This window comes from Microbacterium trichothecenolyticum, assembly GCF_000956465.1.
Taxonomy (GTDB): Bacteria; Actinomycetota; Actinomycetes; order Actinomycetales; family Microbacteriaceae; genus Microbacterium; species Microbacterium trichothecenolyticum.
Genome location: NZ_JYJA01000028.1, coordinates 57,672 through 139,773 on the forward strand (window position 1 = coordinate 57,672; position 82,102 = coordinate 139,773).

The 82,102-nt window shown below is 69.9% G+C and carries 83 protein-coding genes, 2 tRNA genes, 1 pseudogene and 1 riboswitch (1 of these 87 running past the window's edge); of the genes and pseudogenes, 52 read left to right on the forward strand and 34 right to left on the reverse strand.

The window, feature by feature from the left end; translation table 11 throughout:
- On the reverse strand, positions 1-1,085 hold the 5' portion of the coding sequence (gene metX, locus RS82_RS05230; protein ID WP_045297452.1) for a homoserine O-acetyltransferase MetX. 121 nt of this gene lie to the left of the window's left edge; the window shows 1,085 of its 1,206 coding nt (coding positions 1-1,085); its start codon is at positions 1,083-1,085; its stop codon lies off the left edge, out of view.
- Between the two features lie 178 nt (positions 1,086-1,263).
- Positions 1,264-2,586, reverse strand: a complete 1,323-nt coding sequence (locus RS82_RS05235; protein ID WP_045297454.1) for a bifunctional o-acetylhomoserine/o-acetylserine sulfhydrylase — start codon at positions 2,584-2,586, stop codon at positions 1,264-1,266.
- Positions 2,587-2,755: 169 nt separating this feature from the next.
- Between RS82_RS05235 and RS82_RS05240 the strand changes: the two genes are divergently transcribed.
- From RS82_RS05240 to RS82_RS05255, 4 genes are read left to right on the forward strand one after another with little or no spacing between them, the layout of a single operon-like run.
- Positions 2,756-3,544 (forward strand): SDR family oxidoreductase, encoded by a 789-nt coding sequence (locus RS82_RS05240; RefSeq protein WP_045297455.1) that lies wholly within the window; start codon positions 2,756-2,758, stop codon positions 3,542-3,544.
- Positions 3,541-4,410, forward strand: a complete 870-nt coding sequence (locus tag RS82_RS05245; protein ID WP_045297457.1) for an alanyl-tRNA editing protein — start codon at positions 3,541-3,543, stop codon at positions 4,408-4,410. The genes RS82_RS05240 and RS82_RS05245 overlap by 4 nt, the downstream gene beginning before the upstream one ends.
- Position 4,411: 1 nt before the next feature.
- Positions 4,412-5,104, forward strand: a complete 693-nt coding sequence (locus RS82_RS05250; RefSeq protein WP_045297458.1) for a uracil-DNA glycosylase — start codon at positions 4,412-4,414, stop codon at positions 5,102-5,104.
- 35 nt (positions 5,105-5,139) lie between these two features.
- On the forward strand, positions 5,140-5,751 hold the full coding sequence (locus RS82_RS05255; RefSeq protein WP_045297460.1) for a GNAT family N-acetyltransferase: 612 nt from the start codon (positions 5,140-5,142) through the stop codon (positions 5,749-5,751).
- A gap of 3 nt (positions 5,752-5,754) precedes the next feature.
- Here the strand turns inward: RS82_RS05255 and RS82_RS05260 are convergent, their stop codons facing one another.
- From RS82_RS05260 to RS82_RS05300, 9 genes are all read right to left on the reverse strand, one after another.
- Positions 5,755-6,177 carry a protealysin inhibitor emfourin gene (locus RS82_RS05260; RefSeq protein ID WP_045297461.1) on the reverse strand — a complete coding sequence of 141 codons (423 nt, stop codon included), beginning with the start codon at positions 6,175-6,177 and terminating at the stop codon, positions 5,755-5,757.
- Positions 6,155-7,225: a M4 family metallopeptidase gene (locus RS82_RS05265; RefSeq protein ID WP_045297463.1), complete on the reverse strand. Its 1,071-nt coding sequence runs from the start codon at positions 7,223-7,225 to the stop codon at positions 6,155-6,157. The genes RS82_RS05260 and RS82_RS05265 overlap by 23 nt, the downstream gene beginning before the upstream one ends.
- A 19-nt stretch (positions 7,226-7,244) precedes the next feature.
- Positions 7,245-7,667, reverse strand: a complete 423-nt coding sequence (locus RS82_RS20615; RefSeq protein WP_211255864.1) for a hypothetical protein — start codon at positions 7,665-7,667, stop codon at positions 7,245-7,247.
- Between the two features lie 254 nt (positions 7,668-7,921).
- Positions 7,922-8,671, reverse strand: coding sequence for an ABC transporter ATP-binding protein (locus tag RS82_RS05275; protein WP_045297555.1), 750 nt, complete (start codon positions 8,669-8,671; stop codon positions 7,922-7,924).
- Between the two features lie 41 nt (positions 8,672-8,712).
- Positions 8,713-9,501 carry an ATP-binding cassette domain-containing protein gene (locus RS82_RS05280; protein WP_045297464.1) on the reverse strand — a complete coding sequence of 263 codons (789 nt, stop codon included), beginning with the start codon at positions 9,499-9,501 and terminating at the stop codon, positions 8,713-8,715.
- Positions 9,498-10,400 carry an ABC transporter permease gene (locus tag RS82_RS05285; RefSeq protein WP_045297465.1) on the reverse strand — a complete coding sequence of 301 codons (903 nt, stop codon included), beginning with the start codon at positions 10,398-10,400 and terminating at the stop codon, positions 9,498-9,500. Before RS82_RS05285 ends, RS82_RS05280 begins: the two co-directional genes overlap by 4 nt.
- Positions 10,397-11,347: an ABC transporter permease gene (locus RS82_RS05290; protein ID WP_045297466.1), complete on the reverse strand. Its 951-nt coding sequence runs from the start codon at positions 11,345-11,347 to the stop codon at positions 10,397-10,399. The genes RS82_RS05285 and RS82_RS05290 overlap by 4 nt, the downstream gene beginning before the upstream one ends.
- The gene (locus tag RS82_RS05295; RefSeq protein WP_045297468.1) at positions 11,344-12,858 is read right to left on the reverse strand and encodes an ABC transporter substrate-binding protein; all 1,515 of its coding nucleotides are present in this window, start codon (positions 12,856-12,858) and stop codon (positions 11,344-11,346) included. The genes RS82_RS05290 and RS82_RS05295 overlap by 4 nt, the downstream gene beginning before the upstream one ends.
- Before the next feature lie 167 nt (positions 12,859-13,025).
- On the reverse strand, positions 13,026-13,976 hold the full coding sequence (locus tag RS82_RS05300) for an alpha/beta fold hydrolase (protein ID WP_245619520.1): 951 nt from the start codon (positions 13,974-13,976) through the stop codon (positions 13,026-13,028).
- Between the two features lie 67 nt (positions 13,977-14,043).
- On the opposite strand from RS82_RS05300, the gene RS82_RS05305 reads away from it, so the two are divergent.
- From RS82_RS05305 to RS82_RS05315, 3 genes are all read left to right on the forward strand, one after another.
- Positions 14,044-14,553 carry a carboxymuconolactone decarboxylase family protein gene (locus tag RS82_RS05305; RefSeq protein ID WP_045297469.1) on the forward strand — a complete coding sequence of 170 codons (510 nt, stop codon included), beginning with the start codon at positions 14,044-14,046 and terminating at the stop codon, positions 14,551-14,553.
- Complete coding sequence (locus RS82_RS05310; protein WP_045297471.1) at positions 14,550-15,305, forward strand: tyrosine-protein phosphatase; 756 nt, start codon at positions 14,550-14,552, stop codon at positions 15,303-15,305. Before RS82_RS05305 ends, RS82_RS05310 begins: the two co-directional genes overlap by 4 nt.
- 74 nt (positions 15,306-15,379) lie before the next feature.
- Positions 15,380-15,856, forward strand: a complete 477-nt coding sequence (locus RS82_RS05315; RefSeq protein WP_045297472.1) for an SIP domain-containing protein — start codon at positions 15,380-15,382, stop codon at positions 15,854-15,856.
- Positions 15,857-16,002: 146 nt separating this feature from the next.
- Here the strand turns inward: RS82_RS05315 and RS82_RS05320 are convergent, their stop codons facing one another.
- The 4 genes from RS82_RS05320 to RS82_RS05335 all read right to left on the reverse strand — a co-directional run bounded on the left by RS82_RS05320 (position 16,003) and on the right by RS82_RS05335 (position 20,313).
- Positions 16,003-16,461, reverse strand: coding sequence for a Fe-S oxidoreductase (locus RS82_RS05320; protein WP_211255865.1), 459 nt, complete (start codon positions 16,459-16,461; stop codon positions 16,003-16,005).
- Positions 16,458-17,294: an arginase family protein gene (locus RS82_RS05325; RefSeq protein WP_045297473.1), complete on the reverse strand. Its 837-nt coding sequence runs from the start codon at positions 17,292-17,294 to the stop codon at positions 16,458-16,460. The genes RS82_RS05320 and RS82_RS05325 overlap by 4 nt, the downstream gene beginning before the upstream one ends.
- A 154-nt stretch (positions 17,295-17,448) precedes the next feature.
- Complete coding sequence (locus tag RS82_RS05330; RefSeq protein WP_045297474.1) at positions 17,449-18,186, reverse strand: PspA/IM30 family protein; 738 nt, start codon at positions 18,184-18,186, stop codon at positions 17,449-17,451.
- Between the two features lie 99 nt (positions 18,187-18,285).
- Entirely contained in the window at positions 18,286-20,313 is a 2,028-nt protein-coding gene (locus RS82_RS05335) for a TPM domain-containing protein (RefSeq protein WP_045297476.1), read from the reverse strand.
- 184 nt (positions 20,314-20,497) lie between these two features.
- Here RS82_RS05335 and RS82_RS05340 point away from each other — a divergent pair, with 184 nt between their 5' ends.
- The 11 genes from RS82_RS05340 to RS82_RS05390 all read left to right on the forward strand — a co-directional run bounded on the left by RS82_RS05340 (position 20,498) and on the right by RS82_RS05390 (position 32,960).
- Positions 20,498-21,340, forward strand: coding sequence for a DUF3097 family protein (locus tag RS82_RS05340; RefSeq protein WP_045297477.1), 843 nt, complete (start codon positions 20,498-20,500; stop codon positions 21,338-21,340).
- 117 nt (positions 21,341-21,457) lie between these two features.
- The gene (gene trmB / locus RS82_RS05345; protein ID WP_396653173.1) at positions 21,458-22,123 is read left to right on the forward strand and encodes a tRNA (guanosine(46)-N7)-methyltransferase TrmB; all 666 of its coding nucleotides are present in this window, start codon (positions 21,458-21,460) and stop codon (positions 22,121-22,123) included.
- On the forward strand, positions 22,120-23,493 hold the full coding sequence (locus RS82_RS05350) for an MFS transporter (protein WP_483819040.1): 1,374 nt from the start codon (positions 22,120-22,122) through the stop codon (positions 23,491-23,493). Before trmB ends, RS82_RS05350 begins: the two co-directional genes overlap by 4 nt.
- Before the next feature lie 35 nt (positions 23,494-23,528).
- Positions 23,529-24,410 (forward strand): CPBP family intramembrane glutamic endopeptidase, encoded by an 882-nt coding sequence (locus RS82_RS05355; protein ID WP_045297480.1) that lies wholly within the window; start codon positions 23,529-23,531, stop codon positions 24,408-24,410.
- Positions 24,411-24,467: 57 nt separating this feature from the next.
- Positions 24,468-24,532, forward strand: a riboswitch (guanidine-III (ykkC-III) riboswitch).
- A 9-nt stretch (positions 24,533-24,541) separates the two neighbouring features.
- Positions 24,542-24,862, forward strand: a complete 321-nt coding sequence (locus tag RS82_RS05360) for a DMT family transporter (RefSeq protein WP_045297482.1) — start codon at positions 24,542-24,544, stop codon at positions 24,860-24,862.
- Between the two features lie 183 nt (positions 24,863-25,045).
- Positions 25,046-26,587: a M20/M25/M40 family metallo-hydrolase gene (locus tag RS82_RS05365; protein ID WP_045297483.1), complete on the forward strand. Its 1,542-nt coding sequence runs from the start codon at positions 25,046-25,048 to the stop codon at positions 26,585-26,587.
- A 320-nt stretch (positions 26,588-26,907) separates the two neighbouring features.
- On the forward strand, positions 26,908-27,744 hold the full coding sequence (locus RS82_RS05370; RefSeq protein ID WP_045297484.1) for a mechanosensitive ion channel domain-containing protein: 837 nt from the start codon (positions 26,908-26,910) through the stop codon (positions 27,742-27,744).
- A 57-nt stretch (positions 27,745-27,801) separates the two neighbouring features.
- Positions 27,802-29,460 (forward strand): SulP family inorganic anion transporter, encoded by a 1,659-nt coding sequence (locus RS82_RS05375; protein ID WP_045297485.1) that lies wholly within the window; start codon positions 27,802-27,804, stop codon positions 29,458-29,460.
- Positions 29,461-29,499: 39 nt separating this feature from the next.
- On the forward strand, positions 29,500-31,371 hold the full coding sequence (locus tag RS82_RS05380; protein ID WP_045297487.1) for an alkyl/aryl-sulfatase: 1,872 nt from the start codon (positions 29,500-29,502) through the stop codon (positions 31,369-31,371).
- Positions 31,372-31,503: 132 nt separating this feature from the next.
- Positions 31,504-31,974 (forward strand): membrane-bound lytic murein transglycosylase MltF, encoded by a 471-nt coding sequence (locus tag RS82_RS05385; protein ID WP_045297488.1) that lies wholly within the window; start codon positions 31,504-31,506, stop codon positions 31,972-31,974.
- Positions 31,975-31,979: 5 nt separating this feature from the next.
- Entirely contained in the window at positions 31,980-32,960 is a 981-nt protein-coding gene (locus RS82_RS05390) for a cation diffusion facilitator family transporter (RefSeq protein WP_045297560.1), read from the forward strand.
- Positions 32,961-33,000: 40 nt separating this feature from the next.
- On the opposite strand, the gene RS82_RS05395 is transcribed toward RS82_RS05390, so the two are convergent.
- Together RS82_RS05395 and RS82_RS05400 are read right to left on the reverse strand one after the other, a co-directional pair.
- Positions 33,001-33,264, reverse strand: coding sequence for a hypothetical protein (locus RS82_RS05395; RefSeq protein WP_045297561.1), 264 nt, complete (start codon positions 33,262-33,264; stop codon positions 33,001-33,003).
- Positions 33,265-33,357: 93 nt separating this feature from the next.
- A complete protein-coding gene (locus RS82_RS05400; protein WP_045297490.1) occupies positions 33,358-33,696 on the reverse strand; it encodes a DUF7882 family protein in 339 nt (112 codons plus the stop codon).
- A gap of 310 nt (positions 33,697-34,006) precedes the next feature.
- On the opposite strand from RS82_RS05400, the gene RS82_RS05405 reads away from it, so the two are divergent.
- Positions 34,007-34,312 carry an NIPSNAP family protein gene (locus tag RS82_RS05405; protein ID WP_045297491.1) on the forward strand — a complete coding sequence of 102 codons (306 nt, stop codon included), beginning with the start codon at positions 34,007-34,009 and terminating at the stop codon, positions 34,310-34,312.
- Between the two features lie 43 nt (positions 34,313-34,355).
- On the opposite strand, the gene RS82_RS05410 is transcribed toward RS82_RS05405, so the two are convergent.
- A complete protein-coding gene (locus RS82_RS05410) occupies positions 34,356-35,951 on the reverse strand; it encodes a carboxylesterase/lipase family protein (protein ID WP_211255866.1) in 1,596 nt (531 codons plus the stop codon).
- A 159-nt stretch (positions 35,952-36,110) separates the two neighbouring features.
- Positions 36,111-36,177, reverse strand: a tRNA-Thr gene (locus RS82_RS21315).
- A gap of 231 nt (positions 36,178-36,408) precedes the next feature.
- Here RS82_RS21315 and RS82_RS05415 point away from each other — a divergent pair.
- The 4 genes and pseudogenes from RS82_RS05415 (at position 36,409) to RS82_RS21760 (ending at position 38,941) form a co-directional block, all read left to right on the forward strand.
- The gene (locus tag RS82_RS05415) at positions 36,409-37,404 is read left to right on the forward strand and encodes a hypothetical protein (protein WP_045297492.1); all 996 of its coding nucleotides are present in this window, start codon (positions 36,409-36,411) and stop codon (positions 37,402-37,404) included.
- Positions 37,405-37,559: 155 nt separating this feature from the next.
- Complete coding sequence (locus tag RS82_RS05420) at positions 37,560-38,111, forward strand: NAD(P)/FAD-dependent oxidoreductase (RefSeq protein ID WP_281176467.1); 552 nt, start codon at positions 37,560-37,562, stop codon at positions 38,109-38,111.
- 114 nt (positions 38,112-38,225) lie between these two features.
- Positions 38,226-38,501: pseudogene (locus RS82_RS21755) on the forward strand (TMEM175 family protein); the annotation flags it as partial.
- Positions 38,502-38,770: 269 nt separating this feature from the next.
- Positions 38,771-38,941, forward strand: coding sequence for a hypothetical protein (locus RS82_RS21760; RefSeq protein WP_245619525.1), 171 nt, complete (start codon positions 38,771-38,773; stop codon positions 38,939-38,941).
- A gap of 1,178 nt (positions 38,942-40,119) precedes the next feature.
- Here the strand turns inward: RS82_RS21760 and RS82_RS05430 are convergent.
- From RS82_RS05430 to RS82_RS05440, 3 genes are read right to left on the reverse strand one after another with little or no spacing between them, the layout of a single operon-like run.
- Positions 40,120-40,569, reverse strand: coding sequence for a DUF6325 family protein (locus tag RS82_RS05430; protein WP_245619521.1), 450 nt, complete (start codon positions 40,567-40,569; stop codon positions 40,120-40,122).
- An 11-nt stretch (positions 40,570-40,580) separates the two neighbouring features.
- Positions 40,581-40,994, reverse strand: coding sequence for a DUF7144 family membrane protein (locus RS82_RS05435; protein ID WP_045297495.1), 414 nt, complete (start codon positions 40,992-40,994; stop codon positions 40,581-40,583).
- Positions 40,995-41,027: 33 nt separating this feature from the next.
- Positions 41,028-41,414, reverse strand: coding sequence for an SHOCT domain-containing protein (locus tag RS82_RS05440; RefSeq protein WP_045297496.1), 387 nt, complete (start codon positions 41,412-41,414; stop codon positions 41,028-41,030).
- A 192-nt stretch (positions 41,415-41,606) separates the two neighbouring features.
- Here RS82_RS05440 and RS82_RS05445 point away from each other — a divergent pair, with 192 nt between their 5' ends.
- A complete protein-coding gene (locus tag RS82_RS05445) occupies positions 41,607-41,933 on the forward strand; it encodes a carboxymuconolactone decarboxylase family protein (RefSeq protein WP_045297497.1) in 327 nt (108 codons plus the stop codon).
- Between the two features lie 7 nt (positions 41,934-41,940).
- Here RS82_RS05445 and RS82_RS21765 read toward each other — a convergent pair whose 3' ends face one another.
- The 4 genes from RS82_RS21765 to RS82_RS05465 form a co-directional block, all read right to left on the reverse strand.
- The gene (locus RS82_RS21765) at positions 41,941-44,082 is read right to left on the reverse strand and encodes a winged helix-turn-helix domain-containing protein (protein ID WP_084695468.1); all 2,142 of its coding nucleotides are present in this window, start codon (positions 44,080-44,082) and stop codon (positions 41,941-41,943) included.
- Between the two features lie 363 nt (positions 44,083-44,445).
- Positions 44,446-45,111 (reverse strand): SemiSWEET family sugar transporter, encoded by a 666-nt coding sequence (locus RS82_RS20620; protein WP_052676700.1) that lies wholly within the window; start codon positions 45,109-45,111, stop codon positions 44,446-44,448.
- 23 nt (positions 45,112-45,134) lie between these two features.
- A complete protein-coding gene (locus tag RS82_RS05460; protein ID WP_045297498.1) occupies positions 45,135-45,941 on the reverse strand; it encodes an LLM class F420-dependent oxidoreductase in 807 nt (268 codons plus the stop codon).
- Positions 45,938-46,861: a helix-turn-helix transcriptional regulator gene (locus tag RS82_RS05465; protein WP_045297500.1), complete on the reverse strand. Its 924-nt coding sequence runs from the start codon at positions 46,859-46,861 to the stop codon at positions 45,938-45,940. Before RS82_RS05465 ends, RS82_RS05460 begins: the two co-directional genes overlap by 4 nt.
- Positions 46,862-46,963: 102 nt before the next feature.
- Here RS82_RS05465 and RS82_RS05470 point away from each other — a divergent pair, with 102 nt between their 5' ends.
- Positions 46,964-47,416, forward strand: coding sequence for a cyclophilin-like fold protein (locus RS82_RS05470; RefSeq protein ID WP_045297501.1), 453 nt, complete (start codon positions 46,964-46,966; stop codon positions 47,414-47,416).
- 404 nt (positions 47,417-47,820) lie between these two features.
- On the opposite strand, the gene RS82_RS05475 is transcribed toward RS82_RS05470, so the two are convergent.
- The gene (locus RS82_RS05475) at positions 47,821-48,048 is read right to left on the reverse strand and encodes a helix-turn-helix transcriptional regulator (RefSeq protein WP_045297502.1); all 228 of its coding nucleotides are present in this window, start codon (positions 48,046-48,048) and stop codon (positions 47,821-47,823) included.
- Positions 48,049-48,154: 106 nt separating this feature from the next.
- Between RS82_RS05475 and RS82_RS05480 the strand changes: the two genes are divergently transcribed.
- Together RS82_RS05480 and RS82_RS20625 are read left to right on the forward strand one after the other, a co-directional pair.
- Positions 48,155-48,727, forward strand: coding sequence for a hypothetical protein (locus tag RS82_RS05480; RefSeq protein WP_245619522.1), 573 nt, complete (start codon positions 48,155-48,157; stop codon positions 48,725-48,727).
- A 134-nt stretch (positions 48,728-48,861) separates the two neighbouring features.
- Positions 48,862-49,323 (forward strand): hypothetical protein, encoded by a 462-nt coding sequence (locus tag RS82_RS20625; protein WP_052676701.1) that lies wholly within the window; start codon positions 48,862-48,864, stop codon positions 49,321-49,323.
- Between the two features lie 250 nt (positions 49,324-49,573).
- Here RS82_RS20625 and RS82_RS05490 read toward each other — a convergent pair.
- Both RS82_RS05490 and RS82_RS05495 read right to left on the reverse strand, forming a co-directional pair.
- Positions 49,574-49,649 (reverse strand) — tRNA-Arg (locus tag RS82_RS05490).
- Positions 49,650-49,693: 44 nt separating this feature from the next.
- Positions 49,694-50,518, reverse strand: a complete 825-nt coding sequence (locus tag RS82_RS05495; protein ID WP_045297505.1) for an SGNH/GDSL hydrolase family protein — start codon at positions 50,516-50,518, stop codon at positions 49,694-49,696.
- 161 nt (positions 50,519-50,679) lie between these two features.
- Between RS82_RS05495 and RS82_RS05500 the strand changes: the two genes are divergently transcribed.
- The 11 genes from RS82_RS05500 (at position 50,680) to RS82_RS05550 (ending at position 66,076) form a co-directional block, all read left to right on the forward strand.
- Complete coding sequence (locus tag RS82_RS05500; RefSeq protein ID WP_045297506.1) at positions 50,680-51,534, forward strand: transglutaminase-like domain-containing protein; 855 nt, start codon at positions 50,680-50,682, stop codon at positions 51,532-51,534.
- Between the two features lie 46 nt (positions 51,535-51,580).
- On the forward strand, positions 51,581-53,248 hold the full coding sequence (locus tag RS82_RS05505) for an arginine--tRNA ligase (RefSeq protein WP_045297508.1): 1,668 nt from the start codon (positions 51,581-51,583) through the stop codon (positions 53,246-53,248).
- 2 nt (positions 53,249-53,250) lie between these two features.
- Positions 53,251-54,069, forward strand: a complete 819-nt coding sequence (locus RS82_RS05510) for an LmeA family phospholipid-binding protein (RefSeq protein WP_045297509.1) — start codon at positions 53,251-53,253, stop codon at positions 54,067-54,069.
- A 149-nt stretch (positions 54,070-54,218) separates the two neighbouring features.
- Positions 54,219-55,703 (forward strand): diaminopimelate decarboxylase, encoded by a 1,485-nt coding sequence (gene lysA / locus RS82_RS05515; protein WP_045297510.1) that lies wholly within the window; start codon positions 54,219-54,221, stop codon positions 55,701-55,703.
- On the forward strand, positions 55,700-57,013 hold the full coding sequence (locus RS82_RS05520) for a homoserine dehydrogenase (protein ID WP_045297512.1): 1,314 nt from the start codon (positions 55,700-55,702) through the stop codon (positions 57,011-57,013). The genes lysA and RS82_RS05520 overlap by 4 nt, the downstream gene beginning before the upstream one ends.
- Positions 57,014-57,037: 24 nt before the next feature.
- On the forward strand, positions 57,038-58,126 hold the full coding sequence (gene thrC / locus RS82_RS05525; protein ID WP_045297513.1) for a threonine synthase: 1,089 nt from the start codon (positions 57,038-57,040) through the stop codon (positions 58,124-58,126).
- The gene (gene thrB, locus RS82_RS05530; protein WP_045297514.1) at positions 58,123-59,070 is read left to right on the forward strand and encodes a homoserine kinase; all 948 of its coding nucleotides are present in this window, start codon (positions 58,123-58,125) and stop codon (positions 59,068-59,070) included. The genes thrC and thrB overlap by 4 nt, the downstream gene beginning before the upstream one ends.
- 203 nt (positions 59,071-59,273) lie before the next feature.
- Positions 59,274-61,538, forward strand: coding sequence for a transcription termination factor Rho (rho, locus tag RS82_RS05535; protein WP_045297516.1), 2,265 nt, complete (start codon positions 59,274-59,276; stop codon positions 61,536-61,538).
- Positions 61,539-61,559: 21 nt separating this feature from the next.
- A complete protein-coding gene (gene prfA, locus RS82_RS05540; RefSeq protein ID WP_045297568.1) occupies positions 61,560-62,642 on the forward strand; it encodes a peptide chain release factor 1 in 1,083 nt (360 codons plus the stop codon).
- A gap of 172 nt (positions 62,643-62,814) precedes the next feature.
- A complete protein-coding gene (locus RS82_RS05545) occupies positions 62,815-63,213 on the forward strand; it encodes a phage holin family protein (RefSeq protein WP_045297517.1) in 399 nt (132 codons plus the stop codon).
- Between the two features lie 73 nt (positions 63,214-63,286).
- Positions 63,287-66,076: a helix-turn-helix transcriptional regulator gene (locus tag RS82_RS05550; RefSeq protein ID WP_045297518.1), complete on the forward strand. Its 2,790-nt coding sequence runs from the start codon at positions 63,287-63,289 to the stop codon at positions 66,074-66,076.
- Positions 66,077-66,132: 56 nt separating this feature from the next.
- Here RS82_RS05550 and epsC read toward each other — a convergent pair whose 3' ends face one another.
- From epsC to cysK (RS82_RS05565), 3 genes are all read right to left on the reverse strand, one after another.
- The gene (gene epsC / locus RS82_RS05555; RefSeq protein ID WP_045297519.1) at positions 66,133-66,717 is read right to left on the reverse strand and encodes a serine O-acetyltransferase EpsC; all 585 of its coding nucleotides are present in this window, start codon (positions 66,715-66,717) and stop codon (positions 66,133-66,135) included.
- Positions 66,714-67,667 (reverse strand): cysteine synthase A, encoded by a 954-nt coding sequence (cysK, locus tag RS82_RS05560; protein WP_045297521.1) that lies wholly within the window; start codon positions 67,665-67,667, stop codon positions 66,714-66,716. Before cysK (RS82_RS05560) ends, epsC begins: the two co-directional genes overlap by 4 nt.
- An 86-nt stretch (positions 67,668-67,753) precedes the next feature.
- Positions 67,754-68,692: a cysteine synthase A gene (gene cysK / locus RS82_RS05565; RefSeq protein WP_045297522.1), complete on the reverse strand. Its 939-nt coding sequence runs from the start codon at positions 68,690-68,692 to the stop codon at positions 67,754-67,756.
- Positions 68,693-68,840: 148 nt separating this feature from the next.
- Here cysK (RS82_RS05565) and prmC point away from each other — a divergent pair, with 148 nt between their 5' ends.
- The 13 genes from prmC to RS82_RS05630 all read left to right on the forward strand — a co-directional run bounded on the left by prmC (position 68,841) and on the right by RS82_RS05630 (position 80,069).
- Positions 68,841-69,719: a peptide chain release factor N(5)-glutamine methyltransferase gene (gene prmC / locus RS82_RS05570; protein ID WP_045297523.1), complete on the forward strand. Its 879-nt coding sequence runs from the start codon at positions 68,841-68,843 to the stop codon at positions 69,717-69,719.
- 58 nt (positions 69,720-69,777) lie between these two features.
- Complete coding sequence (locus tag RS82_RS05575) at positions 69,778-70,539, forward strand: L-threonylcarbamoyladenylate synthase (RefSeq protein ID WP_045297525.1); 762 nt, start codon at positions 69,778-69,780, stop codon at positions 70,537-70,539.
- Positions 70,536-71,744, forward strand: coding sequence for an MraY family glycosyltransferase (locus RS82_RS05580; protein ID WP_045297526.1), 1,209 nt, complete (start codon positions 70,536-70,538; stop codon positions 71,742-71,744). The genes RS82_RS05575 and RS82_RS05580 overlap by 4 nt, the downstream gene beginning before the upstream one ends.
- Entirely contained in the window at positions 71,741-72,244 is a 504-nt protein-coding gene (locus RS82_RS05585) for a Cg1360 family ATP-synthase-associated protein (RefSeq protein ID WP_045297527.1), read from the forward strand. The genes RS82_RS05580 and RS82_RS05585 overlap by 4 nt, the downstream gene beginning before the upstream one ends.
- Before the next feature lie 167 nt (positions 72,245-72,411).
- Positions 72,412-73,203 (forward strand): F0F1 ATP synthase subunit A, encoded by a 792-nt coding sequence (gene atpB, locus RS82_RS05590; RefSeq protein ID WP_245619524.1) that lies wholly within the window; start codon positions 72,412-72,414, stop codon positions 73,201-73,203.
- Positions 73,204-73,249: 46 nt separating this feature from the next.
- Positions 73,250-73,486: an ATP synthase F0 subunit C gene (gene atpE, locus RS82_RS05595; RefSeq protein WP_045297529.1), complete on the forward strand. Its 237-nt coding sequence runs from the start codon at positions 73,250-73,252 to the stop codon at positions 73,484-73,486.
- Positions 73,487-73,515: 29 nt separating this feature from the next.
- Positions 73,516-74,073: a F0F1 ATP synthase subunit B gene (locus tag RS82_RS05600; protein ID WP_045297530.1), complete on the forward strand. Its 558-nt coding sequence runs from the start codon at positions 73,516-73,518 to the stop codon at positions 74,071-74,073.
- A complete protein-coding gene (locus RS82_RS05605) occupies positions 74,073-74,864 on the forward strand; it encodes a F0F1 ATP synthase subunit delta (RefSeq protein WP_045297532.1) in 792 nt (263 codons plus the stop codon). Before RS82_RS05600 ends, RS82_RS05605 begins: the two co-directional genes overlap by 1 nt.
- Positions 74,865-74,924: 60 nt before the next feature.
- Positions 74,925-76,562 (forward strand): F0F1 ATP synthase subunit alpha, encoded by a 1,638-nt coding sequence (atpA, locus tag RS82_RS05610; protein ID WP_045297533.1) that lies wholly within the window; start codon positions 74,925-74,927, stop codon positions 76,560-76,562.
- 21 nt (positions 76,563-76,583) lie between these two features.
- Complete coding sequence (locus tag RS82_RS05615) at positions 76,584-77,480, forward strand: F0F1 ATP synthase subunit gamma (RefSeq protein ID WP_045297535.1); 897 nt, start codon at positions 76,584-76,586, stop codon at positions 77,478-77,480.
- Between the two features lie 36 nt (positions 77,481-77,516).
- Positions 77,517-78,965: a F0F1 ATP synthase subunit beta gene (gene atpD, locus RS82_RS05620; protein ID WP_045297536.1), complete on the forward strand. Its 1,449-nt coding sequence runs from the start codon at positions 77,517-77,519 to the stop codon at positions 78,963-78,965.
- A 2-nt stretch (positions 78,966-78,967) separates the two neighbouring features.
- Positions 78,968-79,228, forward strand: coding sequence for a F0F1 ATP synthase subunit epsilon (locus RS82_RS05625; RefSeq protein ID WP_045297537.1), 261 nt, complete (start codon positions 78,968-78,970; stop codon positions 79,226-79,228).
- Between the two features lie 91 nt (positions 79,229-79,319).
- Positions 79,320-80,069: a YaaA family protein gene (locus tag RS82_RS05630; protein ID WP_045297538.1), complete on the forward strand. Its 750-nt coding sequence runs from the start codon at positions 79,320-79,322 to the stop codon at positions 80,067-80,069.
- A 3-nt stretch (positions 80,070-80,072) separates the two neighbouring features.
- On the opposite strand, the gene RS82_RS05635 is transcribed toward RS82_RS05630, so the two are convergent.
- Positions 80,073-80,801 carry a GNAT family N-acetyltransferase gene (locus RS82_RS05635; RefSeq protein ID WP_045297541.1) on the reverse strand — a complete coding sequence of 243 codons (729 nt, stop codon included), beginning with the start codon at positions 80,799-80,801 and terminating at the stop codon, positions 80,073-80,075.
- Positions 80,802-80,881: 80 nt separating this feature from the next.
- A complete protein-coding gene (locus tag RS82_RS05640) occupies positions 80,882-81,334 on the reverse strand; it encodes a DUF4282 domain-containing protein (protein ID WP_045297542.1) in 453 nt (150 codons plus the stop codon).
- 186 nt (positions 81,335-81,520) lie between these two features.
- Here RS82_RS05640 and RS82_RS05645 point away from each other — a divergent pair.
- On the forward strand, positions 81,521-82,102 hold a 582-nt coding region (locus RS82_RS05645; protein WP_045297543.1), incomplete at its 3' end, for a DUF5684 domain-containing protein.

Here is an 82,102-nt window from a genome sequence, read left to right on the forward strand (position 1 = left end):
CCGCGCGCGATGCGGTGCTGGCCGTCGATGGGGAAGAGCCGGTCGCTGTCGATGCCGAGCACGAGAGCCTTGGCGGTGATGAGGGCGAGGGCGTCCTCGACGCCGCCCCGGTCGCGGCCGACGTCGTGCGAGTTCATCGCCTCGACCAGCGTGATGTACGAGTTCGCGTCGAAGCGGCGCGTGAACTTGTTGCCGTGGAAGTCGAGGTAGGACTCGACGGCGAAGCGCCCGCCGTGCCCGAGCGGGCTCACGCCGGACTGCCACGTGCGCTGGAAGCGCTGGTTGAGCTCCGTGGGGGAGCGGTAGTTGAGCAGCGCCATCCGCCGGGCGAGCGCGAGCCCGCGGTTCGGTCCGTCGCCGTCGCCCGCGTCGTAGTACTCGCCGCCCTGGTACCTCGGGTCGATGCGGATCGCCTCGAGCTGCACCGAATTGAGCGCGACCTGGTCGGCCGTGTTCACCGGCGGCGACGAGAGGATGCCGACCCGCTCGACGCGATCGGGGAGCAGGATGGACCATTCGAGGGCGTGCATGCCGCCCATCGATCCACCGACGACGGCGGCCCACACGTCGATGCCGAGGGCGTCGGCCAGGCGCACCTGGGCGGCGACCTGGTCGCGGATCGTCAGGTACGGGAAGCGCGACGCCCACTCGTAGCCGTCGGGGCCGATGGATGCCGGACCCGTCGACCCCTGGCAGCCGCCCAGCATGTTCGGGGCGACGACGAACCAGCGATCGGTGTCGATGGGCGCGCCGGGGCCGACGATGTCGTCCCACCAGCCCGACGTCGGGTGCCCCGCGCCTGCCGGCCCGCGCACGTGGCTGTCGCCGGTGAGCGCGTGCAGGACGAGCACGGCGTTGTCGCGGGCGGCGTTGAGCTCGCCCCACGTCTCGTAGGCGAGGCGATAGGCGGGCAGCTCGCGGCCGCCCTCGGTGCGGAACGCCCCGAACGCCGCGAAGTGACGGGCGCCCACGGGATCGCCGTCGCGCCACGCACCGGTCGCCGGAGGGCGGCCCAGCAGCAGGCGCGCGTCGGCCTCCGTCACGGGCGCGCTCGGCACCGTGTCTTCGGAGGTCTGCCAGTCCATTCGTCCATTCTCGCCTGAGCATGCGTGGTGGTGCGGTCTGTTACACCGGGCGGGTGGCACGGGTGGGGAGCTGGCGGCCGACTTCGTGGCGGACGAGCCCGACACCGACCAGGAATGAAGGATGCCTCGTCCCGGCGCGGTGCGCCGGGACGAGGCATCCGTGTCCCGAGGAGGGGGATCAGGCGCGAGCGGCCTCCGACACCCGGCGGGCCGCCGCGAGCGCCTGCTCGAGGTCGGCCTTGAGGTCGTCGATGTTCTCGAGGCCCACCGAGAGGCGCACGAGGCCCGGCGTGACCCCGGTCGTGAGCTGCTGCTCGGGCGTGAGCTGCGAGTGCGTAGTCGACGCGGGGTGGATCACGAGCGAGCGCACGTCGCCGATGTTGGCGAGGTGGCTGAAGAGCGTCAGCGAGTTGACGAACTCGCGGCCGGCCTCGACGCCGCCCTTCAGCTCGAACGACAGCACCGCGCCGACGCCCTTCGGGGCGTAGGCGTTGGCGGCTGCGTACCACGGCGACGTGGGCAGGCCCGAGTAGTTGACCGAGGCGACGTCGGAGTGGTTCTCGAGCCACTCGGCGATCTCCTGCGCGTTCTGCACGTGGCGCTCGACGCGCAGCGAGAGCGTCTCGATGCCCTGGATCAGCAGCCACGCGCTGTTCGGCGAGATGGCCGAACCGAGGTCGCGCAGCAGCTGCACGCGCGCCTTGATGATGTAGGCGAGGCCGTCGCCGACCGCTGCCGTGTAGGAGGCGCCGTGGTACGAGGGGTCCGGGACGGTGAGGCCGGGGAACTTGTCGACGTTCTTGGACCACTCGAACGTGCCGCCGTCGACGATCACGCCGCCGATGGTGGTGCCGTGGCCGCCCAGGAACTTCGTCGCCGAGTGGACGATGATGTCGGCGCCGTGCTCGAACGGCTTGATGAGGTACGGGGTCGCGATCGTGTTGTCGACGATGAGCGGCACGCCGTTCTCGTGGGCGACATCGGCGACGCCGCGGATGTCGAGCACGTTGATCTTCGGGTTGCCGATGGTCTCGGCGAAGAACAGCTTCGTGTTCGGGCGGACCGCGCGGCGCCACTCCTCGAGGTCGTCCTGGTTCTCGACGAACGTGACCTCGATGCCGAGCTTCGCGAGCGTGTACTTGAAGAGGTTGTAGGTGCCGCCGTAGATCGAGCTCGACGACACGATGTGGTCGCCCGCCTCGGCGATGTTGAGCACCGCGAAGGTCGCGGCGGCCTGGCCGCTCGCGAGCAGCAGGGCGCCGGTGCCCCCCTCGAGCGCGGCGAGGCGCTCCTCGACGACGGCCTGCGTGGGGTTCTGGATGCGCGTGTAGATGTTGCCGAACTCGGCGAGCGCGAAGAGGTTGGCGGCGTGGTCCGCATTGTCGAAGACGTACGACGTGGTCTGGTAGATCGGCGTGGCGCGAGCCTTGGTCACCGGGTCGGGCTGGGCCCCCGAGTGGATCTGCTTGGTCTCGAAACGCCAGTTCTCGGGTGCGGACATGGCCTGCTCCTGCGGGATCGGATGCCGGGAGCGTGCCCCCCAGCCGGGTTCGAGAGTACGGAGAACCCGGGGTTGTCAACAACGTGGGGGAAATGTGACGTAATGCGATCGGGCCCCGGAATCCCGGTCGGGGAGTGCCGCCGGGCGCGACGTGGGTAGCGTTGTGGTCATGGCGAACAGACGTGCAGTGGTGACCGGGGCGAGCTCGGGGATCGGCGAAGCGGCGGTGCGTGCGCTGCGCGAGACCGGATGGGACGTGGTCGGCGTCGCGCGACGCGCCGATCGGCTCGCCGCCCTGGAGGCCGAGACGGGCGCCGTCGCGTTCGCGGCGGACCTCACGACCGACGCCGACGTCGAGGCGCTCGCCGCGTTCCTGGCGGACTCCGGCCCGGTGCACGCCCTCGTCCACGTGGCCGGCGGCGCACGCGGCACCGACCGCGTCGAGGCCGGCCGCGTCGAGGACTGGCAGTGGATGTTCGACGTCAACGTGCTGTCGGCACAGCGGCTGGTCGCGGCGCTGCTGCCTCAGCTGCGCCGGGCCGCGGCATCCGACGGTCACGCCGACACGCTCTTCCTCACCTCCACCGCCGCGCAGACCGCCTACGCCGGCGGCGCCGGCTACAACGCCGCCAAAGCCGGTGAGGCGATGATCGCGCATGCGCTGCGGCTCGAACTGAACGGCGAGCCGATCCGCGTGATCGAGGTCGCTCCGGGCATGGTGCACACGCCGGAGTTCACCCTCAACCGCCTCGGCGGCGACAGCGCGGCGGCCGAGCGGGTGTACGACGGCGTCGAGAACCCGCTGACCGCCCACGACGTGGCCGACGTCATCGCCTACGCGCTCAATGCGCCCGGTCACGTCAACCTCGACCTCATCACCATGCGCCCGGTCGCGCAGTCGGCGCAGTTCCTCCTCGCGCGCGGCCCGCTGCGCCCGCGCGGCGCGGAGGAACTGTGACCCCCGCCGACGGCACCGTCGTCACCTATCCGGCCGGCGCCACCTCCTCCCGCGGCACGGTCGTCCACGTCGCCGACGCCGGCGACGGGCGAACGGCCGTCGTCCTCGACGAGACTGCGTTCCACCCCGTCGACACCGCGTGGCCAGACCAGCCCGCCGACCGCGGCACACTGGGCGTGGGCGGCGCCGAGATCGTCGTGGTCGACGCCGTCGTCGGCGCGACGCAAGGCGACACCTTGCTGCTCGGCCCCGACGTTCCCGTGCGCACCGGCACCGAGGGCTGGACGTTCGTCGTCGCGCACCTCGTCGACGACGGCGCCGCGGTCGCGGCGGGCGACACGGTGATCGTGACGGTGGACGCCGCCAACCGCGCCGCGCTCTCGGCAGGGCACACCGCCTGCCACCTGGCCTCCCTCGCCCTCGACGCGGCACTCGCCGGCGCGTGGCGCAAGGACGCGCCGACCGATGCTCTCGGCGCCCCGGCGTTCGACGCGCTCGCGATCCAGGAGTCGCGGATCCTGCCCGACGGCTCGCGCGACGTGTACCGCATCGGCAAGTCGCTCCGGCGCAAGGGCTTCGATCCCGATGCGCTGGCCGACCTCGACGCACTGGCGGCCCAGGTCGACGCGCAGCTCGCGGAGTGGATCGCGGCGGGCGGCGCGGTGCGCATCGAGCGCGACGGCGACACGCTCGCGGACCGCCGCACGTGGGTGTGCGGGCTGCCGGGCGCCGAGGCGAGGATCCCGTGCGGCGGCACGCACGTCGCGTCCCTCCGCGAACTGTCGGCGGCGACCGTGGCGTTCACGTCCGCGACGGTCGAGGGCGGCCTCGAGCTCGTCATGACCACCACGGCGGAGCGCGCCTGAGATGGCGATGGCCCTGCCCGAACTCGCCGACGCCGGACTCATCGACCCGGAGTGGTCGGCGGCGCTCGCACCTGTCGCTGTGGACATCGCCGCGCTCGGCGAGCGGCTTCGCGCCGAGGTCGCCGCCGGACGCCACTATCTGCCGGCCGGCGACCGCGTGCTGCGGGCGTTCCAGCGGCCTCTTCCCGACGTCAAGGTGCTCATCGTCGGGCAGGACCCGTACCCCACGCCGGGGCATCCGATCGGGCTCTCGTTCGCGGTCGACGCGCACGTGCGGCCGCTGCCACGCAGCCTCGGGAACATCTACCAGGAGCTGGAGTCCGACCTCGGCATTGCGCGCGCCCCGCACGGCGACCTGTCGGCGTGGAGCGACCAGGGGGTCATGCTGCTGAACCGCGTGCTCACGGTCGCACCAGGGGCGCCGGCATCCCATCGCGGCTGGGGATGGGAGAAGGTGACCGAGCATGCCATCCGCACGCTCGTCGCGCGCGACCGGCCGCTCGTGGCGATCCTGTGGGGCCGGGATGCCGCGAACCTGAGACCGCTCCTGGGCACCACGCCGATCATCGAATCGCCGCACCCGTCGCCACTGTCGGCGAGCCGGGGGTTCTTCGGCTCACGACCGTTCTCGCGCGCTAATGAGCTGCTCGCCCGACAGGGCGCCGACCCCGTTGACTGGCGGCTGCCCGCGTAGAGTCGCCGGCCGACCGCAGACATCCAGGAGAAGCCATGCTCGAAGAGGAATACGAGAAGGACCGCCGCAAGCTGCCGCGCCATCTGCAACGGCAGCCCGAGCCCGAGCGGCCCTTCACATTCACGATCCGGCCCGTCGAGGACCGCGACATCCCCGACATCCGCGAGATCTACAACTACTACGTCACCAACTCGGTCGTCACCTTCGACGAGGATGTGTGGTCGGTGGCGCAGTGGCGCAAGAAGCGCGCCGGCCTCGCGAAGCAGGGCCTCCCGTTCCTCGTCGCCGAGTCGCCGTCGGGTCAGATCCTCGGGTACGCGCTCGTCCAGCCGATGTCGAGCAAGTCCGCGTACCGGTTCTCGGTCGAGAACTCGATCTACCTCGGCCAGGCCGCCACGGGCAAGGGGCTCGGGCGCGCGCTGCTCGAAGCCCTCATCGAGGCGTGCGAGGCGGCCGGGATCCGGCAGATGGTCGCGGTGATCAGCGACAAGGGCGCCGAGGGGTCGGTCGCCCTGCACGAGAAGATGGGCTTCGTCGAGGTCGGGCGCATGGGCCGCGTCGGCTTCAAGTTCGGCCGGTGGCTCGGCACGATCTACATGCAGAAGGCTCTCAAACCCGTGAAGAAGAAGGGCCTCTTCACGCGCTGAGCGTCAGCCGCTCGACCGACCGGGGTCGACGCTCTGCCGGCTCCAGTCGCGCACGGCGTCGACGAGCTCGCGCCAGGCGCCCACGACCTCGTCGTCGGGCAGCTCGGCCTCGAGGGGGCCGGTCCCCGACCACGTCGCGCGGATCGACCACACGAAGCCATCGGGCATCGGCTCGCGGCGTCGCGTCGCCCGGTGCTGGGCAGCGGCTTCGACCTCGTCGTCGGGGTCCTCGCCTGCGGCGGCGCTCGCCTCACTCCACGGGCAGCGGTCGATGAGCGTGATCCACTCGGATGCCTCCGCCTCGGGCGGCTGCGCCGACCACCGTCGCGTCATGCCGGCGATGCCGCCGGTGCGCGCGACATCGACCTCGACCGCGGGCGGCCTCGCGGGCGGTGCGGTCGGGTCAGGACTCGGCGTCTCGGTCATCCGGGATCACGCCGACGCCCGTCCACCCGGTGCGGACGGCGTCGACCTCCTCCGACTCCTCACCGTACTCCGCGGCCGCCGCTGCGAGGGTGGCGCGTGCGAAGGTGGTGAAGTCGGCCGTCGACGGAAGCGTCCCCGACGTCAGGGCGCGGTACCAGATGAGCCCGGCGCGCTCCCAGGCGTGGCCGCCGAGCGCCTGCGCCGTGAGGTAGAACGCGTGGTTGGGGATGCCGGAGTTGATGTGCACGCCGCCGTTGTCGTCGCGGGTCTCGACGAAGTCGCGCATATGTGCGGGTTGCGGGTCCTTGCCGAGCACGTCGTCGTCGTAGGCTGTGCCGGGGGCCTTGAGCGATCGCAGCGCCACGCCCTGCACGGCGTCGGTGAAGATCCCCTCGCCGATGAGCCACGTCGCCTCGTCGACCGTCTGCCCATCGCGGTGCTGCTCGGCCAGAGCGCCGAAGACGTCGGCGATCGACTCGTTGAGTGCTCCGGACTGGCCGCGGTACAGCAGGCCGCCCTCGTCCTCGATCACGCCGTGCGCAAGCTCGTGCGCGATCACGCTGAGCGACCTGGTGAACCCGCGGAACACCTCGTCGTCGCCGTCGCCGAAGACCATGCGCTCGCCGTTCCAGAACGCGTTGTCGTAGTCGCGGCCGTAGTGCACGGTCGCCAGCAGCGAGCTGCCGGAGCCGTCGATGCTGTCGCGGGCGTACGCGTCCCACCAGAAGTCGTACGTCGCGCCGAGCCCGTCGAACGCCTCGTCGACGGACGCGTCGCCCGTCGCCGGGTCGTCCTCGCCGCGCACCCGGGTTCCGGGCAGCACTTCGCGGTGCTTCGCATCGGAGATCTCGCGGTCGGGTGCGGGCGTCGCCTCGGCGACGAGCGTTCCCGGCTCCTGGATCGACAGGCGCAGGCGGGAGAGCACCGGACGGTACTCTCGCGGCGCCGCGAGGGTGCGGTGCGCCGCGTCGGCGGCCCGAGCCCAGTTCTCCTCCTGCACGGCGGCGATGCGGGCGAGCAGGTACGGCGGGACGATTCCGGGGCTCATCCTCCGAACCTACTGGCCGTCACCGACAGGGTGGAGTGCCGACGCACGTGCGCGCGACGCGCCACGCAGCGGCGATGTCGACCGTGGCACGGTCGCCTGACGAGGGGCGGCGAGTCCAATGAACCTTCACTGCCGAGGGGTCGCCGGCGCCGGGGCGCCGCACAGCGTGGGCGGGAAGCTCGATGTGCAGGCGACCGTCGTCGCCCACGGGCGCACCACGGTGGCGCAGGGCGCTGAGACAAGCGAGCCGTCCGCCGAGACGCACCGCCTCCCGGACCGCAGCGTCGACACCCGGCGTGACGTACCAGCCGACCCGCACCCGCACCAGCAGCCCGTAGGACACGAACATCCGCACGTCGACGTCCGAGAGTCCGATGCGGCGCAGGTCACGGGTGGACGCGACGTGACCTGCGCGCCCCATCGCCATCTGCCAGGACATCACGACGCCATGATCGCGGCTCACGCGCGCGGTTTGCTCTGCCGGAGATGTTCCTGGGGATAAGGACGACCCGTCACACCCCGGGGAGGAAGCGGCCGCGGCATCACGGGGCGGTCTCCGCGATGGTCGCGGCATCCGTCTCTCGAGCAGCTCTCGCGGGTCCCGACCGGGCGTCCTTATCGGCAGGACTGTTTCTCCACGGACTCGTCGCGCGCAACACCAGCGGGGAGCGGCCGTACGAGGGGAGGCCTCCCCGACTACGTGCCGTTCTCGATGACAGGGATGGAGGCCAGCAGCCGCCGTGTGTACGAGACCTGGGGCTGCAGCAGCACCTTCTCGGTCGGGCCCTCCTCGACGATGCGGCCATCCTTCATGACGACCACTTCGTCGCACAGGTTCTGCACGACGCCGATGTCGTGCGACACCATCAGGAGCGTCAGGCCGTCGCGCACGCGCAGCTCGCCGAGCAGTTCGAGGATCTGCGCCCGGACCGTGACGTCGAGCGCCGACAGCGGCTCGTCGCCCACGAGCAGGCGGGGCCGGTGCACGATCGCGCGGGCGAGGGCGATGCGCTGCCGCTGGCCGCCCGAGAACTCGTGCGGGAAGCGGTCGGCCATGTCCGCCTCGAGGCCGACGTCCTCGAGCACCTCGCGCACACGCGCGCGACGGTCGCCGTCGATCCCGAGCGCCCACAGCGGCTCGCCGACGATGCGTCCGACGCTCATGCGCGGGTCGAGCGACGCATACGGGTCCTGGAACACGATTCCCGTCTGCTTGCGCAGCCAGTGCAGCGACCGTGCCGAGGCGCTCGCGTCGACCGGTCGCCCGTCGAACTCGAGGGCGCCGGCGGAAGGCGTGTCGAGCGCCAGCAGGAGGCGGACGAGCGTCGACTTGCCCGAGCCCGATTCGCCGATGAGGCCGACCGCAGAGCCTTCGCGCACGTCGATGTCCGCGTCCTCGAGTCCCGTCGTGAACGCCTGCTTCTCGAACAGGTGCGTCTTCGGCATGGGGTAGCGCCGGGTGAGCCCGCGGCCGCGGATCAGCACGCTCACTCCGCGCCCCCTGGCCGCCACAGCGTCGCCGTCGCGTCGCGCAGCAGCTCTTGAGTGACGACGGATGCCGGAGCCGACAGCAGCTGAGACAGCGGAGCCTCCTCGACGACACGTCCCTGCTCGAGCACGACACCGTGCGTCGCGATCTGCGACAGCACCGCGAGGTCGTGCGTGATGAAGACGAGGGACATGCCGTCGTCGCGCGCGAGCGACAGCAGCAGCTCGAGGATCTCGGCCTGGATGGTCACGTCGAGAGCCGTCGTCGGCTCGTCGGCGATCAGCAGTCGCGGCCGGCAGGCGAGTGACATCGCGATCGCGACGCGCTGACGCTGGCCGCCCGACAGCTGATGAGGGTAGCGGGCCACGATCCGGTCCGGATCGGGGAGGGCGACACGGGATGCCTCGGCGACCGCGCGGGCCGCAGCATCCCGTTTCGAGAGTCCCTCGTGGATGCGTATCGACTCGGCGATCTGGCGTCCGACGGTGCGGATCGGGTTGAGCGCGGTGCGCGGCTCCTGGAAGACGATGCCGATCTCGTCGCCGCGGATCTCTGCGAGCTCGCGGTCGGGCAGGCCGAGGATCTCGCGGCCGTTCCATCGCACGCTCCCCGACGCCGCCGCACCGTCGGGCAGGAGGCCCAGGATCGCGAGGGCGGTGAGCGACTTGCCCGACCCCGACTCGCCGATGAGTCCCACGCGGGCGCCGTCGGGCACGGCGAACGACACGCCGTCCACGACACGGCGGTCGCCGATGTCGATCGTCAGGCCCCGCACCTCCAGGCTCACGAGACCACCTCCGGGATGTGCAGCCGTGCGCGCCGGGTCGCAAAGGGACTGCGCGAGAGTGTCGGGTCGGTCGCTTCTCGCAGGGCGTCGCCGAGCAGGTTCAGCCCCAGCACGGTGATCGTGATGGCGAGACCGGGCCACACCACCGACAGCGGGTGCACGCCGATGAACTGCTGCAGTTGCGCGAGGAGCAGACCCCAGGACGGCTCGGTCACCGGCGCGCCGAATCCGAGGTACGACAAGCCCGCCTCCGCGAGCACCGCGACCGCCATGCCCCACGAGAGCTGCACGATGAACACCGGCGCGACGTTGGGGAGGAGGTGCCGCCACAGGTTCTGCGCCGGCGTGAGGCCGGAGGCGCGTCCGGCCAGCACGAAGTCGCTCTGCAGCACACGGCGCAGCTCGGGCCGCGTGACGCGGGCGATGTTCACGCCGAAGCCGATGCCGACCGCCCAGATCACGACCCAGAGCGACCCGCCCCACACCGCCGAGATCATCATCGCGATGATGAGCACCGGGAACGCGATCAGGATGTCGACGAACACCGCCACGGATTCGCGCACCCAGCGCGCGGTGAGGGCGCCGAGGGCCGCGAGCGAGATGCCGATCACGGTTGCGACGAGGCCGGCGCCGATCGCGACGAACACCGTGGTGCGGGCGCCCGCCATCAGGAGGCTCAGGATGTCGCGCCCCGATCCGTCGGTGCCGAGCAGGTGCGGCCAGCCCGGAAGGGCCCAGCGGTCGGCGATGTCGACCTTCTGCGGGTCGAACGGCGTCCAGAACCGCGCGACGATCGCGGTGACCGCCACGACGGCGACCACGATGAGCCCGAAGCGTCCTGTCGACAGCGCCCACAGTCGGCTGAGCCACGCCCAGCGCGAACGACGTCGCGTGCTCACGATGCCTCCCGCTGCCGGGGGTCGATGAGACGGTGCACGAGGTCCACGACGAAGCCGACGATGAGCACGAACCCGGTGAGGGCGAGGAGCTCGCCCTGGACCTTCGGCAGGTCGCGCGCGGCGACGTCGGCCACGAGCATGCGGCCGATGCCCGGGAGGGAGAAGAGCTGCTCGATGACGACGGCGCCGACGATGATGCCGGCGACCTGCAGGCCCAGCACCGTGATGACCGACAGCCCGACGACCGGCAGGCCGTGGCGGATCAGCGCCTGGTCGCGGGTGAGTCCCTTCGCGGCCGCGGTGCGCACGAAGTCCTGACCGACCGCCTGCAGCGTGGCGCTGCGCACGAACCGCAGCAGCATGGCGCCTTCGACGATGCCGATCGTGAGGGCGGGGAGGATGAGCGCGCGCAGCGCAGCCCACGGGTCGCTCCACCCCGACCTCGGGAAGCCCTGCGCGGGCAGCCACCCGAGCCACACTGCGAAGACGACGACGAGCATCATGCCCGCCCACACCACGGGCACCGCGGCGAGGGTCTGCGCGCCGACGCTGAGTCCCGTGCCCGATGCCCGCCCGCGCCGCATGGCCGAGAGGACACCGAGCGGCACGCTGATCACGACGGCGATCAGAAGGGACAGGATGCCGAGGGGCACGGTCACCTCCGCCTTCTGGGCGAGCTCGTCCACGACGCTCGTGCCCGTGAGCAGGGAGGTGCCGAGGTCGCCGCGGAACAGTCCGCCGATCCAAGTCAGGTACTGCTCCGGGAGGGGGCGGTCGAGTCCCAGCCGCTCCCGGATGGCGTCCTGCTGCTCGGGGGTGGATCCCACACCGGCGATGAGGTGCGCGATGTCACCGGGGAGCACCCGGAGCGTGAGGAAGATCAGCACGCTGGCGACGAGAAGCCCGAGCAGGAGCAGGGCGAATCGGGTCAGCGTGTATCGGATCACCCGTTGCTCTTGGCGATCTCGGCGACGTTGAGGCGCTCGTTCACGTTGATCGAGGGCATACCGGCGATGTTAGTGCCGACGGCGACGACGGAGGCCCCGTTGTAGAGCCAGTCGGCGGCGGCGTCCTCCGACACGATGCGGGCGGCCTGCTTCAGCAGGTCGGCGGCCTCGGCCTCGTCGGTGGCGGCCAGCGACTGGGCGTACAGGTCCTGAACCTCGGGGTTGTCGTAGGTGAAGTAGTAGTCGGGGTTCGCCCAGTTCTCGAAGTCGCGGGCCTCCGTGTGGAGCACGAAGCTCAGGTCGTAGTCGTGGTTCGTGTAGACATCGGTGAGCCACGTGGTGAAGTCGACCGAGTCCACGTCGAGGGTGATGCCGACCTCGTCGAGATCCGACACGAGGATCTGCGGGATCGTCGTCGAGTAGAAGCTCGGGATGGTCAGCGTGAGCTCGAGGTCTTCCTCGTACCCGGCCTCCTTGAGGAGCTTCTTCGCGGCCTCCGGGTCATACGGCGCGACGTCCGACAGGTCCTCGTAGCCGGGGTCGAGTTCGGGGATCGGACCGTACTGGGTCTGCCCCGACGCGAGGGCTTCGATGATGGCGTCGTGGTCGATCGCCTGGCGGATCGCCTGGCGCACGCGCTTGTCGGACAGCGGACCGGAGGTCTGGTTGAACGCGAGCGTGCCCTTGTCGGTCGACTTGCCGAGCACGAGCGCGAAGTCGCCGCTCTGCTCGACCTGCTCCTTCAGGTTCGCGTCGAAGCCGGTCAGCACGTCCACCTCGCCCGCGAGCGCCGCGTTGAGGGCGGCCTGATTGTCGGGGATGTATTCGAACACGACCTCGGCGGCGCCGGATGCGTCGCCCCAGTAGGCGTCGTTGCGCTCGAAGGTGATGCTGTCGCCCTGGCGCCATTCCGTCAGCACGAACGGACCCGTGCCGTTGGCCTTGGTCTTGTAGTCGACGGTGTCGCCCTCCTTGAGGACGATGCCGGCGCGGCCGGTGAGGTTCCACAGCAGGCTCGAGTCGGGCTCGGTGAGGGTCAGCGTGATGTCCTGCCCTTCCGCCGTGATCGAGGTGACGTTCGCCAGACGCGCCGCGTCGCGCCATGCCGGGGTGTCGCGACGCGTGGTGAGCGACCACACGACGTCCTGCGGGGTGAGCTCCTGGCCGTCGTGGAACGTCACACCCTCGCGGAGCGTGAAGGTGTAGGTGAGGCCGTCGGGCGAAACGGTCCAGTCGCGCGCGAGCGCGGGGACGATGTCCTGCTCGGGCGTGCGGGCGACGAGGCCCTGGTAGATGTTGTCGACGAGGATCTGGTCCAGCGCCGACCCTGCGGTCTCGCGGATGTCGAGGTTGCCGGGCTCGAGCACCAGCCGGACCGCGACCGACGCGTCGGGGTCGGGCTCCCCGGGCGAGGTGGGCGCGGCGACGCCCCCGCCACCGCTGCAGGCGGTGAGGACGAGCAGACCGGCGGCCAGCAGCGACGCTGCGGCGAGAGCGGTGCGACGGAGCATGAAGGTCCTTTCGGGGGGTCCCGGGTGTGCTGTGCGGGGCTCCGGGGCTGCCCAGGGGGTCGGGCTGCCGGATAGGTATCAGCCTAGGGATATCGCCGAGGCGGGCGGCGACTGCGTACTCGGAACGCAACAGAAGTGTTAATGCTTCCCGAGCGGTGCCGCAACGGTCACACGGCGGCCATGGCGCGCAGGCGCGCCCCCAGCTCCAGCGGGATCTCCTCCTGCACGTTGTGCCCCGATGCGACGACGGCGACGGATGCTGCGGGCACGCGTCGTGCGAACTCCGCTGCATCGTCGTCGGTGACGTAGCCGCGCTCGCCGCGCAGGAGGGTCGTCGGGGCCGCGACGGCGGCGAGATCCTCCCAGCCGGACTCGCCGAGCACCGAGGCGACGGCGTCCTGTCCTTCCACAGGCTCAGGGACCGTCGGCCCGGCGGATGCCGCGTTCGCGAGGCGCGCGAAGTGGTGCTTCCACTCCACCCGGCCGTCGGGGCGGATGCGGGAGTTGAAGTACACGCCGCGCTCGGCCTTGCGACGGGTGCCGCCGCCGAGTCCGAAGGCCAGCGCGCGCTCGACGAGTTCGTCGCGCGAGGCCCAGTCGGCGGGGCCGGCGAAGAAGTCCCGGATCTGCTGCGCCCCGGCGTTCGGGTCGAGGCCCGGCGTGATGTCGATGACCACCAGCTCGCGCACGAGATCGGGTCGGGATGCCGCCACCGCGGCGGCGGTCAGCCCGCCGAGCGACTGGCCGACGAGGAGCTGCGGAGCGTCCGTCCACGCGTCGACGCCGGCGGCGACGTCGGGGGCGAGCACACGCGCGACGTAGAGGGCGTCGTCGCGCCACGACGAATCCCCGTGGCCGGGCAGATCGACCGCGAGAGCGGGGAGCCCGAGCGCGAGGATCGTGGTGTCCCAGGTGTGCGCGTTGAGGCCCGCGCCGTGGAGGAATGTCACCACGGGGGCGGCGCCAGGCGAGTCCTCCGGGGTGTACCGCAGCGCGCTCAGCGTGCGTCCGTCGGCGAGCGTCAGCGACAGGCGCTCGCCGCGGGGCACGAGAGCCTGGATGCCGGCCTCCGCGGCCTGCTCGGGAAGGAACGAGAACTCGTCGATGGGGTCGCTCACCCGCTCATCATGCCGCACCGCGGCGGCGCCCGGCCCTGCCCGAGCCGGCCCTGGGTAGTCTGGCGTCATGACGGCAGAACACCGCGTGCATCTCTCGCGAGCGGCGCGACCCGCCTATCAGGCGCTCTCGGCCTTCTCGAAGACCGTGGGCGGCATCGCCGCCGAGAACGGCATCGACGACCGGCTCAAGGAACTCGTGCAGATCCACGCGTCGCAGCGCAACGGCTGCGCCTACTGCGTGCGGGTGCATGTCGAGCGGGCGCTCGCCGCCGGCGTCACGGCGGACGACATCGCGCAGCTGCCGGTGTGGCGCGAGTCGGGCGTCTTCTCCGACCGCGAGCGGGCAGGCCTCGAGCTCGCCGAGGCGTATGTCTACATCCACGAGGACGGGATCCCCGACGACGTCTACAACCGCATCGGCGGCGTGCTCAGCGAGAAGGAGTACGTCGCCCTCAGCTGGATCCTCGTGTCGATCAACGCGTTCAACCGGATCGCCATCGCGGGCCGGTACAGCACGCCGCCCCGCGACGACCTCGTCGGCGAAGACAAGGACGCCGCCGCGGGTGCCGCCTGGTGACCGTCCCCACACCCCCTCTCGATCCGGCACCGGCCGACCCCGTCGTACCGGGGGCGGTCAACCTGCGCGACGTGGGCGGCCTGCGCGCGGGCGACGCGGCCACGCGGTTCGGCGTGCTGTTCCGCTCGGGCAACCTCGCCCGGCTCGATCGGGCCGGCACGCGCGCACTCGCGGATCTTCACCTGCGGCGCATCATCGACCTCCGCGCCGACGACGAGGTCGCGCGCGAACCGAGCCGCATCGCCGGTCTCGACGTCGTCACGCAGCGGGTGCCCCTGTTCCTCGGATCGGTGGAGTCCTTCTTCCGCGACGACATCAGCCTCGACGAGATGTATCGCCGACTCGTCGACGACTCCTCCGAGGGCGTCACCGCGGTGGTCCGGGGCATCCTCGCCGACCAGCCGGTGCTCGTGCACTGCACCGTCGGCAAGGACCGCACGGGCGTGACGATCGCGCTCACCCTCGCGGCGGCCGGTGTCGACCCCGATGCCGTGGTCGCCGACTACGCCCGCACCGAGGGTCTGCTCCCGCCGCGGCGCAATCGCAAGATCGTCGAGATGCTGCGCGCGATGCATCCCGACGCCGTCCACCTCGAGGACCTCGCGACCAGGTCTCCGGCGCCGGTCATGCGCGCGCTGCTCGACGACGTCGCCCGGCGGTACGGGTCGGCGGGGGAGTACCTGCGCGCGCACGGCCTGGCCGACGACGAGATCGCAGAGTTGCGCCGCGTGCTGCTGCGCCGCAGCGCATAAAGACGAGGCGTCCATTCTTCGCGGTCGGTGATGAGGTAAGGCAACCCTTCGTCAGCGGCTATAGTGGAAGGGTCATGGTCCAGAACATCCAGCCTCAGAGTGCCGCGCACAACGCGTCGGCGTGCCGTGCGTCGCGTCACACGCGCGTCCAGCACCTGATCACGGCCGACGAGTCGTCGCTGGCCGAGCTCGAGGCCGTGCTCGCGACCCTCCCGATCTGCTCGACGGGCCGGGTGTTCATCGAGATTCCGGATGCCTCGTGGCTGGCCGAGATCACCGCGCCGAGTCGCATGGTCGTGACGTGGCTCGACCGCTCGCAGCGATCGGGTGCGCCCGGCACCGGCCGTGGCTGCGCCTCGGGTGAGGCGCTCACGCGCGCCGTCACCGCGTGGGCCGACGAGATGCTGTGCGCTGAAGACGACGAGACCCGCATCCACCTGCTGGGCGGCTACCTCGGAACGGCCGACATCGTCGACCACCTGGTGGGGCTCGGCATCCGCACGGACGCGATCCACACTCCCGCGCAGTACGGCCTCGCCACCGCGCGCTGACGCCTCCCGCCGTCGTGGTCGGCCTCCGCCGCCGGATCTACCGCGTCTTCCGCGCCGCGGCGCCCGCGGCCTAGGGTATTGCGCCGGTACTCACCCTATTGACCGCGCCCGGGCCATCTCGGCCGCGTCCTCGTCGTCTCGTGCGATCAGGCCGCGCCGCGCGGCACGTAGTTGCCGTCGGCGAGGCCTGCCTCGATCTCGAACCGGTTGCGCAACGGGTTGCGGCCGGCCAGCAGGTAGAGCAGCGGCATGAGCAGCCCGTAGCGCTGCCACTGGCGCTTGTGCACGGCCTCGTGCCGCAGCAGCGCGTCCGTGATGCGCCCCTCGCCGGTGAGGAAGCACCCGCCGACGCATGAGCCGCCCCGCGGGAACGTCCAGCGGGGCATGCCGCGGAATACCCACAGGCCCTCGCGCTTCTCGACGCGGCCGGTGCTCCAGAGGGTGCCCCAGACCCATCCCACCGCGCAGCCGTACCAGTACCCGACGCGACTGATGGGCGAGTCCAGGAGGAACGCCGGAATCGCCTCGTCGATGCGCCGCCCCCGGATCACGGCGCGCTCGGCTGCGGCGCGCCACCCGGCGGGCGGCGTGGGGATGGGGCTCACGCGAGCGCCCCGATCACGCGCAGGATCGCGCCGAGGTCGTCGGTCGCCGCCGCGAGCGAGGCGGGTGAGTAGCCGGCAAGGGACGCGCCGACGAGCGGCACGCGTTCGCGAAGGCGCCCGACGGCGGCGGTGAGCTCGGCCACGCTGATGCCGAACGGCTCGGGATGGGCGTTCCCGCTGATCTCCGAGGGGTCGAGCGCGTCGATGTCGACGTGGATGTACACCGCCTCGGCGCCGGTCGCGAGCACCGCGTCGGCGAGCGCGTCGCCCGCCGCGAACTGGTCGACGGTGAGCGAGGTGATGCCGAGGTCGGCGACGACCTGGAGTTCGGAGTCGTCGAACGAGCGCGTGCCGCCCAGGACCACCCGCTCGGCGGCGACCGTGCCCGCCGGCAGCGACAGACCCGGGTCGCCGTCGCCGATGACGGCGCGCAGCACCATGCCGGCGAAGGCGCCCGACGGCGAGGAGTCGGGCGAGTTGAGATCGGGGTGCGCGTCGATCCAGACCACAGCGAGTCCGGGGGCGCGGCGGGCGGCGTGCGCGATCGGGGCGAGCGCGATGCCGCAGTCGCCGCCGATCGTGAGCACCGCCTCCTCCGGAGCGGTGACGTCGTGTGCGTCCAGGGCCTGCGCGACCATCCCGCGCACGCGCTGCAGAGCGCTGAGGCGATGGATGCCCGTATCCAGCGACTCGCCGGCCTCCATCGGCACGTCCAGCACCGTGGTCGAGGCCCGGGGCAGGTCTCCGGCGATCGCCTGGGCGCCATCGATGAGCTGCATCGCGCGGGAGGAGGGGCTTCCCTGCCATTGCGGGACAACCAGGTATCGCGTCATCCCTTCATCTTCGCCTAGACCGCGGCCCGTGGCATCCGTCACCGCCGATACAGAGCAGGTGCCGGAGAAGCCGGGATCAGGAAGCGCCGCCGCAGACACGGCGAAGGGCGCCGGATCCTCGCGGACCCGGCGCCCTTCGCGGTGAGCGGTGAGCTCAGTTCTCGATCGCGGCCTGCGTCGGCGCGCCGATCTTGAGGGCCGCGAGGCGAGCCTCGACCTCGGTCAGCTCGCCGACGTCCTCGAGGGCGTTGAACTGGGCGTCGAGGCTCGACGCGGCCAGCTCCTGCTTGCCGGCGGCGAGGGCCTCCTGGCGGCGGACCTTGTCTTCGAACCGGCCGAGCTCGCTCGTCGGGTCGAGCACGTCGATCGACTTGACGGCGTCGTGGACCTTGTTCTGGGCCTCGGCGGTCTTGGCACGCGCGAGAAGCTCGGAGCGCTTGGACCGCAGCTGCTCCAGCTTCTGCTTCATGCCATTGAGGCCCTCCTTCAGCTTGTCGACGACCTCGTTCTGCGTCGCGATGGTCGGCGCGATCGCCTTGGCCTCGTTCTCCTCGCTGATCTGACGCTGCAGCGCGATCTTGGCGAGGTTGTCGAACTTGTCGGCGTCGGCGGTGTTGCCCGTCCTGCGCAGCTCGTCGGCCTTGCGGCTGGCAGCGAGGGCCTTGTTGCCCCACTCGGCGGCCGCCTGAACGTCCTCCTGGTGGTCGCGCTCGAGCAGGCGCAGGTTGCCGATGGTCTCGGCGATGGCCGACTCGGCGTCGGCGATCGAGTTGGTGTAGTCGCGCACGAGCTGGTCGAGCATCTTCTGCGGGTCCTCAGCGGAGTCGAGGAGTGCGTTGATGTTCGCCTTCATGAGGGTCGAGATGCGGCCGAAGATGGACTGCTTCGCCATCGGATTTCCTTCCTATCGGACTTCAGTTCTGAGTCGGTGAGTCTGGTCTGGAGACGGATGCCGCGGCCTGCTGCCCTCGGGCGGCCGGGCGATTTCGGGTCAGAAGCGGCCACCTCCTCGGCGCGCGCGCGTGCCGCCGCCTCCGAAGCTACCGGGTCGCATGCCGCCCGACGAGCGGCCAGGGCCACCGCCGCCGAGCATGCCGCCGAGTCCGCCGCCCATGCCTCCCGAGGAGCGGCCGCCGCTCAGCACGGAGTTCAGCACGATGCCGCCCAGGACGGCGCCGAGCATGCCCCCGCCGGACTGGCCGCCCTGCTGGCCTCCGCCGAACATGCCGCCCGACCCGGCGTCGAACGCGCCGACGTCGTTCTGCGCGAGCTGGATCGCCTGCCCGGCGAGCTGGTCGGCACGCTGCGCCTGCTGCATCGCCTGCTGCGGGTCGCTCGCCTGCAGCGCCTGGGCGCGGGCGAGGGAGGCTCCGGCCTCGGCGAGGCGGGTGCGCGCCTGGGCGCCGACCGCGCCGCGTCGCGCGGTGATGTAGTCCTCGGCCGCCGAGACCTGCGCCTGCGCCTGCATCATCACCTGGCCGACCATCTGGCGTGCGCGCTCAGCCTGGGCCGCGGCATCACGGACGCCCTGCACGAGCGTGTCGATCTGCGTGTTGGCCGATTCGAGGCTCTGGAGCGCCGCGAGCGGGCGCTTGGCGGTGCCGCTGAGCTGGGCGCGCGCGGCGTCGAGCTGCTGGCGCGTCGACGCGATGACGCCCGCGATCCGCCCGTCGGCGTCGGGGAGGGCCGATGCTGCCGCGATGTCGGATTCGAGCTCGGCGACGAGGGCGGTGGCGTTGCGCTCGCCCTCGGCGAGATCGGACTGGAGCTTGTCGATGGCGTTCTCGAGCAGCGTCGCCTGGCCGACCGCCTCTTCGGCGGCGCGGATCCCGACCGCGGCCTCCCCGCCGTCGCCCGCGCCGATGGCGGCCTGCGCGGCGGTGAGCTGCTCGTCGGCGAACGCGAGGCGCTGCCGTGCCTGCTCGGGGTTGTCGACGACGGTCGCGAGCGCCTCGGGTGCGTACGCCGTCTGCAGGCTCTGCAGCCGGGAGGTCGCCTGGTCGAGGGATGCCTCGGCCTTCGCCTTCGCGTCGTGCACGCGCGCGAGCGCCTCAGGGGCGTTCTGCTCGAGCTTGCGCAGCTCGTCGAAGGCGGCCGCCTTCTCGTCGAGGAGCGCGTTGGAGGCCTCGCACAGCGCGATGATCCGCTCGTTCCAGGCGCGGGTGTCCTGCTCGGAGTCGGGGATGTGATCGTCGAGTTTCTGCTTGAGCTCGAACGCCTCGTCCAGGCTCTGCTGCGCGGTCGCGAGGGCCGCCTCGAACTCGGTCGTCGAGGCGTCTCCGAACTGCGCCTTCGCGAAGCCGAGCTCCTGTCTGCTCGTCTTGATGGCGTCGTCGGTCTCGACGAGCAGCGACGACGCGCGCCGCTCGAGTTCCTCGATGCTCGGCTGCGGCGGACCTGCCGGTCCGGCGGTCACCGCGCCCTTCTTGCGCCGGCGAAGGAACATCACCAGCAGCACGATGCCGACGGCGACGACGACGATGACGAGCAGCCACGTGAACCACCCGCTGCCGCCGGAGTCGGTGGCAGGAGCGCCGGCGACGGCGTCGGTCAGGCCGTCGGCGGCCGCATCGATCGCTCCCAGCCAGTCGTCCCGGGCGAGGGCGGGCTGGACCTGCTCCTGCTCGATGGTCGCGAGCTGCTCGTCGCTGACGGGGCCGGTCGGATCGCCAGACAGGTAGTACGCGCGGCCCTGGGTCGCGACGGCGAGCAGGTACTGGCTGACGCCGAGGTTGTTGTCGTCGGCGGTCTGGTTCGCCCAGTCGGCGGCGCTTGCCGGGTCGGTGAACTCGTCGACGTAGACGACCCAGAGATCGAGTCCGGTGTCGGACTTGAGCTGTTCGAGTCGCGACTGCGCCTCCGAACGCTGCCCGGACGAGAGCACCCCCGACTCGTCGAGCACGTACTCCGCGCTCGAGCCGAGCGTGACCGGCGGAGTCGCGAGCGCCGCCCCACCGCCGATCGCCGTGACCGCGACCACCGCAGCGGACGCCAGCGCTGCCGCCCAACGCAGTCGCATCGATCCCCCTCCGGGACTCGTGTTCCCCTCCCGCGAGTCTATTCAGCCGCGGGGATACGACGATAGCCCACGGCCCCGACGCCGGTTGAGTGTTCGCCGAGAACGCACGGACGAGCCGTCGATGCGGGTCGCTCCCGCACTGGGAGCGGGTCGGCGGGTAGCCTTGCCGGTCCGGAGGAGGACCATGGACGATCGCTACGGCGCCGATGTGCTGGCCACAGGCTGGAAGGGCCACGGGGTGCGGGAGCTGCCGCGGGTGGCGGCATCCCGCGATCTCGTCGTGGAGGTCGCAGATGACGGCTTCTGCGGCGCCGTCGTCGCCGCGTCGGGTGGCATGGTCGAGCTCGAGGACCGCCTCGGCCGCCGCCGGCTGTTCCCGCTCGGGGCGGGCTTCCTCATCGACGGCAAGGACGTCGTGCTCGGTCCGCCCGCACCCGCCGCGGCGCCCACCGGGCCGAAGCGCACCGCGTCGGGCTCGTTCGCGACCGCAGACTCGCGCGCCCGCGTCGCGCGTGCCAGCCGCATCCTCGTCGAGGGTCGCCACGATGCCGAGCTCGTCGAGAAGGTGTGGGGTGACGACCTCCGGGAGGAGGGCGTCGTCGTCGAGTACCTGCAGGGCATCGATCTGCTCGACGCCGCGCTCGACGAGGAGCCGCCGTCGGCCGAGCGCCGCTACGGGGTGCTCGTCGACCACCTCGTGCCCGGCTCGAAGGAATCGCGCATCGCCGACGCGATCGCGCGCGGCCGCCACGGGAAGCACGTGCTCATCGTGGGGCACCCCTGGATCGACGTGTGGCAGTGCGTCACCCCGCGGGCCGTCGGCATCGAGCGCTGGCCCGACGTGCCGCGCGGCATCGAGTTCAAGGTGGGCGTGTGCCGAGCACTCGGCTGGCCCGCGCGCGATCAGGCCGACATCGCCCGCGCCTGGCAGCGCATCCTCGCGTCGGTGAAGACCTACCGCGACCTCGAGCCCGCGTTCCTGGGCCGCGTCGAGGAGCTCATCGACTTCGTCACCGTCCCGAGGTAGGCCGTCGGCGTCTCTGCCCCTGGGTAGCCTGGAGGGGTGACGAACCCTGCCACGCCTGCGCCCGAACCCCGCACCTTCCGTGAGAAGCCGGTGTCGTTCGTCCGGCGCAGCGGCCGGATGTCGGACGCCCAGGAGCGCGCGTGGAGCGAGCTCGCCCCGCGGTACGTCATCGAGGTGCCCCGCGACCGTGCGGCCACCAGCATCCTGCCGGACTCGGAGATCGATCCCGCCACGGTGTGGGGCCGCGACGCGCCGCTCGTCGTCGAGATCGGGTCGGGGCAGGGGCACGCGATCGTGCACGCCGCGACGTCGCGCCCCGACACGGACTTCCTCGCGATCGAGGTGTTCCGCGCCGGGCTCGCCCGCACCATGCTCGACGCCGACCGCGCCGGCGCGCGGAACCTCCGCCTCGTCGAGGCGAATGCGCCCGAGGTGCTGCAGCACCTGCTGCCCGAGGCATCCGTCGACGAGCTCTGGATCTTCTTCCCCGACCCGTGGCACAAGAAGAAGCACACCAAGAGGCGCCTCGTCGCCGCGGGCTTCGGCGCGATCGCTGCACGGGTGCTGAAGGACGGCGGGACGCTGCGCCTCGCGACCGACTGGGAGGACTACGCGCTGCAGATGCGTGAGGTCCTGTCGGTCGCCGCTGACTTCCAGGCGACTTTCGAGGGGGAGTGGGCCCCGCGCTTCGACGGCCGCGTGCTCACGGCGTTCGAGCGCAAGGGCGCGCGCGTGGGACGCGACATCCGAGATCTGTCGTACCGCCGCGTCGCGAGGTCATGAGCGGACCCACCGGACCCCTCACCGGCCCGGTCCCGCTGCCGGGACCGGCGCCCGAGCCCGCGCGTGAGCCTCATGTCGAGCTCGACGCGGCGACCCCCGTGACGCAGCGCGACGCTTGGCGCTTCGTGCGCCCGCTCGGTCACCGCGACTTCCGGATGCTGTTCGGCGCCGTCGTGCTGTCGATCTTCGGCGCGGGGATGTGGGCCGTCGTCATGGTCTACACGGTCATCGGCGCGGGCGGCGGTCCGGTCGAGCTCTCGGCCGTCGCCGCGGCGAACGCCGTCGGTCTGCTGGCGTGCGCGATCCCGGGCGGCATCGCGGCCGATCGGGTGCCGCGCCGGCTCCTGCTGCGCCTCGTCGAACTGGTGAACCTGCTCGCGATCACGTCGGTCGCGGTCGCCGGGTCGTTCGGCGTCGTGACGATCCCGCACCTCGCGATCGTGGCCTTCGCGCTGGGCGCGGGGGCGGGCTTCTTCTTCCCGGCGTACAGCGCGATCCTTCCGCGCATCCTCCCGCCCGCACAGCTTCTCGCCGCGAACGGCCTCGAGGGCGCCATTCGGCCCGCGCTGCAGCAGGCCGCGGGTCCGGCGGCGGCGGGTGTCATCGTCGCCGCGGTGCTCGCACCGGCGCACGCCGCGTGGGGCGTGGTGGCGGCGCACGCGCTGGCGTTCGTGCTGCTCCTCTTCGTGCGCCCCGAGCCCCCCGCCGCGCCGGGTGAGCAGCGCGAGGCACCCGAGGGCGTGCGAGGAGTGCTCCACGACCTCCGCGAGGCCGTGGGCTTCACGATCCGCACGCCGTGGCTGCTGTGGACGCTGCTGTTCGCGACCGGATGGGTGCTCGTGTTCATCGGTCCCGAGGAGGTGCTGCTGCCCTTCGTCACGCGAGACCGCGTCGGGGAGGATCCGCGCCTGTTCGGCTTCCTCCTCGCGATCTACGGCATCGGCGGCGTTCTCGGCTCGATCGTTGTGTCGTCGATGAAGCTCCCACGCCGGTACCTCACGGTGATGATGGGCGTGTGGGGCGTCAGCACGCTGCCGTTCGCGATCGTCGGCATCACCCACGAGTACTGGCTCATGGCGCTGTGCCTGTTCGTCGTGGGCTTCGGCTTCAGCTACGGCAACGTCATCTGGGGGACGCTCCTGCAGCGTCGTGTGCCCCGCCACATGCTCGGGCGCATCTCGAGCCTCGACTTCTTCGTGTCCCTCGCGCTCATGCCGCTGTCGATGGCGCTCGCCGGACCCCTCGCCGAGGTGGTGCCGATCGAGGCGATCTTCATCGCGGCCGGTGTGATCCCGCTGATCCTCGGCGCGCTCGCGTATGTCGTCGCGCGCATGGCGAAGGATGAGATCGAGCACCCCCTCGACCACTGACCCCGTCCGAACCGAACCGACCGGAGCCGCCGAGCATGCCCGCACATCCCGACGCCCCGCCCGCGCCGGCCGTCCGCACGTGGTCCTGGTCTCTGGCGCCCGCTCTCCTCGTCTGCCTCGCCGCGCCGGCGTTCTTCGTCGTGCGCGTGCCGTGGCTCGGGTGGGTGCTGCTGGCGGCGGGTCTCGCGATCGCGTCGGTGACCGAGCGGGCGGATGCTTCGACCCGGCCTGCCGCCTCGGACTCCAGCATCCGCCGGCCGTCGCTGGTGCGCGACCTCTCGCTCATCGCCGTGGGACTGCTCATCGTGAGCGCGATCCCGCTCAAGGCGGAGCTCGACAACCTCGCCATCCTGCGGTTCGCGATCGCCCTCGGCGGCGCTGTCGCGGTGCCGTACGTGATCTCACGGTGGGCGTACCGGGACCGTGCCATCCGCTTCCCGTGGCGCGGCGGCGGACGGTGGACGAGGTTCCAGTGGACGTGGCTCGTCGCCGTGCTGCTGCTCGGCTGGCTGATCCTGCCGTTCTACTTCATCACGTCGGGCGTCTACCTCAACTGGCCGGTCGTCGACACCCCGGAGCTCATCGCACGCCTGTTCGTCGGCGTCGGCGCGGTGGGCATCTGGGACGAGCTGTTCTTCATCTGCACCTGCTTCGCGCTGCTGCGGCGGCACTTCCCGTTCTGGCAGGCGAACATCCTGCAGTCGGTGGTGTTCGTCTCGTTCCTGTGGGAGCTCGGCTACCAGGCATGGGGTCCGGTGCTCACCATCCCGTTCGCGCTGCTGCAGGGCTTCATCTTCATGAAGACGCGTTCGCTCGCGTACGTCGTCACGGTGCACCTGCTGTTCGACGCTGTCGTCTTCCTCGTGCTCGTCCACGCGCACAACCCGGGGACGCTCGATCGGCTCTTCCTCGTCTGAGCCCGGCGGGACGGATCCCTGCCCAGGCCCTGCCCAGGGCGCGCGGCTAAGGTGGTCGACGGATCCCCGACCGGATCCCCGGACGACGGATCAGTACCCGGTACGCGACAAGACTGGCCAGGAGCACAGTCATGTCGTGGGTCATCCTCGTCGTTTCCGGCATCCTCGAGGCCGTGTGGGCCACCGCGCTCGGCAAGACCGAGGGCTTCACGAAGCTCTGGCCGTCGGTGATCTTCGGGGTCGCGCTCGTCGCCAGCATGGGCGGACTCGCCTGGGCGATGCGCGACATCTCCACCGGCACCGCGTACGCGGTGTGGGTCGGCATCGGCGCTTCGCTGACCGTCGCCTACGCCATGATCACCGGCGACGAGGCGTTCTCGTTCGTCAAGATGCTTCTCATCCTCGGCCTCGTAGGCTGCGTCGTCGGCTTGAAGCTCGTCGGCCACGAGTGACCTCCGGGCACCGGATGCCGCGATCCGGCGACCGCGCCGGGTCGCGGCATCCGTCCTGGTCGGCCTCGATCATGAGAGCTCGATGAGAGTGCCCCTCGTGGGACTGGCCGTGCCAACGCGGAGTATGTGAGCATCCCCGCAGGAAGCCGGTGCCAGAGGGGTCACCGGCGGAGAGGCACGACCATGCCCATGAGAACCAGGCGCGCCTGGGTTGTCGCTACCGCGACCGCCCTCGTCGCCACCGTCGCTCTCGCAAGTCCCGCGTACGCGGCACCGAACAACAACTCGGTGAAGAAGATCACGAAAGCCGTGACGCTCGACGCCGTCTTGGACCATCTCGAGGCGTTCCAGGACATCGCCGACCAGTACGGCGACCGTGCCGCCGGACGCCCGGGGTACAAGGCATCCGTCGACTACGTCGTGAGTCAGCTCACCGCCGCCGGGTACACGCCGCAGGTGCAGCCGTTCGAATTCGACTACGTCGAGGAGAACAGCGAGCTCATCCGCGTCTCACCGAACCCCACGGCGTTCGTCGACGAGTCGGACTTCCTCCGCAACAACTTCGACAGCGGCAGCCCCAAGGGCACCGCGACCGGGCCGCTCGTGCCCGTCGGCGTGGTCTACCCGTCCGCGGCGCTCCCGCCGAACAGCAACACCAGCGGATGCGAGTCGACGGACTTCGCCGGCTTCCCGGCGGGCGGCATCGCCCTGGTCCAGCGCGGGACGTGCGGATTCGCGGTCAAGGTCCTCAACGCGCAGGCGGCGGGCGCGGCCGGCGTGATCGTCATGAACGAGGGGCAGCCGGGCCGCACCGGCCTCGTCGGCATGATCGGCGACGCCACCGGGCTCAACATCCCGGCGGTCTTCGCGACCTCGGCCACCGGCGCGAACCTGCTCTCGTCGGCGAACTCGATCGTCACCGTGACGGTCGACTACGAGGCGGACACCCGCACCGCGTGGAACGTGCTCGCCGAGACCACGGCGGGCAACGACGCCAACACCGTCATGGCGGGCGCCCACCTGGACAGCGTCCAGGACGGCCCGGGCATCAACGACAACGGCTCGGGCAGCGCCGCGCTGCTGGAGACCGCCATCCAGATGCAGAAGACCAAGCCCAACAACACGGTCCGGTTCGCCTGGTGGGGCGCCGAGGAGAGCGGTCTGCTCGGTTCGGAGCACTACGTGGGCGCGCTGTCGGAGGAGCAGGCGGGCGACATCGCGCTCTACCTCAACTTCGACATGATCGGCTCGCCGAACTACTTCATGGGTGTCTACGACGGCGACAACTCGAGCGGGACGGCCGCACCCGGCTTCATCCCGGAGGGGTCCGCCCAGATCGAGGATGTCTTCGAGCAGTACTACACGAGCGTCGGAGAGCCGTTCCAGGACACAGAGTTCTCGGGCCGCAGCGACTATGGACCCTTCATCGCCGTGGGCATCCCCGCGGGCGGTCTGTTCACCGGCGCGGAGGGCGTCAAGAGCGCCCAGCAGGCGGCGATCTTCGGCGGCACGGCCGGCGTCGCGTTCGACTCGTGCTACCACGCTCCCTGCGATGACATCGACAACCTCAACGCGCACGCGCTCGACGTCAACTCGGATGCGGTGGCCGCCGCCATCATGACGTTCGCGTTCGACACGTCGAGCGTCAACGGCGTCCGCGCTCCGGGCAAGTCGCACGGTGCGGGCAAGAGCATGGACGCGTTCACGGACGACGCCACGCAGTGATCGACAGGATGCTGCGTCCCGGCGACTGCGCCGGGGCGCAGCATCCCTCACCCTCAACCTCATGTCGAGATGACTTCTTCGTGAACTCTTGACGACGGGGTTCGCGAGGAGGAAATTCGATCTTGCGAACGGACAACAGGAACGTAGGACCCGAAAGGGATCCCGGAACACGGAAACCCAACATCGCATTGACGATCCCCCCGGCGCTTCGGCACCGAGGGGATCATCGTTTTGCGCCCGGCATCGTCGGGGCTCTTGTTCGAAGCCGGAGCCCCGGCGAGGCTCGCTCCGCCGCGGTGTGCCGCTCGTAGTCTGACGACGTGGACTTCAGCCAGTTCCTGAGCACGCCGATCACGTGGTGGCAGGTGCTGTGGGCGATCCTCGCCCTGCTCGCCGGGTGGATCGCCTCACGCATCGCCAAGCGGGCCGTCACCGACCTCATGGGCCACGTGCCCACGGCGACCCCGGCCGCGACCAGGTTCGCCGCCCGTTTCGCCCAGTACACGCTGCTGCTCCTCGGCTTCGGCATCGCGCTCGCGTTCCTCGGCGCGAATGTGCAGCCGGTGCTGGCCGTCGTGATCGTGCTGGTCGTCGTCGCCGCGCTGGTGCTGCGCGGCGTCGCCGACAACTTCGCGGCGAGCGTGCTCATCGCCACTCGCAAGCCCGTCGTGCTCGGCGAGGAGATCACCGTCGAAGGGCCGGACGGCAAGCCCATCACCGGCACCGTCATCGAGCTCAACTCCCGCGCCGTGGTCTTCACCACTCCCGACGGGCGCATCGCGCACGTGCCGAACTCGAAGCTCCTCGCGGAAACCCTCGTCAACAACTCGCGCCACGGCGGCAGGCGCAGCGAAGTGCAGGTGCGCGTCGAGCGGGCCGGCGCCGGCGTCGACGAGGTCGTCGAGGCGCTCGCCGACTCCGCCGCTGCTGCCGAGGGCGTGCTCGCCGATCCAGCGGCGGTCGGCGTGCTGGTCACCGCCGTTTCGGAGACCCGGATCACCGGGCGCGTGCAGTTCTGGCACGATCCCGCGCGAGGTCTGTCCGTCACGTCGGGGGTGGTCGCGGCGCTCACCGCGGGACTGGCGCGGCGCGGGTGGTCGGCAACGGTGACGAGCGAGGCGGTCGTGCCGCCCCTCGTGCCCGGCGATCCCGTCTGACACCGCTCGATCGTGCCAAGGTGGACACGACTGTGCCCCACGTATCCAGGAGCAGGTATGCAGCGACCCCTCGCCGGACTGACCAGGCACAACCTGGTCACGGAGCTCACGGCGGGCGTGACACTCCTCGCGATCGCGATCCCGCTCAACATCGGGTACGCGCAGATCGCCGGGCTCCCGCCGACGGCAGGGCTGTATGCCCTCGTCGTGCCCACGCTCATCTACGCGCTGGTCGTGTCGTCCCGTCAACTCGTGGTGTCACCGGATGCGGCGGCGGCGGCTCTCGTTGCCTCGTCGATCGGCGGGCTCGCCACGGCCGGCAGTACGGACTATGCCACGCTCGCACTCTCGCAGGCGATCATCTGCGGGGTCATGTTCGTGCTGATGTCCGTGTTCAAGCTCGGCTTCCTCGCGAACTTCCTCTCCAAGCCGATCCTCGTCGGGTTCGTCGGAGGCCTCGCCCTCGACATCCTGGTCAGCCAGATCGCGAAGATGCTCGGGGTCAAGATCGACTCCGGTGGGGAGTTCGTCGACAAGGTGTTCGGACTCGTGGCCGACCTGGAGACGATCAACGCGTGGTCGGTGGCGATCTCGGCGGTGTCCGTCGCCGTCCTCCTGCTCGGCAAGAGGTTCCTGAGGGCCGTGCCCTGGGCGCTCGTGGTGCTGATCCTGTCCACGGTGCTGGTCGTGCTGACAGGTCTGGACCAGGAGGGGGTCGATGTGCTGGGGGAGATCCCCGCCGGCCCGCCGACCCTCACCTGGCCGGTCATCGACTGGCGGATGTGGATGGCACTGATCCCGTCGGCGATCGCGTTGACGCTCGTCACGACGGCGGAGGGCCTCCTCGTCTCCCGGTCCTACGGTGAGAAGCACCGCTATCCGTTCCACGCCAACCGCGACCTCCTCGCGTTCGGCCTCGGAAACATCGCCGCCGGCGCACAGGGGAGCTTCTCGATGGGCTCGTCCACGTCGCGCACCGCCGCGATGGATCAGGCGGGATCCCGCACCCAACTCCCGTCGCTCGTGCTCGCGGCGGGCACGCTGCTGCTCCTGCTGTTCGGCACCACGCTGCTCGCCGACATCCCGTCACCGGCCATCGGCGCCGTGGTCGGCGTCGCGATCCTGCCGCTGCTCGGTGTCCGGGAGTTCCGGGTTCTCTGGCGCCAGGACCGCTTCGAGTTCGCGATCGGCGCGGTGTGCTTCCTCGTGACGCTGTTCGTCGGCGCGATCCCGGGCATCGTCGTGGCGTTCGTGCTCGCCCTCATCAACCTCGCCAAGCGCGCGGCGAACCCCGCGATCGACGTCCTCGCCGCCGACGACGACGCGAAGCAGTCGCTCCTCGAAGACGCGGCGGCCGGCGCGACGACCGCGCCCGGCGTCGTGGTGGTGCGGATGGCGGCGCCGTTGTTCTTCGCGAACGGCACGGTCTTCTCCGCCGCAGTGAAGCGCGCGGTGACCGGGGCCGACGAGCCGGTGAAGCATGTGGTCATCGACATGGAGGCCGTGACCGATATCGATGTGACCGGCGCCGAGGCGTTCGCATCGCTCGAGGAGTGGCTCGACGAGCAGGGCGTGAGCCTGGCGTTCAGCCGGGTGCGGGTCGCTACGAAGGCGCGCCTCGACGAGCTGGGACTGCTGTCGGGGCAGACCGTCTTCTCGACCAACCGCGAGGCCGTGGCCGCGCTTGCCGCCGCCGGCTCGACGCCGCAAGACTGAGGATTCCGGCCGCCGGGGCCGGTGCGAAGGGATATCACCATGCAACAGCGCGAACCCGAGGGGTCGATCCGCGAAGCCCATGCGAAGGCGCTCGTTTCACTCCCGTTCGCCGACGCGGACGACTTCGCGGCGGCGGACCGCGGATTCATCGGCACGCTCGACGATCCGAAGATCCGCAACGCCGATGGCGACGTCGTGTGGGACGCCTCGAGCTACGACTTCGTGCAGGGCGACGCGCCCGCGTCGGTCCACCCGAGCCTGTGGCGGCAGTCGAAGCTGGTCGCCAAGCACGGACTGTTCGAGGTCGTGCCCGGGCTGTACCAGGTGCGAGGGCTCGACCTCTCGGTGATGTCGATCATCGAGGGGGACACCGGCGTGATCGTCGTGGACCCGTTGATCTCGGTGGAAACGGCAGCGGCCGCGATGGGGCTGTACCGGGAGCACCGAGGCGAGCGGCCGATCCACGCGGTGATCCACTCGCACAGCCATATCGATCACTTCGGCGGCGTGCTGGGCATCGTCAGCCAGGATGACGTCGACTCCGGGAAGGTGCAGATCATAGTTCCCGAGGGCTTCCTCGAGCACTCGGTCGCCGAGAACGTGTACGCGGGCACGGCGATGGGCCGCCGTGCCGGCTACATGTACGGCGCAGCGCTCGATCGTGGACCTCGAGGCCAGGTCGGCGCGGGACTCGGCCAGACCACGTCCACCGGCAACCCGACGATCCTCCCGCCGACCCTCGAGGTCACCGCGACCGGTGAGACCCACACCGTCGATGGCGTCGAGTTCGAGTTCCAGATGGCGCCGGGCACAGAGGCGCCCTCCGAGATGCACTTCTACCTTCCGCGCTACCGCGCGCTGTGCATGGCCGAGAACGCGACCCACACGCTCCACAACCTCCTCACGCTGCGGGGTGCGCTCGTGCGCGACCCGCACATGTGGTCGCGCTACCTCACCGAGGCTCTCGAGCGCTACGGCGACGAGGTCGAGGTGGTGTTCGCGTCCCACCACTGGCCGACGTGGGGCACTGACGAGATCCGTGAGTTCCTGGGGATCCAGCGCGACCTCTACGGCTACCTGCACGACCAGACACTGCGACTGCTCAACCGGGGCTACAACGGCGTCGAGATCGCCGAGATGATCGAGCTGCCGCCGACGCTCGAAGCCTCATGGAGCACGCGAGGCTACTACGGCTCGGTCAGTCACAACGTGAAGGCGATCTACCAGCGCTACATGGGCTGGTTCGACGGCAACCCGGCGCGTCTGTGGCCGCACCCGCCTCAGGCTCAGGCGGAGCGATACGTCGCCGCGATCGGCGGCGTCGATCGGGTGGTCGAGCTCGCCCAGGAAGCGTTCGACTCGGGTGACTACCGCTGGGCCGCGACTCTTCTCGATCATGCGGTCTTCTCCGACGCCGATCATGCTGCAGCCCGCACGCTTTATGCCGACACGCTCGAGCAGCTGGCGTACGGCTCAGAGAACGGCACGTGGCGCAACTTCTTCCTGTCAGGTGCGACCGAGCTGCGCGAAGGCACCTTCGGCACGCCCACCCAGGCGGCCGCGCCGCTGATCATCGCCCAGCTCACGCCCGAGCAGCTCCTCGACGCCGTCGCCATCCGCGTCGACGGACCGAAGGCGTGGGACCTCGACCTCGCCCTCGACGTGACCCTCACCGACCTCGGTCGCACCTTCCACGTGACGCTGCGCAACGGGGTGCTCGTCTACGTCGAGCGGGAGGCCGATCCCGAGACCCCGTTGCAGCTCACGCTCTCGAAGCCGCGCCTCATCCGGCTGGCGGGGGGCGATACGGACTCCGAGGGCATCGAGGTCCGCGGTGACGCCGGGGTGCTGCGGCAGATCCTCGGTGTGCTCGACCAGGGCGACCCGGATTTCGAGATCGTCCTGCCGTAATCGCGTCGCACCGCTCGCCGGCACCGCCCCCGCAGCGCCGGCGGGCGACGGTGAGGGGGCATGCGGTAGCAGTCCGGCCGAGGAGGGTCAAGGCCGGTCCCGACCGTCGTGGGCCGGGGTGAGACTCGGGGCATGAGCCGGTGGCGACGCCTGTGGAGCGTGCCCCTGCTGGTGCTGACGCTGTGCGTCGCTGGTTGCGCGATCACAGTGCCGAGCGATCCGCAGGGCACCCTCGACCGCGCGCGCGGCGGCGAGCTGCGAGCCGGTGCGTCTGCGTCGGGCGAGCTCGTGACCGTCGATGGGTCCGACGTCGGTGGTTCGCTCGCCGGCATCGTGGAGGAATTCGCCGATTCGATCGACGCGAAGGTCGTGTGGACCGTGGGCAGCGAGGAGGACCTCGTCGACGGACTGGAAGGCGGCGACCTCGATCTCGCGATCGGAGGGATGACCGATGCGACCCCGTGGTCGCAGAGCGTCGGTGTCACCCGCGGCTACGCGGGCGTTCCCGGGGCCCGCGGCCCGGTCGTCGTGCTCCTGCCCATGGGTGAGAACGCGTGGCAGGCGGCCATCGAGGCCTATCTCGACAGGGAGGTGACGCGGTGAAGACGATGGGCCGTACCGACCTTCCCGAGACCCAGCAGAAGGCGCTGCGCAGCGCCATCCGCTGGGAGTGGTTCACGATCGGCTACACGGTGGTGACGATCGGGCTTCTCGCCTTCGTGGTCGGCGGCTCGCAGGCGATGAGGACCGCGTGGATCGAGGACATGCTCTCGGTGATCCCGCAGATCGCCTTCCTGGTCGCGCTGCTGTTCATCCGACGCCCGCCCACGCGCGCCTTCCCCTTCGGGCATCACCGCGTCATGGGGGTCGGTCATCTGGTCGCCGGCGTCGCGCTGCTCGCGGTGGGGGGAAACCTGGCCTATGAGGCGATCGGTGGACTGGTGCGGGCCGAGCACCCGTCCATCGGCACGGTGTACCTGTTCGGCCGGACCATCTGGCTCGGCTGGTTCATGGTCGCGGTGATGAGCGTGATCGTCATCGGGCCGTTCTTCTACGGTCATGCGAAGGCGAAGCTGGCGCCGAAGCTGCACAACAAGGTGCTGTATGCGGACGCCGACATGGCAAAAGCGGACTGGACGTCGACGGCTGCTGCGATCGTCGGGGTGCTCGGCGTCGGCATCGGGCTGTGGTGGCTCGACGGCGCCGCCGCGCTGTTCATCTCGGCCGGGATCGTGTGGGATGGCTGGCGCAACAGCCGCGCCGCCATCCGCGACCTCATCGACCAGCGGGCGCGCACCGAAGACGACTCCCGACCCCATCCCCTCATCGCCCGGATCGCCGATCGGGTGGAGGAGTTCCCATGGGTGCGCGCGACTGCCGTGCGGATGCGTGACATGGGCCAGGTGTTCCATGTCGAGGTGTTCGTCGTGCCGGCGCACCACAACGTGCGCCTCAACGAGATCGAGGACGCGCGCGAGGCCGTCGCCGCGCTCGACTGGAAGGTGCAGGACGTCGTCGTCATCCCCACCTCGACGCTGCCGGACGAGGCGGAACCGGCGGGCGATCGCACATCGCGTCGCGACGCCTGAGCGGCCACTTCGCGTGGGCCGCGGCATCCGTTCCTGATGATCAGCCGACGAAGGGCGGACCACCGCTGGACCAGATCGCGTCCGGGCTGGGCGCAGGCAACTCGTCCGGGATGGGGATGATCGCGAGCGGAACCCCCGGCATCAGCAGCAGATGGGCGACCCGCATCTCGCCCTCGCCGTCGTTGACCTCGAGCCAGTAGGGGCCTGCGGAAATCCCCGCCTCGATCTCGTCACGCAGATCCTCGAAGCGGCGACCTCCGATGCTGTAGTGGTCCCCGCCGTAGTAGATGTCTATCCGCTTCATCACCACTCCCATCGCCGTCGCTCATCTCAGTGCCGTCGCGCACCGCCTGCGAAGCACCTTGACAGGCCGACCCACGCGGTCTACGCAGACGCGTCAGCCGGCGAGGTCGTGTTCCTCGACGCCCTCGGCGCGGGGCATCGCCGGCTCCGGCACGAGATACAGCCCCGTGGGGGAGTTCGCCGTGTACGCCAGCGCGTCGATCCATGCCGGATTCAGCTGCGGTTTGCGGCTGCCGTAGAACTTGTAGACCAGCGAGCATCTCGGATGGATCCACACCGTCGTCCGCCCGTCCCCGATACTCGCGTCGTCCCGCCACGTGAAGTGGAACGGCTCGCCCCGGCGCAGCTTGGTGCCGATCACCAGTTGAAGGTGTGCCAGGGTCCTGTCGTCGAAATCGACCTTGACGGTCCCTTCGTAGATCAACTTGCCCATGAGGGGCCTCCCTGGGGAGATGCCGACGGCCGAAGCGCTGGGGGTCGCAAAAAGGAAGGACGTCGATCCGCTCCGCTTCCCATGCTCCTCTGGCGGGAGGATGCGAGCCAGCCCTTGACACCCGCCTCACATCCCGTATGTGTCGGCATCTGCGACGTCGCACTGCGCCCGCCGCGACAGCACGAAGACGGCTCCTCTGCCAAGTTCTCGCGCTTTCTCCGCCACCTTTGCGCGCAGGAGCATCGATCGTCGTCGCGCCCACCTCTCGTCGGTGAGACTCGTCGGTACGGCTGAGTGCAAAGGAACCTCGATGATCACTGTTCATCTTCGCTACGAGATCGATCCTGAGAAGCTCGACGACTTCACCGAGTACGGCCGCGCGTGGATCCGACTCGTCGACAAGCTCGGCGGCACCCACCACGGCTACTTCCTGCCCAGTGAAGGCGACAGCGACGAAGCGTTCGCGTTGTTCACCTTCCCCTCGCTCGCTGAGTACGAGATCTACCGGAGCGCCTCGAAGACAGATCCGGAGTGCCAGGAGGCGTTCGAGTTCGCGCGCGCTACCGGTTGCATCCGCCGCTACGAGCGCCGCTTCCTCTCTCCGGTCTTCTCCTGACATCCGGCAGCCTCCTCGCGCGTGCGAACCCGCTGTGGCGCATTCACCCGATGTCGGGGAGGAACTGATGCCACGCGCGTCGTCGTTCGCGGCGGGGATCGTGCTCGACGCGATCGGTCTCGTCGATGATCAACGTGGACCGGTCGGGTTCGCGATAGGACGGCCACGTCCGCTCGGGCGGAGCACCGGCTGCGAATCGCAGCCACATGGTTCGCATGCGGTGACCGGCCGCCGCGTACTCCTCCGCGCCCCCGAACGCAGTGATGATCCGCGCCATCGCCAGGTCGGTGCGGGCGAAGAGTGCGAACATCTCGACGCCATGGGTGGCATCCAGGCCGAGGATCTCCAGTAGTCGTGGCGCCACGTCGAAGCGGTATGCCCATGTCGCCGCGAAGCGTGAGTGGTAGTCCGCGACCTGCGTGCTGGGGAACCAGAATCCGAAGTCCCCGCCGAAGTCCGCGGCGGCCCGTCGCGCGGGGAGCCCGGGATAGGCGGCGCGCATTCGGCGCCGAGAACCGGCGGGGGCGCGCGCGAAGAGCGCCTCGATCCGCGCTGGAGTCCGCGGCAGGATGTCCACACGGCCCCGGAAGATCGCGCCCTCGCGATTGTTCGTTCCGATGACGAGCGGAACGCGGTACGCGGTCCCGTCTCGGAACGCCCGCAGCGGATGGTGGGGCAGGAAGTCGCCATCGATGACCGGCGCGAGGCAGAACATGCCCGGGTAGGCGTCCGGTGTGCGCATCTGGAGAACAGTGCACGCTGCGACGAGAGCGCCCGGCGCCGCGGTCGTCAGCAATTCGCGCGCGGTGGTGTCGACGGGGAGTGCCTGGGCAGGCTCCTCCAGCTCGTGTCCCGCTCGAGACTCGAGCACCCCGCGCAGGATCTCGACGAACTCGCCCGCCCATCGCGCGCTCATCGAGGACGGGTAGACCGCGCCAGGTGGAGGGCTCTGGGCTATCGCCCGGGCGAAGAGCCCGCGCGCCGACGGCGTTGCCATCAGCGTCGTCACCGCGTTGCCACCCGCCGAGGCGCCGAACACCGTCACGTTCTCGGCATCGCCCCCGAAAGCACCGATGTTGTCTCGCACCCATCTCAGCAGCGCCACCTGATCGCGAAGCCCGAGATTGCTCTCGAACCGCCGATCACGGGTCGAGTAGCGGCTGAAGTCGAGGTAGCCGAGCGGCCCGAGGCGATAGTTGAAGCTGACGTACACGACATGGCCATCGCGGACGAAACCCTCACCCTGTCCCGAGAAATCCCGGGACGATCCGGCGCTGTAGCCGCCGCCGTGGATGTACACCATGACGGGCAGCGGGTTCGAGCCGTGATCGTCCCAGAGGGGCGCGTGCACGTTCACCGTCAGGCAGTCCTCGTCCGCTGCGATGACGTCCGCCGGCGTGTGGACGAGCGGATTGCGCAACGCCTGCGGGGCGGCTGAGCCGAAGTCGGACGCGTCGCGGATGCCCGCCCACGGCACCACAGCCGCGGGACTCGCGAATCGTCTCCTTCCGACGGGCGGCGCCGCATAAGGGATTCCGCGCCACGCGAGCAGTCCGCGTTCCCGCACGCCGCGCACCACGCCACCAACGATCTGCACGTCGACGGTCTCGTCGTCGTGCCACCGTCGGCGACCGATCACGATCGCACGCTGCTCACCTCTCCACCTCAGCCTGATCGGTCGGTGTCCGCAAGGGGCAGGCCGCTCTCGATCGCGGCCGGCGCGCCCCGGATGGTGTCACTTTGTCGTCAAAGAGAAAGGGATCGAGAGTCCTGATGACTCTCGATCCCTTGTCCCGACTGGTGCCCCCGACAGGAATCGAACCTGCGACCTTTTGTACCGGAAACCTCATTCGGGCCGCGGGAGCCGCATGCCAGTCACCGAAATCCGCGGAATTCCGGGCATTTTGGACCTCTGACAGTCCGGTCATGCGGCCGCGCGGTCGGCCGTTGCTGACGTAGGTGGTTCCGGGCTTAGGCCAGGCGTGCTCGATGAGGGGGTGCCGCACCAGCCTGCGCGTCGCGGGGATCGGGTCGATCGGCTCGCTTCCGTCTCCGTGCAGATTTCGGCGTGACCCTGGGTGTACGGTGCGGAAGTGATGTCCATCCGAGTGGGTATCGTGGCCGATCCGGCGTCCCCGACGGAAGTCGCGCGGCGGATGACCGACCTCGTCGCTCCCGACGGAGAAGATCGAATCGCGTGGCACGTCGAGCTGTTGAGCGAGCCGTTCACCCTCGGTTCAGAGGAGGTCGACGTCGCGCTGGCGCGACTTCAGGCTCATGCCGCCCTCCACGAGTGGGACCTCGTCGTCGGGATGACCGAGCTTCCGCTGCGCGATGACAACGGCAGCTACCTGCTGGCCGCTCTCGACCCGCAGCGGCACGCGGCCGTGCTTTCGCTCCCCGCGCTCGGCGGGTTCCGTGTTCGCTCGCGCGCCCGTCGTGCCGTGCGTGGGCTCGTCAACGGCATGGCCGCACCCGCTTCGCCCGATGAACAGCGCGTGCCGATGCCCGGTCTCATCGCCGGTTGGCGGGTGCTCGTGGGCATGGTGCTCGCCAACCGGCCGTGGCTTCTCGCGACCGGGCTCAAGGCCGCACTCGTGGCGGCACTGGCGACCGGGGCGGTGGCCACGGTCGACTCGACGGTCTGGATGCTCGCCGCCTCCCTCTCGGGGTGGCGACTCGGAGTCGCGACGGTCGTGTCCATCGCGATCGTCGTCGCCTGGATCGTCATCGACGGTGAACTATGGGACCGTCCCGAAGACAGTTCCCGCCAGGCCCGGGAGAGGTCCCGTCTCTACAACGCCTCGACGCTGCTGACGCTGGCAATCGGGGTCGTGATCGGTTACGCGGTGTTGTTCGTCGTGAACCTGGCCTGGGCACTGTTCGTCCTGGACCCCGCCCTGATGGGCGACTCGGTCGGAACCCCGCTCGGCTATGGCGATCTGATCGTGCTCGCGTGGTTCGTGGCGTCGGCGGCGACGATCGGCGGTGCCCTCGGCACGGGACTGGAGTCGGACGAGGCGATCCGCGCGGCTGCGTACTCGAAGCGGGAAGAGGAGCGCCGTGCCCGGCTGGCAAGCGAGCGGGCCTAGAACTCGGACTGCGCCGGGGCTGCCGTCGGCGCAGGTACCCGGCAAGCTCTGTGTACTCTTCCCCCCGCACCGTGGCAACCCCCGTGACTATTCGGTGAAATGGCAGCAGCCTGAACGCATGGCGCGCGTCGGGGCAGTGCCCTACTACGCCGCCACTGAGTTCGAGGCGCGGATGTGCCGGGCGAACCCGGTCCTCATCGTCGGGGGGCGGGAACTCCGCCGGGCAGGCGGCCATGTTCCTGGCCCGGACCGCGACTGATGTCAATGTCGTGATCCGCCATGACGACCTGAGCCGCGACATGTCCCGCTATCTGGCGGAACGGATCAGGGCGGCCCTCCGGGTGCACGTGTGGAACAACTGCGAGGTCTGCGAACTGCGCGGCGATGAACGCCTGGAAGAGGTCGTTGTACGAAACGTGAGAACCGACGAGCGCCGATCCCTCAGAGCGACCGCCCTCTTCGTGCTGATCGGGTCCGAGCCGCACACCCGATGGCTCGAAGGCCCAGTCGAACTCGACGAACGGGGGTTCATCATGACCGGCGTCGGCCTGGGAGGCGCCGCGATGTTCCAGACCTCGACCGACGGCGTGTTCGCCATAGGGGACGTGCGCAGTGGGTCCGTGAAGCGGGTCGCGTCGGCCGTCGGTGACGGCGCAGTGGCCGTGCGCCTCGTTTACGAGCATCTCGTCCGAGCGGGAAGAAGGTGATTGCCTCTGAGGTACGGGAGGAGCGTTAGATCGAACGCGATCGCCGCGGTGGTCCGCCGTCATTGGCCGAGCCCTCGCTCATCAGCAGGCCCCGGCACCGGCGTCAGAGAGGACATGGCCGTGACAAGCGACGATGAACAGCCCCGGCGCCGGCGGCGGCGAGAGCCCCCGCGGGCGGACCCCAGTCGTGCGGTGGCCTTCAGCGATGCCATCATCGCGATCGTCATCACTCTCCTCGTGCTCGATCTCCGGCCGCCCGAGACCGAGCAGGGCGAACTGCTGTCCGGCCTGCTGAACGAGTGGCCCACATACTTGGCGTACGCGGCGTCCTACCTCTACCTCGCAGTGATCTGGATGAACCACAAGGCCGCCTTCACCCGGATCAAAGAGATGGACGTGGGCCTGCAGTGGGCGAACTTGGGGATCCTTGCGACCTTGGCCTTGGTGCCCTGGCCGACAGCGGTGATCGCCGAGACGGCACGAACCGGAGACCCCACCGACGAGAAGGTCGCGGTCGGGCTGTACGCCATCGTCGGGGCCCTCTTGTGCCTGTCGTGGCTGGTCTTCTTCTCCTACCTCGCGAAACATCCCGAACTCACCAAGGACGAGGTCGAGGACTCCTACTTCGCGCGAGAACGCCGCGCGCGCTCATCGGGGTCGTGCTCTACCTGGCGGCGGGCGCGGCCGGTGTCCTCGTTCACCCGCTCATCGGCTCGGTGGTCTTCCTGCTCCTCCCCGCCTACTACGCCTTCACCAGCCACGGCCACGACCAGCAGCCGGCCATCCTTCACCGTCGTACCCCATCTGACAACACCAACAGCGCGCGCTGATGCACCGCAAACCCCACCACTGGGGCGGAGGCCTCCGGGGTCGATGACCAGACGGCGGATGCCGAGCCGAGGCCGCCTGAGACGAGGCCGCTTACTCGGCGCACGCACGTGGATCCCACCGTGTTACCCGCACTGGCCGAGCTGGCGATGGGATCGCCGAGCTGCTGAGTGGATCGCGGTAGGCCAGGCGTGTCGCGGTGGTCCGTTGCATCGGTTCTGCTGATGGTCGGCGGTCACGAACTACTGCCGCCCCTGCCTGTCAACCCTGTGCTTCCGTTGTCGTGCCGCGGGCAACTCGGCCGCAGTCGACGCCAGTGCTGCCGCGGATGCGGCGGGGAGGACACCAGCGTGACGTACCCGATCGAACAGCCCGACACGGCCGCGCTCCTGGACGCCCGGTACCTGCTGCACGAGCGTGTCGGTGAAGGTGGCATGGCAGAGGTGTACTGAGCCGAGAACGTGGTCCTCGGTCGCCATCAAGCTGCTCAAGGACGACGCGCAGGTGCTCGACTCGCCGGTCCGCGTGCATCGAGAGGCGAGCGCGCTGGCTCAGCTCAATCACCCATCGTTGGCGACCCTGCTGGATGCAAGTCTGTCCCCCGAAGGGCCTCGTTACCTGGTGATGGAGTAGGTGGACAGTCGGAGCGCAGCAACGTCTTGCCGCGCTCTTCGCCGGTGACCGGATCATGTCCACTTAGCCATACCCGCAACGCGCCGCTCGACAGCTCGTCGGCGCGGATCGCTGCATGCTCGACAACGTAGCGCGTCACCGAACTGTATGTCACCTCGACAGGCTCGCGCGCCAGCTGGGCGACCGCTCAGGGACCGTCTGCGAAGTCGAGATCGCCTATGCGGGTCGGGACGCGGTCGGGAATGGATCTGCGCGGGTATGGCCGTGGTGCATCCGGGCTTGATGACGTCGCTCATGGTTCTTCGCTGGCCCGCCCGATGGGGCGCTGTCTGTGACGAAACGACCCGGGTCGAGGACCGCCGCCATGCCGGTGGCGGTCCTCGACCCGGGCGGTGTCAGCGGCGTTCGCGCCGGTCCTGTCGACGGTCTTGGCGGCGGTCCACGCCGTTCGAGACGACTTTCGCCGTCCCGACGACGGCGGCGGTACGCGCCACCGGTCGGCCGATCATTCCGACGCGACCCAGTCGTCCGATTCCGATAGGCATCGTCATTCTCCTTCTTTGGACATGGATGCGATGAGCGCCTGCGTGGGAATGCGCCCCGAGGCGATCAGCTGTCCGCCGCCTCGGCGCAACGCCACGGCGAACGGCGCGGCCCAGGTGTTCTCCCACACCAGCACGGCGGCGGCGCTGCCCGGATCCATCGCCGCGGCGATATCGATCAGGTCCTGCTCGGCGAGCACTTCGGCGAGCGTCGCCTCGATCTGCGCCAGGTCGCCGAGATCGTCGATGTCTTCGAACTCATCGACGTCGATCGAGCCGTCCTCGCCCTTGTAGACGATCATCAGATCGAGGACGCGGATGGTGTCGCTCGCGGCCAGAGCCACGAGCTCGGCGGCGGCCTCGCCCGTCAGGCGAGTCTGTCCCGGGGGGAACTCCACCACGAGGTAGTCGATGGGCCCAAGTTCGTCGTCCGGCCGGTTGTCGGTGTCTGTCAATTCTGCTCCGTTCATGCGTCGTGTCGGGCGCGGAGTTCGCGACCGTGAACCGTGAGTGCGTAGATCACGAGGATGTCGAGCACGAGCACGGTGATCGACAGCCACGGCTGAGCGGCCACCAGGGTGAGTTGGCCGATCGCATTGATGATCACCAGGATGATCGCGACCACCCGTGCCCACGTGGCACCGGCCAGCAGCGCGAAGCCCACCAGGATGAGCAACAGCCCGGAGATGAGGTGCCACCATCCCCAGCCCTGCACATCGATCGAGAACAGACCGGACTCTGCGAGGAAGTAGGCAGTGTCGGGCCCGATGAGAGCTTGAAGTCCATGCAGGACGTCGATGAAACCAGCGATCAGCAGGACGATCGCGGCGAAGACGCCCCAGCCCACCCAGCCGGTCACGGCGGTGTCGTTGCTGCTCATGATTCTTCCATTCGGTAGAGAGGATGGACGCGGTCAGCCCGCGAGAGCCTTCGTCTTCAGGGCGTCGAACTCGCTCTGCGTGATCGCGCCGGACGACAGCCGGCCTTGCGCACGCTCGATCTCGCCCGCGGGCGAGGACGTCGGCGTGCCGGCGACGCTGCGGATGTAGTCGGCGTTCGCCTGCGCAGCGGCCTGCGCGTCGCGCGCCTGACGCTGGGCCATCGAACCACCGCGGGCGATGAGGTAGATAATCGCGCCGAGGAACGGCAGCACGACGAGGAAGATGATCCACAGCGCCTTTGCCCACCCATTGAGGGTGTGGTCTCGGAAGATGTCGATGAAGATCCAAACGAAGATCCAGATGCAGATCACGACGAGGTAGATCCACAGCATCCACAGCAGGAAATCGAAGAAGCCCATGAAGTTCCCATTCTCAGCAGTAAGCAGAAGCGGCCACATGGCCGACGACCGCCACGCTAGCGAGGGCCTCATAGGGGTCGCATCATCCGAATCGCGTGAAGGTCACACAGTCTGAATGGTGCACGATCGGCATGGGAGACATGGAATTGCGGTGGATGCCGGCACACCTGCGCCACGAAAGGATGCGAGCACATGGACGCACCAGAGCTGCTGCGGCGCTACTGCATCAACGACCCGCGACTTGCCGAGCATCACGACCTGTCTCCGACGATGCAGCTGGACTGGCGCACCACGACGCTGATGCGGATCGCCGCGCTGATCGCCGTCTCGGCTCCCGAGGCCTCGATGCGCACCGCTGTGGACGACGCGATCGTGGCCGGTGTTAGCTCCGACGAGATCATCGCGGTCCTCGACGATCTCGTCAGGATCGTCGGACTTCCCCGGGCTGTCGCCGAAGCCCCGCGGATCGCACTTGCACTGGGCTACGCCGACGACCTCGGCATCGGCGAAGGCGACTGAGGCTGCTCTACTCGCCAAGCAACCCCAGTGCGACGGCCCGCTCGACGGCCTGACTGCGAGAGGTCACCGACAGCTTCCGATAGATCGAACCCAGCTGCGAGCTGACGGTGTTGCGCGACACGAAGAGCCGCTTGCCGATCTCGGCGATCGTGAGATGCGTCTGCAGGTACGGAAGCAGCCGCAGTTCGGCGGGAGTGAGCGGGACGGCCCCCGTCATGGGCGCGATCGCCAGCCCCAGGCGCAGCTCCTCCACCAGCGCCCCGGTCGTGCCCAGATCCGGTCGGATCCGCAGGATGTCGTCGCACTCGCGGAGGAGGTGCGCCGCGCCAGCGCGGTCGCCGAGCATCAGGTGCACCTTCGCGAGCTGCACCCGTACCCGCACCGACAGATAAGGCAGGAGGTGCGTGCAGCCGACGCGCGCCCGCATCCCCCGCGCCAGCAGCCGCTGGCCCGCTGGATGATGACCGCCGTGGACGGCGACCCGGGCAGCCACGGCGAGCGCGAGTGCCGTCGTCGGGTATCCCTCCATGTGGCTCGCATCGATCGCGTCGATGCCCCGCCGCGCATGGTCGGCTGCGTCGGCCCACCGCCCCTCGTCGATCGCGATCAGCGCGAGCTCGGGCTCGCTCAGGATCACCGTGTCGGGATTGCCCATCACCGTCGCGAGCGGGATGGCCTCCTCGAAGCTGACCCTGGCGGTCTGCTCGTCGCCGCGGAGGAGCGCCGCCATGCCGTAGAGGTGGAGCGCCTGATCGCGCCACGGACTGTTCGCCGGCTCATGCTCGAAGGCGAACGCGGCATCCGCGGCCGCTCGGTGATATCCGTGCTCGCACATCGCCGACCGAACCATCGCGCGCGCCGATTCGAACATCACCCGGTCGGTTTCCGGGAGCTCCTCGGCGCGAACGTCGTCCAAGGCGCGGGCCCACCGCTTGCCTGAGCGGACCTCACCCAGCAGGATCGCCGTCCAGGTCATCGAGATGACCAGCGCCGGATGCGCCAGCAGCACGTCGTCGCCGAGTTCGTGCAGCCACCGGCGAACGGTGGCGACCTGTCCCTCCCCGTACATGCCGAGGCCCAACTCGGCGACAAGCCCGCTGGCGCGCTCGTACTCCCCGGCCCGGATCCAGTGCTCGACAGCGTGGGCCGGCACCTGGTGCGCCTCGTGCCACGTCGCCGCACGCCGGTGGAGCTCGGCGACCGCGGCCGCGCCCTCAACACGCTCCAGCTCGGCCAGGAGGAACTCCCGGAACAGCGCATGGAACCGGAACCAGGCACGGTTCCGGTCGGTGGGCGCGAGGAAGAGGTTCGCGGCCTCGACCCGATGGATGAGCGTGCGGGCAGTGTCAATCTCGAGCACGGAGTTGCAGATCTCGGGCGAGAGCTGATCGAGGATCGAACTGCGCCGCAGGAACGCCGCCAGATCCTTCGGCAGTCGCGACAGGCACTCGCGATACAGATAGTCCGCCACGTACCGGTCGCTCCCGGCAGCCGATACGGGTCCCGTGGAGGACCGCGCCACGAGTGCGCAGAGGAAGAGTCCCGTCGGCCAGCCCTCGCAGCGTATGACAACCTCGGCCAGCTCGTCGTCGTCGACGTCCGTCGCGCCGGCGGCCTCGAAGACGGCTCGCGCTTCCGCGCGGTCGAATACGAGGTCGGTGGCTGACACGTCCCACGCGTCTCCGGTGCCGCGCAGCCGGGCAATGAGGGGCGACTCCTGCCGACTGGCCAGGACCACCTGCGAGCCGGTCGCGATGCGCGCCAGCACCACCTCGAGCGCGTCCTGGCACTCCTCCGAGCCGACCAAGTGCACATCGTCGATGAAGAGGACGAAGCTCACCGGTGTCGACGCGAGCGCCGCCGCGAGCATCGGAGCGGACCTTCCGAGCGCGCCTGCCCCGATGCCACGCATGTCGGCCATGACGGCGGCAGCCAACGGTGAGAAGGGCGAGCACGCCGCGGCGATGAGAGGCAGCAGAAGCGCCGGATCGTCGTCGGTACGGTCCACGGAGACCCACGCGACCCGGCGGCTCTCGGTCGCCGCCCACTCGCTGAGCATCGTCGACTTGCCGTAACCGGCCGGAGCAGCGACCGACACCACGCGCGCACCGCTGTCGCGCGCCTCACGGATCTGGCGGCTTCTGCTCACGGAACTCGCTCGGAGATGTGGGATCTGGGTCTTACTGTCCAGCAGGGCCGTGTGCAGTTCGGGTCCCCCCAGGACCACATTGCGGAGCATGTCCGGCATGCACCGAATACTAGGGCGGCGCCGTGAACGATGAGAAACTGACGCGGACGCAGACTCGTGCCACCCACGGGAAGTCCTCTCGTCCCGCACGGGGAGACCACGCACGTGAGGGGCCACCCCGAGTAGCAGGCCCGCGAGCGATAGTCGGGCGCGCACCGGCCACAGGTCCGCCCGGCCGCGCCTCCTACCAACTCCATCAGCCGCAAGCGCGGTATCGCCTCACTTGCGCGACCAGATTCCTTTCGCGCTGCCCGATCGCCCAGGTCAGAGGTTGTTTGCACTCGGGGGAGTCATCCGGGGTGGGTGAGCTGTGTGCTCGGTCGGTTGAGGTGCGGCCCAGATCGGGGGAACGCCGAGACGGCGAGCGGTGTACCAGATGAGGTTGAAGAGCGCGATGGTGCCCGTGGTGCCGGCGGCGATGATGGTGCCGAGGTCGGCGACGAGGATCGCCCAGGCGAGCCAGAACACCTGGTTGAGCACAGCCAGGACCAGGAACAGCACGGATACTCCGCCGACGTGGGGTGCGCGGATGAGGGCGATGCTCTGCCCTGCGTTCGCGATCACCGCCGGGACGAGGGCGACCGCTCCATAAGCGCCCGAGCCGAAGATCTGGTCGATGCCAATCATGATCGCGGCGAGCACGAGGCCGGGGAGCAGGGTGATCAGGAAGTTCCGGCGGAGGTGCCGCGACAGCAGGTAGAGGATCGGGACGGTCGAGGCGAGCGACAGTGCGCTCGCGACGATCTGGGGTGCTTGACCGATCGTGATGCCGTGGGCGGTCCACCCGACGCCGACGGCGAGGAACGCTTGCCATGCCGGCAGCGAGAGCCCTTCGACGTTCCGCGTCCGCGCGAGCCGGATGAGTTGTGGCAGTCCGAGCAGGATGGCGGTGAGGGTGCCCGCCCATCCCAGGTAGTCCGCGGTCGTCATGACTGTGTCGCGGGGGGGCTCGGTCAGGTGTTCTTCTGGTCGCGCCAGGCGAGCCAGTCGGCCACGAGGGTGAGGTCGTAGTCGGGACCGGAGAGTCCGATCGTGAACAGCGTCGTGCCCATCTGGTGGAGCTCGTCGGCGTCCTGGAAGGATCGGTGGGCGATGGAGTCGAGAACGCCGGCGGAGATCTCGACCTCCGTGGTGTCGCGGCCGATGGCGCGGCCGTGTTCGGCGAGGACAGCGAGTTTGCGTTCCAGGGTGGGGATGTCGCTGTAGCTGTGCCAGATGTCGGCGTGGGCTGCGACGATGCGCAGCGTCTTCTTCTCTCCTGCCCCGCCGATGAGGATGGGGATCTTGCGGGTGGGTGGCGGGTTGAGCCGCGCCCAGCGTTCCTCGATCACGGGGAGGTTGTGGGCGAGCGCATCCAGACGCTGTCCGACGGTGCCGAACGCGTACCCGTATTCGGTGTAGTCGCGCTCGAACCAACCGGAGCCGGTCCCGAAGATGAACCGGCCCCGCCCGGTGCCGTGGGCGCTGATCCGGTCGATGGTCCGTGCCATGTCGGCTTGCAGGTTCGCGTTGCGATAGCTGTTGCAGTTGACCAGGGCGCCCAACTCCACCCGACGCGTCTGCTCGGCCAGTGCGGCGAGCATGGTCCACGACTCGAAGTGCGCACCGTCGGGTTCACCGTTGAGCGGGAAGAAGTGGTCCCAGTTGAACAGGATGTCCACTCCGAGCTCTTCCAGCTCGGCCGCGCTGTCGCGGATCGTCTCGTAGGTCGCGTGCTGCGGCTGCAACTGCACGGCGACGCGCACCGGCCTGTTCGTCATACGGTCTCCCCGGATGTCCTCTGCGTCGGTTCCGCGTCGGCCGGGTGCGGGCGCTCGTCGCCCGGGGCCGACGAGGCCCAGTTGCCAAGCAGTTGGAGCGCGTCGTGGTCGTGGGATCCCGGTTCAGCGGTGAGCACCGTCAGCTGCACCCCTGATTCGCCGACCAGGTCGAGTCCGTTGAAGTGAAGGGTCAGGTCGCCGACCACGTGGTGGTGGAAACGCTTCACTCCCGATTGGTGCTCCCACACGTCATGGCGTCCCCACAGCGTTCGGAAGTGGTCGCTGCGCGTGGACAGCTCGCCGACAAGATCGTGGAGGGGTTTGCTGTGCGGGTCGCGTCCGGCCTCGGTCCGCAACTGCGCGACGTTGATGCCCGCGATCGCCTCCCCGTCCGGGTAGAACCGGCGGGCAACAGGTTCCAGGAAGATGAACCGTGCGAAGTTCGGGGGCGTGGTCGTCGCTGTGACGAGCATCTCGTGCATCAGCGCGCCGCCGAGCGGGTTCCACGCCAGCAGATCGGTGCGACCGTTGCCGACCATCGCCACGGCGGACTGCATCGAGTCGAGGAACCACTGAATGCTCAGCGACGGCCGCCACACCGGCGCCGGCTTCACGGCCCGGCGGGTGCCGGTCGTCGACCCTCCCGCCTGGTGCGCAAGCCGGTGCAGATACTCGCGCTCGGCCTCGTCCATCTGCAACGCCCTGGCGACACCGTCCAGCACCGCCTCGGACGCGCCGGAGATCTGGCCCCGCTCGAGACGGGCGTAGTACTCGACACTCACGCCCGCCAGCGCGGCCGCCTCGCCCCGACGCAGCCCCGGCACGCGACGATCGGCACCACGTGCAAAGCCCACATCTTCGGGCTCCACCCGGGCTCGTCGCGACATCAGGAAGTCGCGCACCTCGGAACGGTTGTCCATGCACACAGGCTAGGTCGACCGGCCGCCGCACTGGGATGCCCTGCCAGGACACGTCAGACCAGGGACTCCCGCGCGCGGCCGGCAACCCGTTGGCTGGGCAGCATGCCCCAGCTCTCCCTCCTCCGACTCGCGCCGCAACGCGTTCTCAATAGCGTCGTCGCCGCACTCCTGCTTCTGACCACGCCTACCCTCGCCCCCGCCAGCACAGCCCCCATCCCGCAGGCGTCTATCGCGCTCGACGACTCCGCCACGGCATCGCAGCTCGCGCCGCTGCTTCCGGTCAACGTGACGTTCCACGATCGGATGGGCACCGCCGTGTTCGCGCAGCTGCCCGCGCCCCTCTCCACCGACCACGCCACCCCGATGAACGACTACCGCGCCGGCGACGTCGCGTACGTCACCGCCGAGCAGAGCATCGTCGTCTTCCTCACCGACGGGACCGCGGTCCCCGACCACGGCCTCACTCTCCTCGGCCACCTCACCGCCGGACTGGACGAACTCGTCGACTGCGCACGAGACTGCGCTGTCGAACTTGTGGCCACCAGAACCGGCTGACGCCCGGCCCGACAACGCCCGACCACGGCTGCAACCCGCCCAGCCCCGCGGCCGAGTCGATAGTGCGACAGCGGAGCCTAACCGTGCAGGCGCCCGCATGGGGATCGAGTACGAGCGCCGCATGCGTGCGGACGAGATGGTCACGGTAGTCCGCCGGCCCAAACTTCGGCCTCGCTCCGACAATCAGCCGATCGGGCGGGGCGGGGCGACGTAGTGCCCGGCCGAGCGATTGCTAAGTAGAGCTCCTAGCGCAGCGGAGAGCGGAGTCTGCAAAAAGCGAATGGCGGGAACGGAGTCGTCCCGGGTCCGCTACATTCTTGCCGTCCGGAGAGGCGGCCCGTTACCGCGTCCAGCAGCGTGCGCCTGAAGTCACGTTGTACCGCCGACAGCAGGCGAAGTTCGCATCAGTCCTGCTCGGCACCCGCCGCGGAGGCGGCGAGCCACTCCTCGAGTTCGTCGAGGGCGTAGACGACCTTGCGGCCGAGCTTGAAGTACTTCGGGCCCTTGTGCTCGTAGCGCCACATCGCGAGCGTGCCCTTGGTCACGCCTGGCAGCAGGGCGACGACCTGTTCTGGACTCAGCAGTTCATGAGCTTGGCTGAGCCGTCGCCGGCGAGAGTCGCCATGATCCACTCCTTCTGTGTAATACAGAACGTGTTTGACATCAGTGCACGCCTCAACGAGACTGCTCGTCAACGGGAAGCTGTGAAATAGCGCCGTGCACATGCAAGATCGAGACGTGATCAAGGTGACAACGCTGGGCGGGTCGAAGATGACCGAGAAGGCGATGACCGAGCAAATCGGCGACTCTCTTCGGATCGCTCCAGCGTTCGTCGCGTCCATCGTGAGCGATGAGTCTGGCATCGAGACGACGCTCGAGGCTCAATATCACCGGGAAGAGGGTCGCTACGTCGTGACGTCGATTCTCAACAACGCTGTCCGTGACGATTTCGACCCGGAGGCGCTGCGGCGCACGGCGGTGTCGCCGATTCTCCAGACGGCGGTTCCTTGGTGCATGGCGATCGACCTTGAGCGCTGGATCACCGTGGGCGATCTGACCGAGGGTGAAGGCCGGATGATTCCGGATTACATGGCGCGAGAAGTCGTCAAGCGCGGCGCGGGTCAGGTTCGAATGGAAGTCATCCAGATCATCTACGGAGCCGCGGCTCTTGCGGGGCTTCCGCCCGTGAAGGCCGTGCAGCGGGAGATTGAGGTGCCGCATCGCACGGCGTCCGACTGGATCATGCGAGCGCGCAAAGATGGGTGGCTCGAGGGTATGAACTACGCGGTCGGCCGGCAGGCGGAGGGGTGACCGCGACGTGGGCAGCGTCCACCCGTACGAGACCGCGAACGGCGCTAAGCGCTACCGCATCTCATACCGGCGTCCGGACCCTCGCAGACCTCGGAGCGAGGCTTCAAGACCAAGCGGGACGCCGAGCTGCGCTCGTGGAGTTGGAACTCTCCAAGTCTCGCGGTGAATATGTCAACCCGACGCACGCTCGCGTCACGGTCCGCGACCTCGGCCGCGAGTGGCTGACGCAGAGAGAGGGCGTGCTGAAGCCGTCGTCGGTGAGACCGTTGCATTCGGCGTGGAAGAAGCACGTCGAGCCGCAATGGGGGAGTAGGACGCTCGCCAACAACCGGCACTCGGAAGTGCAGGCCTGGGTGTCCAGCATCGCCGGGGGCTCCACGACAGTTCGTCGGGCGCATGGAATCCTCGCAGGCATCCTCGACGCGGCCGTGAGCGACCGGCGAATAGGCCGGAACGTCGCGCGCGATGTGAAGCTGCCATCGAAGTCGCGAGCCGCCGCTCGGCACTACCTGACTCATCAGCAGGTGCAGCTGCTCGCTGACAAGGCCCGACACCCGACCCCGGTGCTCTTCCTCGCCTACACGGGTCTGCGATGAGGCGAGGCGACCGCGCTGCGCGTCCGCCATCTCGATCCGGCTCGGCGCCGGGTGAAGGTCGAAGAGAACGCTGTGCTCGTCTCGTTCGAGGTGCACGTGGGCACGCCGAAGACGCACCGGTCGCGGTGCGTCCCATATCCCGAGTGTCTGGCGACGCCACTTGACGCACTAGCCGCCGGCAGATGTTGTCAAAGTGTTGACACGAGAAAGGGATCGAGAGTCCTGATGACTCTCGATCCCTTGTCCCGACTGGTGCCCCCGACAGGAATCGAACCTGCGACCTTTGGTACCGGAAACCAACGCTCTATCCCCTGAGCTACGGAGGCGTGCCGATCGAGACTACCATCCAGGCGCAGGTCGCCCGGCCACCTCAGGGCGCCGGGGGAGTGTCGTCGAGCGGTGCGTCGGCGACGATCGCCGGCTGCTGCTCCATGCGTTCGATCGCCGTCGCGACGCGGTCGGCGAGGTAGGCATGGCCGCCGGTCGAGGGGTGGTCGCGCCCGATGGGGCCGGTGTCGATGACATCGAGGTAATTGGCCTCGGTGATCCAGTCCTCGCTGATGGGGGAGATGTACCACCAGCCGCGTGCGCCGGCGAGCTCGCTGAGGGCGGCGTCGATCTTGCGCGTCGCGTCCTCTACCGGCAGCACCTGCGGCGACGGACCGAGGACCACGATCTCGGCGTCGGGGTAGCGGGCCTCGAGGGCGTCCCACGCGGCGGTGACGGCATCCCGGTATCCGGCCGGATAGAGCTTGCGGTCGTTGATCGACCCCTCGACGATGATGACGTCGGGGTCGAGGGACGGATCCAGCGCGCCGATGCGCTCGCCGTAGGCGGGGCCGTCAAGTCCGGGCTTGAGGTAGCCGCTGCCGCGCACGCCGTCCACGACGGTCTCGACGCCGAGCTCGTCGGCGAGGAGGTACGCGAAGCCGAGCGTCGGCACGGTCGCGGCCGAGCCGTAGACCCACGAGTCCCCGAAGACGAGAACACGCGCGTCGTCTTCCAACACCAGGGGAGCGGGAGGGACGGATGCTGCGACCGCCGGCTCGCCCTGGGCGACCGCCGCCGGCGCCACCGGTTCGGGCGCGCCCCACGGACGCAGAACGGCCACCGCGCACACCGCAGCGACGGCCAGCGTGGCGCTCACCAGGGGCAGCCACAGCTTCCGGGCTCGGGTACCGCCGGGCGCGTGCATAGAGAGAGGGTAAGTCATGCATCGACGAGGTCTTCCCCCAGGCCGTGAACTGGGGAAAAGAGGGCCGTGATCCTGAGGGTTGGAACCGCTTCCAGAACACTCGCAGCAAGAGGTTGTCAACCCCGCGCGAGCGAGCCCCCGCGGCATGCGAGGATACTTCGGTGCAACGCGTCGTGACCGCTGAGATGGACCTCGAATTGGGGGCATCCGTCGACCTCATCTTCCAGATCGCAGCCGCTCAGGCGGTGCCGATCTCGAGTGAGCATCTGACGTTCACCCAGGGCGATCGCGTGTACACCCCGACCGAGATCGTCGACCAGTCGGGAAGCAGGCTGCACCGCCTGACGGGCGAGCCCGGGCACCTCGAGATCCGTTACGAGGCGACCGTCGACGGGCAGGCCGCGAGCAACCGCACGAGCGATCTCGAGGCCATCACGTACCTGCGCCCGAGCCGTTACGCGCAGTCCGACGAGGTGTTCCAGCAGGCCCGCCGCCAGTTCAAGGGACTGTCGGGCCACGACCTCATCGCGGCCGTGTCGGAGTTCGTCTCCACGAGCACCACGTACACGCCGGGTCTCAGTCAGGGCACCGACAGTGCGGTCACGACGCTCATGACCGGCCAGGGCGTCTGCCGCGACTACGCGCACGTCGTCATCGCCCTGCTGCGCGCGATGGACATGCCGGCCCGCTATGCCGCGTGCTTCGCGCCGGGGCTGCGCCCGATGGACTTCCACGCCGTCGCCGAGGCGTATCTCGACGGCGCCTGGTATGTCATCGACGCGACGCGTCTCGCGAACCGCAACTCGCTGGTGCGCATCGCGACAGGTCGCGATGCCGCTGACTGCGCGTTCCTCAGCTACCACGGCGGCTACGTCGGCCTCAAGCGCCTGCGCGTCGACGCGTGGGTCGTCCCCGAGGCCGCGACCCTCGACGGACTCGACACCCTGCCCGAAGTGCTGCCCGAGGCATCCGATCCCGCTGCCGACGACTTCGGCGCGCTGGTGCAGATCTCCTGACCTCGCGCGGGGGCGGAGCGGGTCGCGCCCGTAGACTTGACGGGCTATGAATCCCGAAGCCCTCTCCGCCGCCCTGCTCGCCGTCGTCGCCCCGCTCGCGGAGGCGCGACGACCCGGTGCGGCCGAGGGGCTCACGGTCGCCGATCTGCCGCTCGAGCGGCCCAAGAACCGTGACCACGGCGACTGGGCTTCGAACGCGGCGCTCAAGCTCGCGAAGGCCGTCGGCGCGAACCCCCGGGAGTTCGCCGCCGACATCGCGGCCGGTCTCGCGCAGGTCGACGGTGTCGCCGATGTCGAGGTCGCCGGTCCCGGCTTCATCAACATCCGATTGGATGCCGCCGCCGCCGGTGCGCTCGCGAAGACCATCGTCGACGCGGGCGCGGCGTTCGGAACGAACGAGTCGCAGCGCGGCAACACGATAAACCTCGAATTCGTCAGTGCGAACCCGACGGGTCCGATGCACATCGGCCACACCCGGTGGGCGGCGCTCGGCGACTCGATGGCGCGACTGCTGCTCGCGAGCGGTGCGACGCTCGTCCGGGAGTTCTACGTCAACGACGCCGGCGCGCAGATGGACCGGTTCGGCCGCTCGGTGCTCGCCGCCGCAAAGGGCGAGCCGCCCCCCGAGGACGGCTACCCGGGTTCTTATATCGACGACCTCGCGCACCGTGTCCTCTCGGCGGTGCCAGAACTGCTGACGCTGCCGGAGGACGAGCAGCTGAGGATCGCGCGCGACCGCGCCTACGAGCTGCAGCTCGGCGACCTGCAGTCGTCGCTCGAGAAGTTCAACGTGCACTTCGACGTCTTCTTCAGCGAGCGCACGCTGCACGCGAAGGGATCGGACGGCGAGCCGAGCCTCGTGGACGAGGCCGTCGACCGCCTGCGCGAGCAGGGCCACGTGTTCGACGACGAGGGCGCCGTGTGGGTGCGCACCACGGACTTCGGCGACGACAAGGATCGCGTCATCCGCCGCTCGAACGGCGAGTACACCTACTTCGCGGCCGACGCGGCGTACTACCTCAACAAGGGCGATCGCGGCTTCGCGCACAAGATCTACCTGCTCGGCGCCGACCACCACGGCTACGTGCACCGCCTCAAGGCGCTCGCGGGCGCGGCCGGCGACGACCCCGAGAAGGACATCGAGGTGCTCATCGGGCAGCTCGTGTCCGTCAACGGCGCACGGCTCTCGAAGCGCGCGGGGAACATCATCGAGCTCGACGACCTGCGGGACTGGATCGGCACCGACGCGCTGCGCTATTCGCTCGCGCGCTACCCCGCGGACTCGCCGCTCACGCTCGACCCCGAGATCCTGCGCAAGCGCACCAACGACAACCCCGTCTTCTACGTGCAGTACGCCCACGCGCGCACGCACAATGTGGCGCGAAACGCCCACGGTTCGGGCGTCGACCGCTCCGAGTTCGCCCCCGAGCTGCTGACCCACGAGACCGAGTCGGCTCTCCTCGGCGCGCTGCAGGAGTTCCCGCGTATCGTGGCGTTCGCCGCCGAGGTGCGTGAGCCGCACCGCGTCGCGCGATACCTCGAGGAGCTCGCGGGGCTCTACCACCGCTGGTACGACAACTGCCGCGTGATCCCGCTGGGCGACGAGCCGGTCGAGCCGGTGCACCGCACCCGTCTGTGGCTCAACGACGCCACCGGCCAGGTTCTGCGAAACGGGCTCGATCTCCTGGGTGTCACCGCACCGGAACGGATGTAGCAATGGCCAGAGGCGATGCGCAGGCGACCGAACCGATCCCCGACGGGACGCTGTCGACGGCACCGGCGCAGCCGCGCCGTGTGTGGCCGTGGATCGTGGCGTTCGCGATCGTCGCCGTGCTCGCCGTGGCCGCGTGGTTCGCCGCCGAGGCGATCGCCCGGCAGATCGTGACCGGCGTCGTCCGCGATCAGGTGCGCACCCAGCTGTCGCTGCCTGCCGACCACCCGGTCGACGTCGACGTCGCCGGCGCCGTCATCCCGCAGCTCATCTCGGGCTCGCTCGACGACCTCACGATCGCCTCCGACGATGTCACGCTCGGCGGTGTGAGCGGCGATGTCACGGTGACGGCACATGACGTCGCGGTGCGCGGCACGGGCGAGATGAGCGGCGCCACCGCGACGGTCTCGCTCGACGAGTCGCAGCTGCGCACGCTGCTGGCGACGGTCGAGGGCTTCCCCGCCGACACGGTGGGCCTGGCCGCGCCGAACGTGACCATGTCGCTCGACCTGCAGCTGTTCGGCGTGTCCGTCCCCGTCGGCGTCGCCCTGGCACCATCCGCGGCCGACGGCGCGATCGTGCTGGCGCCCGCGGCGCTCCGCCTCGGCGAGTCGGAGGTGACCGCCGATGCGCTGCGCAGCCAGTTCGGGAATCTCGCCGACATCGTCCTGCGCGAGTGGAACGTGTGCATCGCGCAGTACCTGCCATCCGGAGTGACCCTCACCGCCGTCGAGGTGACCGGCGACGCGCTCGTCGCCGACTTCGACGTCGACGGGGCCATCGCGACCGATCCGGCGCTTCAGGAGAACGGCACCTGCGCCTGAGCGGCCGCAGGGCGTCACACGGCGCAGGCCTCCGGAGTCGTGTGCCCTAGACTGCTACCACCGCCAGGCGCGTGACCCCCTCCGGCCTGGCAGAGCCGCACCCGGACTCCCGGACGGCCAGCGTCGAAGCTCCCACCGATTGGTCCACCGTGTCCGCCGACCCGCACCACCGTTCCGTCGCTCCCGCGTGGCTCGAACGCCCCGCCGACGCGAACGGGCTCGCTCCGGCCGTGTGGCCGGCGGCCGCGGCGCGCGATGCCGACGGCGTGCTGGAGCTCGGCGGCATCCCCGCGACCGCCTTGCGCGAGCGGTTCGGCACGCCACTCTACGTCGTGGACGAGGACGAGGTGCGCCAGGCCGCCCGCCGCACGCTCGACGCCTTCCGCGCGGCGGCGGCGCTTCACGGCGTTCAGGCCCGCGTCTACTACGCGGGCAAGGCGTTCCTGAGCACCGAGGTCGTGCGCTGGGTCACCGAAGAGGGGCTCGCCGTCGACGTGTGCAGCGGCGGAGAACTCGCCGTCGCACTCGCGGCGGGCGCCGACCCCGCGCGACTGGGCTTCCACGGCAACAACAAGTCGGTGGCCGAGCTCGAGCGGGCCGTCGAGGTGGGCATCGGCTCGATCGTCATCGACAGCCTCATCGAGATCGAGCGTCTCGCGGCGATCGTCGAGCGCCGCGGAGCGACCCAGGCCGTGCTGCTGCGGGTCAACAGCGGCGTGCACGCCGAGACGCACGACTTCCTCGCCACGGCTCACGAAGACCAGAAGTTCGGCTTCACGCTGACGGATGCCCCCGCCGCCGTCGCCCGCATCCGTGAGCTCCCCGGGCTCGAGTTCGTGGGCCTGCACTGCCACATCGGCTCGCAGATCTTCGGCACCTCCGGGTTCGAGGAGTCCGCCGCCCGCCTGGTCGAACTGCATGCCGAGCTTCGCGAAGGCGGTGAGCTGCCGGTCCTGAACCTCGGCGGCGGGTTCGGCATCGCCTACACGTCGGTCGACGACCCCACCCCGATCGAGCAGCTCGCGCTGGGCATCGCCGAGGCGGTCGCGCGGCAGTGCGAGGTGCGCGGCATCCCGATGCCGAACCTCGCGTTCGAGCCGGGCCGCGCGATCGTCGGTCGAGCAGGCGTGACCCTGTACGAAGTGGGCACGACCAAGCCCGTCGAGCTCGAGAGCGGCGACACCCGCCTGTACGTGAGCGTCGACGGCGGCATGAGCGACAACGCCCGCCCGGCCCTGTACGGCGCGCAATTCTCGGCTCGCATCGCGTCGCGCACCAGCGACGCCGAGCCGGCGCTGTCGCGCGTGGTGGGCAAGCACTGCGAGTCAGGCGACATCGTGGTCGATGCGGAGTACCTGCCGGGCGACGTCTCGCCCGGCGACCTGCTCGCGGTCCCCGCGACGGGCGCGTACTGCTTCTCGCTCTCGAGCAACTACAACTACGTCCCCCGCCCGCCCGTCGTGGCGCTGCGCGGGGGAGAGGCGCGCATCATCGTGCGGGGCGAGACGATCGATGATCTGCTCGCCCGCGACGCCGGCCTCAGCACCGTGCACGACGGGCGCGAGCTCGCCGGAGCACCGACGGAAGGAAACCAACGCATGCCCGTACTGAGCGAGCGAAGCGAGCCGAAGTGACCGACTACCGCCGCCTCCGCGTCGCACTCCTGGGAGCCGGAGCCGTGGGCTCGCAGGTCGCCTCGCTGCTGCGACAGCACGCCGACGAACTCGCCGACCGCGCGGGTGCGCGACTGGAGCTGGTGGGCATCGCGGTGCGTGACGTCGACGCCAAGCGCGACGTCGACCTGCCACGTGAGCTCTTCACGACCGACGCCGACTCGCTCATCGTGGGCTCCGACATCGTCATCGAGCTCATGGGGGGCATCGAACCGGCGCGCGAGTACCTGCTCCATGCGATCAACTCGGGTGCCGACATCGTGACGGCGAACAAGGCGCTCCTCGCCACGCACGGGCCCGAGATCTTCGACGCCGCCGACCAGGTGGGTGCCGAGGTCTACTACGAGGCGGCCGCCGCGGGCGCGATCCCGATCATCCGCCCGCTGCGCGACTCGCTCGCCGGCGACCGCGTCCAGCGCATCATGGGCATCGTCAACGGCACGACGAACTACATCCTCGACCGCATGGACACCGAGGGCGCCGAGTTCTCGGACGTGCTCGCCGACGCGCAGCGCCTCGGGTACGCCGAAGCCGACCCGACGGCCGATGTCGAGGGCTACGACGCCGCCCAGAAGGCCGCGATCCTCGCGAGCCTCGCCTTCCACACCACGGTGCCGCTGGATGCGGTGCACCGCGAGGGCATCACGTCGATCGACAAGTCGATGATGGATGCCGCGCGCCACGCGGGGTACGTCATCAAGCTGCTCGCCGTGTGCGAGCGCCTGACCGAGGCATCCGGTGAATCCATCTCGGTGCGCGTCTACCCCGCGCTCATCGACCGCGCGCACCCTCTCGCGAGCGTGCACGGCGCCAACAACGCGGTGTTCGTGCAGGCCGAGGCTGCCGGCAACCTCATGTTCTACGGCGCGGGCGCCGGCGGCGTGCAGACGGCGTCCGCGGTGCTCGGCGACGTCGTTTCGGCGGCGCGCCGCCACATCGCCGGCGGCGTCGGCGTCGGAGAGTCGACGCTCGCGAACCTGCCGATCGTCCCCGTCGGACGCGTCACCACGCGCTACCAGATCACGCTCGAGGTCGACGACCAGCCGGGCGTTCTGGCGACGGTCGCGGGCATCCTGAGCGAAGGCCGCGTGTCGATCGCGACCGTCGAGCAGACCGTCGTCGAGTCGGCCGAGGGCGAGAGCGGCGTTGCCCGACTGGTGATCGGCACGCACAAGGCTTTGGAGCAGGACCTGAGCGAGACGGTCGACCGCCTCGCCGCGAGCGGCGTCGTCGAGCGCGTCGTCTCGGTGCTGCGCGTCGAAGGCAATTGAAGACTTTTCTGAAGGAGAACTGACATGGCACACGTTTGGCGCGGGGTCCTCCGCGAGTACGCAGATCGTCTGGGCGTCACGGATGCCTCGACCGTGGTCACCCTCGGCGAGGGCGGCACGCCGCTCCTGCCCGCCCCCGCGCTGTCGCGCCTTACCGGCACCGACGTGTGGGTGAAGTTCGAGGGCATGAACCCCACCGGCTCGTTCAAGGACCGCGGGATGACCGTCGCCGTCTCGCGCGCGATCGAGCACGGCGCGAAGGCCGTCATCTGCGCCTCGACCGGCAACACGTCCGCCTCGGCGGCCGCCTACGCGGCGCACGCCGGCATCACGGCGGCGGTGCTCGTGCCCGAAGGCAAGATCGCGATGGGCAAGCTCAGCCAGGCTGTGGCGCACAACGGCCGTCTCATCCAGATCCGCGGCAACTTCGACGACTGCCTCGAGATCGCGCGCGAGCTCGCCGACAACTACCCGGTGCACCTCGTCAACTCGGTCAACCCGGACCGCATCGACGGGCAGAAGACCGCCGCCTACGAAGTCGTCGAGCAGCTGGGCGACGCCCCGGACTTCCACTTCATCCCGGTCGGCAACGCGGGCAACTACACCGCCTACACGCGCGGCTACCGCGAGGAGGCCGAGGCCGGCGTCTCGACGCGCGTGCCGCGCATGTTCGGCTTCCAGGCCGCCGGCTCGGCGCCGCTGGTCACCGGCAAGGTCGTGAAGAACCCCGAGACCGTCGCCAGCGCCATCCGCATCGGCAACCCGGCGTCGTGGGACCTCGCGCTCGAGGCCCGCACGGCGACCGACGGGTACTTCGGCGCCATCGACGACGACCGCATCCTCGCGGCGCAGAAGCTCCTTGCGGGCGGGGTCGGCATCTTCGTCGAGCCGGCGTCGGCGATCAGCGTCGCGGGTCTCCTCGACCGGGTCGAGGCCGGCATCGTGCCCCAGGGCGCGCGCGTCGTGCTCACGGTCACCGGCCACGGCCTCAAGGACCCGCACTGGGCGCTGCGCAACGCCGACGGCTCGGAGGTCGAGCCCACCGTGGTCGACGCCACGACGTCGGAGGTGGCATCCGTCCTCGAGCTTGCTCCCGCGGCGGCGACCGCGTGAACGCAGCCGTCGCTCCGGCCCCCGGCCGCCGGGTGGTGGTGCGGGTGCCCGCGACGAGCGCCAACCTCGGACCCGGGTTCGACACCCTCGGTCTCGCGCTGAGCGTGTACGACGAGCTCGACGTCACGGCGCTGCCCGAGGGCGAGCTCGAGATCGAGGTGGAGGGAGCCGGTGCGGACGATGTGCCGCGCGACGCCTCGCACCTCGTGGTGCGGGCGATCGCGTACGCGTACGAATCGGTCGGGCGACGGATGCCGGGACTCCGCCTCGTCGCCAAGAACGTGATCCCGCACGGACGCGGCCTCGGTTCGTCAGGCGCGGCGGTGGTGTCGGGCCTGCTGGCTGCCAGAGGACTGCTCGAGGGCGATGTCGAGCTCGGACCCGACGCCCTGCTGCGCCTCGCGACCGAGCTCGAAGGTCACCCTGACAACGTGGCACCCGCCCTGTTCGGCGGCCTCACCATCGCGTGGGTGGACGAGGGCGGCCCGCAGCACAAGAAGCTGCTCGTGCACCGCGGGGTGTCGCCGCTCGTCTTCGTGCCCACGTTCACGATGTCGACCGAGCTCGCGCGCAGCCTCCAGCCGATGCATGTACCCCGTGAGGACGCTGTCTTCAACGTCTCTCGCTCCGCACTGCTGATCGCGGCGCTCACGCAGAGCCCCGAGCTGCTGCAGGCGGCGACGGAGGACAAACTGCACCAGAACTACCGCGCGAGCGCCATGCCCGAGACCGACGGTCTGGTGCGGGCGCTGCGCGCGGCGGGCTTCGCGGCGGTCGTGTCGGGGGCGGGACCGAGCGTGCTCGTGCTCGCCGACGGCCCGGGACGACGCCTCGAGGCGGCGGCGCTCGCAGCTGCCGCGACCGACACCCCGTGGGAGGCGCTCATGCTCGCCGTCGACTTCAAGGGTGGTACAGTGAGGGAGTACGCGGAGGGTTCCACGTAATACGTGAATCTGGCCTCCGTCGCAAATCTGCGAAACCACCGCACGGCATTCTGACCTGCCGACGTCCGCTGAGCACCCTCGCGGTCCCTCACCCCGTCGGCGGGTGTCTCGACAGGCGTGACAACTGATCGAGACAGGCAGACGCCACCCGGCAGCGCCGTGCGATCGTGCACAATCGTTCCGTTTTTCACAAGGGAGAACTCGTGGAGTCCATCTCCGAGATCCACGCCGACGTTCCGGCCGACGAGCGCGCGGAAGCGCCCGAGGCATTCGGAGACGCCGGCAGCGTCGAAGCCCAGGCCGAGGCCGTGGCTGAGGAAGCCGTCATCGAGGCCGTCGAGGCCGAGGTCGTCGCCGAAGAGGCCGTCGAGGTCGCCGAGGCGGCCGTCGCCGTCGCCGACGAGGCCGTCGTCGAGGCGCTCGCCGCCGAAGAGGCCGCCGAGGAGGCGGTCGCCGAGGCGATCGTCGCCGAGGAGTCGGGTGACGCCACCGCCGCCGAGGTCGCTGAGGAAGCGGCCGAGGAGGCCGTCGCCGAGGCGATCATCGCCGACGCCGTCGCCGAGGAGGCCGTCGCCGAGGCTGCTGTCGCCGACGCGGTCGCCGAGGCCGTCGTCGCCGAGGTCGTGGCCGAAGAGGTCGTCGCCGAGGTCGTCGCCGTCGAAGCGGCTGCCGAGGCACCGGCCGAGGCGCCTGCTGCGCCCGCGAAGGCCCCGCGCAAGCGCGCTCCCCGCCGTGCCAAGAGCACCGATGTCGCGCCGGCCGAGCCCGCCGCGCAAGCACCGGCCGAGACGCCGGCAGAGGCACCCGCCGAGGCCGCACCGGCCGAGGCCGGCGAGCAGGCTGCTGAAGAGGCATCCGCCCCCGCCGAAGGCACCGAGGCGCCCGCCGCCGACGCAGAGGCGCCCGCCGAAGGCACCGAGGCGCCCGCCGAGTCCGGCGAGGGTGGCGAGCAGGCCGCCGAGGGCGAGGGCGCCGAGACGCCGTCGCGCAGCCGGAGCCGCAGCCGCAGCCGCAGCCGCAACCGCAACGCGCAGAACCAGAACGCCCAGGGTGGCCAGGCCGCACAGGGCCAGAACGCGCAGGGCGGCCAAGCCGCACAGGGCCAGAACGCCCAGGGCGGCCAGACCCAGAGCGCCCAGCCCGTCGCGGAGCCGGCGAAGGCCGACACGCAGGACGACGAGCAGCCGGCCCAGGGCAACGGCCGCGGCCGCCAGCGCAACAAGCGCCGTGGCACGCAGGCCGCCGCCGGCGGCGACGAGTTCGAGACCGAGATCGGCGAGGACGACGTCCTCATCCCGATCGCGGGCATCCTCGACGTGCTCGACAACTACGCGTTCGTGCGCACCTCCGGGTATCTGCCCGGCCCGAGCGACGTCTACGTCTCGCTCGGTCAGGTGAAGAAGTACAACCTGCGAAAGGGCGACGCGGTCGTCGGCTCGATCAAGCAGCCGCGCGAGGGCGAGCAGTCCAGCCGCCAGAAGTACAACGCGCTGGTCAAGGTCGACGCGATCAACGGCCTGTCGGTCGACGACGCCGCCGCGCGCGTCGAGTTCGGCAAGCTGACGCCGCTCTACCCGCAGGAGCGCCTGCGCCTCGAGACCGCGCCCGAGAAGCTGACGCAGCGCATCATCGACCTCGTCGCGCCGATCGGCAAGGGCCAGCGCGGCCTCATCGTCGCGCCCCCGAAGGCGGGCAAGACGATCGTGCTGCAGCAGATCGCCAACGCCATCGCGAACAACAACCCCGAGGTGCACCTCATGGTCGTGCTCGTCGACGAGCGCCCCGAAGAGGTCACCGACATGCAGCGCACCGTGAAGGGCGAGGTCATCGCCTCGACCTTCGATCGCCCCGCCGAGGATCACACCACGGTCGCCGAGCTCGCCATCGAGCGCGCTAAGCGCCTGGTGGAGCTCGGCCGCGACGTCGTCGTGCTGCTCGACTCGATCACGCGCCTCGGCCGCGCCTACAACATCTCGGCGCCGACCTCGGGCCGCGTGCTCACCGGTGGCGTCGACGCCTCGGCGCTGTACCCGCCCAAGCGCTTCTTCGGCGCCGCGCGCAACATCGAGAACGGCGGATCGCTCACGATCCTCGCGACCGCCCTCGTCGAGACCGGCTCCAAGATGGACGACGTCATCTTCGAGGAGTTCAAGGGCACCGGCAACAGCGAGCTGCGCCTGAACCGCCAGCTCGCCGACAAGCGCATCTTCCCGGCCGTCGACGTCAACGCGTCGTCCACGCGCCGCGAAGAGATGCTGCTCTCGCCCGACGAGGTCAAGATCACCTGGAAGCTCCGTCGCGCGCTGGCCGGCCTCGAGCCCCAGCAGGCCCTCGAGGTCGTGCTCGGCAAGCTCAAGGAGACGCAGTCGAACGTCGAGTTCCTGGTGCAGATGCAGAAGTCGATCCCCGCGCCCGCGAACGGGCACGGCGGTGGCCGCAGCCACGATCACGACAACAGCATCCGCTGATCCTCGATGCCCGAGCCCGCGATGTTTGATTCTGTCCGGGGTCTGATCGACGAGCACCGCGCGGTCCAGGAGGAGCTCTCCGACCCCGCGGTGCACGCCGATGCGGCGCGCGCCAAGCGGGTGAACCGGCGCTACGCCGAGCTGTCGCGCATCGTGAAGGCCCACGAGGACTGGGTGGCGGCATCCGATGATCTGGATGCCGCCCGCGAACTCGCCCGCGAGGACGACGCCTTCGCCGAGGAGGTGCCGGCCCTCGAGGCCGGGCTGGCCGAGGCGCAGGAGCGCCTGCGGCGCCTGCTGATCCCGCGCGATCCCGACGACGCCCGCGACGTGATCATGGAGATCAAGCAGGGCGAGGGCGGCGCCGAGTCGGCGCTGTTCGCCGCCGACCTCCTGCGCATGTACCTGCAGTACGCCGCCTCGAAGGGGTGGAAGACCGAGCTGCTCGAGCGCAACGAGTCCGACCTCGGCGGCTACAAGGACGTTCAGGTCGCGATCAAGGGCGCCTCGTCCGATCCCGCGCAGGGCGTGTGGGCGCACCTCAAGTACGAGGGCGGGGTGCACCGTGTGCAGCGGGTGCCGGCGACCGAGTCGCAGGGGCGAATCCACACGTCGACGACCGGCGTGCTGGTGTTCCCCGAGGTCGATGAGCCCGAAGAGATCCACATCGACCCGAACGACCTGAAGATCGACGTCTTCCGCTCGTCGGGCCCGGGCGGTCAGTCGGTCAACACGACCGACTCCGCGGTGCGCATCACCCATGTCCCGACGGGGATCGTGGTGTCGATGCAGAACGAGAAGTCGCAGCTGCAGAACCGCGAGGCAGGCATGCGCGTGCTTCGGGCACGCCTCCTCGCCAAGCAGCAGGAGGAGCTCGAGGCCGCGGCATCCGACGCCCGCAAGTCGCAGATCCGCGGCATGGATCGGTCGGAGCGCATCCGCACGTACAACTTCCCCGAGAACCGCATCGCCGACCACCGCACCGGCTACAAGGCGTACAACCTCGACCAGGTGATGGACGGCGCCCTCGAGCCGCTCATCGAGTCGGCGATCACCGCCGACGAGGAGGCCCGTCTCGCGGCACTCGGCTCCGACGACGCCTGACGCGCTGCCCGCGTTCGTCGTCAGACGCTGCCTCGCTCGCCTACGGCTCGCCGAGACACGCCGATGGCGGTTGCCGCGCCCCGGAGTGTCTCGGCGACTCGAGCAGGCGGCACTGCGGGGCAGGCGCGCGGGCGCGTGCGAGGGACGGATGCTTCGCCGCTAGGCTTCGAGCGTGCTCACGCTGCTCATCCGCGCCCTCATCTTCCTGGTCTCGGCGGCGCTCGGACTTGTCGTCGCCGACCTGATCCTGCCCGGCTTCTACCTCCACTGGAACGACTGGTGGGGGATCCTCCTCGCCGTCGTCATCTTCGCCGTGCTGCAGAGCGTGCTCGCGCCCTGGCTGTTCAAGATCACGCGCCGGCACGCCAACGCGCTGATCGGGGGCATCGGACTGCTCTCGACGTTCGTGGCCCTGCTCATCGCTGTGCTCATCCCTGCCGCGGGTATCGGCATCGACGGCCCGGTCGCCTGGATCATCGGGACGCTCATCGTGTGGCTGGTCACCGCGCTCGCGACGTGGCTGCTGCCGCCGCTGTTCATCAAGAAGAAGGTGCAGGACCGCCGCGGCTGACGTCCGAGGATAGGGATTCCTCCCGATCCCGACCAGCCGCCTCAGTCACGAGGCTGGTGGGATGATAGGCGGTATGCAGATCGGCCGGGTGCCCCTCGTCGGCCGCCAGGCGGACCTCGACGCGCTGCGCGAAGAGGTCGACGCCGTCGGCGCGGAGGGCCGCGCCGTCGTCGTGTCGGGTGATGCCGGGATGGGCAAGACCCGCCTGCTCCGCGACTTCACCGAGAGTCTCGACGGCGCCGTCGTCGTGCGGGGAGCCTGCGTCGACTCCGGTTCGGGGCCGGCGCCGCTGACGGCGATCACCGACCTTCTGCGCGACCTCGTCGACGCGCTCGGCGTGGAGGCGGTACGCGAGGCCGCCGGCCCGGGCGCGGACGCGCTCGGCGTGCTCGTGCCGGCTCTCGCCGACAGCGCCGGCGACGCCGAGCGGCTCGCGGACGTCGTCGTCGAGCTGTTCTCCCAGCTGGCCCGCACGCACCGGCTGGTCGTCATCATCGAGGACCTCCACTGGGCTGACAGCACGACGTGCGACATCGCGGCGCGGCTCGTCCGCCGCGCGGCCGCGCTGCCTCTCTTCGTGCTGCTGTCGTACCGCACCGACGACGTCGGGCGGGCGCATCCGCTGCGTCCGGTCCTCGCCGAGCTCGATCGCGCGCGCCTGCTGACGCACCGTCCCCTCGCACGCCTCAGCCCCGCTGAGGTCGGCGCGCTCGCCACCGCCGTGCACGGCGATGCGCTCGCACCCGGTGTGCTGAACGACATCGCCGCTCGCAGCGAGGGGATCCCGTTCTACGTCGAAGAACTCGCGAGCTTCTCCGGCGCCCGGCTTCCGGTATCGCTGCGGGACGTGCTCCTGCTGAGGTACGAGCGATTGGATGCCGAGGCCCGCCGCTTCGCACGCGTGCTGGCGACCGGCGGTGTCGAGGTGGCGCACCCTGTGCTGCGCGATGTGTTCGCTGACGATGAGGCGGCCCTCGAAGAAGCCGTGCGCAGCGCGGTCGACGCGCAGGTCGTCGTCATCCGCGAGGATGCCTACGCGTTCCGCCACGCGCTCATGCAGGAGGCGGTCTACGCAGAGCTCCTCCCGACCGAGCGGACGCGGCTGCACACCGCGTACGCCGTCGCGCTCGAGAACTCGGCTCCGACGGCGCGCGTGCTCGCCGACATCGCCCACCACTGGCGCGCCGCGCGCGTGCCCGACCGCGCCCTGGCTGCCGGGGTGGCGGCGCAGCGCGCCGCGAGCGTCGCCTCGGCGTGGTCGACGGCGGCGGAGGCGGGGGAGCGGGTGCTCGAGCTCTGGGACGCGGTTCCCGAGCCGGAGGAGGTGTGCGGGATGCCGCGCGCCGAGGTGCTGCGGCGGACCTCCGCGGCGCTGGTGTCGGCGAACCGGAACGATCGAGCCCTCGCGTTCGCGCAGGAGGCCGTGGCGCTGTGGCCCGCGGACGACGTCGTGGGCCGCGCCGAGATGCTCGGAGACCTCGCCACCATCGAGTTCCAGGCCGGGGTGTCGGACGGGATCGAGAGCATCGAGCAGGCGCTCGCGATCCTCGGCGACGATCCGCGCCACGGCGTGCAGCGCGCCGGACTGCTGCTCAGCTCGGCGCGCGTGCACATGCTCAACGGGCGCCAGGTCCTCGGCGACGAGGTGGCCGCGCAGGCGCGCGCGACGGCACAGATGGCGGAGTCGGCCGGCGACCCTGCCGCGGCCGAGATCGTGGCGCAGGCTCTGCTCATCTCCGCGACCTGCCGCGCCAGCATCGGCGACGTGCGCGGCGTCGCGCTCTTCGACGAGGCGCGCGGGTACTCGACCGGGTTCGTGCGCGCGATGATGCGCTACTACATCAACTACTCGAACACGCTGATGCAGGTCGGGCGGTACGACGACGCGGTCGCGGTGGCGCAGGAAGGGCTGGAGTACGGGCGATCCCACGTCGCCGACGTGGGGCCCCTGGTCATGATCGAGGCCAACGTAATCGAGGCCCACATCTACGCCGGACGCCTCCGCGAGGCCGAAGAGCTCGGGGGACTGCTGCCGCTGGTCGAACCGGGGCTCTACTCCGCGTTCCTCCGTGAGCGGCTGGTCTGTCTCGCGATCTGGCGCGGTCGCATCGACGGCGCCGAGACGGCGCTGGAGGCGGCACGCCTCGAGCTTGACCGGTTCGGCGCCTACGAGTATCAGACGCGGTTCGGCATGGCTTACGACCTCGGCGAGCTCGCCCTCGCCCGCGGCGATGCGCACGAGGCGCTGGCGCACGCTCGCCTGGCGTGGGAGACGCCCGCCGGCGGCGTGCTCGCCCTGCCGCTGACCGCGATCGCGGCCCGGGCTGCCGTGATGCTGCGCGAACGCGGAGACGACACCGACATCGAGCCCTACCGTGAGGTGCTGGCGACCTTCGAGGACTGGCCGGTCACCCCGTTGTGGGCAGCGGTGTTCGCCGCCGAGCTCGGCGAGGGCCCGTGGGCGGCCGCGATCGACGCGGCGGGTCCCGCCTACATCCGCGCGTACGCACGATTGCGGCACGGCGAGACGCTGCTTGCGGCGGGTGAGCGCACCGCAGCGAAGGAGGCGCTCGCCGCCGCCACCGCGTACGCCGAGGAGCTCGGGGCGGACGGACTCGCCGCGCGCGCTCACGACGTGATGACCGATGCCGGCCTCGGCGAGGTCGCCCCGCGCTCGCTGCTGACCGCCCGCGAGGAGCAGGTGCTCGAGCTGGTCGCCGAAGGGCTCAGCAACGGACAGATCGCGCAGCGGCTCTACATCAGCGTCAAGACGGTGTCGGTGCACGTGTCGGCGATCCTGCGCAAGCTCGACGCGCCTTCGCGCACCGCCGCCGCCGCCATCTACCGTCGCAGCGCGGCGTAGACCCGGCCGGACCCGCGGCGCCGCGCCAGGCCGCGGCATCCGTCATCCCGGCCGCGTCAGATGTGGTACTCAGGCGTCGTGAGCAGGGCGCGGGTGTCGTCGCCGACACGGCGGGCGCGCGGCTTCGCGGGCACGCCGACCAGCACGCTGTCGGCGGGGGCGTCCTTGGTCACGACCGCGTTCGCGCCGACGACGGATCCCGCGCCGATCGTGATCGGGCCGAGGATCTTGGCGCCGGCGCCGACGGCGACGCCGTCCTCGATCGTGGGGTGGCGCTTGCCGCCCTCGCGCTGGCGGCCGCCGAGCGTGACGCCGTGGTAGAGCATGACGTCGTCGCCGACCTCGGCGGTCTCGCCGACCACGACGCCCATGCCGTGGTCGATGAAGAAGCGGCGGCCGATGGTGGCGCCCGGGTGGATCTCGATGCCGGTGAGCCACCGGGTGATCTGGGATCCGGCGCGCGCGACGAAGCGGAGGTCCCGGGTCCACAGGGCGTGCCACACGCGGTGCGCCCAGATCGCGTGCAGGCCGGGGTACAGCACGGCGATCTCGAGGCCGCCGCGCGCCGCGGGGTCGCGGAGCTTCGCCGCGGCGATGTCCTCCCGGGCCCGGGCGAAGAATCCGATGCGCTCGTCGGTCACTTGGTCTCGGCCTCCGGCTCGCGCAGGTGCTCGTAAAGCGCGGTCGACAGGTATCGCTCGCCGGAGTCGGGCACGATCACGACGATGCGCTGCCCGGCGGCCTCAGGGCGTGCAGCGATCTGCAGCGCCGCCCACACGGCTGCACCGGCCGACATCCCGGCGAGGATGCCCTCGCGGGTGGCGAGTTCGCGCGCGACCGTGATGGCGTCGTCGAACTCGACGTCGAAGATCTCGTCGACGACCGATCGGTCGAGCACCTCTGGGACGAAGTTCGGCCCGATGCCCTGGATGCGGTGGCCGCCGGCGCGGCCCTCCGTCAGGACGGGGGAGTCCTTCGGCTCGACGAGGACGATCTTGACGTGAGGGTTCCGCTCCTTGAGCACCTGGCCGACGCCGGTGATCGTGCCGCCGGTGCCCGACCCCGCGACGAACCAGTCCACGCGGCCCTCGGTGTCGCGCCAGATCTCCTCGGCGGTGGTCTTGCGGTGGATCGCGGCGTTCGCCTCGTGCTCGAACTGGCGCGCGAGGATCGCGCCGGGAGTCTCGGCGACGATGCGCTGGGCGGTCTCGACCGCCTCCGTCATGCCCTTGTACGGGTCGGTGAGCACGAGCTCGGCCCCGAAGGCCTTCAGCAGCGTGCGACGCTCCTTCGACATCGACGCGGGCATCGTCAGGATGACGCGATACCCGCGCGCGGCGCCGATCAGCGCGAGCGAGATGCCCGTGTTCCCGCTCGTGGACTCGACGATGGTGCCGCCCGGCACCAGCTCTCCGGCCGCCTCTGCGGCCTCGACGAGCGCGTAGCCGAGGCGGTCCTTGACCGAGGAGCCCGGGTTGTAGAACTCGAGCTTCGCGAGCACCTCGGCGCCGAGGCCCTCGGTGAGCGCGTTCAGCCGCACGAGCGGCGTCTCGCCGAAGGCGGTGGTGATGTCGGAATGGATCCCGGGCACGTGGTGCTCCCTCGATTAAGGCGCTGCGAACGACGACGGCGCGCCGACGCCCCAGGAAGGTTGAGCCGGCGCGCCGTCGTGACGACTCAATCTTCGCGCAGATCCTCGTAGAGAGCGGTCGACAGGTACCGCTCGCCGAACGACGGGACGATGACGACGATGTTCTTGCCGGCGGCCTCGGGGCGTGCAGCCACCTGGAGCGCCGCCCAGATCGCCGCGCCAGACGAGATGCCGACCAGGATGCCGTCCTGCGCGCCGACGGCGCGTGCCGTCGAGATCGCGTCGGGGAACTCGACGTCGATGACCTCGTCGATGACGCCCTGGTCGAGGATCGCCGGCACGAAGTTGGGGCCGATGCCCTGGATCTTGTGCGGGCCGGGCGTGCCCTTCGTGAGCAGCGGCGAGTCGGCCGGCTCGACGGCGACGACCTTGGCGCCGGGCACGCGCTCCTTCAGCACCTGGCCGACTCCGGTGATCGTGCCGCCGGTGCCGATGCCGGCGACGAAGTAGTCGATCTGGCCATCGGTGTCGCGGATGATCTCCTCCGCGGTGGTCTTGCGGTGGATCTCGACGTTCGCCTGGTTCTCGAACTGGCGGGCGAGGATCGCGCCGGGGATGGCGGCGACGAGCTCCTCGGCCTTCGCGATCGCGCCCTTCATGCCGCCGGCGGGGTCGGTGAGCTCGAGCTCGGCGCCGTAGGCCTTCAGCAGGAGGCGGCGCTCGATCGACATCGACGAGGGCATCGCGAGGACCACGCGGTACCCGCGCGCCGCGCCGACCATGGCCAGCGCGATGCCGGTGTTGCCGCTGGTCGCCTCGACGATCGTGCCGCCCGGCTTCAGCTCGCCCGAGGCCTCCGCGGCATCGACGATCGCGATTCCCAGACGGTCCTTCACGCTCGAGGCGGGGTTGTAGAACTCGAGCTTCGCCAGGACGTTCGCGCCGGCACCGTTGGTGACGCGGTTCAGGCGCACCAGCGGCGTGTTGCCGAATGCGGACGTGATGTCGGGATGGATGCCGGTCATGTCGGGACCTTTCGCGGGTTCTCGGCTGAATCGAGCACCAGCCTAGGGGGAGGTGTTTTCCGTGAGTCCTTCTGTGACGAAAGGGTGGCGGGCACGCGGTACCCTCCCGTGCGCCTCGCACGGAGCCGGCCCTAAAGTGGATGCGGTCATGGCTTCTCCCGACGAATCCCCCCTGCTCTCCGATTCCCTCCGCCGCGCCGCCGCGCGCCTGGCCGAGGTCGGCGTCGCCGATCCGTACGTCGACGCCGAGCTGCTGGCCGCCTTCGTGCTCGGCTCCGGGCGCGGGGGAGTGCAGGCCGGCGCGATCCGCGGCGATCGCCTCACCGCCGCCCAGGCCTCCCGCCTCGACGAGCTGGTCGCCCGCCGCGTCACTCGCGAGCCGCTGCAGCACATCATCGGGACCGCGCCCTTCCGCCACCTGGAGCTGCGGGTCGGCCCCGGGGTCTTCGTGCCGCGTCCCGAGACCGAGGTGGTCGCGCAGCTGGCAATCGATGCGCTGCGGGCCGCGGCATCCGCGTCTCCCATCGGGGTGGATCTCGGCACCGGCAGCGGTGCGATCGCCCTCGCGATGGCGACCGAGGTGCCGCATGCGCGCGTCTACGCTGCCGAGAACTCGGTCGACGCGTTCGTGTGGACGAAGGAGAACTTCGCGAACGTCGGCGCCGACAACGCCTCGCTCGCGTTCATCGACCTCGCCCACGCGTTCGGTGAGCTCGACGGCACGGTCTCGGTGGTGGCATCCAATCCTCCGTATGTCCCGGATGCTGCGATCCCGAGGGATCCGGAAGTCCGCTTCTTCGATCCGCCCGCGGCGCTGTACGGGGGAGAGGACGGTCTCGACGTCGTCCGCGTGCTGAGCGGGGTGGGCCTGCGCCTCGCGCACCCCGGCGGCATGATCGTGATCGAGCACGGCGAGTGGCAGGGCGAGGCGATCCGCGGGATCCTCGAGGCCGACGGCTGGCGCGCCGCCTCGACCCACCCCGACCTCACGATGCGCGACCGCGCGACCACCGCCCTGCATCCCTGATCGCCCGTCCCGGTCTCGGAGCGTTCGTCCGGGGCCGCGCAACTAGACTTCCTCTGACATGTCCCCCATCTACGACTGCCGTGACGAGGCGCAGCTGCTCACCGGCATGCGCCAGGCGCGCCAGGCCATCGGCCGCGGCGAGCTCGTCGTCATCCCCACCGACACCGTGTACGGCGTCGCCGCCGACGCCTTCGACCACGCCGCCGTCGCGCGCCTGCTCGCTGCCAAGGGCCGCGGACGCCAGTCGCCGCCGCCCGTGCTCGTCGCAGGACTCACGACGCTGCGCGCGCTCGTCGCCGAGGTCCCCGAGCCCATCGAGCGCCTCGTGGAGGCGTACTGGCCGGGAGGCCTCACCATCGTGCTGCCGTCGCAGCCGTCGCTGTCGTGGGATCTCGGCGAGACCCGCGGCACGGTCGCCGTGCGCATGCCCGCGCACCGCATCGCCCTCGAGCTGCTCGAAGAGACCGGTCCGCTCGCGGTCTCGAGCGCCAACCTCACCGGCATGGCGGCCGGCATCACCGCCGAGGACGCGGAAGCGATGCTGAAGGACAGCGTCGCCGTCTACCTCGGCGATGGGCCGTCCAAGACCGGCATCCCCTCGACGATCATCGACGCGACCAGCCTCGTCGTCGGCGACGCGCCCCTGGTGCGCGTGCTGCGCGACGGCGCGGTCAGCCGCGAGCAGCTGCGCGACGTGCTCGGCGACCTCCTCGAGCCCGACCCGGGCTCCGAGCCCGACGCCGACGCCTCCGGGCCCCCGGGCCCGGCTCCGGCCGACGAGGCTGCGGCGCCCGAGGCGCCGGAACCCGACCGCTCGTGAAGCAGTACGTCTTCACGATCCTCCTCACGGCGGCCGTCACCTTCGTCCTGTCGTGGGCGGTGTGGCGACTCAGCCTCAAGTACAAGCTGTACCCGGGCATCCGCGAACGCGACGTCCACAAGACCCCCACGCCGCGCCTCGGCGGCATCGCCATGTTCATCGGCGTGCTGGCGGCGTTCGCGGTGTCGTCGCAGCATCCGTATTTCTCCATCGTCTGGGCGCAGCCCCAGCAGATGTACGCACTGCTCGGCGCGACCGCGCTCATCGTCGTGATCGGCGTGCTCGACGACCTGTGGGACCTCGATTGGATGATCAAGCTCGGCGCGCAGTTCCTCGCGGCCGGCGTGATCGCGTGGTTCGGGCAGCTCCAGATCTACACGCTGCCGCTGGGCGGCATGACGATCTTCTCGAGCTGGGCGAGCTTCACCCTCACCGTGTTCTCGATCGTCGTCGTCATGAACGCGGTGAACTTCATCGACGGCCTCGACGGCCTCGTCGCCGGCGTGTGCCTGATCGCGAACGCGGTCTTCTTCGCGTACTCCTACATGGTGTTCCGCGACATCGGCTCGAGCACCTACTTCACGCTGTCCTCGCTCATCGCCGCCGTGCTCATCGGCGCGTGCATCGGGTTCCTCCCTCTCAACTGGAGCCCCGCGCGCCTGTTCATGGGCGACGCCGGGGCGCTGATGCTGGGACTCTTGATGGCGTGCTCGGCGATCTCGATCACCGGCAACTTCGACCCCGCGATGATCGCCGACAACGACGCGTTCGGCCGCTCGCAGCTCCTGGGTGCGTTCATCCCGATCCTCTTGCCGGTCGTCGTGGTGCTGCTCCCGCTGCTCGACTTCGGCCTCGCCGTCGTGCGGCGCATGAGCCGAGGCAAGTCGCCGTTCTCGCCCGACCGCAAGCACCTCCACCACCGCATGCTCGATATGGGCCACACAGATCGTGACGCCGTGCTCATCTTCTACGCGTGGACGGCGCTGGTGAGTCTGTCGGTGCTGCTGATGTACATCGGCACCACCCTGCAGTGGCCGGGCGACTATCTGTTCGGCGTGTTCTACGGCATCGTCGGCATCGCCGCATGCCTCGTCGTCACGCTTCTTCCCTCACACCGCCGGCCCGTCTCCGCACCGGCGGCCCCCTCGGCTCCCGGACCCGAACCGCAGCCCGATCCCGCGCCCGCACAGGAGGACGCCCGATGAGCACCAGCCCGAATCCCCGCACCCCGATCTCCAGCACCCCGATCCTGCGCACCGTTCTCGTGTGGTCGGGCACGGTCACCGCCATCCTCGCGGTCGTCGGCGCGGTCGTCGGCTTCCTCGTCGCGGGCACGACGGGCCTCTGGAGCGCCCTGGCCGGCGTCCTGGTCGCCGCGGTGTTCCTCGGCATCACGGGGGCGAGCATCCTCATCGCGAACCGCTGGTTCGGCGACCCGCTCTACGTGCCGATCTTCTTCGGCATCGTGATGGGCGGGTGGATCCTCAAGTTCGTCGTGTTCATCGTGATCCTCCTCGTCCTGCGCGGTCAGCCCTGGATCGAGCCCAGGGTGTTCTTCGTCGCAGCGGTCGTGAGCGTGCTCGCCTCGCTGGCCGTGGACGTCGTCGTCATGGTGCGGATGCGGGTGCCGCACGTCAGCGATGTGGAGCTTCCGACCGACCCCGACGCGGGGGACAGGCGCGACGACGAGTCCGACGGATCCTGATCCGCCGCCGCGCGGATTCAGCGACCTCACAAGTTTGATAGGCTGAACGAGCGCCCGCCCACTCGCTCAGCGAGTACTTGCGGAGTGACGCTCATCGACCATCGTCGCAACGGTTCTCGACCGGTGCCCCGAAGCTGGAGCCAGCGCTGTCTATTCATGCTGCGACCCTGATCGCCCCCTTTGCCACGGATGAACCGCCCGTCTTCCACGGGCCCTCGATCGATGAGTTCTTCCCCGAGGTGCTCTTCAATCTGGCGGGTGTTCCGATCACTCGGATCCACCTCATCCAGTTCCTCGCCACGATCGCCGTCGTCGTGATCTTCTGGCTCGGCACGCGCCGCATGCGCGTCGTACCGGGTCGCTTCCAGAGCCTCGTCGAGATGGGACTGGACTTCGTCCGCGTCAACATCGGCGAGGACCTGCTCGGCAAGAAGGACGCCCAGCGCTTCCTGCCGATCCTCACGACGCTCTTCTTCATGATCCTGTTCATGAACATCACGGGCATCATCCCGTTCCTGAACATCGCCGGCACGAGCATCATCGCCGTGCCGCTGACGCTCGCGGTCGTCAGCTACGTCACGTTCATCTACGCCGGCATCAAGAAGAGCCCGAAGAACTTCTTCAAGAACTCGCTCTTCCCGTCGGGCGTGCCGTGGCCGATCTACATCATCGTCACGCCGATCGAGCTGATCTCGACCTTCATCATCCGGCCGGTGACGCTGACCCTCCGACTCCTCATGAACATGATGGTCGGCCACCTGCTGCTGGTGCTGTTCTTCGCCGCCACGCAGTTCTTCATCTTCGACCTGGGCGGCTGGTGGTCGATCCTCGGCGCCGGCAGCCTCGCGTTCGGCTTCGTCTTCACCCTGTTCGAGATCCTGGTGGCTGTCCTCCAGGCCTACGTCTTCGCCCTTCTCACCGCGGTCTACATCCAGCTCGCGGTCGCCGAAGAGCACTGATACGGGACGGCTGGAAAGCCGCCCACAACTGAAAGGAAACACCCCCGTGGACGCAACTACGGTTCTCGCCGAGGTCACCGGATCCATCGCCACCGTCGGTTACGGCCTCGCCGCGATCGGCCCGGCCATCGGCGTCGGCATCGTCGTCGGCAAGACGATCGAGGGCGTCGCCCGTCAGCCCGAGCTGGCCGGCCGCCTGCAGGTGCTCATGTGGATCGGTATCGCCTTCACCGAGGCGCTCGCCTTCATCGGCATCGCGACCGGCTTCATCTTCGGCTTCTGACCGCGAACACCCAGTCGTAAGGAGACAGGATGCTGCACGCTCTTGTCACGTACGCCGCGGAAGAGGGTGCGGAGGCGCACAACCCCCTCCTCCCCGCGTGGTACGACATCATCTGGTCGTCGGTGTGCTTCATCGTCATCCTCGTCATCTTCTGGAAGGTCGCCCTTCCCCGGATGAAGAAGCTGCTCGACGAGCGTTCCGCCGCGATCGAAGGCAACATCGCCAAGGCCGATGAGGCCCAGCGCAAGGCCGAGGCTGCACTCGAGGAGTACACCTCGCAGCTCGCGGACGCGCGCAAGGAGGCCGGTGAGATCCGTGACGCCGCCCGTGAGGACGGCAAGAAGATCGTCGCCGAGGCCAAGGAGACCGCATCCGCGGAAGCCGCGCGTCTCACCTCGACCGCGCACGCCCAGATCGAGGCGGAGCGCCAGACGGCTCTCGTGTCGCTGCGCAGCGAGGTAGGCACGCTCGCCCTCGACCTCGCCGGCGGCGTGATCGGCGAGACGCTGTCCGACGACAAGAAGGCTCAGGCCGTCGTCGACCGCTTCCTCGCGGAGCTCGAGGAGTCCGAAGGGGCCAAGGCGTAATGGGCAGCGCGACCACTCAGGCCCTGGCGGCGACGACGGCGGCGCTGCGCGCCGCGTCGGGCGTCGACCTCGACGTGGCCGGCGAGCTGTTCGCCGTCGCGCGCGCCGTGGGCGACTCGTCGCAGCTGAGCGGCGCGCTCGCCGACTCCGCCGCGTCGGCCGAGGCCCGCCGCAAGGTCGTCGCCGACGTGTTCGGCGGGGCCGTGAAGCCCACGACGGCGTCGCTGCTGACGACCGCCGTCGCTCAGCGGTGGTCCTCGTCCGACGATCTCGTCGACGGCATCGAGGAGCTCGCCGTGCGCGCCGTCGCGGTCGCCGACGCGAGCGCCGACGTCGAGGCCGAACTCTTCGCGTTCACGCGGACCGTCGCAGACAATCCCGAGCTCGAGCTCGCACTGGGGAGCCGGCTGGGCGACTCCGCCGCGAAGGGCACGCTCGTCGAGAAGCTGCTCCAGGGCCGTGCGAGCGCAGGGGCGACGCTGATCGCGTCCGCTCTCGTCCGTCAGCCCCGTGAGCGCCGCGTGCGTCAGCTGCTCGCGCGCGCGACCCGGCTCGTCGCCGACCAGCGCAACCGCGCGGTCGCCACCGTCGTGGCGGCGGCTCCGTTGAGCGCTGCGCAGAGCGAGCGACTGGCCTCCGCCCTCACCAAGCGCTACGGCACGCCCGTCTCGCTGAACACCATCGTCGACCCGACCGTGGTCGGCGGCCTGCGCGTGCAGATCGCCGATGACGTGATCGACGCGAGCGTGTCGGCGCGTCTGGCCGACCTCCGTCAGCGGCTCGCCGGCTGACACAGACTTCCCGCGCAAGCGGAGATTTCGGGGCCGAGGCCCCTTGAACGAAGGAAAACAATGGCAGATCTCTCTATCAGCCCCGATGTCATCCGTGACGCGCTGAAGGACTTCGTCGCCGCCTACGAGCCCAGCGGGGCTGCGGCCACCGAGGTCGGCACGGTCGTCGACGCCGCTGACGGCATCGCGCACGTCGAGGGCCTTCCCGGTGTCATGGCGAACGAGCTCGTGACGTTCGCGGACGGCACGCAGGGCCTCGCGCTGAACCTGGACGAGCACGAGATCGGCGTGGTCGTCCTCGGCGACTTCTCCGGTGTCGAGGCGGGCCAGCAGGTCACCCGCACCGGCGAGGTGCTCTCGGTGGCCGTCGGCGACGGCTACCTCGGTCGCGTCGTCGACCCGCTCGGCAACCCGATCGACGGTCTCGGCGAGATCGCCACCGTCGGCCGCCGCGCCCTCGAGCTGCAGGCGCCGGGCGTCATGCAGCGCAAGTCGGTGCACGAGCCGCTGCAGACCGGCATCAAGGCCATCGACGCGATGATCCCGGTCGGCCGCGGCCAGCGCCAGCTCATCATCGGCGACCGGCAGACCGGCAAGACGGCCATCGCGATCGACACGATCATCAACCAGAAGGCCAACTGGGAGTCGGGCGACGTCAGCAAGCAGGTGCGCTGCATCTACGTCGCTATCGGTCAGAAGGGCTCCACGATCGCGGCCGTCAAGGGCGCCCTCGAGGACGCCGGCGCGCTGGAGTACACGACGATCGTCGCGGCTCCCGCCTCCGATCCCGCCGGCTTCAAATACCTCGCGCCGTACACCGGCTCGGCCATCGGCCAGCACTGGATGTACGAGGGCAAGCACGTCCTGGTCATCTTCGACGACCTGTCGAAGCAGGCCGAGGCCTACCGCGCCGTGTCCCTGCTCCTGCGCCGCCCGCCGGGCCGCGAGGCGTACCCGGGTGACGTCTTCTACCTGCACTCGCGTCTGCTCGAGCGCTGCGCGAAGCTGTCCGACGAGCTCGGCGCCGGCTCGATGACCGGTCTTCCGATCATCGAGACCAAGGCCAACGATGTCTCGGCGTACATCCCGACCAACGTGATCTCGATCACCGACGGGCAGATCTTCCTCCAGTCCGACCTGTTCAACGCCAACCAGCGCCCCGCTGTCGACGTCGGCATCTCGGTCTCGCGAGTCGGCGGCGACGCCCAGGTCAAGTCGATCAAGAAGGTCTCCGGCACGCTCAAGCTCGAGCTCGCCCAGTACCGCTCGCTCGAGGCGTTCGCGATGTTCGCCTCCGACCTGGACGCCGCTTCGCGCCGCCAGCTCGCCCGCGGTGCGCGTCTGACCGAGCTGCTCAAGCAGCCGCAGTACTCGCCGTACCCGGTGGAGGAGCAGGTCGTCTCGATCTGGGCCGGCACCAACGGCAAGCTCGACTCGATCGAGGTCGAGGACGTGCTGGCGTTCGAGCGCGAGCTGCTCGACTACCTGCGTCGCAACACCACGATCCTCGACACCCTGCGCGACACGAACGTCCTCGACGACGACACCGTGGCCGAGCTGACGAAGAAGACCGACGAGTTCATCCTCGAGTTCCAGGCCGGCAAGGGCCAGTCGATCACCAAGCCCGGCCACGAAGAGGTCGCGGCTGCGCAGGCCGACGACGTGAACCAGGAGAAGATCGTCAAGGGCCGCCGCTAAGGCGGGCCTGGGCTAGCAGACATGGGCGCACAACTCCGGGTCTACAAGCAGAAGATCTCTTCTGCTCAGACGACCAAGAAGATCACGAAGGCGATGGAACTCATCGCGGCTTCGCGCATCCAGAAGGCGATGGCGCGTGTGCGCGCGTCGTCGCCCTTCGCGCGAGCCGTGACGCGTGCCGTCTCCGCCGTGGCGACGCACTCCAACGTCGACCACCCCCTGACCCTCGAACGAGAGACGATCCGCCGCTCCGCGGTCGTGATCTTCTCGTCCGACCGCGGTCTCGCGGGCGCGTTCAACTCGCAGATCCTCCGAGAGGGCCTCGAGCTCGCGCAGCTGCTGCGCGAGGAGGGCCGGGAGCCGGTGTTCTACCTGGTCGGTCGCAAGGCCGTCGGGTACTTCCAGTTCCGTCGCATGCAGAGCGCTGCGGAATGGACGGGCGACACCGACACCCCGCACTTCACAACGGCTGAGGAGATCGCGGCGACCCTGCTCGACGCGTACGACCGCGGCGGCGAGGAGAACGGCGTCGACGAGATCCACCTCGTCTACAACCGCTTCGTCAGCATGATGACGCAGACGCCCGAGACGGTGCGCCTGCTTCCGCTCGAGGTCGTCGAGGCCGAGGAGTCGTCCTCGGCCGCGGTGTACCCGCTGTACGAGTTCGAGCCGGACGCCGAGACCGTGCTCGACGCGCTCCTGCCGGTGTACATCCAGAGCCGCGTCTTCAACGCCCTCCTGCAGTCGTCGGCCGCGAAGCACGCCGCGACGCAGAAGGCGATGAAGTCCGCCAGCGACAACGCCGACAAGCTCATCACCGACTACACGCGCCTGCGCAACAACGCGCGCCAGGCCGAGATCACGCAGCAGATCGCCGAGATCGTCGGCGGCGCCGATGCGCTCTCGTCCGGCAAGTAGCGCTGCGACATCAGACCACACGAAAGAGAAGAAGCCATGAGCCTCACCGCTGACAAGACCGAGACGGCGGTCGTCGGGCGCGTCGCCCGCGTCACCGGCCCCGTCGTCGACATCGAGTTCCCGCACGACTCGATCCCCGACATCTACAACGCGCTGAAGACGACGATCGTGATCGGCGACGACGCGTCCGAGATCACGCTCGAGGTCGCTCAGCACCTCGGTGACGACCTCGTCCGCGCCATCTCGCTCAAGCCGACCGACGGCATGGTCCGCGGTCAGGAGGTGCGCGACACCGGCGGCCCCATCACGGTGCCCGTCGGCGACGTCACCAAGGGCAAGGTGTTCAACGTCACGGGTGACGTCCTGAACGGCGAGCCCGGTGAGACCATCGAGATCACCGAGCGCTGGGGCATCCACCGCCAGGCGCCGTCGTTCGACCAGCTCGAGTCGAAGACCGAGATGTTCGAGACCGGCATCAAGAGCATCGACCTGCTCACCCCGTACGTGCAGGGTGGGAAGATCGGCCTCTTCGGCGGTGCCGGCGTCGGCAAGACCGTCCTCATCCAGGAGATGATCCAGCGCGTCGCGCAGGACCACGGCGGTGTGTCGGTGTTCGCCGGTGTCGGCGAGCGCACCCGTGAGGGCAACGACCTCATCGGCGAGATGGAGGAGGCGGGCGTCTTCGACAAGACCGCCCTCGTCTTCGGTCAGATGGACGAGCCGCCGGGGACGCGTCTGCGCGTCGCCCTGTCGGCGCTCACGATGGCGGAGTACTTCCGCGACGTGCAGAAGCAGGACGTGCTGCTCTTCATCGACAACATCTTCCGCTTCACGCAGGCCGGTTCCGAGGTCTCGACGCTGCTCGGCCGCATGCCGTCCGCGGTGGGCTACCAGCCGAACCTCGCCGACGAGATGGGCGTCCTCCAGGAGCGCATCACCTCGACGCGCGGTCACTCGATCACCTCGCTTCAGGCGATCTACGTCCCCGCCGACGACTACACCGACCCGGCTCCGGCGACCACGTTCGCGCACCTCGACGCCACCACCGAGCTCTCGCGTGAGATCGCGTCGAAGGGTCTGTACCCGGCCATCGACCCGCTGACGTCGACGAGCCGCATCCTCGACCCGCGCTACATCGGTGAGGACCACTACCGCGTGGCCACCGCCGTGAAGCAGATCCTGCAGAAGAACAAGGAGCTGCAGGAGATCATCGCGATCCTCGGTGTCGACGAGCTCTCGGAAGAGGACAAGATCGTCGTCGCCCGTGCGCGCCGCATCCAGCAGTTCCTCTCGCAGAACACCTACATGGCGAAGAAGTTCACCGGTGTCGAGGGTTCGACGGTCCCGATCAAGGAGACCATCGAGTCGTTCGACGCGATCGTCAAGGGTGAGTTCGACCACGTCGCCGAGCAGGCCTTCTTCAACGTCGGCGGCATCTCCGACGTCGAAGAGCAGTGGGCGCGCATCCAGAAGGAGAACGGCTGATCATGCCGCTCAAAGTGAGCCTCGTCTCCGCGGACGCGGAGGTCTGGTCGGGAGAGGCGTCGCTCGTCGTCGCCAAGACCGTCGAGGGCGAGATCGGCTTCATGACCGGTCACGAGCCGGTGCTCGCGATCCTCGCCGAGGGTCAGGTGCGCATCACCGAGACCTCGGGCACGAAGATCATCGCCAACGCGCAGGACGGGTTCCTGTCGATGGAGGGCGATGACCTCACGATCGTGGCCGGAAACGCCGCACTGATCTCCTGATCAACCATCATTCGCACTCGGCCGGTCCCCTCGGGGATCGGCCGAGTCGTTTCATCCGGCGACTTCGCCCCGAGCCCCGCCACGGAGAGCCATGCTGATCCTGCTGCCCCCGTCCGAGACGAAACGGACCGGCGGCAAGCGCACGCCGCTGGATGCGGCAGGACTGGCGCTGCCGGAGCTGGCGCCGCAGCGCGAGGCGGTCGTCGCGGCCCTCGTCGCCCTCTCGGCCGACGAGGACCACGCCGCACGCGTCCTCAAGCTCGGCCCCAAGCAACGAGGCGAGGTCGCCGTGAACGCCGTGCTGCGCGACGCCCCGACGATGGCGGCGATCGACCGCTACACCGGTGTCCTCTTCGACGCGCTGGATGCAGCATCCGTCTCCGCCGCCGGACGGCGCTGGCTGGGAGCCCATGTCCTCGTGCACTCGGCCCCGTTCGGTCCAGTGGGCGCGCTGGATCCCATCCCGGCGTATCGTCTCGGCGCCGGCACGTCGCTTCCCGGTGTGCCGCCGCTGCGGCGACTCTGGGGCGCCGACGTGACCGCCGCCCTCGCTGCGCTCGACCCGCGCTTCGTGCTCGACCTGCGCTCCGAGGCGTACCTCGGCCTCGGCCCCGTACCGGCCGGCGTCGCCTCCCGGTATGTTCGCGTCGTGAGCGAGGGCGCCGATGGCGCCGTGCGCGCCCTCAACCACTTCAACAAGCATGCGAAGGGTGCGCTCGTTCGCCGTCTCGCCGAGGATCGCCCGCGGATCGGGTCTGCCGCGGCCTTCCTGACGTGGGCGGATGCTGCCGGCCTCCGCGTGCGGGAGTCCGGCGCCGGCGAGCTCGAGCTCTTCGCCTGAGCGCTACGCGGTCGGTGTGCGCACCGCCGAGAAGCGATTGCGGCGGCGCAGCGCGAAGCCGAGACGTTCGTACGCCGCGATCGCGCCGACGTTCGATGCCGCCGCGTGCAGCAGAGCGCGGTCGCCGCGCTCCTGGATGTGGAATGCGACGTCGAGCACGAGGCGCGACGCGAGGCCCTGACGACGGTGGTCGGCGTCGACCGCGACGGCGCTGATCTCGGTCCAGCCCTCGGGGTGAAGTCGCTCGCCGGCCATCGCGACGAGGCGGCCCTCGCGGCGGATGCCGATGTAACGCCCGAGTTCGTACGTCCGCGGCCGGAACGGACCGGGTTGGTTGCGCTCGACGATCGCGAGCATCTCGGGAACGTCGTCAGCGCCCAGGAGGACTGCTTCCGGGTAGGGCTGCGGCCGAAGCGCGTCGGTCTCCACGAGCTGGACCCCCTCGCCCTGGCCGACGACCTCCCAGCCCTCCGGCACGTCGCCGTCGTAGCCCGAGAGCCCGATCTCGGCACCGGGACCCACGAGGTCGATGAGCGCCTGCCACACCGCCGGCTCGTCCCACGATCTCACCGCGACGAACGGCGCGACGTCTTCCGGGTAGCGGCGCACGAGGTCGTCGCCGATCGCGAACGAGGCGTGCGGACCGGTCAGCGAGTGCCAGGGGGCGTTGTCGAGCACGGTGGCGTCGGTGTGCGGGGCATCGAGGATGGGGGCGAGGGAAGCATCGGGCACCCGCCCACTCTGCGCCTGCGGCCCAGTCGGCGCAAATGCCCGGCGTCACCGCACGCAACACGTGCGAGAACGCCGCCCGGTCAGCGCTTCGTGTGCTCGGCGGTGCGCTCGGTGTTCTCGGCGATCGCGATGAGGGCGACGACCGCCTCGATGATGAACCTGAGCAGGATGATCGCGAGGAACGTCACGACCGGGACCACGATGATGGTCGCGATGAGCCCGGTGATGCCGGCGCCGACGTTCAGCCACATCACGGAGATCGCGCTCATGATGCCGCCGACGAAGTACACGATGAAGCCGATGGCGATCGCGATCAGGCCGACGAAGTAGAACACGCTCGCCAGGCGCCGCGTGATGAAGGTGCGGAACGAGAGGTCGAACAGCGCGGAGAAGAACCCTCGGCCGACCTCGTTGACCTCGCCGCGGACCGTCGGGACGCCCGTGTCGTCGGGATCGGCGCCGCGCGCGGCGTCAGCGGCGGACTGCGGGGGCAACGGCGGGGGAGTCGAGGAGGACGGAGTCTGGTCGGTCATGGGCAGCCCTTCGGTCGGGAGTTCTGCTCAGGCTATCCACCGCCGTCTCAGCGGGCCATCCCCTTGATATGGGCCGCCAATGCTGACAGGCAGCTGAGAGCGTCGCTAGCATGTGTCCAGCGGAGCAGGGGCTCCGTGGGCGCGAATCGACACGCCCCGAACCGACTCTCTCGGAGGTCGCTCCACATGGACTACAACGACGGCAGCGGAGCTGGGGCGCTCATCGCCTGGCTCGTGCTCGCTCCCTTCCTCTTCCTGCTCGCGATCGCCGGATACGTCATCGGGTCGTGGTTCCTCATGAAGATCTTCGACAAGGCCGGCGTGCAGGGCCGCTGGCGTGCCTGGGTGCCGGTCTACAACACCCTGATCTTCGTCAAGCTCGGCGACCTCAACCCGTGGTGGCTGCTGATCCTCTGGGGCGGCACCATCGTGCTCGGGTGGGTACCGGTGCTCGGCACCCTCATCGGCATCGCCGCCTTCATCTACACTCTCCTCGCCGCGTGGCGCGTGGGCCTGAAGCTGCAGAAGGAAGCCGTCTGGCTCATCCTCTACTTCTTCCTCGCGATCGTGTGGCTCGGCATCAACGCGTTCGACCGCTCCCGCTGGAACACGGCGATCCCCGCAGCCCCGTGGGCAGGCACCTTCCTCGCCGACAACACGGTGTGGTCGGGAATCCCCGCACAGGTGCCCGCCGGCGGCTACCCCGCCAACCCTGCGACCGCCCCCGGCTACGGTGCCCCCACGGGGTACCAGCCCCCGGCCGGGTCA

Bases quoted from the DNA above. Each gene is read 5' to 3' on its own strand.
- RS82_RS05400 (WP_045297490.1), bottom strand. From the start codon at position 33,696: ATGGGCAAGTTGATCTACGAAGGGACCGTCAAGGTCGATTTCGACGAC.
- RS82_RS05380 (WP_045297487.1), top strand. From the start codon at position 29,500: ATGCAACAGCGCGAACCCGAGGGGTCGATCCGCGAAGCCCATGCGAAG.
- RS82_RS05405 (WP_045297491.1), top strand. From the start codon at position 34,007: ATGATCACTGTTCATCTTCGCTACGAGATCGATCCTGAGAAGCTCGAC.
- RS82_RS05505 (WP_045297508.1), top strand. From the start codon at position 51,581: ATGAATCCCGAAGCCCTCTCCGCCGCCCTGCTCGCCGTCGTCGCCCCG.
- RS82_RS05365 (WP_045297483.1), top strand. From the start codon at position 25,046: ATGCCCATGAGAACCAGGCGCGCCTGGGTTGTCGCTACCGCGACCGCC.
- RS82_RS05295 (WP_045297468.1), bottom strand. From the start codon at position 12,858: ATGCTCCGTCGCACCGCTCTCGCCGCAGCGTCGCTGCTGGCCGCCGGT.
- RS82_RS05465 (WP_045297500.1), bottom strand. From the start codon at position 46,861: ATGGACAACCGTTCCGAGGTGCGCGACTTCCTGATGTCGCGACGAGCC.
- RS82_RS05440 (WP_045297496.1), bottom strand. From the start codon at position 41,414: ATGGGCTTCTTCGATTTCCTGCTGTGGATGCTGTGGATCTACCTCGTC.
- prmC (WP_045297523.1), top strand. From the start codon at position 68,841: ATGGCTTCTCCCGACGAATCCCCCCTGCTCTCCGATTCCCTCCGCCGC.
- cysK (WP_045297522.1), bottom strand. From the start codon at position 68,692: ATGACCGGCATCCATCCCGACATCACGTCCGCATTCGGCAACACGCCG.
- RS82_RS05470 (WP_045297501.1), top strand. From the start codon at position 46,964: ATGCCCCAGCTCTCCCTCCTCCGACTCGCGCCGCAACGCGTTCTCAAT.
- RS82_RS05615 (WP_045297535.1), top strand. From the start codon at position 76,584: ATGGGCGCACAACTCCGGGTCTACAAGCAGAAGATCTCTTCTGCTCAG.
- RS82_RS05350 (WP_483819040.1), top strand. From the start codon at position 22,120: ATGAGCGGACCCACCGGACCCCTCACCGGCCCGGTCCCGCTGCCGGGA.
- RS82_RS05335 (WP_045297476.1), bottom strand. From the start codon at position 20,313: ATGCGACTGCGTTGGGCGGCAGCGCTGGCGTCCGCTGCGGTGGTCGCG.
- RS82_RS05340 (WP_045297477.1), top strand. From the start codon at position 20,498: ATGGACGATCGCTACGGCGCCGATGTGCTGGCCACAGGCTGGAAGGGC.
- RS82_RS05375 (WP_045297485.1), top strand. From the start codon at position 27,802: ATGCAGCGACCCCTCGCCGGACTGACCAGGCACAACCTGGTCACGGAG.
- RS82_RS05275 (WP_045297555.1), bottom strand. From the start codon at position 8,671: ATGCCGAAGACGCACCTGTTCGAGAAGCAGGCGTTCACGACGGGACTC.
- RS82_RS05330 (WP_045297474.1), bottom strand. From the start codon at position 18,186: ATGGCGAAGCAGTCCATCTTCGGCCGCATCTCGACCCTCATGAAGGCG.
- RS82_RS05585 (WP_045297527.1), top strand. From the start codon at position 71,741: ATGAGCACCAGCCCGAATCCCCGCACCCCGATCTCCAGCACCCCGATC.
- RS82_RS05395 (WP_045297561.1), bottom strand. From the start codon at position 33,264: ATGAAGCGGATAGACATCTACTACGGCGGGGACCACTACAGCATCGGA.
- RS82_RS05305 (WP_045297469.1), top strand. From the start codon at position 14,044: ATGACGGCAGAACACCGCGTGCATCTCTCGCGAGCGGCGCGACCCGCC.
- RS82_RS05250 (WP_045297458.1), top strand. From the start codon at position 4,412: ATGGCGATGGCCCTGCCCGAACTCGCCGACGCCGGACTCATCGACCCG.
- atpD (WP_045297536.1), top strand. From the start codon at position 77,517: ATGAGCCTCACCGCTGACAAGACCGAGACGGCGGTCGTCGGGCGCGTC.
- RS82_RS05255 (WP_045297460.1), top strand. From the start codon at position 5,140: ATGCTCGAAGAGGAATACGAGAAGGACCGCCGCAAGCTGCCGCGCCAT.
- RS82_RS05390 (WP_045297560.1), top strand. From the start codon at position 31,980: ATGGGCCGTACCGACCTTCCCGAGACCCAGCAGAAGGCGCTGCGCAGC.
- RS82_RS05445 (WP_045297497.1), top strand. From the start codon at position 41,607: ATGGACGCACCAGAGCTGCTGCGGCGCTACTGCATCAACGACCCGCGA.
- trmB (WP_396653173.1), top strand. From the start codon at position 21,458: ATGTCGGACGCCCAGGAGCGCGCGTGGAGCGAGCTCGCCCCGCGGTAC.
- RS82_RS05625 (WP_045297537.1), top strand. From the start codon at position 78,968: ATGCCGCTCAAAGTGAGCCTCGTCTCCGCGGACGCGGAGGTCTGGTCG.
- RS82_RS05550 (WP_045297518.1), top strand. From the start codon at position 63,287: ATGCAGATCGGCCGGGTGCCCCTCGTCGGCCGCCAGGCGGACCTCGAC.
- RS82_RS05325 (WP_045297473.1), bottom strand. From the start codon at position 17,294: ATGACGCGATACCTGGTTGTCCCGCAATGGCAGGGAAGCCCCTCCTCC.
- RS82_RS05260 (WP_045297461.1), bottom strand. From the start codon at position 6,177: ATGACCGAGACGCCGAGTCCTGACCCGACCGCACCGCCCGCGAGGCCG.
- RS82_RS05640 (WP_045297542.1), bottom strand. From the start codon at position 81,334: ATGACCGACCAGACTCCGTCCTCCTCGACTCCCCCGCCGTTGCCCCCG.
- RS82_RS05235 (WP_045297454.1), bottom strand. From the start codon at position 2,586: ATGTCCGCACCCGAGAACTGGCGTTTCGAGACCAAGCAGATCCACTCG.
- thrC (WP_045297513.1), top strand. From the start codon at position 57,038: ATGGCACACGTTTGGCGCGGGGTCCTCCGCGAGTACGCAGATCGTCTG.
- RS82_RS05575 (WP_045297525.1), top strand. From the start codon at position 69,778: ATGTCCCCCATCTACGACTGCCGTGACGAGGCGCAGCTGCTCACCGGC.
- RS82_RS05360 (WP_045297482.1), top strand. From the start codon at position 24,542: ATGTCGTGGGTCATCCTCGTCGTTTCCGGCATCCTCGAGGCCGTGTGG.
- RS82_RS05240 (WP_045297455.1), top strand. From the start codon at position 2,756: ATGGCGAACAGACGTGCAGTGGTGACCGGGGCGAGCTCGGGGATCGGC.
- RS82_RS05630 (WP_045297538.1), top strand. From the start codon at position 79,320: ATGCTGATCCTGCTGCCCCCGTCCGAGACGAAACGGACCGGCGGCAAG.
- RS82_RS05600 (WP_045297530.1), top strand. From the start codon at position 73,516: ATGCTGCACGCTCTTGTCACGTACGCCGCGGAAGAGGGTGCGGAGGCG.
- RS82_RS05460 (WP_045297498.1), bottom strand. From the start codon at position 45,941: ATGACGAACAGGCCGGTGCGCGTCGCCGTGCAGTTGCAGCCGCAGCAC.
- RS82_RS05355 (WP_045297480.1), top strand. From the start codon at position 23,529: ATGCCCGCACATCCCGACGCCCCGCCCGCGCCGGCCGTCCGCACGTGG.
- atpA (WP_045297533.1), top strand. From the start codon at position 74,925: ATGGCAGATCTCTCTATCAGCCCCGATGTCATCCGTGACGCGCTGAAG.
- RS82_RS05605 (WP_045297532.1), top strand. From the start codon at position 74,073: ATGGGCAGCGCGACCACTCAGGCCCTGGCGGCGACGACGGCGGCGCTG.
- RS82_RS20620 (WP_052676700.1), bottom strand. From the start codon at position 45,111: ATGACGACCGCGGACTACCTGGGATGGGCGGGCACCCTCACCGCCATC.
- RS82_RS05415 (WP_045297492.1), top strand. From the start codon at position 36,409: ATGTCCATCCGAGTGGGTATCGTGGCCGATCCGGCGTCCCCGACGGAA.
- RS82_RS05495 (WP_045297505.1), bottom strand. From the start codon at position 50,518: ATGCACGCGCCCGGCGGTACCCGAGCCCGGAAGCTGTGGCTGCCCCTG.
- RS82_RS05385 (WP_045297488.1), top strand. From the start codon at position 31,504: ATGAGCCGGTGGCGACGCCTGTGGAGCGTGCCCCTGCTGGTGCTGACG.
- RS82_RS05510 (WP_045297509.1), top strand. From the start codon at position 53,251: ATGGCCAGAGGCGATGCGCAGGCGACCGAACCGATCCCCGACGGGACG.
- RS82_RS05265 (WP_045297463.1), bottom strand. From the start codon at position 7,225: ATGAGCCCCGGAATCGTCCCGCCGTACCTGCTCGCCCGCATCGCCGCC.
- prfA (WP_045297568.1), top strand. From the start codon at position 61,560: ATGTTTGATTCTGTCCGGGGTCTGATCGACGAGCACCGCGCGGTCCAG.
- RS82_RS05435 (WP_045297495.1), bottom strand. From the start codon at position 40,994: ATGAGCAGCAACGACACCGCCGTGACCGGCTGGGTGGGCTGGGGCGTC.
- RS82_RS05315 (WP_045297472.1), top strand. From the start codon at position 15,380: ATGGTCCAGAACATCCAGCCTCAGAGTGCCGCGCACAACGCGTCGGCG.